The following is a 110979-nucleotide window of genomic DNA, read 5'->3' as shown; positions in this document are numbered from 1 at the left end:
CCGGGATGACGTAGTCGCGGCCGTCCAGCGCGGCCCAGACCTTCGCGGCGCGGACGAGCTGCAGCGTGGCCCGCGGGCTGGCGCCGAGGTGCAGGCTGGGGTCGTTCCGCGTCGCCTGGGCGAGGGAGACGGCGTACTCCTCGAGGGCGGGCGCCACGTGCACGGCGCGCGCCCACGCGATGAGCTGGGAGATCGCGGCGGCGTCCGCGACGGGGGTGACGGTCGCCAGCGGATTCACGACGTCGCGCTGCCGGAGCATGAGGGCCTCGGCCGCGGGATCGGGGTAGCCCATCGAGATGCGCATCATGAAGCGGTCGCGCTGCGCCTCGGGGAGCGCGTACGTGCCCTCCATCTCCAGCGGGTTCTGCGTGGCGACCACGAGGAACGGATCGGGCAGCCGGTGGGTGGAGCCGTCGACCGTGACCTGCCCCTCCTCCATGGCCTCCAGCAGCGCCGACTGGGTCTTGGGGGAGGAGCGGTTGATCTCGTCGGCGATGACGATGTGCGCGAAGATGGCGCCGCGTTTGAACTCGAACTCGCGGTCGACGGGGTTGTAGACGGACACGCCCGTCACGTCGCCGGGAAGGAGATCCGGGGTGAACTGGATGCGCCGGACGGTGGCATCGACGGTGGCGGCGAGGGCGCGCGCCAGCATGGTCTTCCCGACCCCGGGCACGTCCTCGATGAGCAGATGGCCTTCGGCGAGCAGGCAGACGAGGGCGCTGCGCACGGCCTCGGGCTTCCCGTCGATCACCTGGCTGATCGAGCCGAGGATGGCCGCCGTCTGTGCGGCGAATCCGTCGGCGTCGATCGCGACCGGGCTCAGGGGGGCGTTCTCTGGCATGCGTTCCCTCTCGTCCGGCGCAACGATGCGCGTGCATCGATCGTACGCTCCGCACGGCCTGCGGGACCATGTCGGGCTGGCCGGTCTGCGGGGACGGCAGGGTCGGCCGTCAGCCCCAGATCCGGTACCGCGGCTCCGCGGGGTCGAGCAGCGCAGGGGTGAGGCGGGCGACCTGGAGCAGCGCGAGACCCGTCGTCCCCCGGAGTTCGTGGAGCTCGCACTGCCCGACCGTCTCCCGCCACCGCGCGGCGAAAGCCTCGGCGTCGGCTCGGCGGCGGGAGAGCGCTGCGGGAACCGGCAGCAGACGACGACCGGGGACGGCGCGGTCGACGATCGAGCGGATGCGGTCGAGCACGGGACCGGGCCGGCCGAAGATCCCCTGGTCGACCCGCAGGAGGAAGCGCGGGCTCTCGGCCACGGCGAACAGCTCCTGCAGGGCGTCGGCGATCAGTGCGCGGTCGCTCCGCGGTCCGGCGATCTCGATCCAGAAGTCGGCGGCGGAGCGGTTGCGCACCCGGACGGTCGAGGCATCGAAGGGCCCCACCCGTCCGGCGTCGTGGAGGGACCGGGCGATGGCCAGCGCGGCGCCGCCGTACAGAGCAGCGGGGTCACGGAGGCGGTGCAACGCGCGCAGCACGCTGGACCCGCACACCACAGCGGTCGCCAGCACGCCGCCGAGCGCCGCGACGGTGACGCCCGCCTCCAGCGGGAGGGAGACTGCGCCGATCGCCCCCAACGCCGCCGTTCCGAGGGCGATGCCGGTCGCGCTGAATCCGAATGTCAGGGGCACGGCAGCGGCGAGGGTCGGTCCCGTCCGCAGCAGGCGGGCCTCCGGCGTCGTGCGGACGGAGACCACGTCGCGCTCCCGGGAGTCGTGAGGCTCGCCGATCCGCCAGTCCGCTCTGGTCTGGGCGCGGGTGGGGAGCCGCGAGAGCGTCTCCTCGTTGATCCTCTCGATCGTGGCGCCGGGGACCTTCTCGAGGACGTCGTCGAGTGCGGCGATCGCGGCGGAGGGGAGCGCGTGGTCCAGTCCCGAGACGATCCGGGTGCCGTCGTCGGCGCTGAGCCCCCAGAGGTGTCCGTGTCGTCGTCGCAGGCGCTGCGTCTCGGCGGGGCTGTCCAGGTCGACGGACGCGGGGATGACGCACGCCACCGACCAGTTGTGCGCCACCTTCTCCGGCCATGCGGGGTCGAGACGCAGGGTGCGCCCCCGGAGCTGCTGGGTGCCGGTGCTCGTCGCCACCGCGGTCAGATCGATCAGCGTGTTCACCGACGGGCAGTCCCACCCCTCGCCGAGGAGTCCTCGGGTGCCGACGAGCACCCGCACGGTGCCGCGTCGGATCAGCTCCGAGACGGCCGCGACGACCTGGCCCCGTCCGGCCTCGGCGACGCGGAGATCCCGCGTGCCTCCTGCTCCGTCGACGACCGTCACCTCGTCCCCGAGCACCGCGGACAGCTGCTCCGCGAGGTCGGCGGCATCGACGGCCCGCACCCGCAGATGATGGGCGGTCAGCAGCACCGGACGCAGCGTCCCTGTCACCTCGTCGGCGGCCAGGAGGTCGAAGACGCGGAGCGCGCCGGCGGGCTGCCCGGTGAGCCCGCGGCGGCTCCCGTGCTCGACGAAGTCGGTCACGATCACCGCCCGCATCTGGGCGCCGGCGTCTCCGCTCAGCTCGCGGCGCAGGATGTCCACGGCTGCGCGGTCCTTCGCCACCGAAGACGTCAGTGTGGTCTCCACCGGGTCCCGGCCGCGTCGCAGCCCCCGATCGGTGAGGTGCAGGCCGAAATCCGCGAGAGCTCCGCGCACGTGCTCCCATTGGCGCAGGGCGGCGGGGTCGGTGAGTAGGCGCGTCTGCGCGAAACGGGTGAGGACGGTGAGGAGGTCGTCGGTCGTGCAGCGGCCGAACAGCACCGGCGGCAGGAGCGCGCCGAGCGGATGCCCCGGCGCCGCGGCTCGGAGGACGACGCCGGCGGCCCGGGTGAGCGTGAAGTCCGTGGAGAGCGCGTGCTCCAGCCGTGCCCGCCGCGCGATGTCGGGGTCATCCGTCCCCGTCGGTGGCACGGAGCCCGCCGCCGGCTCCGGCTGCAACGTCGCCTCCAGATACGCCACGCCATCCGGCGAGGACAGCACCTGCCCGACGAGATCCGCGAGCAGGGCTTCGTGCCGGCGGATGAAGGCGGCCTCGGTCGGGTCCGGCTGGGTGAACCAGATCGAGTCCCGATAGGGCGCGAGGTGGCCCTCCTTCACCACCGCGGGGGCGGGCACCTCGTAGTCCACGTCTCCGAGCAGGCGCGTGTAGTTCTCGTACTCGACACCGTCGTCGGGGGAGGGGAGCGTCGCCGTCAGGCCGATCAGGACCGGGGGCGATCCCGCGGCCCGGATGCGCGCCGCCAGGTAGGCGACGACCAGCGCCCAGTGGTCGAGCAGGTGATGGCACTCGTCCAGGACGATCGTGCGCACTCCGGAGCCGACGATCGCGTCGATGACCTCCACGGCGTTGGGGTGCAGCACCCGGGCCAGCTCCTCCGGGCGCTGCTGCGAGAACGAGCGGCGCACCCGGCGTACCCGCCGCCGCAGTCCTGAGCGGTAGCGATCGGGATTGTCGACCTCGAGTGTGGCGAGCCAGGTCGCCGCATCGGCCTCGGACCGATCGGTCTCGGCGAGCTCGGCGATCCACCGATGACGCGCCAGCTCCTCGAACGGCGAACCGTCGCCGGTGACGCTGAGGAGTTGGTAGGTCAGCACGGTGAGGTCTCCGAGCCGCCGCGGATCGTCCGAGACAGCGTCGTCCTCGGGGGCGAGCTTCCGCGCCTCCCGGAGCCATTGCTGGCGGATGGTGAGCGTCGGAGTCAGGACGAGCGTGCGGTGTCCCTCCCGCGCGGCGAGCAGCAGTCCGAGCAGGGTCTTGCCGGAACCCGGCGGTGCGACGACGTGCATCTTCTCGTCGGAGCCGACCTCGATGCGCTCCAGCACCTCGGCCTGGTACGTGCGCAGCGGTCCGCGGAACCGCCACGACGAGAGCGGGTGGGCGAGCGGATCCATGACCTGCACAGTCTCTCAAAGAGTGCGGTGTGTCATCGCGCCGGTCGGCGTCGGGTAGAGTGGACGACGGCTCTCCGCGTGGCGGCATCCAGGCCAATTCCCCCAGGGCGGAAACGCAGCAAGGGTAACCGGGCTCTGCTGGGTGCGCGGAGGGTCTTTTCTTTTGCCCGCGTCCAGCCGGCCCCAGGGTGCTCCTGCGACAATCGAGCGGTGACCGTTCCTCCGCCGGCCAGACCCGAGCATCCGCTGCGGCGATTCGCGTCGCCCGTGCTGCTGCTCGCGGCGATGTGGGCGGTGCAGTTCGCGGACGCCGTGCTGCCGGGCTCGTTCAGCGGCCTCGGCATCCGCTCGTGGGATCCCGCCGGGCTGCTCGGGATCGTGTTCGCGCCGCTGCTGCACGCGAGCTGGGCGCATCTGATCGCGAACTCCGTCCCGTTCCTCGTGCTGGGCTGCCTGGTGGCCGTCGAGGGCACGCGCCGATTCTGGGCGGTCACCGTGATCGTCGCGGTCGTCGGCGGGCTCGGGACCTGGCTCGTGAACGCGCCCGGCACGCTGACGGTCGGCGCCTCCGGACTCGTGTTCGGCTACTTCGGCTACGTGGTGATGCGGGTGTTCGCCCCCGGCCGGGTGGCGCATCGCATCCTCTACGCGGTGATCGCCGTCGTCGTGATCGGCCTCTACGGCGGCACCATGCTGGCCGGGGTGTTCGGAGTGGCGGACGGCGTGTCCTGGCAGGGGCACCTCTTCGGCGCCATCGGAGGCGGTGCGGCCGCGCTCGCCGGACGGCGTCCCGACCAGCGCCGCGCCATCGGACGATGACGGCTCCGCGCACGAGGAGGACGACGGGGACGCGGACCACGTCGACCCGGCGGCCCGCCGCGTCGCGCGAGGCCGCCAACCGCCGACGCCGCGAGGCCCGCCGTCGAGCCGCCCGGCGCGCACAGCGGAAGCGGACCCTGCGGCGCGTCGCCGTGTCCGCCGCCGTGGTGGCCGCGGGGGCGGCGCTGCTCGTGCTCATCCCGCTGGGGCTGGCGAGGGATCCGGCGCCGGTCTGCCTCGACCGTCCGTCGACCTTCCCCCAGGCAGGGGTGGCCGGATGGAGCGGTGAACAGCTCGAGAACGCTGCGACCATCATCCGGACCGCCGACGAGCTCGGGTTCGCGCGGGACGGCCAGATCCTCGGCGTCATGACCGCGATGGGGGAGAGCAGTCTGCGCAACATCGACTACGGGGACTGGGAGACGCGCGGCTGGACCAATCCGGATGGATCGCGCACGACGAGCATCGGCCTCTTCCAGCAGCAGGACTGGTGGGGGAGCGCGGAGCAGCGGATGGATCCGGCCACCGCCGCCCGGTTGTTCTTCGAGCGCCTCGGACGCGTGCCCGACTGGCCGTCGATGGCGCCCTCGCATGCCATCCACCGGGTGCAGGTGAACACCGATCGGGACTACTACACGCGGTATCAGGAGGACGCGACGGCGGTCGTCGACGTGCTCTCCGGTCCGTGCGAGTGACCGCCGCGATTGTCACGGCAGCTGTGGGGTGCGGTGTCGGGGCGCCCGCCTAAGCTGGAGCCGTGTCGCGGAGCATCTACATCACCTCGGCCGAAGGCCACACCGGGAAGTCGACGATCGCCCTGGGGGCGCTCGACGCGCTGATGCGCGTGTCACCGCGCGTCGGGGTCTTCCGCCCGATCGCCCGGGCGGTCGCGGAGCGCGACGAGATCCTCGAGCTGCTGCTCGCCCATGACGGCGTCCAGCTCGACTACGAGGACTGCATCGGCGTCACCTACGACGATGTGCGCGCCGATCCGGAGGGCGCGCTGTCGACCATCGTCGCCCGCTTCAAGGCCGTCGAGGCGCAGTGCGACGCGGTGGTGATCGTCGGCAGCGACTACACCGACGTCGCGAGCCCCGCGGAGCTCGGCTTCAACGCCCGGATCGCGGCGAACCTCGGCGCCCCCGTCCTGCTCGTGCTGAGCGGGCGCGACCAGCAGCGACAGGCCGAGCAGCTCGGCACCACGACCGCGCGGGTGCCCGCCGCCGTGGGCCAGATCGCCGCCCTCGCGCTGCCGGAACTCGCCGAGGAGCGCGCGGAGCTGTTCGCGGTGGCCGTGAACAGGGCCGACCCGGACGGGCTCGATGCCATCGTCGACGCGGTGCGCGCCGTCCTCCCCGCCGGCACCCCGGTCTGGGCGCTGCCCGAGGACCGCGCGCTCGTCGCACCGTCCATCCGCGGCATCGTCTCCGCCGTCGACGGGACGCTGCTCAAGGGCGACGAGGATCGCCTGACCGCGGTCGCGCTGTCCATCGTCGTGGCCGGGATGTCGATGGTGAACGTCCTGCCGCGTCTCACCGACGAGGCCGTCGTCGTGATCCCCGCCGACCGCACCGAGGTGCTGCTCGCCGCCCTCCTCGCCGACTCCTCCGGCACGTTCCCGCGGATCGCCGGGATCATCCTCAACGGTCCCTTCCCCCTGCCCGGACCGATCCTCCAGCTGCTCGACGGCTTCGCCTCCTCGGTGCCGATCATCACGACCGACCTCGGCACCTACGACACGGCGGTACGGGTGATGGGCGCCCGCGGTCGCATCTCCGCCGACTCGCGCGGTCGCTACGACCGGGCACTCGGACTCTTCCAGGCGCATGTCGACGTGGCCGAGCTCACCGAGCAGCTCGGGCTCGCCGAGTCGCACGTCGTCACGCCGCTCATGTTCCAGTACGGACTGATGGAACGCGCGCGGTCCGACCGCCGCCACATCGTCCTCCCCGAGGGCGACGACGACCGCATCCTCCGCGCGGCGGCGGCGCTGCTGTCCCGGGAGGTGGCGGAGCTCACCATCCTCGGCGACGACGGCGCGATCCGTGCGCGGGCGGCGGAGCTCGGCCTCGACATCGCCGGTGCGCACGTGGTGAGCCCCACCGACCCGGCCCTCGTGGAGCGCTTCGCCGCCGAGTACGCCCGGTTGCGCGCCCACAAGGGGACCACGCTCGCGCAGGCCGCCGACACCGTCACGGACGTCTCCTACTTCGGGACGATGATGGTGCACCTCGGACTCGCCGACGGCATGGTCTCCGGTGCCGCGCACACCACGGCGCACACGATCCGTCCGTCCTTCGAGATCATCAAGACGAAGCCGGGTGTGAACGTCGTCTCCAGCGTGTTCCTCATGGCCCTCGCCGACCGCGTGCTCGTGTACGGCGACTGCGCGGTCATCCCCGATCCCACGGCCGAGCAGCTCGCCGACATCGCGATCTCGTCCGCCACCACCGCCCGGCAGTTCGGCATCGACCCCCGCGTGGCGATGCTGTCGTACTCCACCGGTGAGTCCGGGTCGGGAGCCGACGTCGACAAGGTCAGGGCGGCGACGGCACTCGTGCGCGAGCGCGCTCCCGAACTCCTGGTGGAGGGCCCCATCCAGTACGACGCCGCCGCCGACGCGGCGGTCGCCAAGGCCAAGCTGCCGGATTCGGCTGTGGCGGGGCGGGCGACCGTGTTCGTCTTCCCCGACCTCAACACCGGCAACAACACCTACAAGGCGGTGCAGCGCTCCGCCGGCGCCGTGGCCATCGGTCCGGTGCTGCAGGGGCTCAACAAGCCCATCAACGACCTGTCCCGCGGTGCGCTCGTCGACGACATCGTGAACACGGTGGCCATCACGGCGATCCAGGCCCAGGGCGACGAGCGATCGGGGGAGGGGGCGTGAGCGCGATCCTCGTCATCAACAGCGGGTCGTCCTCGCTGAAGTACAGCCTCATCGACACCGCGCACGAGGACGAACTCGCCAGCGGGCTCATCGAGCGCATCGGACAGGAGTCCAGCCCTGTCGCCCACACCGTGCGCCCGGAGCCGGGTGACGGACCGTCGGCCACGATGCTCGACGCCACCTACCGCGACGAGCAGCCCATCCCCGACCACGCTGCGGCCTTCGAGGTCATGCGCGCGCAGTTCGCCGCGCACGGTCCTTCGCTCGATGCCCATCCGCCGGTCGCGGTGGGGCATCGGGTCGTGCACGGTGGGGCGCGCTTCTACGCGCCGACCCTGATCGATGCCGACGTCGAGCGGCAGATCGACGAGCTCGCCGTGCTGGCGCCGCTGCACAACCCCGCGAACCTCGCCGGCATCCGGGCGGCCCGCGCCGTGTTCGCCGACGTCCCGCACGTCGCGGTGTTCGACACGGCGTTCCATCAGACGCTCCCGCCGGCGGCCTACACCTACGCGATCGACGCGCAGCTCGCCGCCGCGCACCGGGTCCGTCGATACGGCTTCCACGGCACGAGCCACCAGTACGTCAGCGAGGCCGCCGCGCGTTTTCTCGGGCGCGATCTCGGCTCCCTGCGGCAGCTCGTGTTCCACCTCGGCAACGGCGCCTCGGTCACCGCGATCGACGGCGGCCGCTCGGTGGAGACGTCGATGGGCCTCACCCCGCTCGAGGGGCTCGTCATGGGGACGCGCTCGGGCGACCTCGATCCGGCCGCCCTCGTGCACCTGTCGCGCCGCGCCGGCTACACGATCGACGACCTCGACGCGCTCCTGAACACCCGCAGCGGGCTGGCCGGCCTCGCCGGTCGCAGCGACATGCGCGACATCCTCGCCGGGGTCGCTGCGGGCGAAGAGGCCGCGACACTCGCTTTCGACGTGTACGTCCACCGTCTCCGGGCCTACGCCGGCGCCTACATCGCCCAGCTCGGCGGGGTCGACGTCGTGTCCTTCACCGCCGGCGTGGGCGAGAACGCGGCCCCTGTGCGGGCAGCGGCGATGGCGACGCTCGGCTTCGCGGGGATCGAGATCGATGCCGCCCGCAACGAGGCGAACGAGCGCGGCATCCGTGTCATCTCCACGGATGCGTCCGCCGTGACGGTCCTCGTCGTCCCCACCGACGAGGAGCTGCAGATCGCCAGGCAGACCGCCGAGCTGCTCTGATCCCGGTCCGGGGTTACCCCGCGCGCGCCACCGCCATTACGCTTGCACAGTGGCACGGAGAGGTGCCGACCCGACCCTCGTCCTTCTCCTGGAGGCTCTGTGCCACACGCGCTGCCCGACCTGTTCCACGCCGACGGTGTGCTGTTCGACCTCGACGGCGTCCTCACGCCGACCGCCGAGGTGCACATGCGCGCCTGGAAGGCGGTCTTCGACGACGTCTTCGCCCGCTGGGACATCACTCCGCCGTACACCGACGAAGACTACTTCGCCTACGTCGACGGCAAGAAGCGCTACGACGGCGTCGCGAGTCTGCTGCGCAGCCGCAACGTCGAGGTGCCGTGGGGCTCGGTGGACGACGACCCGTCGGCCGAGACCATCTGCGGGATCGGCAACCGCAAGAACGCCGCGTTCGCGACGTCCCTCCGCAGCCAGGGCATCGCTCCGTTCCCCGGCTCCCTCGCCGTGGTCGAGGCGCTGCACGCCGCCGGGATCCCGCTCGGCGTCGTCTCCAGCTCGAAGAACGCCGAGGAGGTGCTGGCGGCCGCCGGCATCCGCTCCTTCTTCCGCGTCGTGATCGACGGCGTCGTCGCCGAGCGCGAGCACCTCGCCTCCAAGCCCGCTGCCGACATGTTCGCCGCCGGCGCCACGGCCCTCGGCGTCGACCCGGCCCGCAGCATCGCCGTCGAGGACGCCACATCCGGTGCCGCCTCCGCCGCCGCGGCGGGGTATGCCGTGGTCATCGGCGTCGACCGCGGAGCGGGCGCCGACGCCCTCCGGGCCGCCGGAGCCACCCACGTCGTCGACGACCTCGGCGTCCTGCTTCCCGCCACCCGCACCGACACCCCGGAGAACGCATGATCGACCGCGACCGCTTCCCCGTCGACCCGTGGCGTCTCATCGAGACGCGCTACTCGGAGGAGGGCGTCGGCGAGACGCTGTTCTCGGTCGGCAACGGCTACCTCGGGCTCCGGGGCAACCACATCGAGGGGCGTGGCGCGCAGGAGCACGGCACCTTCATCAACGGTCTGCACGAGACCTGGCCCATCCGGCACGCCGAGCAGGCCTACGGCTTCGCCGAGGTCGGCCAGACCATCGTCAACGCCCCCGACGCCAAGGTGATGCGGCTCTACGTCGACGACGAGCCGATCTCCCTCGACGACGCGGACGTGCGCGAGTACGCCCGCACGCTCGACATGCGCACGGGGGTGCTCGAACGGCGCGTGGTCTGGGAGACCCCCTCCGGCAAGCGGGTGCGCATGCGGGATCAGCGTCTCGTGAGCTTCGAGGAGCGCCACCTCGCGGTGCTGCGGCTCGAGGTCGTCGTCGAGAACGCCAACGCCCCGGTCACGATCAGCTGCCAGCTCCTCAACCGTCAGGACGGGGCGGGCGTGTATGCCGGCTCTCCGATGACGACCAAGGGCGCCGCCTTCGACCCGCGCAAGGCCGAGCGCATCGCGGACCGTGTGCTGCAGCCGGCCGAGCACTGGCAGGACGGCCTGCGCTCCGCCCTGTCGTATCGGGTCGCCGCGTCCGGGATGACCGTCGCCGTCGTCGCCGATCACATCATCGAGACGGAGAACGACTACAACGTCCGGACGCTCATCGAGCCGGACATCGCCAAGAACGTCTTCCGTGTGCAGGCGAAGGCCGGCGTGCCCATCACGATCACCAAGCTCGTCAGCTATCACTCCTCCCGCGGGGTGCCCCCGCGGGAGCTCGTCGACCGCTGCCGTCGCTCGCTCGACCGGGCCGCGGACGAGGGCGTGGAGACGGTGTTCCGGCGTCAGCGCGAGTGGCTCGACGCGTTCTGGGAGCGCAGCGACGTGCAGATCGGCGGGCGCGACGACCTGCAGCAGGCCACCCGCTGGTGCCTGTTCCAGCTCGCCCAGGCCTCGGCAAGGGCCGACGGCGCCGGCGTCCCCGCCAAGGGGCTGACCGGCTCCGGCTACAGCGGCCACTACTTCTGGGACACCGAGATCTACGTGCTCCCCTTCCTCACCTACACGACGCCGCGGTGGGCCTACAACGCTCTCCGGGCCCGGGTGAAGATGCTCCCCGCCGCGCGTCGCCGGGCCGCCCAGCTCAACGAGGCCGGCGCACTGTTCCCGTGGCGCACGATCAACGGCGAGGAGGCCTCGGCGTACTACGCCGCCGGCACGGCGCAGTACCACATCAACGCCGACATCAGCTTCGCGCTGGGCAAGTACGTGCGGGCGACCGGGGACGAGGCGTTCTTGCGTCGCGAGGGTGCCGACGTCGCGATCGAGACCGCGCGGCTCTGGGCCACCCTCGGCTTCTGGCGGGGGTCGCGGCTCGTGGAGCAGTCCGGTGCCGGCGATGGCCTCCAGACGTTCCACATCCACGGCGTCACCGGCCCGGACGAGTACACGACCGTCGTGAACGACAACCTGTACACGAACGTCATGGCGCGGTACAACCTCCGTTACGCGGCCAAGGTCGTCCGGGAGATCCGCGACAGCTACCCGGAGGACTACGCGGCCCTCGTCGAGCGGACGGGTCTCGGCTCCGGTGAGGCGGAGTCCTGGGAGCGGGCGGCGGAGGCGATGTACATCCCGTACAGCGAGAGCCTCGGCATCCACCCGCAGGACTCGCTGTTCCTGGAGCGGGAGGTCTGGGACCTCGCGAACACCCCGGCCGACCAGCGTCCGCTGCTGTTGCACTTCCACCCTCTCGTGATCTACCGCTTCCAGGTGCTCAAGCAGGCCGACGTGGTGCTGGCGCTGTTCCTGCAGGGCAACCACTTCTCGCCCGAGGAGAAGAAGGCCGACTTCGACTACTACGACCCGCTGACGACGGGCGATTCGACCCTGTCGGCGGTCGTGCAGTCGATCCTCGCGGCGGAGGTGGGCTACCAGGACCTCGCGCAGAAGTACTTCGAGCAGTCGCTGTTCGTCGATCTGCACGACCTGCACCACAACGCGGCCGACGGCGTGCACGTCGCCTCGGCGGGTGGGGTGTGGACGGCCCTCGTGTGCGGTTTCGGTGGGATGCGCGACTACGGCGGCGACCTCAGCTTCGACCCGCGGCTCCCGGAGTCCTGGCCCTCGCTGTCGTTCCCGCTGCAGTGGCAGGGCACGGCGATGCAGGTGACCGTCACGCGGCACGAGCTGCGGGTGCAGGTGCGCAGCGGTCCTCCGGTGCCGTTCAGCGTGCGCGACAACGCCTACATCGCGACCCTGGAGGACGACGTCATCGTCCCCCTCGCGAACCAGGGGCCCGTGATCCCCGGTCGCCCGACGCTGCAGGAGTTCGCCGACGCCCGCCGCGACGACGGCACCCGGCTCTCCGCCTCGGTCCCGGTGATCACGAGCGCCATCCCCGTCATCGAGCCGATCGACTGACCGCCGACCCACCCCGTTGCGTGCGTCCCACCCCGTTGCGGACGTCCGCAACGGGGTGGTTCGCGTTAAAGAGGCCGGGTCGAGCGTGAGGGGAGCAACGTCGGTGGCACGCCGTAGGCTGGAGGGGTGACCACAGCCCTCTACCGCCGCTACCGACCCGAGACGTTCGGCGAGATGATCGGGCAGTCGCAGGTGACCGATCCGCTCATGACCGCGCTGCGCGGCGACCGTGTGGGTCACGCCTATCTGTTCTCCGGTCCGCGGGGCTGCGGCAAGACCACCTCGGCGCGCATCCTCGCCCGTTGCCTGAACTGCGCGGAAGGGCCGACCGACACCCCCTGCGGGACGTGCCCGAGCTGCGTCGAGCTGTCCAGGGCGGGCGGGGGATCGCTCGACGTCGTCGAGATCGACGCGGCGAGCCACAACGGCGTCGATGACGCCCGCGACCTGCGGGAACGGGCCACCTTCGCTCCGAGCCGCGACCGCTTCAAGATCTTCATCCTCGACGAGGCGCACATGGTCACCCCGCAGGGCTTCAACGCGCTGCTGAAGCTGGTGGAGGAGCCCCCGCCGCACGTCAAGTTCATCTTCGCCACGACGGAGCCCGAGAAGGTGCTGGGCACGATCCGCTCGCGCACCCACCATTATCCGTTCCGACTGGTCCCGCCCGCTGCGATGCTCGAGTACGTCGAGAAGCTGTGTGCGGAAGAGGGCGTGATCGTCGAGCAGGGTGTGCTGCCGCTCGTCGTCCGCGCCGGAGGAGGCTCGCCCCGCGACACGCTGTCGCTGCTGGACCAGCTCATCGCGGGCTCGGACGCCCCGGCCGGCTCGGAGACCGTCACCGTCGGCTACGCGCGCGCGGTGGCGCTGCTCGGGTACACCCACGGGGCCCTCCTCGACGAGATCGTCGATGCGCTGGCGGCGGGCGACGCCGCGACCGCCTTCCCCGCCATCGACCGCGTCGTGCAGACCGGCCAGGACCCGCGGCGCTTCGTCGACGACCTGCTGGAGCGCCTGCGCGATCTCGTCGTGATCGCCGCCGTCGGCTCCGGTGCCTCCGCCGTCCTCCGCGGCATCGCGGAGGACGAGCTCGACCGGATGCGCCGGCAGGCCGAGTCGTTCGGCGCCGCGCGCCTCTCGCGTACCGCCGACGTGGTCAGCGCGGCACTGGACGACATGTCCGGAGCCACATCGCCGCGGCTCCACCTCGAACTCATGGTCGCTCGTGTCCTCGCCGCCGCACCCGGAGGCTCGGCGGCGTCCGGCACCGCCGCGTCGGGCGCGCTGCACCCGCCGGCCACCACGCACCCGCCGGTGGTCCCGCCGGCGACCGCGACGCCGTCTCCGACCGTCGCATCCGACACGGGGAGGACGCCCGCTCCGGCGGCGCCCTCGGCGCCCGCGGCGTCGGCTCCGTCTGCTCCGACCGCCCCTGCAGACGCGCCCGAGCCTGCGCCCGCTCCGGAGCCTGAGCGCACCCCGGAGCCCGAGAGCACTCCCGAGCCCGGCCACGCTCCGGAGCCCCAGCCCGCTCCGACCCCGCAGTCGTCCTCCGCGCCGTCCGCTCCCGTCACGTTCGAGCGCATCCGCGACGCCTGGCCGGCCGTGCTGAAGCGTCTGGAAGGCATCAGCCGCACGTCCTGGCTGCTCGCGACCGCCGTGCAGCCCCTCGCCTACGACGGTGATTCCGAGGTGCTGACCCTCGGGTTCACGAGCCAGCATGACGTCGCGAAGTTCAAGGGGACCACGCCGGGATCCGGCCCCTCCGACCACCTCCGCACAGCCATCGAGCAGGAGGTCGGGGTACGTGTCAAGTACCTCCCGGCACCGATGCCACCCGGCGGTGCGCCGCGGCAGCCGGCCTCGTCCGGATCCACCGCGCCGGCCGACGCCGCTCCCGCATCGGAGCCTGCGTCAGCACGGCCCTCCCGCCCGCAGACGCGCGCCGCCACCGCTCCCGTGACGGAGTGGGCGGTCGCCTCCATCCCGACCGCTGACGCCGCGACACCGGCCGCCGCCCCCGCGGCGCCCCTCGCCGTCGACGACGAGCCGGAGGAGGTCGAGGCCGCCTCCGCCGCCCCGACCCCGCCGGCCGACGGCAGGGTCGACCGCGACGAGCCGCCGCTGCCGGGCGATGACGACGCTCCCGCGTTCGACGAGGAGCCGCCGTACGATCCGGCCTACGAGCCCCCGGCTCCGTACGACCGCCCTCCCTCCCCGCGGACGACACCGACGGCGGCCCCGCAGGCTGCCGCGCGCACGGCCCCCGCGGCTGCTCCGCCGGTCGTCATCGAGCGCACCCCCGCCGCGGGCGGCGTGCAGCGCTACGGTGAGGCCGTGATCCGCCAGGTGCTCGGTGCGACGTTCCTTCGCGAAGAGCCCTACGAGCCCCCCACGAGGTTCTCCTGATGTACGACGGCATCGTCCAAGAGCTGATCGACGAGTTCGGCCGCCTTCCCGGTATCGGCCCGAAGTCGGCGCAGCGCATCGCGTTCCATATCCTGCAGACGCCGACGTTCGACGTCGCCCGTCTCGCGGAGCTGCTGACCGAGATCCGCATCCGCGTCCGGTTCTGCGAGATCTGCGGCAACGTCGCGGAGCAGGAGCGGTGCGCGATCTGCCGCGACCCCCGCCGCAACCAGGCGCTGATCTGCGTGGTCGAGGACGCGAAGGACGTCGCGGCGATCGAGCGCACACGGGAGTTCCGCGGCCTGTACCACGTGCTCGGCGGCGCGATCAGCCCCATCGCGGGCATCGGGCCGGACGACCTCCGGATCGCCCAGCTCATGACGCGACTCGCCGACGGCACCGTGCAGGAGGTCATCATCGCCACGAACCCCAACCTGGAGGGGGAGGCGACGGCGAGCTATCTGAGCCGGCTCCTCACGACGATGCAGATCACGGTCTCACGGCTCGCCTCGGGCCTCCCGGTCGGCGGCGACCTCGAGTACGCGGACGAGGTGACGCTGGGCCGGGCCTTCGAGGGCCGGCGCGTGCTGTGACCCCGCAGTCCGGCTTCTCCCGCCGGGGCTGGCTGCTCTTCGGGGCCATGGCCCTGCTGTGGGGCGTGCCCTACCTCTTCATCAGCGTGGCGGTGGACTCGATCTCCCCGCCGGCGATCGTCGCCGGACGGACGCTGATCGCCGCGCTCCTCCTGCTGCCGTTCGCCCTGCGCAGCGGCGCCCTCCGTGCGGCGCTCCGGCACTGGCCGTGGGTGCTGGCGTTCGGGGCCGTGGAGATGGCCGGACCGTTCCTCCTCCTCGGACACGCCGAGATGACACTGCCCTCCGGCATGACCGGACTCCTCGTGGCCACGGTGCCGCTGTTCGCCGCCCTCATCGCGCTGGGCGGCGGCGACCGCGGCGTGCTGCGTCCCGCCCGCGGCATCGGTCTTCTGGTCGGCTTCATCGGTGTGGCCATCGTCGTGGCGGGTCCCGGGCTCTTCGGGGGAGAGGTGAGCCTGCTCGCGGCCGGGGAGGTGCTGCTCGTCGCGATGCTCTACGCGATCGCGCCGTTCATCGTGGCGCGCAAGCTGAACGACGTCCCCTCACTCGGCACGATCACGCTGTCGCTGCTCATGATCGGCCTCTTCTACCTCCCGATCGGGCTGCTCACTCAGCATGAGGTGCCGACGCTCCCGTCGATCGGCGCCCTGCTCGCCCTCGCCGTGATCTGCACGGCGCTGGCCTTCCTGGCCTTCTTCGCGCTGATCCGCGAGGTCGGACCGGTCAGGGCGCCGCTGTTCACCTACGTGAACCCGGTCGTGGCGATCGTGCTCGGGGCGATCGTGCTCGCCGAGCCCCTCACCCCTGGTCTCCTCCTCGGATTCCCGCTGATCATCATCGGCTGCTGGTTCGCCGCCACCGGAGGCCGCCTGCGTCCGGTGACGCCCGTTCCGCCCGCGCCGGCCTGAGCCGTCACATGCGCGGGGCGGCATGCGCGCCGATCGTAGAATGACCGTGGGCGGATCCGCCCGACATCCCAGGGAGTGAACGTGGCCCTCATCGTGCAGAAGTACGGCGGCTCGTCCGTCGCCGACGCAGAGAGCATCAAGCGCGTCGCCAAGCGCATCGTCGACACCCGTCGCGCCGGTCACGACGTCGTCGTCGCCGTGAGCGCGATGGGCGACACGACCGATGAGCTGCTGGACCTCGCGAACGAGGTCGCGCCGATCCCGGCTCCGCGCGAGCTCGACATGCTCCTGTCCAGCGGCGAGCGGATCTCGATGGCGCTGCTGGCGATGGCGATCCACTCCATGGGCTTCGAGGCGCGGTCGTTCACCGGCAGCCAGGCCGGCATGATCACCGACTCGCAGCACGGCGCGGCGCGCATCGTCGACGTCACGCCCGTCCGGCTCCGCGAGGCGCTCGACGAGGGCGCGATCGTCATCGTCGCGGGCTTCCAGGGCTTCAACCGCGATACCCGCGACATCACCACGCTCGGCCGCGGCGGGTCGGACACGACGGCGGTCGCGCTGGCGGCCGCGCTGTCCGCCGATGTCTGCGAGATCTACAGCGACGTCGACGGCATCTTCACGGCCGACCCGCGGGTGATCCCGAAGGCGCAGAAGCTCGACCACGTCTCCAGCGAGGAGATGCTGGAGCTCGCCGCCAACGGTGCCAAGGTCCTCTACATCCGTGCCGTGGAGTACGCCCGCCGGCACGGTGTCCTCATCCACGCCCGGTCGACGTTCTCGTCGGCCGAGGGCACATACGTTCTGGGCGAGGGAATGAAGAACCCTCGCGAAGCCGAGGGAGCAGTCATGGAAGAACCGATCGTCGCCGGCGTCGCCACCGACTTCAGCCAGGCCAAGATCACCGTCGCCGGGGTGCCGGACGTCCCTGGCAAGGCCGCCGAGATCTTCAAGATCGTCGCGAAGTCCGGCGCCAACGTCGACATGATCGTCCAGAACGTGTCGGCGACGGGACGCACCGACATCTCCTTCACGGTTCCCAAGGCCGACGCCGCTGCGGCGCTCAAGGCCCTCGCCGGCGAGCAGACCGAGGTCGGCTTCCAGAACCTCATCCACGACGACCAGATCGGCAAGCTGTCCGTGGTCGGCGCGGGCATGCGCACGCACTCCGGCGTCTCGGCGACCCTGTTCGAGGCCCTGTCCGCCGGTGGCATCAACATCGAGATGATCTCCACCTCGGAGATCCGCATCTCGGTCGTGCTCCGCGACACCGATCTCACGGAGGCCGCCCGCACGGTGCACACCGCTTACGGCCTCGACGGCGACGCGGAGGCCACGGTCCACGCCGGCACCGGTCGCTGACCCCCTCACGAGCTCCCTCTTCTCCCGCCAGCGCAGGCTTTCGCGCCTGTTCAGGCCGTGCTGCCCACGCTCGCCTGCTGTCGCGCGCTCGCCTGTTTCCGCGGGTCTGCCTGGTCTCGCGCGCTCGCGCCACCGCAGGCTTTCGCGCCGACGCAGGCTCTGTCGACCACGCTCGCCTGCGCCCGCGTGTCAGCGTGCTCTCGCGAGCGGCGTACGGAGGAGAGCCGAGGGGAGCGTGGCGCGATAGACTCGCGGAAACCCTGACACCGGCGCCAGGCGCAGCCTCAGCATCCCGACGCCGCGCCCGAAGCCTCGTACGCCGTACCGCACGAAGCCAAGGAACATCATGACCCGCATCTCCGAATCAGGACTCTCCGTCGCCATCGTCGGCGCCACCGGCCAGGTGGGCACCGTGATGCGCGAGATTCTCGCGGAGCGTTCGTTCCCGATCCGCGAGCTGCGGCTGTTCTCGTCGGCGCGTTCCGCCGGCACGGCGATCGAGTTCGGCGGGCAGACGGTGATCGTGGAAGACGTCGAGGCGGCCGACCCGTCGGGCATCGACATCGCCCTGTTCTCCGCCGGTGCCACCGCCAGCCGGGCATACGCGCCGCGCTTCGCCGAGGCCGGCGCCGTGGTCGTCGACAACTCCAGCGCCTGGCGCATGGACCCCGAGGTCCCGCTCGTCGTCAGCGAGGTCAACCCGCACGCGATCGACGACCGCCCCAAGGGCATCATCGCCAACCCGAACTGCACCACGATGGCCGCGATGCCGGTGCTGAAGGTCCTCGACGCCGCGGCTGGCCTCGAGCGCCTGATCGTGTCGACCTACCAGGCGGTGTCCGGCTCCGGACTCGCCGGCGCGCAGGAGCTGCTCGGTCAGGTCGAGGGCGTGCTCGCGCAGGGCGACACCCTCCGCCTGGTCCACGACGGCTCCGCGGTCGACTTCCCCGAGCCCGAGAAGTACGTCGCCCCGATCGCCTTCGACGTGATCCCGCTCGCCGGCAACCTCGTGGACGACGGGGACAACGAGACCGACGAGGAGAAGAAGCTCCGCAACGAGAGCCGGAAGATCCTCGAGCTGCCCGACCTCCGCGTCGCCGGCACGTGCGTCCGGGTGCCGGTGTTCACGGGCCACTCGCTGTCGATCCATGCCGAGTTCTCCCGCGATCTGACGCCCGACCGCGCCAGGGAAGTGCTGAGCGCGGCGCCCGGTGTCGTGCTCGACGAGGTGCCGACCCCGCTGCAGGCCGCGGGCAAGGACCCGAGCTTCGTGGGCCGCATCCGCGCCGACCAGTCGGCTCCGGAGGGCAAGGGCCTCGTGCTCTTCATCAGCAACGACAACCTCCGCAAGGGGGCGGCGCTGAACGCGGTGCAGATCGCCGAGGTGCTCGCGGAGCGTCTCGCCCCGGTCTCCTGACGGCCGCATGGTCTGCGGTGTCCTGCCCGCGAACTAGACTGTTCGAGTGACTGAAAACGTCGATGTCGTCCTGATCGGCGGTGGCATCATGAGCGCCACCCTGGGTACCCTGCTGCACGAGCTGCAGCCGGACTGGAAGATCGTCGCCTTCGAGCGGCTGTCGGACGTGGCGCAGGAGAGCTCGAACCCCTGGAACAACGCCGGGACCGGGCACGCCGCGCTGTGCGAGCTGAACTACATGCCGCAGCAGGGTGACGCGCCGCTCGACCCCGCCAAGGCGATCTCGATCAACGAGCAGTTCCAACAGAGCCGCCAGTTCTGGTCCTCCCTCGTCGAGAAGGGCGTGCTGGACGAGCCGTCGACCTTCATCAACGCGACGCCGCACATGACGTTCGTGCGCGGCGAGAAGGACGTGGCGTACCTCAAGAAGCGTTACGAGGTGCTCAAGGAGCAGCCGCTGTTCGCGGGCATCGAGTACAGCGAGGACTCCCGCGTCATCAACCAGTGGGCGCCGCTGCTCATGCAGAAGCGCCGCAAGGGTGAGCCGTTCGCGGCCACCCGGGTGCCCGCCGGCACGGACGTCGACTTCGGTGCGCTCACGCACCAGCTCTTCGGCCACCTCCGCGACTCGGGCGTCTCGGTCCGCACGAACCACGAGGTCAAGTCGCTCACGCGTCAGAAGGACGGCACCTGGCTCATCAAGTACCGCACGACGATCGGCCGCACTCCGAACGAGATCAAGGCGAAGTTCGTGTTCGTCGGCGCGGGCGGGTGGGCGCTCAAGCTCCTGCAGAATTCCGGCATCCCCGAGATCAAGGGCTACGGCGTCTTCCCGATCGGTGGACAGTTCCTCAAGACGACCAACCCGAAGATCGTCGCGCAGCACAAGGCCAAGGTCTACTCGCAGGCCTCGGTCGGCGCCCCGCCGATGTCGGTCCCACACCTCGACACGCGTGTCGTCGACGGCGAGGCCTCGCTCATGTTCGGCCCGTTCGCGACGTTCAGCCCCAAGTTCCTCAAGAACGGGTCGATGCTCGACATCGTCACGCAGGTCCGTCCGCACAACCTCTGGCCGATGCTGCGGGTGGCTTTCGCGAACCCCGACCTCATCACGTACCTCATCAGCGAGCTGATGAAGAATCACCGCAAGAAGGTCGACAGCCTCCGCACCTTCATGCCCACCGCGAAGGACGAGGACTGGACGCTCATCGACGCCGGTCAGCGCGCCCAGGTCATGAAGAAGGACCCGAAGAAGGGCGGCGTGCTCCAGTTCGGAACCGAGGTCGTCGCGGCCGGTGACGGCTCGATCGCGGGCCTCCTCGGTGCGTCGCCCGGCGCCTCCACGGCCGTGCCGATCATGCTCGACCTGCTGAAGAAGTGCTTCCCCGGCGAGTACCCGGGCTGGGAGTCGCAGCTGCGCGAACTCATCCCCACCTTCGGCCGGAAGCTCAACGGTGACGCGGAGCTCGCGGAGGAGTCCACCACCGCCACTGCCGCCGTCCTCGGCATCAACGCCTGACCCGGGACCGTGGCGAAGCTCTACTTCCGCTACGGCGCGATGAACTCGGGCAAGTCGACCGCCCTCCTGCAGGCTGCCTACAACTATGAGGAGCGCGGCCAGCACGTGCTGCTCGCCAAGCCCGCGATCGACACCAAGGGTGCGGGGGAGATCGAGAGCCGCCTCGGGGTCACGCGTCCGGTCGACGTCCTCATCGGACCGGAAGACGACGCCCGCGCGCTCTTCGCGATCCATCGGGAGCGCATGCGTCGGTCGACGGAGGAGGAGCTCATCCCGACGGGGCCCGTCGACGTGGCCTGCCTGCTCGTCGACGAGGCGCAGTTCCTGACGCCGACCCAGATCGACGACCTCTTCCGGATCGCGGTGGAGGACGGCATCCCGGTGATGGCCTACGGGATCCGCAACGACTTCCGCACGCACGCCTTCCCCGGATCAGCCCGGCTCCTCGCCATCGCGCACTCGCTCGAGGAACTGAAGACGATCTGTCGCTGCGGGCGCAAGGCGGTGTTCAACGGCCGGGTGGTCGGCGGCCGATTCGTGTTCGACGGCGACCAGGTCGCGATCGACGAGGGCGCCGACGGTTCTTCCTCGCCCGAACTCACGACCTACGAGTCGCTGTGCGGCACCTGCTACCTGGAGGAGTCCGGCGGCCGTCTCGGCTGATCCCACCTCCGACCCACCCCCTTCCGGTCGACCCACCCCTCTGCGCGCGTACGCAAGCGGCCGGGGCGCACGAAAAGGGGTGGGTCGGCGGTGCAGCGGTCCCGCATTGCGTGGTCTGACCACACGCGCTAACCTGTGGTCTGACCACAGGAGGCGGGATGACGGAGCAGCCGGCGCGTGCATGGCGACTCGTGCTCGAGCACATCGAGCGTGATCTGCTCGACGGTCGCCTCGGCCCGGGCGACCGGCTGCCGTCGGAGCGCGACCTCGCCAGCGACCTCGGCGTCGGGCGATCGAGCGTGCGGGAGGCCTTCCGGGTGCTCGAGGTGCTCGGGCTCATCCGCACTGCGACCGGCTCCGGCCCCCAGTCGGGCGCCATCGTCATCGCCACCCCCACCGGCGGCATGTCCGCGCTCCTGCGCCTCCAGGTGGCCGCGCAGGGTTTCCCGCTCGACGACGTGGTCCGCACGCGTCTCGTGCTGGAGGACGCGGTCGTCGAGGCCATGGCCGCCGCCTCAAACCGCGACACCTCCCGGGCACACGAGCTGCTCACCGCGATGGATGACGGTGCCCTCACGCCGGCCGAGTTCCTGGCCCTCGATGCGCAGCTGCATCTCTCCCTCGCCGAGGGCAGCGGCAACACGGTCATCGCGGCGATGATGGCGGGGCTTCGTTCCTCCATCGAGTCCTACGTGCTCGCCGGGGCCGCGACCGTCGACGACTGGGATCGGATGGCCGCCCGCCTGCGCTCCGAGCACCGCGCTCTGGTCGCGGCGATCGACGACGGCGACGCCGACACCGCCCGCCGTCTCGTCCGCACCCATATCACCGGCTACTACACCGCCGCGGGTCTCACCCGTGCCATCACACCGCAGAACTGAGAGGCAGAACATGGTCCAGCGCCAGCTCCCCAACCCCGCCGAGCTGTTGGAGCTCATGAAGTTCAAGAAGCCGGAGCTCGACGGGCGCAAGCGGCGCCTCGACGCCGCGCTCACCATCGACGATCTGCGGAAGATCGCCAAGCGCCGCACGCCGAAGGCCGCCTTCGACTACACCGACGGTGCCGCCGAGGGCGAGCTGTCGCTGAGCAGAGCCCGCCAGGCGTTCCAGGACGTCGAGTTCCACCCCGGGATCCTCAAGCCGGCCCCGGACGTCGACACGGCCGTCGACATCCTCGGCGGTCCCTCCGCGCTCCCGTTCGGCATCGCACCGACCGGCTTCACCCGCCTCATGCAGACGGAGGGCGAGGTCGCGGGCGCCGGAGCCGCGGCCGCCGCGGGGATCCCGTTCACCCTGTCCACCCTCGGGACCACGTCGATCGAGGACGTCAAGGCAGCGACGATCCGGGAGCCGCAGGGGCCCGTGCCCGGTCGGAACTGGTTCCAGCTCTACGTGATGCGTGACCGCGAGATCTCCTACGAGCTCGCCCGTCGTGCCGCGGCCGCCGGCTTCGACACCCTGCAGTTCACCGTCGACACCCCGGTCGCCGGTGCCCGTCTCCGTGACAAGCGCAACGGCTTCAGCATCCCGCCGCAGCTCACGCTCGGCACGATCATCAACGCGATCCCGCGGCCGTGGTGGTGGTTCGACTTCCTGACCACCCCGAAGCTGGAGTTCGCGTCGCTGAGCACGACCGGCGGCACCGTGGGCGAGCTCCTCGACGCGGCGATGGACCCGACCATCAGCTACGACGACCTCGCCGTCATCCGCGACATCTGGCCCGGCAAGATCGTCATCAAGGGCGTGCAGAACGTCGAGGACTCCGTGCGCCTGCGGGATGCGGGGGTGGACGGCATCGTCCTGTCGAACCACGGCGGCCGTCAGCTCGACCGCGCGCCCATCCCGTTCCATCTCCTGCCCGAGGTCCGTCGTGCGGTCGGCGACGACTTCACGGTCATGATCGACACCGGGATCATGAACGGCGCCGACATCGTGGCGTCCGTCGCGCTGGGCGCCGACTTCACGCTGATCGGCCGCGCGTACCTCTACGGCCTGATGGCGGGCGGACGGCAGGGCGTCGACCGCACGATCGCCATCCTGCGCAGCGAGATCGAGCGCACGATGCGGCTGCTCGGCGTCGCGTCGCTCGCGGAGCTCGAGCCGGCCCACGTGACCCAGCTCACGCGCCTGGTGCCCGTCTCCCGCGCCGCCGGCGTCGAGGTGCACTGACACACCTGCACGGCCAGGTCGCGCCTGCACGACGGACTCCGCCCTCCCGTCGTGCAGGCGTGCCGAAGTCGTGCGGGCGAGCGTGTCAGACCCGGGTGGAGAGGGTCGGCAGCAGCTCCTGCAGGCGGGCGGCCGTGTCCTCCCAGCCCTCGACGGCCACCGACGGCACTCCGAGCGCGAGGACGGGGTAGTCGTTGCCGCCCTCGTCGAGGCGGTCGCCGTAGAAGAGCATCGCGGTCAGGTCGATGCCGGTGTGGGTGGCGAGCTGCCGCATGCCGAACGCCTTGTCGATCCCGGCGCGGGTGATGTCGATCGAGGTCGAGCCGCCCGAACGCACCTCGAGGCCCGGGAGCCGTGCGGCCACGGCATCGCGGAGGGCTCCGCGCTTCGAGCCCGTCGGATCCCACGCGTGCTTCGCGTCGCGCGGCGCCTGCTGACCGAGCGCGGAGAACGTGATCTGCGAGCCGCGGTCTTCCAGGATCTCCCCCCAGGGCTCCGCCTCCCACAGTCCGAGGCGCTCCGCCTCCTCGCGCAGGGCGGCGAGGGCGGCGGTCTTCTCGTCGTCGCTCAGGTCATGCGCGTACACCGCGACGAAGTCGGTGCCGTCATGCCGCAGGTAGCGCGTGCCGCACGTCGGCAGCAGGTGCAGGCGGGCGAGCGCCTCCGGATCGGCACCCGCGAGCTGAGCGACGACCTGCGAGCGGAACTGCGCCTCGTTGCCGCCGGAGATGATCGCGACCTCCACGGACCGCAGCAGCTCACCCAGAAGCGCGGCGATCTGCGGGTCGATCGTGCCCTTGGACGGCGCGAGCGTGTCATCGAGGTCGAAGGCGACGAGAGAGGGCGATGTCATGATGCCTCCACTGTAGGTGTTCGCGGCCGGGAGGACGGTGTGGCGGCGAGCAGCGTGCAGAATATCGCGAGGACGACGCCGATGGTCGCGCCGGTGGAGTTGGCCACCACGTCGCTCACGATCGCAGCGCGATGGGGGAGGGCGACATACTGCGCGGTCTCGATGGCGAGGGACAGCGCGGGGCCGACGAGCAGCGACAGCGGCCACGCACGACGGGGGACGAGCAGGAAGGCGAGGACGCCGACGGGGATGAAGACGGCGATGTTCGCCAGCACCTCGAGGCGCGTGAAGTCCAGGCTCGTCCAGCCGAGCCGCTGGACAGCGCGAAGCAGGAGATCGAGCAGATTGGGCATCGTCTGCTCCACGCGGGCAGGCGTGAGGGTGAGGAGGGCCACCCCGATGAGGAAGGGGAGTCCGAGGGCGACGGCCCACAGGCGCGTCGAACGTCGCGGCGGTGGCAGGAGCCTCCCCATGCGTTCCCCTCTCGCACGACATCCCGATACAGAGAAGGCCGCCCCTGCGGGCGGCCTTCTCGTGTCACTGGTCGGGGTGACAGGATTTGAACCTGCGACCTCTTCGTCCCGAACGAAGCGCGCTACCAAGCTGCGCCACACCCCGTTTTGCAACCCTCCGAGTCTACAGCGAAATGCCTCCAGCACCGAATCGAGCCCTCCCACCCGCGTGGCGGATCCGTCTCGCGGGTCAGGCGCGCGGGGTCAGGGTGAGCAGTGTCGCCTCGGGGCGGCACGCGAAGCGGACCGGCGCGTAGATCGAGTGTCCGCAGCCGGCGCTGACGTTCAGGGGTACGGAACGGTCGCCGTGCGTCCAGGTGCTGAGCCCCTTGGCCTGCTTCAGTGGGATGTCGCAGTTGGCCACGATGGCCCCGAAGCCGGGGAGGCAGACCTGCCCGCCGTGCGTGTGCCCGCCGAGGATGGCGTCCGCGCCGAGGTCGACGAAACCGTTGAGCACGCGCTGATACGGCGCGTGCGTGACTCCGAGCACCGGCGTCGCATCCGTTCGGGGGCCCAGCGCCTCGAGGGCCGCAGGCAGCACGTCCAGCCGCTCCCAGTCGCGGTGGGCGTCGTCGACGCCGAACAGGTCGACGGCGGCGCCCCGCACCGTGAGGCGCGTCGCCGTGTTGTTCAGGTCGGCCCAGCCGAGCTCGTCCGTGAAGTAGCGGTCCATCGCTGCCGTGTCGAGCAGCGTGGGCTCGCGGTGCTTCTGCGACGGTCCGGAGAAGTACCGCAGCGGATTCCGGGGGGAGGGGCCGTTGACGTCATTGGAGCCGTGCACGAACACCCCGGGAATACCGGCGAAGGGAGCGAACGCCCGGCGGATGCCCTGCAAGCCCTCTTCGTGCCCGAGGTTGTCGCCCGTGTTGACGATGAGGTCGGGCTTCAGGTCGGCCAGGGACGCGAGCCAGTCCTGCTTCCGGTGCTGCCAGGGCGCCATGTGCGCATCGGAGAGATGCAGGATGCGCAGCGGCGCCGCGCCCGTCGGAAGCGCCTCTGCCGAGACCTCCCGCACCGTGAACAGATACCGCTCGATGCCGATACCCCAGATCGCCGCGGCCGCACCGACGGCCCCCACCGCGCCGAGCGCGATGAGGGCCGGGTGCGCCGCGCGGGACGCGCCTACTTGCACGACACTCGGATCGGCGTGGCCTTCGTGGCCGCGGAGTTCGCAGCGGGGGTCGTCGCGGTCACGGTCGCCCCTTCCGCGTTGCAGGATCCTTCTCGCTCGACCGTCGTGAAGCCGGCGGCGACGAGGGCGGCGTTCGCCTCGGTCGGACTCTGCCCCGTCACGTCGGGGACGGTCGCGCCCTTGCCGTTGCTGGGCGAGATCGTGATCGTGGCTCCGGCAGCCGCCTGACCGGACGGGTTCTGCTCGACGACGATGTTCGTCGCCTTGTCGCTGTCCACGGGGGCGCCCACGGAGACATCGAAACCGGCGCGCTCGAGGGTCGCGGTCGCCTCCTCGACGGTCTGCCCGACGACATCCGGCACGTCGACCCGGATCTGTCGGATGAGGTTGCCGTCCGGCTCCGGGAACCGGTCGCCGCCGTACGCCTGGTTCGCGGCATGCTGCGCGGCCCTCGCGAGGGGGTACCGCACCTCGTTGAGCAGGTGACTGCCGGTCCAGACGTTGAACACGTTGTCGTGGTTGCCGTTCGAGCGGCCGGCCCAGACCGCGGTCGCGACCTTGGTGCTGGACTCGATCATCATGGTCGACCACAGGTCGTGTGTCCCGGTCTTGCCGATCAGCGGGGTGCCGTCGAACGGGTTGGCTCGCGCGCCGGTGCCGCCGCCGGCCATGACGCCCTGCAGTGCATAGGCCGCGGTCGCCGCGACCTCCTTCGAGAGCACGCCCTCGGTGCAGGACGCCTTGGGAAGCGGACGCTCCTTGCCCTCGGCGTCGATCACCTTGTCGATGGCGCGGGGCGTGCAGTACGTGCCGCCGCTGGCGACCGTCGCGTAGGCGTTGGCCATCGCGATGGGGGAGATGTTCTTCGGGCCGAGGACGTCGTAGGGGACGTTCTCCTCCGTGACCTTCTCGCCGCTGGCCAGGGTGACGCCCATCTTGTCGGCGACCTTGTTGATGTCGCAGACGTCGAGCTTGGAGGCCATCGCGAAGTACCCGCTGTTGAGCGACTGCGCGGTGAACGTCATCGGCGTCCCCGGATAGCCGCGGCTGCGGCCGAAGTTGCCGATCTTCGCGGTGTCCGTCGACTGCGGGCTGCCGCAGACCGGGATCTGCAGATTGGTCTGCACGGTTCCGTTCAGGTTCTCCCGCACGGAGTGGCCCTTCTCGAGCCAGTCGATGAGCGTGAAGAGCTTGTAGGTCGACCCGACCTGGAAGCCGCCGGATTTGCCGTACTTCTGGTCACCGGCGAAGACGAGCGACGAGTACTGCTGGTCGGTGGTCGGGGTCTCCGAGAACTTCGTGTTCTGCGTGATGGAGAGGATGCGGCCCGTGCCGACCTCGATCGAGACGCCGGCAGCGCCGAAGTACTTGTTGTCGAAGTTCGCGGGGACGACGTTGGCCATCTCCTCGGCCGCCGGGTCCTGCACGCGGAAGTCCAGCGTGGTGTAGATCTTCAGGCCACCGCGGCGCAGGAGGTCACGGCGCTCCTGGATGTCCGCACCGAACGCCTCGTCGTTCTCGACGATCGACTTCACGTACTGACAGAAGTACGCGTTGCGGCCGGCGGCCGCGCACCCCTGGGTGGGGACCTTGATGGCGGGCTCGATCGCCGCGGCCTTCGCCTCGTCATGCTGGGCCTGGGTGATCTTGCCGTCGGTGAGCATGCGGCCGAGCACGTAGTCGCGGCGATCCTTGGCGTCCTTGTAGCCGTCCTCAGCGGAGTTGTGCGCGACGCCGTCGTCGGTCGTGTACGTTCCGCCGGGCTTGTCGATGCGGTACGTGTTCGGGTTCTGCACGATGCCGGCGAGCGTCGCCGCCTGGCCGACGGTGAGCTTCGCCGCCGACGTCGAGAAGTAGTAGCGCGCGGCGGCCTCGATCCCGTAGACCGTGCCGCCGAAGTTCGCGATGTTGAGGTACCCGAGGAGGATGTCGTTCTTCGAGTAGTCCTTCTCGATCTGGATGGCGTAGCGCATCTCCTGGAGCTTGCGCTCGATGCCGTCCACACCGGAGGCGTTGGTGGCGTCCTGCCAGCACTGCTGCAGCTCGTCCGCATACGTCTCGGAAGCCGTGTTGACGTTCTGCTCGCACTGCTGGATGCGGACGTTCTTCACGAACTGCTGGCTGATCGTCGAGGCGCCGCGGCTGGAGGTGCCCCGCACGTTGTCGACGAGGGCCTTCACGGTCGCGCCGAGGTTGACGCCGCCGTGGGTGTAGAAGTTCTTGTCCTCACTGGAGAGGATCGCGTCGTAGAGGACCGGTGCGACCTGCTCGTAGGTGACCGGCACGCGGTTCTGCTCGTAGAACGACGCCAGCACGACCGGCTTGCCCTCGGGGTTGGTCGCGTAGATCGTCGACTGCTCCATCGGGGTGTCGACCTTGAGCACCTCGGGCAGCTCATCGAAGATCGTCAGTGCCGTGGAGCCGGCGACGCCGGTCATCGCGAGGACGGGGGTGACGCTGGCGGTGACCAGCAGACCGGCGATGGCGCTCAGTCCGACGAGCCCGACGAGACCGCCGAGCACGCCCTTCACCGTGCGGTTCTTTTGGGGCATACGCTTGATCGTAGGGGAGTTCCCTGAATACCGGCTTTGACGAGCGCGGCCCGGTCTGCCCTGGACGCGCCCTGATCGACAGGAGTGCCATGACCACGTGGGAGTACCTCACCACGCCGCTGCTGATCCACAACACCGCGGCCATCCTCAACAACTGGGGCAAGCAGGGCTGGGAGCTCGTCCAGGTGGTGCAGGGCCCCGAAGGCGGTCTGGTCGCCTACTTCAAGCGCCCCGTGACGACGGACGGCTCGGCCAACGCCGGTCTCGCCGCTGCCGCCGAGGCCTCGCGCCAGTTCGAGGGAGGCCAGGCATGAGCGTCGCCGCCCGTCTCTCCGAGCTCGGCATCGAGCTGCCCGCCGTCGCCGCTCCGGTCGCCGCCTACGTGCCGGCGGTCGTGCACGGCGGACTCGTCTACACGTCGGGCCAGCTCCCGTTCGTCGACGGCGCCCTCCCCGCGACCGGCAAGGTCGGCGCGGAGGTCTCCGCAGAGGACGCGAAGGCGTACGCCAGGACGTGCGCCCTGAACGCGCTCGCCGCGGCCGCCGATGTCGCGGGCGGTGTGGATCGGATCGCCGGTGTGGTCCGCGTCGGCGGCTTCGTCGGCTCTGCGGAGGGCTTCACCGGACAGCCTGCCGTCATCAACGGCGCGAGCGAGGTGCTCGGCGAGATCTTCGGCGAGGAGGGACGGCACGCTCGCGCTGCTGTCGGTGTCGCGGAGCTTCCGCTCGGCAGCCCCGTCGAGGTCGAGGTCACGTTCCGCCTCGCGTAGTCCCCGCGCCCGGCCCGCCGAGACCCCGCGCAAACGTCGAGACCCCCTGCTGCAGACATCTGCAGCAGGGGGTCTCGACGTGAACCCGGGGTCTCGCGTTACTTGACCTGGGCGGAGATGATACTCATCACGGCGGTGTCGGCGAGCGTCGTGGTGTCACCGACCTCGCGGCCCTCGGCGACGTCGCGCAGCAGGCGTCGCATGATCTTCCCGGAGCGGGTCTTCGGCAGCTCGCCCACGATGTACACGTCGCGGGGACGCGCGATCGCGCCGATCTGCTCGCCCACCCAGAGCCGCAGCTGCTGCGCGAGTCCGGCCGGGTCGTGGGCGGAGAGGTAGCTCTCCTTGATGATGACGAACGCCACCACCGCCTGACCGGTGGTCTCGTCCGACGCGCCGACGACGGCGGCCTCGGCGGTGGCCTCGTGTGCCACGAGGGAGGACTCGATCTCCGCGGTCGACAACCGGTGGCCGGAGACGTTCATCACGTCGTCGACCCGGCCGAGCAGCCAGAGGTCGCCGTCCTCGTCGAGGCGGGCGCCGTCGCCGGCGAAGTAGTAGCCCTTGTCCTCGAACTTCTCCCAGTACGTCTCGCGGAAGCGCTCGGGGTCGCCCCAGATGCCGCGCAGCATGCTCGGCCAGGGCTCCGTGACCACGAGGAGACCGCCGTTGCCGTTACCGACCTCGACGCCCTGCTCGTCCACCACGTCGATCGAGATGCCCGGCAGCGGCACCTGCGCGGAGCCCGGCTTCGTGGCGGTGACGCCGGGGAGGGCGGACACCATGATCGCGCCGGTCTCGGTCTGCCACCAGGTGTCGACGATGGGGGCAGTGCCGGCGCCGATGACCTCGCGGTACCACATCCACGCCTCGGGGTTGATGGGCTCTCCGACCGAGCCGAGCAGACGCAGCGACGACAGGTCGAACTTCTGCGGGACGCTCCGGCCGATCTTCATGAAGGAGCGGATCGCGGTCGGGGCCGTGTAGAAGATCGAGACCTTGTACTTCTCGATGAGCTCCCACCAACGGCCCGGGTGCGGGGTGTCCGGGGTGCCTTCGTACAGCACCTGGGTCGCGCCGTTGGCGAGGGGACCGTAGGTGACGTAGCTGTGTCCGGTGATCCAGCCGATGTCGGCGGTGCACCAGTAGACGTCGGTCTCCGGCTTCAGGTCGAAGACGTTCTTGTGCGAGTACGCCGCCTGGGTGAGGTAGCCGCCGGAGGTGTGCAGAATGCCCTTCGGCTTCCCCGTCGTGCCCGAGGTGTAGAGGATGAAGAGCGGGTTCTCGGACGGGAAGGCCTGGGCGGTGTGGTCGGCCGAGGCCGCGGGAACGACGTCGTGCCACCACAGGTCACGGCCGTCCGTCCACTCCACGTCGTTCTCGCCGCGCTTGACCACGAGCACGTGCTCGACGGTCTGCTGCTCGCCCTCGCCGCGGTCGGCCAGGGCCTGGTCGACCGCAGGCTTCAGCGCCGAGACGCGGCCCTTGCGGTAGCCGCCGTCCGCGGTGATGACGAGCTTGGCGCCGGCGTCGTCGATCCGGGAGCGCAGGCTGTCCGCGCTGAAGCCGCCGAAGACGACCGAGTGGATCGCGCCGACGCGGGCCACGGCGAGCATCGCGGCGATCGCCTCCGGGATCATCGGCAGGTAGATCGCGACCCGGTCGCCCTGACCGATGCCGAGCCCCTCGAGCACGTTCGCGACGCGCTTGACCTCGTCCGTCAGCTCGGCGTAGGTGATGCGACGGCTGTCCCCGGGCTCGCCCTCCCAGTACAGCGCGACGCGGTCGCCGTTGCCGGCCTCGACGTGACGGTCGAGGCAGTTGTACGCGACGTTGAGCTCGCCGTCGTCGAACCACTTGGCGAAGGGCGGGTTACTCCAATCGAGGACCTGCGTGAAGGGCTTGTGCCAGTGCACGAGCTCGCGTGACTGGTCGGCCCAGAAGCCCTCGCGGTCCGCGGCTGCGCGCTCGTAGAGCTCCTGCGAGGCGACGGATTGGGCGGCGAACTCCTCCGACGGCGCGAAGCGCCGGGTCTCGTCGAGAAGGTGATCGATCTGACTGCTCATCGGCAGGCGCTCCTTTGCGGCGTTCGGGTCATGCAGGCATGGCCGCAGGGGGAGTGCGACCAGGTCAGGGCGAATCTATCCCCGCCCCTGACCGCCGAATACTGCCGAAAGTCGGTACTCGGATGGGTTTTGTCAGGACGGTCGCCTTGCGTACACTCGACGACAGCCGAAATCTCATTCCGGCCCTGGCGCGCCCGATTCCCCCGATCGAGAGCCGCCGTGGGCGGCATCTCATTCCCCCCGTGAGGTGCCGCCCTTTCTCGTGGGAGCGCTCTCTCCGGTTCGATGCCCTCCGCCCGCTCCTCCACTGCGGATCGGTCCGTGGGGTTGTGCACATGCTCTGTGAGCGCCCACGCACGTCCGCTGGCTGAGGTCCGCAGGCCGCCTAGCGTCGCCGTATGTCCGATCGATTCGTCATCCACCCGCGGCCCTCAGGGCCCGCGGATCCGGTGCGCGCCCCGCAGGAGGCGCTCCGGAACGAGCCGGCGTTCGCTCCGCTCGCCGCCTTCCTCGACGAGGACGTCACGGACCTGTTCGTGAACGGCGCGGACACGCTGTTCGTGGACCGGGGAAGCGGCGCGGAGCGCGTGCCATCCTGGCGTGCCACGGAGCGCGAAGTCCGTGAGCTCGCCGTCGCCCTCGTGGCCCTCGGCGGCCGCCATCTCGATGATCAGACGCCGTGCGTCGATGTGCGGCTCGGTTCCGGGGTGCGCGTGCATACCGCATTGGCCCCTATCGCGGCGCAGGGCACCGCCATCTCTATCCGGGTTCCTCGCGTACACGTGGCTGACCTCGACGCCCTGGCGGAACGCGGTGCCTTCGACGCCCGGCAGCAGCGATGGCTCGGCGGACTCGTGCGCGACCGGGCGAACCTCCTCCTCACCGGGGGGACGGGAACCGGAAAGACGACGCTGCTGTCGGCGCTCCTTTCCGCCGCCCCACCCGGTGAGCGGATCGTCACCATCGAAGACGTGGCGGAGCTCAGACCCCGGCATCCGCACCACGTGGCGCTGGAGGCGCGTCAGGCCAACCTGGAAGGAGCGGGTGGGATCGATCTCGCGCGGCTGGTGCGGGAGTCCCTGCGGATGCGACCGGATCGGCTCGTGGTGGGGGAGTGCCGGGGCGAGGAGGTACGAGAACTCCTCACTGCTCTCAACACCGGACACGACGGCGGGGCCGGCACACTGCACGCGAGCGGCCTGGCCGACGTGCCGGCGCGGCTGGAGGCGCTGGGAGCGCTCGCCGGTATGGACGCGGTGGCCCTCGGGCGTCAGGCGGTGAGCGCGTTCACCATGGTGCTCCATCTCGAGCGGGCGCCGGGCGGGACGCGGCGACTCGCGAAGGCCGGCCGGCTCGTGATGGCGGCGGATCGTCTCGCGATCGAGGAGGTGCAGCCGTGGTGAGGCTCGTCGCGCACGCACCGTCGGCGGAGCAGGGATCCGACGTCGCCGATTCCGTGCAGACGCTCGCGGTGCTGCTCCAGGCCGGCGCGGTCCCGCTCGTCGCCTGGCGTCATCTGGCGAGCACCGGAGACCCGGTGGCCGTGGCGGTGCTGGCACGAACGGAAAAGGGTGTGCCGTTGGTCTCCGCGATCGAGGAGCAGGGCGGGATGTGGACGGAGTTGGCGGCGGCGTGGGAGATCGCCACCACCGTCGGGGCCCCACTGGCCGATGTGCTGCGCTCGATCGCCGAGGCTCTGCGCGACGCCGCATCCGCGGCTGACGACGTGCGGGTCGCGCTCGCCGAGCCTGCGGGCACGGCGCGCCTGCTGCTCTGGATGCCGTTGGCCGGTCTGCTGCTCGGCGTCGCGCTGGGATTCGACGCCTGGGGCGTCATCGTCGGGAACCCTCTGGGGGCCGCCTGCGTCGTCACCGGTCTGCTGTTCGTCGTCCTCGCCCGGCTCTGGACGCAGGCTCTGCTGCGCCGCGCGTGGCCGCAGCCGGGGACCCCGGGGATGGCTGCGGAGCTCGTGGGGGTGGCGTTGGCGGGAGGCGCACCGATCGACCGCGCTGTCGAACTGGTGGCAGAGACGAGGGTGGTCGATGCGGCCGGACGCGACCGTGTGCAAGAGGTGCTCGATCTCTCCCGCGCGGCCGGCGTCCCCGCCGTCGAGCTCCTCCGCGCGACCGCGGCGCAGGACCGGCACCGGGCACGGGTCCACGGTCGTCTTCGCGCTGCTCGGCTCTCCACGCGCCTGCTGCTTCCGCTCGGCGTCTGCACACTGCCGGCATTCCTCCTGCTCGGCGTGGCACCGCTGCTGCTCAGCGTGTTCGCCGCCACGCCGCTGCCGACCTGACGACCCCCTCCACACCGATGAAGAAAGAGGTACCGAAGATGAATGACACCCTTCCCACCCTGAACCGACGCCGCGCCCTCGCTCTCTTCGGGGACGACACCGGCGCGGCGACCGCCGAGTACGCCATCACCACGATGGCCGCTGTCGCGTTCGCGGGACTGCTGGTGGCCATCATGCGCTCGGATGAGGTGCGGGGCATCCTCACGGGGCTTGTCCGCCGCGCCCTGACCGTGTCGTGACGGCCCCTCGCGAGCGACCGCGGGGCGGGAGCGAACGAGGCGCCGTCGCGGCGGAGCTCGCCATGGCGCTGCCCGCCGTCGTGCTGGTGCTGCTGCTCGGGGCCGGGGCTCTCGCGGCCGCGTCCCGGCAGGTGGCGCTCCAGGATGCGGCAGCGGACGCAGCCCGCCTGCTCGGACGGGGCGAGGACACGGCGACGGCTGCGCGCATCGTGCATGCGGCGGTCCCCGGCGCCGGGGCCTCGTTCGCCTCCACCGGGGACCTGGTGTGCGCCACGGCGACGCTCCGGGTCTCGGTCGGCGCCGTCATCAGCTTCCCCTTGCGCGCCTCGAGCTGCGCTCTCGATGGGGGCCGGTGATGGCGGGCTCGGCGCTCGCGGCCGCCCTCCTCGTCGTGAGCGCGACCTTGTCCGTCGGGCTCGCGGCGGTGGGCGGTGCGGCGGTCACGGCACAGCGCGCGGCGGGTGCTGCCGACGCCGCGGCACTCGCCGCGGCCGATGCCGCCAGCGGTGCCGTGGCGACGGTGGATGAGCCGTGCGCGCTCGCGGCGAGGGTCGCCGCGGCAGGCGGGGCGGCGTTGACGAGCTGTTCGCTGGAAGGGTATGTGGCGACCGTGTCTGTGGAGGCGGCGTACGCTGGACTCGCCGCCGTCTCCCGAGCCCGCGCCGGGCCACCCGAGGAATCATGACGGCGGCCTTACCCCTCGCCCGCTGTGAACGACCCCGAATAGCGGTGTGTATGGTGTGCTTCGAAGAAAGGACGCCCCTTGGCTGAAGGCAAGAAGCTCGTCATCGTCGAGTCCCCGACGAAGATGCGGTCTATTCAGGGATACCTCGGCGACGGTTACGAGGTGCTCAGCTCCGTCGGCCACATCCGCGATCTCGCCGACAAGAAGGACATCCCGGCCGAGGACAAGAAGGCGTACGGCAAGTACTCCATCGACATCGACAACGGCTTCGACCCCTACTACGTGGTGTCGGACCGCAAGACCAAGACGGTCGCCGAACTCAAGCGCGCGCTCAAGCACGCCGACGAGGTCCTGCTCGCGACTGATGAGGATCGCGAGGGCGAGGCGATCGCCTGGCACCTGCTGGAGACGCTGAAGCCGAAGGTGCCGGTCAAGCGCATGGTGTTCCACGAGATCACCAAGGACGCGATCCAGGCCGCGGTCGGCAACACCCGCGAGCTCGACCATGCCCTCGTCGACGCGCAGGAGACCCGGCGCATCCTCGACCGCCTCTACGGGTGGGACGTCTCGCCCGTGCTCTGGTACAAGGTCAAGACGGGGATCTCCGCCGGCCGGGTGCAGTCCGCCGCGACGCGCCTCATCGTCGACCGTGAGCGCGAGCGCATGGCCTTCGTGTCCGCGGAGTACTGGGACGTGGATGCCGACGCCGCGGCGACCGGCACCTCCTTCCGCATCCGCCTCGTGCGCGTGGACGGCGGACAGCTCGCCCGGGGGTCCGACTTCGACGACACCGGGAAGCTCAAGAAGGCGGTCGTCGTCCTCGACGAGGCCAAGGCGGCTGCCCTGGCGCGAGCCGTCGACGCCGCGGGGGCGGGAACCGTCACCAAGGTCGAGGCCAAGCCCGGCACCCGCAGCCCGTATGCACCGTTCACGACCTCCACCATGCAGCAGGAGGCGGGCCGCAAGCTCTCGATGAGTGCGAAGCAGGCGATGAGCGTCGCCCAGCGCCTCTACGAGAAGGGGTACATCACCTATATGCGTACCGACTCCACGGCGCTGAGCACCCAGGCGGTGCAGGCGGCGCGGAACCAGGCCGTGGCTCTCTACGGCGACAGCGCGGTGCCCCTGAAGCCGCGCGTGTACAAGTCGAAGAGCAAGAACGCCCAGGAGGCGCACGAGGCGATCCGTCCCTCGGGGGAGAACTTCCGCACGCCGTCCTCGCTGTCGGGCGAGCTCGACCGCGAGGAGCAGCGGCTCTACGACCTCATCTGGAAGCGCACCGTCGCCAGCCAGATGTCGGACGCGAAGTACGAGACGACGACCGTCACCATCGCGGTCGAGGCGGACGGCCAGACCGCCGAGTTCACTGCCTCGGGCACCGTCTACACCTTCAAGGGCTTCCTGGAGGCGTACGAAGAGGGGCGTGACGAGAAGCGCAGCGACGCGGACGCCGCCGAGAACCAGTCCCTGCCCGCGGTCTCCGTCGGGGATGAGCTGGCCGTGTCCGCCGCGGAGGCGAAGGGGCACCGCACCACGCCGAAGCCGCGCTACACCGAGGCCTCGCTGGTGAAGGTGCTCGAGGAGAAGGGCATCGGCCGTCCGTCGACCTTCGCCACGATCCCGGAGACCATCCTCGATCGCGGGTATGCGGTCAAGCGCGGTCAGGCCCTCGTGCCGACATGGCTCGCGTTCAGCGTGGTGCGTCTGCTCGAGGAGCACTTCGCCGAGCTCGTCGACTACGACTTCACCGCCGCGCTGGAGGACGATCTCGACACCATCGCACGCGGCGAGCAGAACCGCGTGGAGTGGCTCAAGTCGTTCTACTTCGGCTCCGACTCGCACGTGGGGCTCCGACAGGTCGTCGACAACCTCGGGGAGATCGACGCCCGGGCGCTGAACTCGACGCGGATCACCGACACCGCGACTCTCCGCTTCGGCAAGTACGGTCCCTATCTCGAGGTGGCGGACCCGAAGGATCCGGAGGCCAAGCCGCGGATCGTCAACGTCCCCGAAGACCTCGCGCCCGACGAGCTCACGCCGGAGAAGGCCCAGGAGCTCATCGATGCGCCGGTCGCCGGTGACCGCGTCCTCGGCGTGAACCCGGAGAACGGCAAGGTCGTCGTCGTCAAGGACGGCCGCTTCGGTCCCTACGTGCAGGAGAACGATCCGGTCTCCGACGATGCCGCCGTCGACGAGGCCACCGGTGAGGTCGTCGACCTTCGACAGGCTCAGGCACCCAGCGCGAAGGGGAAGCGCGGCGCGAAGAAGGAAGCAGCGCCCAAGCCCCGCACCGCCTCGCTGTTCCGCTCGATGTCGGTGGACACGATCGACCTCGACACCGCACTGCAGTTGCTGAGCCTGCCCCGCGTCGTCGGCGTCGACCCGGAGACGGGTGACGAGATCACCGCGCAGAACGGGCGCTTCGGTCCGTATCTGAAGAAGGGCGCCGATTCCCGGTCACTGGAGAGCGAGTCGCAGATCTTCGACGTGACTCTGGAGCAGGCACTGGAGATCTACCAGCAGCCCAAGTACGGCGCCCGCCGGGCGTCGAGCGCGCTGGCCGAGTTCGACGCCGACCCGGTGAGCGGCAAGCCCATCCGCGTGCGCGACGGCCGGTTCGGGCCGTACGTCACCGATGGTGAGACGAACGTCACGATCCCGCGCGGACAGACCCCGGACGACATCACGTTCGAGATCGCCGTGCAGATGCTCGCGGACAAGCGCGCCAAGGGTCCGGCGCCCAAGCGTGGAGCGGCCAAGAAGGCACCGGCCAAGAAGGCCCCCGCGAAGAAGGCTCCAGCCAAGAAGGCTCCGGCGAAGACGGCCGCCTCCACCGCGAAGAAGTCCACGGCGAAGACGTCGACCACCTCCGCGGCCCGCTCGGCGGCGGCGAAGAAGGCGGCGGCGACCCGGGCGGCGAACGCGGCGGCGAAGGCGGCAGAGAAGGCGGACTCGTGACCGCAGGCTCCGGCCTCTGGATCACGCTGGAGGGCGGGGACGGCTCCGGGAAGACGACCCAGTCGAACCTCCTGGCCACCTGGCTGGAGCAGAGCGGTCAGACGGTCGTGCGCACCCGGGAGCCGGGAGGTTCCGAGGTCGGGCAGCTCATCCGCGACATCGTGCTCCACCACCGCGGCGACATCGCCCCGCGTGCGGAGGCGCTGCTCTACGCCGCCGACCGCGCACACCACGTCGCCACGGTCGTCCGACCCGCGCTCGCTCGCGGTGAGATCGTGCTGCAGGACCGCTACCTCGACTCCTCGGTGGCCTACCAGGGCGCCGGACGTGTTCTGAACGCCACGGAGATCCGCGACCTGTCGCTCTGGGCCGCCGAAGGGGCTCTTCCGGATCTCACCGTCCTGCTGGACCTCGATCCGGCCACCGCGCGCATGCGCCTCGATTCGGCCGACAAGCCGTTCGACCGGCTGGAGGCCGAGAAGGAGGCCTTCCACTCCCGCGTGCGCGAGGCCTATCTCGACCTGGCCCGCGCGGAGCCTGGGCGGTTCCTCGTGATCGATGCCGCGGACGCACCCGAGCGCATCGCCGACCGCATCCGCGCCCGGGTCTCCGCACTCTTCGACTGATCCTCCCCGGAGACATCCTCATCCGGACGCACGCAGAGTCGCCGCCGGGTGGTGGGAGCGTCGGCGGTGCCGATTAGGCTGAGTGCATGCCCTCGACCCTCGCCCCGCCTTTTCCATGGGCAGACGTCTGGGGGCAGGAAGCCGCCGTCGAGACGCTGCGCTCCGCCTCATCCGATCCGGCCGCACTCTCGCACGCCTGGCTGATCACCGGCCCTCCGGGGTCCGGACGGTCGACCCTCGCCTATGCCTTCGCGGCCGCGCTCATCGCCGAGGGGCCCGACGACGAGGCCACGATGCGGCAGGTCCTCGCCGGGACGCACCCCGATGTGACCGCATTGCGCACCGACAAGGTGATCATCACCATCGCCGAGGCGCGCGCCCTCGTCGAACGCTCCTACTTCGCCCCGTCCGCCGGTCGCTACCGGGTCATCGTGGTGGAAGACGCCGATCGGATGGTGGAGCGCACCTCCAACGTGCTGCTCAAGGCGCTGGAGGAGCCGCCGGAGCAGACCGTCTGGATCCTGTGCGCGCCGAGTGAGGCCGATCTCCTCCCCACGATCCGGTCGCGCGTGCGGTCGCTCCGTCTCCGCGAACCAGACGTGGCGGACGTGTCCCGCCTCATCAGCCTCCGCACGGGTGTGGACGAGGCGGTCGCCGAGCAGGCCGCCCGACACGCGCAGCGGCACATCGGCATGGCTCAGCGTCTGGCCACCGACGATGCCGCGCGGCGGCGCCGCGACGAGACGCTCCGTGCCGTGATGGGGGTGCGCGGGGTCAACGACGCCGTCGAGGTCGCCGGACGCATCATCCAAGCGGCGACGGAAGACGCCAAGGCCCTCACCGCCGAGCGGGACGCGGCGGAACGCGCCGCCCTGCTGCGCACCGTGGGGGTCGCCGAGGGGCAGGCGGTGCCTCCGGCGTTGCGCGCCCAGGTGTCGGCGCTGGAGGACGATCAGAAGAAGCGGGCCACGCGGAGTCTGCGGGACGGCATCGATCGCGTCCTCACCGACCTGCAGTCACTCTTCCGCGACGTCGTGATGCTGCAGTACGGTCGCGGAGACGACCTCATCAACCGCGAGCTGCATGCCGAACTTGCCGGGCTCGCGTCCGCATGGAGCGTGGAGCGCACGCTCGTCGTGCTCGACCACCTGGCCGAGACCCGTGAGGCGCTGGAGCGCAACGTCGCCCCGCTGCTCGCGCTCGAGAGTTTGCTCGTGACCGTCACGAGCGGGAGGAAACCGTGAAGACTCGATCCCTGCCCCGCCTCCGTCGCTCCGCGGCGCTCATCGCCGGTCTTGCCGCCGCCTCGGTCGCGCTCTCCGGGTGCCTCTACGCCATGATCCCGGAGCAGTCCTCGAAGCCGGCCGTGGAGAAGACCCCGGACACCGAGGGCGTCGCGGAGGATCTGCTTCCCTTCTACTCCCAGGGGCTGGACTGGACCGAGTGCGGTCAGGGCTTCGATTGCACCACCGTCACCGCGCCGCTCGACTGGGAAGACCCCGGAGCGGGAGAGATCGAGCTCGCCGTCGTGCGGCATCGCGCCGAGGGCGAGGCGATCGGCTCGCTGCTCACGAACCCCGGAGGACCCGGTTCCAGCGGCGTCGACCTCATCCAGGGCAGCTTGGACTACGCGGTCGGCCCGGCGCTCATCGAGAACTACGACGTGATCGGCTTCGACCCCCGCGGTGTCGGGGCCTCCACCGCCGTCACCTGCTACGACGCGAAGGAGATGGACGACTACCTCTACGGCATCCCCGCCGCGCCGCGGGGCACCCCGGAGTGGGAGTCCGAGCTGCTCGACTCCGCCCGCGCCTTCGGAGAGGCGTGCGACGCGAACAGCCAGGGGATCCTGCCGTACATCACCACGGTCAACGCCGCCCGCGACATGGACCTCCTCCGCGCCGTCCTCGGCGACAAGGAGCTCAACTACCTCGGGTACTCGTACGGCACGTTCCTCGGCGCGACCTACGCCAAGCTCTACCCGGAGAAGGCCGGACGGCTTGTGCTCGACGGGGCGATCGACCCCTCCGTGCCCGGTCTCGAGGTCGGCGCCACGCAGGCACTCGGCTTCGAGTCGGCACTGCGGGCCTACATGCAGAACTGCCTCGACTCCGGCTCGTGCCCCTTCAGCGGGACGGTCGACGAGGCGATGGCCGATCTCGGCGCCCTGCTCGCGAGCGCGGACCGCACGCCGTTGAAGAACGGCGACGGCCGGCTCATGGGCGCCGACGCCCTGATGACGGCGATCATCGCGGCGCTGTACTCGGAGGACAGCTGGGAGATCCTGACCCAGGCCCTGGACGAGGCGCTGCAGGGCGACCCGTCGACGGCCTTCCGCCTCGCCGACTTCTACAACGGTCGGGAGAACGGCACCTACATCGACAACTCGACCGAGGCCTTCCGTGCGTACAACTGCATGGACTACCCGGTCGAGGACGACCCTGCGGCCGAGGCGGCCACCGAGAAGAAGATCGCGGAGGGGGCGCCGACCATCGCTCCGTACTGGTCGGGACCCGACCCGTGCGAGGTGTGGCCGTATCCGCCCACCGGCACCCGCGAGAAGATCACCGCGGAAGGCGCGGGTCCCATCGTCGTCGTCGGCACCACCAACGATCCCGCGACCCCGTACGAGTGGTCGGAGTCGCTCGCCGACCAGCTCTCCGAGGGCGTCCTCATCACCCGTGTGGGCGAGGGGCACACCGGCTACAACAAGGGCAACGTCTGCGTGGATGACGCGGTGGAGGCCTTCCTGCTCGAAGACGTGGTGCCGGAGGACGGCCTGCGCTGCGAGTGAGCGCGCCTCGATTCGCGAGCGAGCGCGAGACAGGGTAATATCGGTGATCGCGCCGCTCACGCGTCGCACGCCGCTTTAGCTCAGTCGGCAGAGCATTTCACTCGTAATGAAAAGGTCGTCAGTTCGATTCTGACAAGCGGCTCAGGAAAACCCCCGGAACCCTCGTGGTCCCGGGGGTTTCCTCGTCTCCGGGCCCGGCCGTGGGGCGTACGCTCGGAGCATGAGCAGAGCGCTTCTCATCGTCGACGTGCAGAACGACTTCACCGAGGGCGGCGCCCTGGCCGTCCAGGGTGGTGACGCGGTGGCCGCCGCGATATCCGCCCACCTCGCGTCGCACGCCGCCGACTATGAGGTCATCGTGGCCTCCCGGGACTGGCACGACGCGGACGGCGACAACGGCGGGCACTTCTCCTCCACCCCCGACTACACCGACTCCTGGCCCGTGCACTGCGTCGCCGGCACCGCGGGGGCGGACTACGATCCGCTGCTGGTGACGGACGGCGTCACCCACCACGTGCGCAAGGGTCAGGGGCGCCCGGCGTACTCGATGTTCGAGGGCGTGTCCGACGACGGCGCGACGGTCGCCGCGGTCCTCAGCGCCGCGGGGGTCGTCACGGCGGACGTCGTCGGCATCGCCACAGACCACTGTGTCCGCGCCTCGGGACTCGACGCGATCGCCCACGGCGTCCACGTCCGCATCCTCACGGACCTGATCGCCGGAGTCGCCCCCGAATCGAGCGCCGCGGCCCTCGCCGAACTCGCGCATGCCGGTGCCGAACTCCTCGAGAGCGCGGAGGCGTGAGTCGCAGCGTCCTCCTCCTCCGCGCGGTCAACGTCAGCGGACGCAGCAGCGTACCCATGGCCCGGCTGCGGGAAGTCCTCGACGCCGAGACCGACCTGCAGGACGTCTCCACCTACATCGCCAGCGGCAACATCGTCTGCGCGACCCCGCGAGACCCGGCGGCGTCCTGCGCGACGGTGCGCGCGCTGATCGCAGCCGAGTTCGGTGTCGACACCCCGGTCATCCACCGCACGCACGCCGAGCTCGCCGACTCCGAGGCGGCCCAACCCTTCCCGGAGGGGGATCTGAAGCTGGTGCACGCGATGTTCCTCGAGGGTGCTCCGGCGGCCGGCGCCCTCGACGCCCTGCAGGGACGTCTCGTGCCGGGAGAGCGTCTCGCCCTGGTCGGGCACGATCTGTGGATCGACTACGCCGCCGGGGGAGTGCACACGACCAGACTCACGAAGGCGGTGCTCGACCGTGCGCTCGGGACTGCCGGGACGGCCCGTAACCTGCGCACCGTGCGGAAGCTCATCGCCCTGACGGCATGACCACCGCGCGGCTCAGCGCGGCCGGTGGCACCTGAGCGTGCGCGGCCAGGTCGACCCGGCGGGAATCGCAGCCGACGCAACGGACGTACATCACGACGCCCTCGCTCGTGGGATGGCGCGACTCCACGAGCCAGGCGTGCTCGTGGGCGTCGGCGGGGGAGGCGAGCCGGGGGATCGGGAGGGTGTCGGAGGAGGTCATGGGACCAGCGTGATGTAATGGTCTTATGCATCTCAACCCTTACGGCGAGTATGCAGTGCTCCTCGCCGCCTCCCTCGCGAACGACTGGCCGGAGGACCGCGCGGGGATCGAGGAGCGCACGCTCGCGTTGGGGATGACGCAGACGTTTCCGCCGGCCTCGGACGACCACGCTGAGGTGCGCGCCGTGATCGACGACTGGCTGGCCATCGTCGACGAACCGGACGCCGATGCGCGGGCCGCTCTGCTCAACGATCAGCTCGCCTCCGCTGGGGCCTATCCGCGGCTCACCAACCACGATGACGAGGGGTGGCATCTGCACTATCGCGACGACGTGCGCTCGCTGCCCTTCGTGCTGCGCGCGATCATCAACCTCGGCACCGCGCTGCACCTCGTGACGAGAGGGATGAACCGTCTCGGACGCTGCGATGCTCCGCCGTGCACGAACGTCGTCGCGGATGTGACGCGCAACGGCCGCCAGCGGTTCTGCTCCGTGAGGTGCGCGAACCGGGCGGCCGTGCGGCGCCATCGGGCGCGCGTCAGCTGAGCGTCAGGCGGTCTGCCCCGCGTGCTTGCCCTCGCCGATCTCCTCGACGAGCTTGGCGTTGAACGCCGGGAGGTCATCGGGCGTGCGACTCGACACGAGACCCTCGTCGACCACGACCTCCTCGTCCACCCAGCTCGCGCCGGCGTTGCGGAGGTCGGTCTTCAGGCTGGGGTAGCTCGTGATCGTCCGACCGTCGACGACACCGGCCTCGATGAGGATCCAGGCGCCGTGGCAGATCACGCCGACGGGCTTGTGCTGCTCAAAGAACGCACGGGCCAGGTCGATGGAGGCCTGATCCATGCGGAGGTGGTCGGCGTTCACCACGCCGCCCGGCAGCACGAGCGCGTCGAACTGGTCGGCGGAGGCGTCGGCGGCCTTCAGGTCGACAGCCTGTTCGTGTCCGTTCTTGCCGGTGATCGCGGCACCGTCCGGCGCGATGAGAGTGGCGCTCGCGCCCTCCGTCGTCACCGCCTCCCAGGGGCTCGTGAGCTCGCTGTCCTCGAAGCCGTCCGTCGCCAGGAATGCCACGCGGTTTCCGGTGAGAGTCATGGTCCGTCCTTTCGGTGGGAAGTCGCCCTGTTCCGGGGACTCCTCGACCCTCTCGCAGGGCTCCGGGCGTCGCCAGGGGGTGGCCAGCCGGAGACGACGGTGATACAGAGCGGCCGCGCTGGAGGGAAGGGCATCGGCGACTCGATACGATCCAGACATGCGCCTCCGTCCCGCTCTCCTCCTCCTGCCGGTGCTGGTCGTCCTCGCCGGCTGCACGCCGGCCCCGGAACCGACGCCGACCGCGACCTCCAGCGACACGGCGACGCCGTCGTCCTCGCCCGCCCCCACGCCGACCCCGACGCCCGCGGAGACGTCGTCGCCGCCGGCCGCCGGTGCCTTCACGAAGGTGCAGCTCGTCTCCCTCTGCACCGACAAGATCCGCACGATCTCGCCGAACGCCACGTTCTTCGCCGACATGGCGACCACCGAGTGGCTGGAACAGTCGGCGGTGTGGTTCGTGGCCGTCCCGGAGACGATCGGCGGTCAGGACAACGTCGCCGTCTGCGGCATCGGGGGGAGCCCCGACGCTCCCGACTTCGTGATGCACGGCGAGACGCTGCCGGACGGCGTCGCCGGGATCCGCGACGACCTGCTCGCCGGGAACGCCGGCGGCGACGACTGAGGATGCGGTGGGCCCCGTGGGGCTCGAACCCACGACCCGCGGATTAAAAGTCCGATGCTCTGCCAACTGAGCTAGAGGCCCGTGTTCCCAGTCTAGGGGGCGCACGACGAGGGGCCGTCGGCGCCACAGCCGCCGACGGCCCCTTCACCTGCCCCGTGTCCCTCCTGACAACCGGGGAGGCCGTGTGCCGGTCGGGTCACCGGCACCGTCCCTGGCTTACTCAGCCGGGGGCATCAGGACCGAGTCGATGAGGTACACGGTCGCGTTCGCGGTCTGCACGCCGCCGCAGATGACGTTGGCGTCGTTGACCATCCACTCGTCACCGCTGCCGGTCACCTCGAGGTCGGCGCCCTGGACGGTGGTGTGCATGCCCTCGATGTCGGACGGCTCGATCTGGCCGGGGACCACGTGGTACGTGAGGATCGAGGTCAGCAGGTCGCTGTCGGTCTTCAGGGTCTCGATCGTCGCGGCGTCGATCTTCGCGAAGGCGTCGTCGACCGGTGCGAACACGGTGAACTCGTCGCCGTTGAGCGTGTCGACGAGGTTCACGTCGGGGTTCAGCTCACCGCTGACGGCCGAGACGAGCGTCGTCAGCATCGGGTTGTTCGAGGCGGCGACCGCCACCGGGTCCTGGGACATGCCCTGGATCGAACCGGCGCCGTCCGGGACCTCTTCGGCGTACGCCGCGCAGCCGGGACCGACGAGGTTCGCGGCGGGGTCCATCTCCATCGGCGTCGACTCCGACGACTCCGGCGTCGTCGGCTCCGACGACTCCTCCGTGCTCGTCCCGCTGCCCATGGAACATGCCGAGAGCAGGAATGCGCTCGCCAGACCCAGGGTGACTGCTGCGGTGACCTTCTTCTTGGTGCTGAACATGTCGAGCTCCTTCGAAACTCCGGCCACGGCCTCTCCGTGGCGTCGAGGGCTGTTCGGAAGCCTCCGCGGATCGGATGGGAGGAATTTCGAGATTCTCCGAAATCGGATCCGATCCAATCCGTTGCGGGGGGTCGGCGCGAACAGCACCCGACAGAGACGAGGACCTCATGGACCTGATCATCATCGGCCTGCTCGGCGGGCTCATCACCGGCATCTCGCCGTGCATCCTGCCCGTGCTCCCGGTGATCTTCCTCACCGGCGGCGCCCAGTCGGCGTCGTACGAGGGGGAGGCGGTGCCGGCGAAACGCAGCCGCCCCTACTTGGTCATCGCGGGGCTCGTGCTCAGCTTCACGCTCGTGACGCTCGCCGGATCGCTTCTCCTCGGCCTGCTGAACCTGCCGCAGGACATCATCCGCTGGGTCGGCATCGCGGTGCTGGTCATCATCGGGGTGGGACTCATCGTGCCGCGGTTCCAGCACATCCTCGAGCGGCCGTTCCAGCGCTTCGGGCAGCGAGAGGTGAAGAACCGCGGTAACGGGTTCGGCGTCGGTCTCGCCCTCGGGGCGGTCTTCGTCCCGTGCGCGGGCCCTGTCCTCGCGGCCATCATCGTCGCGGGCTCCACCGGGCAGATCGGCGTCGGCACCGTGCTGCTCACCGTCTCCTTCGCGATCGGCGTCGCCGTGCCCCTGTTGGTCTTCGCGCTCGCCGGTCGCAGCGTCATCGAGCGCATCCGGGCCTTCCGCACGAAGGAACGGGTGCTCCGGATCGCCGCCGGGGTGGCGATGATCGCCCTCGCCGTGGGTCTCGTCTTCAACGTGCCGCAGGCGCTGCAGCGGCTGCTCCCGGACTACACCGCACCGCTGCAGGAGCAGATCGCCGACTCCGAGCAGGTGCAGGACGCCCTCGACCTCGGCGGCCTCGTCAACGAGGAGAACAAGGACCTCGACCAGTGCACGAACGGCGCGACGGAGCTGGAGTCCTGCGGCACGGCGCCGTCCATCAAGGGGATCCAGCAGTGGCTCAACACCCCGGACGGAGAGGCCATCGATCTGAAGGATCTGCGCGGGCAGGTCGTCCTCATCGACTTCTGGGCGTACTCCTGCATCAACTGCCAGCGCTCCATCCCGCACGTCGTGGCCTGGGATGAGACCTACCGGGACGCCGGGCTGCAGGTGATCGGCGTCCACTCGCCCGAGTACGCGTTCGAGAAGGATCCGGGGAACGTCGCCGCCGGCGCACGCGACTTCGGCATCGAGTACCCCGTCGCGCTCGACAACACGCTCTCCACCTGGACCAACTACCGCAATCGGTACTGGCCCGCGCACTACCTCATCGACGCGGAGGGCACCGTGCGCCACATCTCCTTCGGTGAGGGCAACTACGCCGCGACCGAGAAGATGATCAGGGAGCTGCTGCAGGACGCCGACCCCGACGTCGAGCTTCCCGCCGCCACGGACGTGAAGGACGAGACCCCCGAGGTGGGGGCCACGACCCGGGAGACCTTCCTCGGCTCCTCGAAGGACGTCAACTACGGCGGTGGCGACGAGTACCGCCGCGGCGACGGCAGCTTCACCTTCCCCGATGACCAGCCCGACGACAGCTTCGCGCTGGACGGGGACTGGACCGTGGACACCCAGTACGTGACGCCGACCGGAGACGACGGCCGGATCCGGCTGCAGTACCGCGCGGCCGAGGTGCGCATGGTCGTCGCGGGGTCGGGTGAGGTCGTGGTCACGGACTCCGACGGGAACGAGCAGGCGATCCGGATCGACGGAACGCCGCGTTCGTACGGCCTGCTCGAGGAGGGCGACATCGAGAAGGGCACGTTCACGCTCGAGGTCCCCACCGGCGTCGAGGTGTATTCGTTCACATTCGGGTGACGTCTGCACGGGAAGAGGGAGGAGATACGGCATGCTTATGGAGATGGTCATCGATGGGATGGACGTCCCCGAGGACGGGGCGGCGCCGCAGGATGCTGTCGCCGACCTCCTCGTCCGCGTCGCCTCCGGTGATCAGGCTGCCTTCGCCGCGCTGTACGACTCCCTCTCCTCCCGTGTGTTCGGCCTCATCCTCCGCGTGCTCGTGAACCGCGCGCAGAGCGAGGAGGTGCTGCAGGAGGTGTTCCTCGAGATCTGGCAATCCGCTTCCCGGTTCGCTCCGAACAAGGGACAGGGACGAACCTGGGTGATGACGATCGCGCATCGCCGGGCCGTGGATCGGGTGCGGGCTTCGCAGTCGAGTGCGGACCGGGACGTGCGTGCGGGCTATCGAGACCTCGGCGTCGCGCACGACAGCGTGGCGGAACGGGTCGAACTGGGGATCGAGGGAGAGCGGGTCGTCGCAGCGCTGACGGGGCTTCCCGAGGCGCAGCGGGAGGCGCTCGTCCTCGCCTACTACGGCGGTTACAGTCAGAACGAGATCGCGGCGCTCGTGGGAGCACCGCTCGGCACGATCAAGACACGGATGAGAGACGGGCTGACCCGGCTCCGCACGGCGATGGGGGTGACGGCATGAACGAGAAGGACTTCGCAGAACTCGCGGCAGGTGCCGCGCTCCACGCGCTGTCGGCGGACGACGAGCGTCGGTACCGACGCGCCCTCGCCGAGCATCCGGAGTGGGCGGCGCAGCACGACGCCGACGCCGAGGCTGCTGCTCTCCTCGCTGACGGCATGGCTCCGGTCGCTCCGCCCGCCGGCATCCGCGCGGCCCTGCTCGCCCAGATCGCCCAGACTCCGCAGGATGATGCCACGGACCCCGAGGCCGACCCGGAGGTCCCGGCGGCGGCGAGTTCGATTCCCGCCGATGAGACGGCGCCCCGCACGCCCCGACGCTGGACCCGGCTCGCGTTCGCGCTCGCCGCATGTCTCGCGCTCCTGGTGGGTGTCGGTATCGGTGCCGTCGCCCTCAACGATCAGCTGAACCGGCCGGAGAGCGTCGTCGCGCTGCAGGAGATCGAATCCGCGGGCGATGCGCAGAAGGCCACGGTGGAGCTCGACGACGGTGCGACGGCCACCGCGCACTGGTCGGGCTCGGTCGGCAAGGCCGTGCTGGTCACGGATGGGCTGCCCGAGGTCGCGGACGGGAAGACGTACGAGCTGTGGTTCGTGCGCGGAGAGGACCCGATCGCCGCCGGCGTGTTCGATGTCGACGGTGGGGAGGCCACCGCGCTCCTCGAGGGCGAGATGCAGGCCGGCGATGCCATCGCGGTGACGGTCGAGCAGGAGGGCGGATCGCCGTCCGGACTGCCCACGACCGACCCGGTGATCGTCATCCCGACGGCCTGAGAGGCCCCGGTCCGGCGTACCCTGGAGGGATGCCCGAGCAGCACCACCGTCCCGTGCGTCGACCGACGAGCGCCTTCGACAACATCGTCGGCGCCCATGACCCCGCCGAGGAGACGCGCGTCGCGCACGCCACCGCCTCCGCGCTGCTGACCCGCGTCCGCGAGGACGAGAGCGGGGCGAGCGTCGAACGGCTGATCGCCTTCACGAGCGAGCACGGCATCGACGAGATCGCGGAACTGTGGTCGAAGGCGCCGTCGCGCACCCTCCCGGGGTCGCTGTGGCGGCTGTACGTCCTCCAGCTCGCCATCCACGGCGATCCGCGCACGGCGGCCCTCCTCTACGACCGCGGGCGGGTCGAACTGCCGTCGGCCGATGCCGTGGTCGCCGGTGCACCGGTGCCGGCGAGCCCGGACGAGCTCGTGGCGCTCATCGACACGATCCTGCGCGGCGCCTTCCGCGGCGACTTCGCCGTGGCGCTGGAGCGCGCGGCGGCGTTCTGCCGCGTCCAGGCCTCCGGCGCGACGCACACCGCCGACGACTACGAGCCGACGGAGCCCGCCCGTGCCAGCGAGCTCACCACGCGGGCGCTGCGGCTGAGCAGCTATGCCCAGGACCTCGCGGCGTCGGCGGCTCTGTGGCGCACCGGAGCGCTGGCCTGACTTCGGCTCTGTCGGGACGGCATCCGGACAGAGAAAGACCGGGCCGCAAGAACGCCTCTCGGCGGAAGGCCGCTCGCAGCGGCGAAAATTGGAGCCCGGGGTTATGCGGCCCGGCCACTCCAGTGTAACGCGAGGACGCGGTGGGTATTCCCGGCGGCCTAGGCTCGTCACATGACCCGTCGCTTCGCCCTCATGATCGATCCCGTCGCCGCCGACGAGCAGCGTGACGACTACGCCGACACGTTCACGCAGGTGGACGCCGCGGCCCCCGCCCTCAGCGTCGGCGAGCTGAGCACGCAACGGGGCGATGGCGTGTTCGAGTCCATCGGCGTGATCGACGGACATGCGCAGGAGGTCGTCCCGCATCTGGAACGCCTTGCGCACTCGGCGCGACTCTGCGACCTCCCGGTGCCGAACCAGGAGCAGTGGCGTCAGGCGATCCAGCAGGCCGCAGCACAGCTCGGGGCGGGGGAGTCGGTCATCAAGCTGATCCTCAGCCGCGGCGTCGAGCACGGGCCGACGCCGACCGCGTGGGTCACGGCGGCTCCGGCGGCGGACTTCGCGGCGGTGCGGCGGAACGGCGTCAAGGTCGTCACCCTGGACCGCGGATACGACCTCGGCGCCGCGGAACGCGCCCCCTGGCTGCTGCTCGGGGCCAAGACGCTGTCCTACGCCGTGAACATGGCGGCCCTGCGCGAGGCCAAGCGCCGCGGAGCCGACGACGCGATCTTCCTGTCGAGCGACGGCTTCGTGCTGGAGGCTCCGACGGCCTCCCTCATCCTGCGCTTCGGCGACCGGTTCACGACCCCGGCCCCGAACGGCGGCATCCTGCACGGGACCACGCAGCTCAGCGTCTACGACCACCTCCTCGCGCGGGGCTTCGAAGTCGGGTACGACCGCATCCCCGCCGCCGATCTGACGCAGGCCGATGCCGCGTGGCTCGTGTCGAGTGTGCGTCTCGCCACCGCCATCACCGCGATCGACGGCGCGCCGGTTCCCGTGGACACCGCCCTCACCGACGACCTCAACACCTACCTCCTCTCCCCGCGCGACTGAGGTCCTCCCGCTCCCCGGACACAACTTCGGAGATGCCGGACGACACCCCGACACTCACCGCCCGAGACCGGCGTGTCCTCGATGATCTCCGAAGCTGTGCACGGCACAGGGCGGCAAGATGCTGGGCCGAGGTCAGGGGCGGCGACGCATGGTCTCGACGATGGCGCGCTCGACGAGGGCCCAGTCATGGAGGACCATCGCGTAGTCGAAGCGGAGCGTGGGGTGACCCCAGCCTGCAGCGGTCGCATCGCGGACCAGATCGCGGTGCCGGAGCGAGCTCTCCTCGTGGTTGGCGCGTCCGTCGGTCTCGATGATGAGCCAGCCGTCGATGAGGAGGTCCACCCGGCCCGTTCCCATCACGCCGACCTGCGTCCGCACGCGCCACCCATACCGCCGGATCCGCAGCCGCACCAGAGACTCCAGCCCGCTGTCGGCGTCGGCACGCGAGAACGCGATGAGGTCGCGTCCCTCGGCTCCGAGCCGGTCGCCGAGCCGGCGCAGCCCGACCTCGTCGATGAGTCCGAGCCGGCGGGCGGACTCCACAGCGACGAAGAACGCCTCCGGCCCTCGGCAGCCGTAGATCTGCCGGAGCACGAGGGGCACCCCCGGCTGCTCGAAGGCACTGCTCGACGTCGCAGCATCCCAGTGCGTCACGCACCGGCAGTCCTCGTGCGGATACTGGTGGCGGTCGTGGTGCATCCAGACGTGCAGGGCCGGCTCGTCGAGCACCCAGAGCCCGAGATGCCGCGCTGCGGACTCGCAGCCGAGGACCCCGCCGTGGGCGGCGGCGGTCACGACCTCCACGCAGGCGCGGTCCGTTGCGTAGACCCCGCGCCGCACCCGGAGGAGGGTGCCGCCGCGCACCTGACGCTCGATCTGCCGTCGTCCGTGCCGGGCGCGGAGCACGGCATACGTCCAGACCTGCGTCCCTCGCCCCGTGCACATCCCGCCATCATTCGCGCCGTCTCGGCCTCCCCGGCCGCGACTCGACTCGTAGCCCACCGTCTGTGGACGATCCTCCCGACTCGCGATCTGTGCAGGAGTCACGACCCGTGCACAGCTTCGGAGATCGAAGGAGACACGCCGTGGCCGGAGCCCGGGCGACGGCGTGTCGCGCGGCATCTCCGAAGTTGTGCCTGGGGAGGGGCCCGGGGACGGGGCCGGGGACAGGCCCGGGGTCGGGCGGGGGGCAGGTTCGGGCCCGGACGCGAGGCGTCCGGGCCCGAAGGTCGAAAGAGTGCGGGTCAGCCGAAGCGGCCGGAGACGTAGTCCTCGGTGGCCTGGACGGACGGGGTGGTGAAGATGCTCGTGGTGTCGTCGTACTCGATGAGCTTGCCGGGCTTCCCGGTGCCGGCGATGTTGAAGAACGCCGTCTTGTCGGAGACTCGGGACGCCTGCTGCATGTTGTGCGTGACGATCACGATCGTGAACTCGTTCTTCAGCTCGCCGATCAGCTCCTCGATCGCGTAGGTCGAGATGGGGTCGAGCGCCGAGCACGGCTCATCCATCAGCAGCACCTCGGGGGAGACGGCGATCGCGCGGGCGATGCACAGGCGCTGCTGCTGGCCGCCCGAGAGTCCGGAGCCGGGACGGTCGAGGCGGTCCTTGACCTCGTTCCACAGGTTCGCGCCGGTGAGGGACTTCTCGACGAGGTCGTCCTGCTCGCTCTTCGACATGCGCTTGTTGTTGAGCTTCACACCCGCGAGCACGTTCTCCTTGATCGACATCGTCGGGAACGGGTTCGGGCGCTGGAAAACCATGCCGACCTGGCGACGCACGAGCACGGGGTCGACACCGGCACCGTAGAGGTCCTTGCCGTCCAGGAGCACTTCGCCCTCCACACGGGCGCCGGGGATGACCTCGTGCATGCGGTTGAGGGTGCGGAGGAAGGTGGACTTGCCGCAGCCGGACGGGCCGATGAAGGCCGTGACGCTGCGCGGCTGGATGTCGAGGGAGACGCCTTCGACCGCGAGGAAGTTGCCGTAGTAGACGTTGAGGTCGTTGACTTCGATGCTCTTGGACACGTGGATTCCTATTCTGAGTGGTCGGGCGCTCAGCGGCCGTTGACCTTCGGGGCGAACAGCTTCGCGATCAGGCGCGCGAGCAGGTTCAGCACCATGACGATGAGGATGAGGGTGAGGGCGGCGGCCCAGGCGCGCGCGACGGCGGCGTCCGGGCTCGTGCCCTGGTTCATGTACTGGTTGTAGGCGAACACCGGGAGGGTCATCATCTGGCCGTCGAAGATGTTCGTGTTCAGGCTCTGCGTGAAGCCGGCGGTGAGCAGCAGCGGGGCGGTCTCGCCGATCACGCGGGAGATGGCGAGCATCACCGAGGTCATGATGCCGGCGATCGAGGTGGGCAGCACGACCTTGAGGATCGTGAGCCACTTCGGCACGCCCAGGGCGTAGGAGGCCTCGCGCAGCTCGTTCGGAACGATCCGCAGCAGCTCCTCGCTGCCTCGCACCACCACCGGGGTCATCAGCACCGCGAGCGCGAGCGCGCCCATGAAGCCCATCGAGATGCCAGGGCGGATCAGGAGCGCGAACACCGCGTAGATGAACAGACCGGCGACGATCGAGGGGATGCCGGTCATCACGTCGACGAAGAACGTGATGGCCTTGGCGATCTTGCCGCGGCCGTACTCGACGAGGTAGATCGAGGTCATCAGGCCGACCGGCACCGAGATGATCGTGGCCGTGAGCGTGATGAGGACGGTGCCCCAGATCGCGTGCACGATGCCGCCGCCGTCGCCGACGACGTTGCGCATCGAGTAGGAGAAGAACTCGGCGTCGAAGCGCTCGATGCCGTTCGCCACCACGGTCCACAGCAGCGAGATCAGCGGCAGCAGGGCGATGAGGAAGGCGGTGGCGACGAGGGCCGTCATCAGGCGGTCCACGGCCTTCCGGCGGCTCTCCGCGATGGAGGAGATCACGGTGATGATCACCATGTAGAGCAGGATGCCGACGATGACGGTGCCCGCGACGTTGAAGTCGGCGAGCGGGGTGTCGGACCCGGCGGCGGCGACGCCGAAGACCGCGGCGGACACGACGAAGGAGACGCCGAGAAGGGCCCACGGCGCCCACTTCGGAAGACGGCCGGAGGTGAGGGCGGTGGTGCTCGCGGAGGGCGGAGCGCTGGTGAGGGCGGTCATGTCAGTTCGCTCCCGAGAACTCGGCGCGGCGGGCGACGATCCAGCGCGCCACCGCATTGACCGCGAAGGTCACGACGAAGAGGATGAGGCCGGTCGCGATCAGCGTGTTCACGCCGGTGCCGTGCGCCTCCGGGAAGGCGAGCGCGATGTTGGCGGGGATCGGCGTGGGGTTGGTGGCGGTGAGCACGAGGAAGCTGACCACCGCGGAGGGGGAGAGCACCATCGTCACGGCCATGGTCTCGCCGAGTGCGCGGCCGAGGGCCAGCATCGCGGCCGACACCATGCCGCCGCGGGCGAAGGGGAGGACGGCCATGCGGACCATCTCCCAGCGGGTGGAGCCGAGGGCGAGGGCCGCCTCCTCATGGAGCTTCGGGGTCTGCAGGAAGACCTCGCGGCAGATGGCGGTCATGATCGGGATGCACATCACGGCGAGCACGAGGGCAGCGGTGAGGATGGTCTTCCCGGTCGCGGAGACCTGACCGCCGAAGAACGGCACCCACGACGCGTTCTCGTTGAGCCAGACGTAGATCGGCTGCAGCATGGGCGCGAGCACGAGGCCGCCCCAGAGGCCGAAGACCACGGAGGGCACCGCGGCGAGCAGGTCGATGATGTAGCCGAGGAAGGCGGCGAGTCGGCGGTGCGCGTAGTGCGAGATGAAGAGGGCGATGCCGATCGCGATGGGCGCGGCGATCAGGAGGGCGATGAACGACGCCCAGAGCGTGCCGAAGACGAGGGGCCACACGTACACCCAGAACGACTCGCCCCGGAGGATGTGGTTGTCGGTGGTGTCGAGCTGGAAGGCCGGCAGGCTCTGGATGACGAGGAAGGCGGCGACGAGCGCCAGCACGACCAGGATGATGATGCCGGCCGCCAGCGCGGTGCCGGAGAAGACCCGGTCGCCGAGGCGCTGCTTGGCCTTGATCGGTGTGGGCGGCGCCGGTGTCGGTGCCGGTGCCGTTGTCGGCTCCTGCGCGGTCGTGCTCATGATCTCCCTGTTTCGGGCCGGGTGGAGATGGATCGGGTGCTGACCTGGCGGAGCCCCCGCGCCCGCTCGGGGACGCGGGGGCACCGTCGTCAGTGGATCGGCAGGATCAGCCGACCTGGATCAGGTCGATCGCGGCCTGGACCTGCTCGCGCAGGCCGTCCGAGATCGGGGCGCTGCCGGCGTTCTCCGCGGCGGCATCCTGGCCCTCGGCGCTCGCGACGTACGTGAAGTACTCCTTCACGAGCTCCGCGACGTTGCTGTCCTCGTACTGCTCGCAGCCGATGAGGTAGCTGACCAGGGCGATCGGGTAGGCGCCGTCCGCGGCAGCGGCCGGGTCGACGTCGAAGACGAGGTCACCCTCGCCACGGCCCTCGGCGAGCGGCGAGCCCTCGACGAGCTTCGCGGCGGCCTCGGCCGAGTAGGCGACGAAGTCCTCGCCGACGCCCACGGCGACCTGGCCGAGGCCGTCCGCCTGCGAGGCGTCGAGGAAGCCGATGGCGCCGTTGCCGGCGGTGAGAGCCTGCTTGACACCCGAGGTGCCCTGAGCAGCCTCGCCGCCCTGGATCGGCCACTCGTCCGAGACCTCGTAGGTCCAGACGTCGGGGGCCGTCGCGCTGAGGTACTTGGCGAAGGTCTCCTGCGTGCCGGAAGGGTCGGAGCGGTGCACCGGCGAGATGGCCAGGTCGGGCAGCTCGACGCCGTCGTTGAGGGCCGCGATGGCCTCGTCGTTCCAGTTGGTGATCGTGCCGGCGAAGATGCCCGCGATCGTGGCGGCGTCGAGGTTCAGCGTGTCGATGCCCTCGAGGTTGAAGGCGACCGCGACGGGGGAGATGTAGAGGGGGACCTCGACGATGTCGTCGGTGGTGCAGGCGCCGAAGCCGCCGGCGGCGATCTCCTCGTCGTTGAACGCGCGGTCGGAGCCGATGAAGTTGCTGCCGCCCTCGAGGAAGTTCTCGCGGCCGGTGCCGGAGCCGGTGGGCTCGTAGTTGACCGTCACGTCGGGGTTGGCCGTCTGGAATGCGGCGACCCAGGCCTCCTGGGCTGCGGTCTGCGAGGACGCGCCGGTCGCGTCGATCGTGCCGGAGAGCGTGGACTCCGAGGGCTCTTCGCTGGAGCCGCCGGTTCCGCCTTCGTTCGCGGCACAGCCGGCGAGGGCGAGAGCGGCGACGGCGCCGATGGCGCCGATTCGTGCGATTCGGGAGATCTTCACTGTGGATCCTTCGATCTTGGAGGGGTGGGGCCCGGTGCAGGGCACACAGTGACGCTAGGGGCGACGGTTAACGAGACTCTCCCGCGCAGGTGAACGGCAGGTGAACGGCCAGCGACTCTCTGGGGCCGATCCCCGTCGTTGTGCGGGTCCCAGGGGCGCCTCCTCCGTTCGAATCGCCCACTGTGCGCCATCCCCGGCCCGGATGCAGCCACGTGAGCGACTCGAACGAGGGAGGGGTCAGACCTTCGGCGCGTGGGTCTCGATCGAGATGATGCCGGAGCCGGGGTTCGTCGCCGAGACATGCACCACGGAGAACGCGCCGGTCTCCAGATCGGCGGCGCTGCTGACGTAGGAGCCGTGCACGGTGCCGGTCGCGAGGGCGATCTCCGAGAGGAGCGCGGGGAGCACGGGGCCGTGACTGCAGAGCACCGCGGGCTTGCCGGCACGGATGCGGCGACCGACGACGGAACGGAGGTCGGCGACGCCGTCCTCCCATGCGTCCTGGCTGATCTTCTCGGTGAGGACCGGCTTGCGGTCCAGGGCCTTGGCGAGCGGGGTGACGGTCTGCACGCAGCGCACCGCGTCGCTGGTGACGATCTTGCGCACGCCGAAAGCGCGGAGCGGTCCGACGATGGCCTTGGCCTGCCGCTTCCCGCGGTCGGTGAGCGGCCGGGCCGCGTCCGCCTTGTCCCACTCCGACCGGGGCAGGGCCTTCGCGTGCCGGAGGGCGATCACCGGGAAGGTCCGCAGCACGCCGTCGTCCACCAGCGCCGCGAACGCATCGAGGATCTCGAGGTCCACCGGGTAGCTCAGCGCGGCACGCGCCTTCTTCACGCTGACCCACTCGAGGGCGGCGATCTCGCGGTTCGGCACGAACGTCGAGGCGCGGATCGCGGCATCCGTGGCCTCGGCCGCCCAGTAGTGGACGACCTTCTGCTTGCGGGACGCGAGGTGATAGCGGCTGATCCCGACGGGGACGCCGAGTGCCACCCGGATGCCGGTCTCCTCGTGCACCTCGCGCACGGCGGTCTCCGCGAGCATCTCGCCCGGGTCGACCTTGCCCTTCGGGAGGGTGACGTCGCGGTACTTGGTGCGGTGGATGAGCAGGATGCGCAGCTTGCCGTCGACCAGACGCCACACGACGGCCCCGGCCGCGTACACGGCCTTGTCCGCCCACTTCGCGTCCGCCGCGGACGCCGGGAGCTGGACCTGCCGCGCCGTCATCGAACCGCCCGCGCCCGACGACGTCGCTGGATCATCCCCATGGTCTTATCCTGCAGGTCGACGAGCGGCTTGCCATCGGCATCCACGGCGTGGCGCTCCCACACTCCGTCGCGGCCGAGATGCCACGACGAGGTCTGGTCGTCCATCGCCAGGTCGAAGAAGGCGGTCAGCTCCTTGAGGTGCGCGGGGTCGGTGACCCGCACCAGGGCCTCGACGCGACGGTCGAGGTTGCGGTGCATCATGTCGGCACTGCCGATGTACACCTGCGGGTCGCCGTCGTTCTCGAACGTGAAGATGCGGGAGTGCTCGAGGTAGCGGCCGAGGATGCTGCGGACCGTGATGTTGTCGCTGATCCCGTCGAGATCGGTCCGCAGGCTGCAGATGCCGCGCACCCACACGTCGACCTTCACCCCGGCGGCACTGGCGCGGTACAGCGCGTCGATGATCTCCTCGTCGACCATCGAGTTGACCTTGATGCGGATGTGCGCGGGCTTTCCCGACTCGGCGATCCGGCGTTCCGCGTCGATCAGCCGGACGAGGCCCTTGCGGAGGTGGAGCGGGGCGACGAGCAGACGCTTGAACTTCTTCTCGATCGCGTAGCCGCTGAGCTCGTTGAACAGCCGCGTGAGATCCTTGCCGACCTGGGCGTCGGCGGTGAACAGCCCGAAGTCCTCGTAGATGCGGCTGGTCTTCGGGTTGTAGTTGCCGGTGCCGACGTGCGAGTAGTGCTGGAGCTTGCCGTCCTCCTCGCGGATCACGAGGGCGAGCTTGCAGTGCGTCTTGAGGCCGACCAGGCCGTACACCACGTGCACGCCGGCCTTCTCCAGCTTGCGCGCCCACACGATGTTGTTGGCCTCGTCGAAGCGGGCTTTCACCTCGACGAGCGCGAGCACCTGCTTGCCGGCCTCGGCCGCGTCGATGAGGGCCTGCACGACGGGGCTGTCTCCGGAGGTCCGGTACAGCGTCTGCTTGATGGCGAGCACGTGCGGGTCGCGGGCGGCCTGCTCGAGGAACGCCTGCACGCTCGTGGTGAAGGACTCGTACGGGTGGTGCACGAGGACGTCGGACTTGCGGATCGCCTTGAAGATGTCGGCTCGGTTGCTCGACCCCGCGGGCTGGAAGGCGACGGCGGTGGTGGGCAGGTGCGGCGGGTACCGCAGGTCCGGACGGTCGATCCGCGACAGATCGAACAGTCCGCGCAGGTCGAGCGGTCCAGGGAGGCGATAGACCTCGAGGTCGGTGATGTCGAGTTCCCGGACCAGCAGGTCCATGGTGACATCGTCCATGTCGTCGGTGATCTCGAGCCGGATGGGCGGACCGAACCGACGACGCAGCAGCTCGGCTTCGAGTGCCTGGATGAGGTTCTCGCTCTCGTCCTCCTCGATCTCCACGTCCTCGTTGCGGGTGAGGCGGAACGCGTGGTGGTCGAGCACCTCCATGCCGGGGAAGAGGTCGCCGAGGTGGTTGGCGATGAGTTCCTCCAGCCGCAGGAAGCGCTTGATCTCGCCGCCGCCCGGCACCTCGACGAAGCGCGGCAGCATGGGCGGCACCTTGAGTCGCGCGAACTCCTGCCGGCCGGTCCGCGCGTTGCGGATGCGGATGGCGAGGTTCAGGGAGAGGCCGGAGATGTACGGGAACGGGTGCGCCGGGTCGACCGCGAGCGGCATCAGCACCGGGAAGACCTGCGCCCCGAAGTAGTCCGACAGCGCCCGGCGCTCGTCGTCGGTGAGATCGGACCACTCGGTGATCTCGATGCCGGAGTCGGCGAGAGCGGGACGGACGAGCGTCGTCCACGCGTCCGCGTGGCGGAGCTGGAGCGCGTGGGCCTCCCGCGAGATGTCGGCGAGGGCGTCGACGGGGGAGCGCCCGATGTTGGTCGGCACGGCGAGACCGGTCATGATGCGCCGCTTGAGTCCGGCGACACGCACCATGAAGAACTCGTCGAGGTTGCTGGCGAAGATCGCCAGGAAGTTCGCCCGCTCCAGCTCCGGCAGCGACGGATCCTCCGCGAGCTCCAGCACGCGCTGGTTGAACGCGAGCCAGCTCAGCTCGCGGTCCAGATAGCGGTGGTCGGGGAGCTGCGAGTCCGGCGCCTCGACGGCGTCGTCGAAGTCGTCGTCTTCGGCGTCACCGAGGCCGGCGTCGGCGAGTGCGGGATCGATCATGGGGTACATCTAAGCACCGGCAGGTGTCGGACGTGTGAACAGCGGTCAGCGCGAGCCGACCAGGCTGTCGTCCTCGTAGACGTTGAAGCGGTAACCGACGTTGCGCACCGTGCCGATGATCTGCTCCTGATCGCCAAGCTTGGCGCGCAGCCGCCGCACGTGCACGTCGACGGTCCTGGTACCGCCGAAGTAGTCGTACCCCCACACCTCGCTCAGCAGCTGCTCACGGGTGAACACCCGCGAGGGATGGGTCGCGAGGAAGTGCAGGAGCTGGAACTCCTTGTAGGTGAGGTCGAGCGGTCGCCCGTGCAGCTTCGCCGAGTACGACTGCTCGTCGATCGTGACCCCGGAGGCCTGCACGCGCGCCGGCTCCGCGACCTCGTCCCGTCGGGCGAGCGCGAGGCGCACGCGGGCGTCGATCTCGGCGGGGCCGGCGGTGGACAGCAGCACATCGTCGATGCCCCATTCGCCCGACAGTGCGCTCATGCCGCCCTCGGTCACGACGAGCAGGAGCGGCGCATCCTGCCCGGTCGCCCGCAGCAGACGGCACAGCGACTTCGCCCCGACGAGGTCGTGACGGCCGTCGACGATCACGATGTCGTACTCCGGGGCGTTGATGAGCTGGGCCGGCTCGGCGGGGATCTGCCGCGTGCGATGACTCAGCAGCTCGAGGGCGGGCAGCACCTGCTCCGAGAGCGGAGCATTGGTCAGAACCAGCACCAGGGCCACGCGCACTCCTCACCGGCGGGGGGATCGACGCCGTGCCGCCATGATAGCGGCCGCCGATGCGCAAGAATGGTGACATGTCAGAACCGGCTCTCGCGCCCCGCAACGCCTTCACCGGCGTGATCGCGGTCTGGGCGACCGCGTTCGTCGGCAGCATCGTCATCGGGATCTTCGCTCCGGAGGAGTGGCGGATCCCCTGGATGCTCGTGGGCTTCGGTGCGGTCGTGCTCCTCTCCTTCGCGGTGCAGCTCTGGTACGGCCGCACGCAGGGCTTCATCTTCCGCGTCGCGAGCAGCGTGACGGGCTCCCTGCTGCTGATGGGGATCATCTCCGTCGGCTTCGGCCTGGCCGCCCTCATCCCTGCCTGAGCCGGATCGCCGGGGGTAAGGTGGAGGTCATGGACATCATGGCGCTCGAAATCTTCTTCATCGGCCTGCTGGGCCTGGCGAGCCTCGCGATCGTGTTCGTCTCGGCCGTGGTGCTGCGCAACCTCTTCCGCGGCCAGCGCTGACGACATCGTGATCGAGCTCCCCACAGACCTCCCCGCCGACCTCGCCCCGCTGGCGTGGTTGATCGGCGTGTGGGAGGGCTCCGGGGTGATCGACTACCCCGTCGGGGAGGAGCGGCTGCAGGGGGAGTTCACCCATCGCGTGAGCTTCAGCCATGACGGCGGACCGTTCCTCAACTACGCGGCGACCGCCACGTTCGTCGGCGATGAAGCCGCACCCGCCGTCCCGCTGACCGCCGAGTCCGGATTCTGGCGACTGGCGCGACCGGCTGCGGCGACCGATGCAGGTCCCGCCCTGCTCCCGCCGACGGCGACGCCCGTGACCCGCACCGTCGACGACGTCGAGACGCTGCGATCGCCCAACGGCGCCTTCCCGCTCGAGGTGTCGCTGGCCCGCTCGGACGGCATGCTCGAGTACTACGTCGGTGAGATCAACGGTCCTCGTGTCGACCTCTCGTCCGACGCCATCGTGCGCGGCGCCGGTGCCAAGGACTACGCCTCCGCCTCGCGGATGTACGGGCTCGTCGACGGGCACCTGCTGTGGGCGTGGGACATCGCGGCCCTCGGCACACCTCTGCGGGCGCACGCCTCGGCGCGTCTCGCCCGCGTCTGAACGGAGCACACCGTGAGCAGCAGCGTCTTCGACGGCGTCCCCGGAGCGATCACGGGTGAGCGCGGGATCGCCCACTTCGGCGACCCCTTCCGCGAGCAGCGGCGTCTCGCAACCGGAACGGCCATCGCGCCCCTCGACGACCGGACGGTCATCGAGGTGTCCGGCCCCGAACGCCTCCCGTGGCTCGACTCCATCACGTCCCAGGCGGTGAGCGGCTTGCGCGCAGGGGAGAGCACCGAGCTCCTCGTGCTCGACCCGCAGGGGCGGGTGGAGCACGCGGCCGGCGTCCTCGACGACGGCATCTCGACCTGGCTCCTCGCGGACGCCGGCGACGCCGAGGGGCTCGCGACGTGGCTGACACGGATGAAGTTCCGCACCCAGGCCACCGTCGAGCTGCGCCCCGACCTCGCGCTGCTCGGATTCGTCGACGGCGGCTCCGCTGCCGACCGCGTGCGGGGCCTCGACGGTGCGCAGGTGTGGGTCGACCCCTGGCAGCGCATCAGCGTGGGCGGCCACCAGTACGCCGCGGTGCCCTCCCACCCGGGGGCGGACCTCGCCTGGCGGATCGGCATCGTGCCCGAGACGGCGGCGCGCGCACTCGCCGCGGACCTCGACCGCGAGGACGTCGCCGGGCTGCTCGCCGCCGAGGCCCTGCGGATCGCCGCCTGGCGTCCGCGCTGGGCGGCCGAGGTCGACGAGCGGTCGTTGCCGCACGAGTCGGACTGGCTCCGCAGTGCCGTGCACTTGAACAAGGGCTGCTACCGCGGCCAGGAGACGGTCGCGAAGGTGCACAACCTCGGGCATCCGCCGCGGCGTCTCGCCCTGCTCCAGCTCGACGGCAGCGACGCCGTGCTTCCGGAACCCGGTGCTCCGGTGTTCGCGGGTGATGACGAGGTCGGGCACATCACCTCCTCCGCGCGGCATCACGAGGACGGGCCGATCGCCCTCGCCCTCCTGTCCCGCCGTGCCCCCGTCGGCGACCTCGTCGTCCGCGCCGAGGGGATCGACATCGCCGCGTCCCAGCAGATCATCGTGCCCGCGGACGCCGGCGCCACCGCGGATGTGCCGCGACTGACGCGGCTGTCCCGCCGTCCCACAGCGCCGGATCCCCGCGACGCCGGAGTCTGAGCTGACGGGCGCCGGTCAGGCCGGTGCCACCGCCTCCCACGGCAGGGTGAGCTCTCCCAGCCGCCAGCGGCTCCGTCCGCCCTGCACGGGCCAGCCCTGCGCGCGCAGTGCGGCCACCGCGGCGAGGAAGCGCTGCGTGGCTCCGAAGGTCGACAGGGGAGCGGCGCGCTCCCACTCCCGGTCCAGGTCGACGAGCAGTGCGTGGATGCGCTCGCCGGGGACGTTGCGATGGATGAGGGCCTTGGGCAGCCGCTCCGCGACGATGCTCGGGACCTCGAGTCCGCGGAGGCGAAGGGAGATGGAGAAACGGAGGGGAGCGCCGACGGGATCGACATCCACCCAGCTCGCGACGCGCCCGATCTCGTCGCAGGTCCCCTCCACCAGCAGTCCTTCCGGCGAGAGGCGGTGCGCCATCGTCCGCCAGGCGCCTGCGACCTCGGCTTCGTCGTACTGCCGCAGGACGTTCATCGCCCGGATGACGGCGGGGCGCCGGCCGTCAGGGAGCGGCACCTCGAATCCGCCGCGGGCGAAGGAGACGCGGAGGTCGGCGGGGAACGGGGTCCGGCCGGCTCGGACCTCGTCGAGCTGCTGCTCCGCGGTGGACACCCGTTCCGGATCGAGTTCCAGACCCCGCACCTCCGCATCCGGCCGCACTCGTCGCAGTCGTGCGGCCAGCTCGAACGCGGTCACCCCGCTCGCCCCGAACCCGAGGTCGACGACGAGCGGGTCCGCGGCGCGACGGAAGGCGGGGGAGGCGGCGATCCACCGGTCGTTCCGACGCAGCCGGTTCGTCCCGGTCGTGCCGCGGGTCGGCCGACCGAGGGGAGATGACGCCATGCGTCCATCCTCCCTCCTCCGCCGCTGCGCCCGCTCCGCGCCCCCGGATAAACTGGCGACATGACTGCGAAGCGCACCCTGATCCTGCTCCGCCACGGCCAGAGCGAGTGGAACGAACTGAACCTCTTCACCGGCTGGGTGGACGTCCGCCTGACCGAGCAGGGCAAGGGCGAGGCCCGTCGCGGCGGTGAACTGCTCGCCGAGTCCGGCATCCTGCCCGACGTGCTGCACACGTCGCTGCTGAGCCGAGCCATCCAGACCGCCGACATCGCGCTGGATGCGGCCGACCGGCTGTGGATCCCGGTGAAGCGGTCGTGGCGCCTCAATGAGCGTCACTACGGCGCTCTGCAGGGCAAGGACAAGGCACAGACCCTCGAGGAGTTCGGCCCGGAGCAGTTCCAGCTGTGGCGCCGCTCGTTCGACGTCCCGCCGCCCCCGCTGGACGACGCGAGCGAGTTCAGCCAGGTGGGCGACGCCCGCTACGAGGGCATCGACGGCGAGGTGCCGCGCACGGAATCGCTCAAGCTCGTCATCGACCGCCTCCTGCCGTACTGGGACGCGGAGATCGTCCCCGACCTCGAAGCCGGCAAGACCGTGCTCGTGACGGCACACGGCAACTCGCTGCGCGGCCTCGTCAAGCACCTCGAGGGGATCAGCGACGACGACATCGCCGGCCTGAACATTCCGACCGGCATCCCGCTCGTGTACGAGCTCGACGAGAACAACGCGCCGACCGGTCCCGGCCGCTACCTCGACCCGGAGGCCGCCGCCGCCGGTGCCGCGGCCGTGGCCGCCCAGGGCAAGAAGTAACCGAGACCCCGGTTTCACGTCGAGACCCCCTGCTGCAGTCGCCTGCAGCAGGGGGTCTCGACGGTAAGGCGGGGTTTCGGGTCAGGCGTGACCGAGCTGCTCCTGCTGCTCCACCGCGAGGGCGATGTCCTCCTCCTCGACGTGCCAGTCACCCGTCGCGAGGTAGACGACCTTCTTGGCGACGGCGACCGCGTGGTCCGCGAACCGCTCGTGGTACCGGCTGGCGAGCGTCGCGTCGACCGTGGCGACGGCCTCGCCCTTCCAGTTGTCGCTGAGCACCTTCTCGAAGACGCTGGCGTGCAGCTCGTCGACGTCGTCATCGGCGTTGCGGATGGCGTCCGCGAACTTGAGGTCCTGCGTGCGCAGGAGCTCGGCGAGCGTGCGGGAGATCTCCACGTCGAGCTCGCCCATCTTCACGAAGGTGCCCTTGAGGCCCTTCGGGATCGCGCGCTCCGGGAACCGCAGCCGCGCGAGCTGGGCGATGTGCTCGGACATGTCGCCCATCCGCTCCAGGGACGCGCTGACGCGGAGCGCCGTGACGACGATGCGGAGGTCGCGCGCGACCGGCTGCTGCCGGGCGAGGATCTCGATGGCCTGCTCGTCCAGCGCGACCGCGAGCTCGTCGATCTTGGCGTCGTCGGCGATGACCTCCTCGGCCAGCGCGACGTCGCTCGTGGCGAAGGCGCGGGTGGCCTTGTCGATGGAGACCGTCACGAGCTCGGCGATCTCGACGAGGCGGGACTGCAGGTCCTCGAGGGACTGGTGGAAGACTTCGCGCATGGTGGGCGCAACCTTTCGTTCGGATCCCGGCTGACGGTCCAGCGCGGGGCGGCGGGGCGTCCGCATGGGGGAGGACTGCGCGCGCGCAGGCCTGAAGCGATTGTCTGCTCCGAAGGTTAACGAACGGTGCCCAGCGAGTGAATAGTACGTCTCCGCTCCCCGTGATGGCGCGGGAACCCGCCGGATCGACGGTGAACGCGCTCTACGCTGGAGTCATGACCCTGCCGCAGCTCGCGCTGTCCTCCCTCGCCATCGGGTTGGCGATCGGCGTGGGCCTCTCGCTCCTCGTGGTCTGGGCGTACCGCGCCCGGGCGCGGGCGGAGGAGGAGACCTCGATGGTCATCCCGACCGGGATCACCGACGTGCTGCGCAGCATGGACGATGCCGCGTGCGTCGTGGACGTCTCGGGGCTCGTGCTGGCCACCTCCAAGGCCGCGGCGCGTTTCGGGATCGAGGTCGGGTCGACGCTCGACAATCCGGAGCTCCGGCAGCTCGTGCGCGGTGTGCGCTCGACGGGGGAGACCGCGACGGCCTCGATGCGGATCACCCGCGGCGGTCTCAGTCTCGACCCCCGGCTCGTGTCGGCCAGGGCGAGCGCGATCGGCACGCGCCTCGTGCTCCTCATCATCCGGGATGTGACCGAGCAGGAGCGCCTCGATCAGATGCGCCGCGACTTCGTGGCCAACACGAGCCACGAGCTGAAGACGCCCGTCGGCGCGGTGAGCCTGCTCGCCGAGGCCATCGAGTCCGCCGCCGACGATCCCGCTCAGGTCCGCGCGTTCGCCTCCCGGATCTCGGCGGAGGCCGGCCGGCTCGGCCAGCTCACCGGGCGCATCATGAGCCTGTCGCGGCTGCAGGCGGAGGACGGGCTGACCGAGGTCGCGCCCGTCTCGATCGACGAGGTCATCGCCTCCTCGATCGAGGCCCATGTCGTGCAGGCGGACTCGGCCGGCGTCGAACTCGCCCGCGGCGGCGACCGCGGCGTGTGGGTCCGCGGCGACGCGCAGATCCTCATCGAGGCCGTCGGCAACCTCATCGCCAACGCGATCGTCTACTCGCCCCGCGGCTCCCGGGTGGGCGTCGGGGTGAAGGCCGACGACGACGTCGTGGAGATCGCCGTGTCCGACCAGGGCATCGGGATCGTCGAGGCCGATCGCGAGCGCATCTTCGAGCGGTTCTACCGTGCCGACGAAGCCCGCTCGCGGCGCACCGGCGGCACCGGCCTCGGGCTGTCCATCGTCAAGCACGCCACTCAGCGGCACGGGGGAGAGGTGCGGCTGTGGTCGCGCCCCGGCCGAGGATCGACGTTCACCATCCGCCTGCCTCGCATCGACGCCCCCGCGAACAGCGGGCAGGGCAAGAAGAGCAAGAAGAAGCGCGCACGCAAGGGCGCCCCCGCGACCGGGGCGACGCGCGTCCGAAACGGAGAGACCGCATGACCCGCATCCTTCTCGTCGAAGACGAGCCCGACCTCGCCGACCCCCTCGCGTACCTGCTGCGCCGCGAGGGCTACGAGGTCGAGATCGCCGAGGACGGTCCCGGTGCGCTGACGGCGTTCCGGGAGCGCGGCGCCGACATCGTGCTGCTCGATCTCATGCTGCCGGGGATGCCGGGGACCGAGGTGTGCCGTCAGATCCGTTCGACGTCCGCCGTGCCGATCATCATGCTGACCGCCAAGGACTCCGAGGTCGACATCGTGGTCGGGCTCGAGCTCGGCGCCGACGACTACATCACCAAGCCCTACTCGTCGCGGGAGCTCCTCGCCCGGATGCGGGCGGTGCTGCGACGCGTCGTGCAGGCCGAGGGCGAGTTGGACGAACGGGTGCTGGAGGGCGGGCGCGTCTCGCTCGACATCGATCGGCACACGGTGTCGGTCGCCGGCGAGCAGATCAACATGCCGCTGAAGGAGTTCGAGCTTCTGGAGGTGCTGATGCGCAACTCCGGTCGGGTGCTCACGCGCGGCCAGCTCATCGACCGCGTCTGGGGGAGCGACTACTTCGGCGACACCAAGACGCTCGACGTCCACATCAAGCGCATCCGCTCGCGGATCGAGGAGAACCCCAGCGAGCCGGTGATGCTCGTGACCGTCCGCGGCCTGGGATATCGCTTCGAGGGCTGACGACAGACAGAAGAGGCCGGCACCCGCGGGTGCCGGCCTCTTGCGTCTGTCTGCGGACTCAGTCCTGCGGAGCGAGGTCCGAGTAGTACGGCAGCGTGCCGTCGAGGACCGGGATCTCGGTCGTCACACCGGCGGAGTCGCCGGACTGGAAGTGCATCGCGACGGTCGCGCCGGGCATCGTGTCGAGGCCGGTGATCTCCACGGGCTCCTCGTCGGCGCCGAAGCTGATCCTTCCGCCGGCAGGCACGGTGATCTGGAAGGGGTCGCCGCCCTCCAGCGAGACCGTGAGGGTGGCGCGGTCCTGCGACGGGTTGACCACGGCGCCGACGAAGTTGCCGACCGAGCCGTCCTCGTTCGCGATGATCAGGGCGTTGCGCACGGCGATGGGGCCGTCCTGATCGGAGACGTTCACGCCGTCGGAGGCGGCGTATTCGGTCTTCGTCGCCTGAGGGGTGATGAACGTGCACCCGGTCGCGCCGAGCAGAACGAGGGCGCTGATGGCGGCAGACGCGACAAGGCGCGATTTCACGGGTCCTCCTGAGGTCCGACGGGATATCCCTCCCCATTCTATGGGTAAGTCCGGAGCGCGCAGGGAACAGGGAGCGCGAACCTTAGCGCATATCCCCTGTGGTATCCTTGAGGTTGCCGAAAGGACATGTTTTTATGCTTTTTGAGGTTGGCGAGACCGTCGTCTATCCGCACCATGGCGCTGCGACCATCATCGAGGTCAAGGAGCGCATCATCAAGGGCGAGGCGAAGAAGTACCTGAAGCTCAACGTCACGCAGGGTGATCTCATCATCGAGGTCCCGGCTGAGAACGTCGACCTCGTCGGCGTTCGCGACGTGATCGGCAAGGAGGGCCTCGACCACGTGTTCGAGGTGCTGCGCGCGCCGTTCACGGAGGAGCCCACCAACTGGTCGCGCCGATACAAGGCGAACCTGGAGAAGCTCGCGTCCGGCGATGTCATCAAGGTGAGCGAGGTCGTGCGCGACCTCTGGCGCCGTGACCAGGACCGCGGCCTGTCCGCGGGTGAGAAGCGGATGCTGGCCAAGGCCCGGCAGATCCTCATCTCCGAGCTGGCGCTGGCCGAGAAGATCGATGAGGACAAGGCGGGCGCACTGCTCGACGAGGTCCTCGCGTCCTGAGACGTCCTCCACGAAAGGCGGGTGCTGCGGCACCCGCCTTTCGTCGTTCCCGCGGGTAACGTGAAGCTGTGAGCATCCTCCCCGTCCCGCACACCGCGATCATCGTCGTCGCCGCCGGCTCCGGCACCCGTCTCGAGGCGGGGGCACCCAAGGCCTTCGTCGGCATCGACGGGCGCACGATCCTGCGGCACGCCCTCGACGGTGTCTTCGCGGCGGCCCCGATGCAGGTCGTGGTGGTCGCCCCGTCGGGCTACGAAGGTGACGCGCAGACGGAGCTGCTGGCGGCTGCCGGCGATCGCGCCGACCTGGGCCGCGTGGTCACGGGAGGAGCGACGCGGCAGGAGTCCGTCGCCGCCGGACTCGCGGCCCTGTGGGGAGACATCACGACGGTGCTCGTGCACGATGCCGCCCGCGCCCTCACGCCGCCTACCGTCATCGATGCCGTGGCGGCGGCCGTGGTCGGCGACGCCGGAGCGGTGCCGAGTCTGCCCGTGGTCGACACGCTCAAGCGGGTGGCCGACGGCCTCGTCGTCGGCGCCGTGGATCGCGCGGAGCTCGCGGCCGCGCAGACGCCGCAGGGATTCCCGCGCCGATTGCTGGAAGCGGCGTACGCGGAGGCGACAGCCCAGGGCGCCGAGTACACGGATGACGCCGCGCTCTTCGCCGCAGCCGGGAACGCGGTGCGGCTGGTGCCCGGCTCGGAGCGTTCGTTCAAGATCACCACCCCCGCCGACCTCGAGCGCGCGCGCCTCCTCGTGGCGACGACTCCGGGGGCGCCCTCCGCGGCGGCGCGGCCGTCGGCGGTCGTTGTCGACGCTCCCCGCGTGGGGATCGGCACGGACGTGCATGCCTTCGGCGGCGACGGGGCGCTGTGGCTGGCGGGGCTGGAATGGCCGGGGGAGCCCGCGCTCTCCGGGCACTCCGACGGCGACGCCGTCGCCCACGCCATCGTCGACGCGCTGCTCGGGGCTGCAGGGCTCGGCGACATCGGGCAGCACTTCGGCACGGCCCATCCGGAGTACGCGGGGGCTCACGCGGACGTCTTCCTCTCCCGCACCGGGGAGCTCCTGGCGGAGGCGGGGTTCGCGATCGGCAACGTGTCCGTCCAGTTCCAGGGCAACCGTCCGCGATTCAGCGGACGCCGCGGGGAGGCCGAGGCGGCGCTGTCGGCGGCGCTCGGGGGCGCCCCGGTGACGGTCACGGCCACGACGACGGACGGTCTCGGGTTCCCCGGGCGGGGCGAGGGGATCGCGGTCACGGCCGTCGCCGTCGTCATCCCGCGACCGGAGCGGGGTCTCCCAGCGCCCGCCGAGTAGGCTTGAGCGGTGACTCTCCGCCTCTACGACACCCGCGCACAGCTGCTGCGCGACTTCGTGCCTCTCGATCCCGAGAACATCACGATGTACGTCTGCGGACCCACGGTGCAGTCCGGACCGCACATCGGTCACGTCAGAGCTGCTCTGAGCTTCGATCTCCTTCGCCGCTGGCTGACATACCGCCACGGGCGCGTGACCTTCGTGCGCAACGTCACCGACATCGACGACAAGGTCCTCGCGAACGCCTCGGAGTCCGAGCCGTGGTGGGCGCTCGCCTACCGGATGGAGCGGGAGTTCGCCGCCGCCTACGCCGGCATCGGCATCCTCCCGCCCACCTACGAACCGCGTGCGACGGCCTCCGTGCCGCAGATGCAGGAGCTCATCGCGCTGCTCATCGACCGAGGCCACGCGTACCCCGCCCCCGATGGTTCGGGAGACGTGTACTTCGACGTGCGCTCCTGGCCGTCCTACGGCGACCTCACCCACCAGTCCGTGGACGCGATGGAAGCCGCGCAGGACGCCGACCCGCGCGGCAAGCGCAACCCGCAGGACTTCGCCCTCTGGAAGGGCGCCAAGGCCGACGAGCCCGCCGACGCGACGTGGGCGTCGCCATGGGGTGCCGGGCGCCCCGGCTGGCACATCGAGTGCTCGGCCATGGCGAAGCGGTACCTCGGTGCGGAGTTCGACATCCACGGCGGGGGACTGGACCTGCGGTTCCCGCATCACGAGAACGAGCTCGCGCAGTCGAGTGCAGCGGGCGACGGCTTCGCCCGGTACTGGGTGCACAACGGCCTCGTGACCGTCGACGGACAGAAGATGTCGAAGTCGCTCGGCAACTTCACGCTCGCGCGGGACGTGCTCGCTGAGCGGGACCCGCTCGTCGTGCGCTACGCCCTCGCGGCGGCGCACTACCGATCGAGCCTCGACCTCTCGGAATCCTCCTGGGCGGAAGCGGAGGCGGCGCTCGGCCGCATCCGCTCCTTCCTGGAGCGGGCGCTCCGCGCGGCCGGCTACGGGATCGGCGCCGATGACGCGCAGAGCCTGCCCTCGGCGTTCATCGATGCGATGGACGACGACCTGGGCGTGCCGCAGGCGCTGGCCGTCGTGCACGAGAGCGTGCGGGCCGGGAACTCGGCTCTGGACGCGGGCGACACCGCAGCGGCCCTGGACGCGGCGCGGGCGGTGCTCGGCATGACCGGTGTGCTCGGCCTCGTCGAGGACGCGGGCTCCCGTAAGGCCGGGGATGCGCAGGCAGCGGCGCTCGACGCGCTGGTGCAGGAGATGATCGCGCAGCGCGCCACCGCGCGCGCGGAGAAGGACTGGGCGGCGGCGGATCGCATCCGAGACGCGATCGCCGCCGCAGGAATCACGCTGGAGGACACTCCGGCCGGAACTCATTGGAGTATCGATGGCTAAGCCAGGGCGCCCCGGCGCGAGCAAGGGAAACAAGAAGGGCCCCACCAAGGGCACGGGAGGTCTCGGGCGCAAGGCGCTCGAGGGGCGTGGCCCGACGCCGAAGGCGGAGGACCGCGCGTGGCACCCCGCCGGTAAGCGCAAGGCCGCGGCCGAGCGCTTCGCCGCGGCCGGGGGCAAGGGCAAGCCCGGCGGGCGTCCGGCCTCCGGGGGCAACCCGAACCGCACCGCCAGGTCGAAGGACAACACCACCGACACCGAGACGGTCACCGGCCGCAACTCGGTGCTCGAGGCGCTGCGGGCGAAGATCCCGGCGACCGCGATGTACATCGCGCAGCGTGTCGAGATGGACGACCGGGTCAAGGAGATGCTGTCGATCGCGACCCACCGCGACATCCCGGTGCTCGAGGTCACCCGCCAGGAGCTCGACCGCATGGCCGGCTTCGACGGCGTGCACCAGGGCGTGGCGCTCAAGGTGCCGCCGTACGAGTACGCCCACCCGCAGGACCTGCTGGAGGAGGTCATCGACCGCGGCGAGACGCCGCTGTTCGTCGCCCTCGACGGCATCACGGACCCCCGCAACCTCGGCGCGATCATCCGCTCGACGGCGGCGTTCGGCGGCCACGGCATCATCCTGCCGCAGCGTCGTTCCGCCGGTGTGAACTCCGCGGCGTGGAAGACGAGTGCGGGCGCGGCGGCACGCATCCCGGTCGCCCTGGCATCGAACCTCACGACGCAGCTCAAGGAGTTCAAGAAGCAGGGCGTCTTCGTGCTCGGGCTCGACGGCGACGGCGACGTGTCGCTGCCGGCGCTGGAGCTGGCGGACCGTCCCGTCGTCATCGTCGTGGGCTCGGAGGGCAAGGGCCTGTCCCGCCTCGTGACCGAGACCTGCGACCAGATCGTCTCCATCCCCATCTCCGCGGCGACCGAGTCGCTGAACGCGGGCATCGCGGCCTCGGTCGCGCTGTACCAGGTCGCGACCGTCCGCGCCGCGGACTGACCGAGAGGAACACGCATGGCCCGCATCATCGTCCTGGGAGGAACCGGCTACGCCGGACGCCACATCGTCGCGGAGGCGGTGAGCCGTGACCACGCGGTCGTCGCCATCTCGCGCTCGACACCCGCGGATCCGGTCGCGGGTGCGGCCTACGTGCAGGGGTCCGCACTCGACCCCGCGACGCTGACCGAGGCATTCGCGGGAGCGGACGCCGTGGTCTCCGCGCTCTCGCCGCGCGGTGACATGGAGGACCGCGTCCTCGAGGCGCTGACGAACGTGGTCGCGCTGCTCGACGGCACCGAGACGCGGCTCGGCGTCGTGGGCGGCGCGGGCGGCAGCCTCGTCGCGCCGGGCGGTCCCCGTCTGTTCGATCAGGGCTTCCCGGAGGAGTACAAGCACGAGGCGCAGGTCGGCATCGACTCGCTGGCGCTCCTGGAGCGCACGGCCGAGAGCCTGGACTGGTTCTTCGTGCACCCGGCCGAGGTCTTCGGACCGTGGGCCGAGGGGGAGCGCACCGGTCGCTATCGGGACGGCGGTGACGTGCTCGTCCGCGATGAGGACGGCAAGTCCTACATCTCCGGGGCGGACTTCGCCGTCGCGATCGTCGACGAGATCGAGCAGGGCAACCACCACCGCGAGCGGTTCACCGTCGGCTACTGACGCCGTCCGGAACCGGAGGGGCGGCCTCAGACGAGGTCGCGCCAGTCCACCTCGTCATCGTCGCCGAGCGCCAGCGTGCCGGTGACGACGGGCAGGCCCATCGTCTCCGTCGGGGGTCCCATGATGGTGGCCTCGTCGCGGCGATGGCGGAGCACGTCGTTGATGTAGCTCGTCAGCACCTCCGCGAGGGACACCGAGCGTCCCTGCGCCTGCGACAGATACCAGCGGTGCTCCAGCACCTGGTGGAACACCTCGGCCGGCTCCAGCTTGGCGCGCAGGTCGTACGGGATGGCGCGCACGACGGGCTCGAAGACGCGCGTGAGCCACTCGTGCGCGTACATCTCCTCGTCCGCCCACTGCTTGGTGGAGCGGGCACGGAACTCGTCGAGGTCGTTGAGGAGCCGACGCGCCTGGTTCTCCTCGACGTCGAGACCGGTGAGGCGGATGAGTCGGCGCTGGTGGTGTCCCGCGTCGACGACCTTGGGCTGGATCTCCACCACGGTGCCGTCCGCGGTCGTCGACATCGACATCTCGTCGATGTCGAAGCCGAGGGCGTTGAGCCGCTCGACCCGCTCGGTGATGCGCCAGGTCTCGGCGGCGGAGAAGGACTCCTGCGCGGTGAGCTCGGCCCACAGCGAGCGGTAGGAGGACACGATGCCGTCCGCGATGGCGACCGCGTCGACGCCGTGCTCCAGGCGACCGCCCGCGGCGAGGTCCATGATCTCACCGGCGATGTTCGTGCGGGCGAGATCCAGATCGTAGGCGCGCTGTCCGTCCGTCAGGCCCTCCTCGTGCAGCTCCCCGGTCTCCGCGTCCACGAGGTACGCCGCGAACGCTCCGGCGTCCCGGCGGAACAGGGTGTTGGAGAGCGAGACGTCGCCCCAGTAGAAGCCGACGTTGTGCAGACGCACGAGCAGCAGGGCCAGCGCGTCGACGAGACGGGTGGCCGTGTCCGGGCGGAGCACCCGGGTGAAGAGCGCCCGGTACGGCATCGAGAAGCGCAGGTGCGAGGTGACCAGCGCCGCGGGCAACGGATCACCCGACGAGTCCGTGCGGCCGGCGATCACCGCGACCCGCTCCACGCACGGCACGTCGAGGCGCGCGAGGTTGCCGAGCATCTCGTACTCCCGCCGCGCCATCTCGGTCGTCGTCTCCTTGACGGCCACCACGCGACCCGAGAGATCCGCGAAGCGGACGAGGTGGCGCGAGAGGCCCTTGGGGAGGGAGACGATGTGCTCGGACGGCCACTTCTCCAGGGGCGTCGACCACGGCAGGGCGAGCAGCCCGGGGTCGACCGTCTTGGCGGTGATCCGGAGGGATTCCTGCATGGGGACTCCTGAGGGGTGCCGGGGAAAAGACGCGGCGCGGGCGACCGAAGTCAGCCCGCGCCGCGGTGGAGATGTCCGATCAGGCCGAGACGACCGGCTTGTCGTTCAGGCGGTCGCCGGACTCGAGGTCGAACGCGTGCACGTGACCCGGGTTCGCGGCGAGGGTGACGGTCTCCCCGGCGTTCGGGTGGTTGCGGCCGTCGACGCGGGCGACGAGGTCGGTGCGCTTGCCGTTGATCTCGGTGTGGCCGTAGAGGTAGCCGTCGGCGCCGAGCTCCTCGACGAGATCGACGACGACCGAGAGGCCCTGACCGTCGGCCGGGCCGACGGTGATGTCCTCGGGGCGGACGCCCACGGTGACCTGGGAGCCGTTGGCACGGCCGACGGTGTCGCGGTCGAGCGGGACGACCTCGGTACCGAAGCGCACGCCGCCGTCGGCCAGGTCGGCCGAGAACAGGTTCATCGCGGGCGAGCCGATGAAGCCGGCGACGAAGACGTTCTCCGGCTTCTCGTACAGGTCGCGCGGCGAACCGACCTGCTGGAGCAGGCCGTCCTTCAGCACGGCGATGCGGTCACCCATGGTGAGCGCCTCGGTCTGGTCGTGCGTGACGTAGACCGTGGTGACGCCGAGGCGGCGCTGCAGCGACGCGATCTGCGTACGGGTCTGGACGCGGAGCTTGGCGTCGAGGTTCGACAGCGGCTCGTCCATGAGGAAGACCTGGGGCTGACGGACGATCGCGCGACCCATGGCGACACGCTGACGCTGACCACCGGAGAGAGCCTTCGGCTTGCGGGTGAGGTACTGCTCCAGGTCGAGGAGCTTCGCGGCCTCGAGGACGCGTGCGGCACGCTCCTCCTTGCCGACGCCGGCGATCTTGAGCGCGAAGCCCATGTTCTCGGCGACGGTCATGTGCGGGTACAGCGCGTAGTTCTGGAACACCATCGCGATGTCGCGGTCCTTCGGCGGCACATCGGTGACGTCGCGGTCGCCGATGAGGATGCGGCCGGAGTTGACCTCTTCGAGGCCGGCGAGCATGCGGAGGGAGGTGGACTTACCGCAACCGGAGGGACCGACCAGGACGAGGAACTCGCCGTCTCCCACCTCGAGGTTGAGCTTGTCGACAGCCGGACGGGTGCCGCCGGGGTACAGGCGGGTGGCCTCGTCGAAAGTCACAGATGCCATCGTGTTTCTCCTTCACCGGCAGGTACGTGCCGGACGATCCGTAGTGAATGAAGCGGCGGAGCGACCCGCCGTGACCCTCCATCGGGTCGGGATCAGTATGGCACGAACGGCCGCACCTGGGTATTTCTCAGCCTCACTGGTTAGCATCGAACCCGGCCGTGCGCAGCGGCGATCACCGCCCGACGGTGGTCGGGGCCAACCCGGACCCCCTGAGACTCAAGAGGAACGATGTCGAGCGACGAAACGCCGAACGTCCCCGCCCCTCGCAATTCGCGCGAGGTCGTGCGGGAGAAGGCACAGAAGGTGCACGCCCAGCAGTCGCGGGCGCGTCTGATGCGACGGATCATCATCGGCGCGGTCGCGATCATCGCGGTCGGCGCGATCGGGACCGCGGTGACGCTCGCCGTGACCTCGCAGACGTCCAAGCCGCAGCTCAGCCCGAGCGGCATGGAGGCCGACGGCGTCGTGGTGACGGACATCGCCTCCGCCGCCATCGCCGGCACCGCCTCCGCCACGCCGGAGCCCGAGCCCACGGAGGCCGGTGCGACCGAGACCCCGGCACCGGAGCCCACCGCGGCCGGTGCGGTGGACGTGCACGTGTACGTCGACTACCTCTCGCCCGACGCCGGCAAGTTCGAGCGCGCCAACGCCCGTCTGCTCGCGCAGTGGATCGAGGACGGCGCCGCGACCGTGAGCTACCACCCGGTCGCCCTGCTGACCGCCAGCTCCAACGGCACCAAATACTCGCTGCGCTCCGCTGCCGCCGCCGCCTGCGTCGCCACGCACTCGCCGGACCAGTTCTACGCGTTCAACCACGACCTCCTCGACGACCAGCCCGACGTGGGCAGCGACGGGATGTCCGACGAGGAGCTCGCCAACCTCGCGGGCGCCGTCGGCGTGGACGATGCGAAGACCGTGCGCTCGTGCATCGAGGACGGCGACTACGTCAACTGGGCGAAGGAGGCGACGACGCGTGCGCTCAAGGGGCCGCTTCCCGGCTCCGACGACCTCGTGCTCACCGCCGCCCCGATGATCGTCGTCAACGGCGAGGCCTATGTCGGCGCGCTGGACGACCCGCAGGAGCTGTCGACGTTCGTCATGTCCGTCGCCAGCGAGGCGTACTACGAGTCGACGTCCCCGACACCGACCCCGACCGCCACCTCGGCGCCGGCGGAGTAGACCGCCGCGCGTCCCCGCCATCGCTAAGCTGTGATGGCATCCGCCGACTTGGCGCAATTGGTAGCGCACCGTACTTGTAATACGGGGGTTACGGGTTCGAGTCCCGTAGTCGGCTCCGCGCGCGAAGGCCCGCATCCCCTGGGAAACACCGGGGATGCGGGCCTTCTGCTCATCCAGGTGAGGAGGGCTGCCCACCTCACCGGCACCCACCGCCCCAGCGCTAGGCTCTGCGCATGAGCGCACCCCCGGACGAGTCCGACCCGTCGCTGATTCCGCAGCGGCTCGCACTGCAGCGACGGAGGACGTGGGCGATCGTGCTCGCCGTCTTCTGGACGGTGAGCGCCGTCTGGTGGCTGAGCTCTGGTCTTCTGACGGAGGCGCGCGCCCTCGATGTGATGCGGGTGGCCGTCGGAGCGGTGAGCGTGGGGTTGGCGATCGCGTACGCGCTCACGTTGCGGCGCGCGCTGCGGGACATCCGAGACTTCGACGCGCGACACGGAGCGGACGCGGGCCGCCGATAGCCGGCAGGTGCGCCGCGATGTCAGGGCGCCCGCATATCGCGTAGCACGTCGGAGGGTGTTATGTTACTGGGGTGCAGGTGGTCGGCACCCCGCCCCGGCCACCTGCGCATCTTTTCCGATCCCCCGTGGGAATGTTCGCGCCGCTCGCTGCGGTTGTCTCGGACATGACCCGTATCGGCTCCAGTGACCTCGACGTCTTCCCCCTCGCCCTCGGCGGCAACGTGTTCGGCTGGACCGCCGACCGTGACGCGTCGTTCGCCGTCCTCGACGCCTTCCTCGACGGGGGCGGCGACTTCATCGACACGGCGGACTCCTACAGTGCCTGGGTGCCGGGCAACGAGGGCGGCGAGAGCGAGACGATCATCGGGGCGTGGCTCGCGTCGCGGCGGCCCCAGGGCGTCGTCGTCGCGACCAAGGTCAGCCAGCATCCCGACTTCCGCGGCCTCTCGGCCGGGAACGTCCGCCGCGCGGCGGAGGCATCCCTCGCTCGCCTCGGCGTGGACGAGATCGACCTCTACTACGCGCACTTCGACGACGAGTCGGTGCCGCTGGAGGAGACCGTCGAGGCGTTCGGCGCCCTCGTCACGGACGGACTCGTGCGGCACGTGGCGGTGTCGAACTACACGGCCGACCGCATCCGGCAGTGGATCGACATCGCCGACCGGCTCGGCGTCGCGCGCCCCGTCGCCATCCAGCCGCATTACAACCTCGTGCACCGCAACGACGTCGAGGACACCATCATCCCCGTCGCCGAGGAGTTCGGGCTGGGCCTCGTGCCGTATTACGCGCTGGCGAGCGGCTTCCTGACCGGCAAGTACCGCTCGACGGATGCCGGGGGAGAAGGATCGCCGCGCGCCGCCGGAGCCGCGAAGTACGCCACCGCGGCTGGGCTGCGGATCATCGCCGCGCTGGATGAGATCGGCGCCGCGCACGACGCATCCGTCGCCGCGACGGCTCTGGCCTGGCTGCGGGCGCAGCCGACCGTGGTGGCGCCCATCGCCAGCGCTCGGACGGTGGATCAGGTTCCGGATCTGCTCGCCGGAGCGCGGCTGGAGCTGTCGTCCGAGGAGGTCCAGCGCCTGAACCGCGTGTCGGCCTGGACGCCGCCTCAGAGCTGACCCGGCCTCACCGCCCGACGAGCCCGAGCCGGTGCGCGAAGATCACGGCGTGGATCCGGTCCCGTGCCCCGAGCTTGGCCAGGATGCGGCCGACGTGCGTCTTGACCGTGGACTCGCCGACGTAGAGGGTCGCCGCGATCTCGGCGTTGGAGAGACCCCTTCCCATCGCGAGGAAGACCTCCTGCTCGCGGTCGGTCAGGGAACGGTATCCGGCGTCGTCGACCGTCTCGGCCGCCGGCGCGGCGCTTCTGAGCTGCGGACCGACATGCTCCAACAGCATGCGGGTCACCCGCGGCGCCAGGGCGGCGTCGCCGCGGTGCACGGCACGGACCGCGGAGAGCATCTCGTGGCGCTGGGCGTCCTTCAGGAGGAAGCCGCTGGCGCCCGCGCGGATCGCACCGAAGGCGTACTCATCGAGATCGAACGTCGTGAGGACGAGCACCCTCGTCTCGGGATGCGCGCCGACGATGGCTCTCGTCGCGGCGATCCCGTCGAGCTCCGGCATGCGGATGTCCATGAGCACGAGGTCAGGGGCGAGGGCAGCGCTCTGGGCGATCGCGGCGTTCCCGTCGGCGGCTTCTCCGATGACGACGATGTCGGGCTCCGCCTCCAGGACCATGCGGAAACCCAGACGGATCAGCTCCTGATCGTCGACCAGGAGCACGCGGATCGGCGCTGTCATGTGTTCTCCTCTCCGCCCGGCGACACGGCCGGGGCCTCGGCCGACGTCGGCAGGACAGCCCGCAGGGTCCATCGCCCCTCGCCGTCCGGCCGGGACTCCAGGGTGCCGCGGACGTGCGCGGCGCGCTCCGTGAGCCCTCGTAGTCCGAAGCCGCCCTCAGCGGGAGCCCCGGCCACGCCGTCGTTGACGATCTCCACCCTCACGGTAGCGGGCGTGTACTCGAGGCGCACGGACGCCGTGGTCGCCGTCGGCGCGTGCCGCATCGCGTTCGTCAGCCCCTCCTGCACGATCCGGCCGAGGGCATGGGCCACGTCGGACGACACCTCCGCCTGACCGGCTGTGGCGAGGGTGACCGGATACCCGGTCCGCTGCGCCGCCGCGACGGTCTCCTGTGGTGACGCGGGAGACACCGGCGCGAGGAGCAGCGGCGCGTCGTCGTCTCGCAGCACGCCGAGCATCGCCCGCATCTGGGTGAGCGCGCTGCGGGCGGTGTCCGCCGCGGAGGTGGCGGCTGCGCGGGCCTGCTCTCGGTCCGGGGTGGCGGCCGCTCCCTCGGACAGCGCCACGACCACGGTCAGGGAGTGCGACACGATGTCGTGCATCTCCCGCGCGATCCGCGCGCGCTCGGCGGCTGCGGCGAGCTGCGCCTGCTGATCCCGCTCCACGAGAAGCTGCCGCGAGCGATCGATGACGGCGTCCAGATAGCGTTTGCGGTTGCCCACGTTCGCGCCGATCAGGGTGCCGATGAGCCCGAGCACGACCGTGCCGAGGAGCGCGTTGACCGCCTCTTGAAGGGTGAAGACGCCAGCCCAGAGGAGGAGCCCGGCCCCGGAGGCGGTCGTCGCGACCCCGATGCCGAAGGCCGTCCACGCCGCGCGGGCGGAGCGGTAGACGGCGAGGGAGTAACCGGCGATCAGCAGGAGCGGGCTGCTCCCGGGCAGGGCGGTGAACAGGAGGAAGGCTTCGAGCAGGATCGCCGCGACCGCGGGAAGCCAGGGCTTCCGTCGACGCCAGAGCAGGGTGGCGCACGCCGCGATCACGCACAGCGGCAGCAGGGCGGCGAGCACGAGCCCGACGGGCCCGCGGTCGGCGTCATCGATGCGCGCGGCGGGGGTGATCGTGAGGATGATGCAGAGCAGGGTGAGCAGGACGTCGGCGAGGACGGGATGGCGCGCCCAGAAACGACGGAACACCCCGGGAGGACGAGGGAGCCGCAGCCCCTCGTCCTCCCGGACGGTGTCCGTTCCGCGTCGCGTCGCCGGCACCCGGTCTCCTACGCGTCGCGCGTGCGGAGGACGGCCCAGGCGGCCAGCAGGCCGCCGACCACCCAGCAGCCCAGCGTGAGGTAGGCGACCGGAGCGTCGAGCGTCGCCGTGTCACCGGGCAGGATCGCGTTCTGCGCAGCGGCGACCGGCAGGTAGGCCGAGGCGTCGAGCACCCAGGCCCAGGCCTCGCCGGCCATCGAGAAGAAGCTCGCGACGATCGGGAGCACGAACAGCAGACCGACCGTCGCCGCGATCGCCCCGGCGCCCGAGCGCAGGATGAAGCCGAAGGCCACACCGATCAGCGCGAAGACGGCCATGGCGAGCGAGGCGACCACGATCGGCAGGACGGAGCTCGAGGGGTCCGACCAGTCGATGCCCCGCTCGCGTCCCGCGACCACGGCGGAGACGGCCGCCGCCGCGGCACCGAAGATGACCAGCGACGACACGAACAGGAAGCCCGCGAGCACGAGCGACTTCGCCAGCAGCACCGACCCGCGGATCGGGTCGGCTGTCAGCGTCGAGCGGATCATGCCCGTGGAGTACTCCCCGGTCACCGAGATCGCGCCGATGATGCCGGCGAGCAGCATCGTGAACTGGATAGGCATGACGACGGCCTGGATCGGGTCGAACCCGGGGGCGTCGATCGCCTGGGCGATGAGGACGGCGATGCCGATCGTGAGCACGGCGGCGATCGCGATGGACCACCACGTCGACCGGAGGGTGGTGAGCTTGATGGCCTCGCCGCGCACGGCGCGCGCGAACGTGAGGCGCCGGCCGGAGTCGGCGGCGGGGGGTGCGATGGCCGGGGTCGTCACGGCGGGGGCGGCGGTCATGAGAGCTCCTTCGTGCGGTACTCGACGGCGTCGCCGGTGAGGGCGAGGTAGGCCTCTTCGAGGGATCCGGTGGTCGGGGTGAGTTCGTGCAGCGGGATCCCCCGCTCCGCGGCGAGGTCGCCGATGCGCGCCGCCGGGAGCCCAGCGATGTCGAGCAGATCGGGAGCCGCGCTGACGATCTCCACGTCGGGACCGCCCACGGCGGCCACGAGGTCGGTCGGGCGCGGCGTCCGCACGCGCACGCGGTTGGTCGTCCACGAACGGACCAGCTCGGCGAGCGGGGCATCGGCGAGGACCTTGCCCCGTCCCATCACGATGACATGGTCGGCGGTCTGCGCCATCTCGCTCATGAGGTGACTGGACAGCAGCACCGTCCGGCCCTCGGAGGCGGCGTGTCGCACGAACTGCCGCACCCAGCGGACGCCCTCGGGGTCGAGGCCGTTGACGGGCTCGTCGAGGATGAGGGTGTGCGGATCGCCCAGCAGTGCGGAGGCGATCCCCAGGCGCTGCCCCATGCCGAGGGAGAACTTCCCGGCGCGCTTCCGGGCGACCGAGCCGATGCCGGCGAGCTCGATGACCTCGTCGACGCGGGAGGTGGGGATGCCGTGCGTGGCGGCCATCGCGCGGAGGTGGTCGCGCGCCGTCCGTCCGGTGTGCACCGCCTTCGCGTCCAGCAGGACGCCCACCTCGGTGAGCGGTGCGCGGAGCTTGCGGTACTCCCGCCCGGCGACGGTCGCCGTCCCGGCCGTCGGACGGTCGAGCCCGACGATCATGCGCATGGTCGTCGACTTCCCTGCGCCGTTCGGTCCGAGGAAGCCGGTGACGCTGCCGGGCTGCACGGTGAAGGACACGCCGTCCACGGCGGTCTTGTCCCCGAATCTCTTGGTGAGGCCTTCTGCGGTGATCATGGGCTCCACGCTACGGATCGGCGGGCCGCGGCGCGTCCTCCCGGAGGACGATTCCCGGAAGCGGTGTGATCGTCCTCGGGGAGGACCATGTGGGGGAGGACGGGTGGGCTGCGCCGCTCCGATAGTGTCGAGAGGTGACCCCCGCCCGCCGACTCCCCGCTCCTCTGGCCCTCGGGGGAGCCGTCGCGATCGGGGTCATGACCGCGGTCCAGGCGCGCATCAACGGCGTGCTGGGCGTGCGCGTCGACAACGGCATCGTCGCCGGTTTCCTGTCCTTCGCCGTCGGGCTCGTGGCGCTCGCCGTGGTCATCTCGTTCCTGCCCTTCGCCCGGCGCGGCGCGATGCGCCTCGGACGGGGGATCCGGGAGCGCAGCATCCCGTTCTGGATGCTCCTCGGCGGTGCCTGCGGTGCGCTCACCGTGTCCACCCAGGGGTTGACGGCGGGGATCCTCGGCGTCTCGCTCTTCACCGTCGGCGTCGTCGCGGGACAGACCCTGCACGGCCTCGTCCTCGACCGCATCGGCTTCGGCCCGGCCGGCGTCGTGGCCGTGACCCCCGGTCGCGTGATGGGCGGCGTGCTGGCCCTCGCCGCGGTCGGCATCTCCCTCTCCGGCGATGTGCTCGCGACCGCCCCATTGTGGATGCTGCTGCTTCCGTTCGCCGCCGGCGTGGGCATCGCCTGGCAGGCGGCGACCAACGGGCGGCTGGCCCAGCGCGTGCAGTCGCCGATCGCCGCCACCCTGATGAGCTTCATCGCGGGAACGCTGGTGCTGGCGGTCGCCGCCGGCACCAGCGTCGCAGTGCGGGGGTGGCCGGCCGCGCTGCCGACAGAGCCCTGGCTCTACCTCGGCGGGTTCCTGGGAGCGGGGTACATCCTGCTCGGCGCGTTCATCGTCGCGCACACGGGCGTGCTGCTGATGGGCCTGGGCTCGGTGCTCGGGCAGCTCGTCACGTCCGTCGTGATCGACCTGCTCTGGCCGGCGCAGGCGGGACCGGCACTGTGGCAGGTGATCGCGATGGTGATCGTTGCGGTCGGCTCGGTCCTCGTCGCGGTGCCCTGGCGTCGCCGCCGGCTCTAGGAACCGCTCTTCTTGGCGGCCTTCTTCGCCTTCTTCTTCGCCTTCTTGCGGGCCTTCTTGCGGGCCTTCTTCTCCGCCGTGGCGGCCTTCTTGTCCGCGGCCTCCCGCGCGGCTTCCTCCGCAGCCGCCCGGGCTTCGGCGGAGAGCTTCGGCGGGCGGGTCAGGAGGGCGCGGGCGTCGACGGTCTTGCGTCGGCCCGGGCTCTTGCCCTCCGGCTTCGCGCCGACGTAGAGCCACCCGAGGAGTTCCTCGTCCGTACCCAGTCCATGCATCCGCGCGACCGGCTCCGAGCGCGTGTAGTGCCCGGTGCGCCAGATGACGCCCCACCCCGCCTCATCGAGCAGCAGGCTCAGCACATGGGCGACGCCGGACGCCACCGCCTCCTGCTCCCAGCGCGGTACCTTCTCGCTCGGGCGGTAGCTCGCGACCACCGCGATGAGGAGCGGAGCACGCAGCGGCTTCGTGGACGGCTCCGCGTCCCCCTGCGCCTCGGCGATCGCGGCGCCGAGCGCCTCACGGTCCGCGCCGCGGAGTTCGATCAGACGCCAGGGGCGCAGCGACGAGTGGTCGGCGACGCGGCCGGCAGCGCCGACGAGCGTCACCAGCTCCTCACGTCCGGGAGCGGTGTCGCCGACCTTCGACCAGGACTGCCGTGCGCGGACGGCGTCGAGGGCGCTCACGACGCGTCGGGCGTGAAGTTCAGCGCGATCGAGTTCATGCAGTAGCGGTCACCGGTGGGCGTGCCGAAGCCGTCCGGGAAGACGTGCCCGAGGTGCGAGCCGCACGACGCGCACCGGACCTCGGTACGGACCATGCCGAGGCTGTCGTCCTCGAGCAGCTCCACCGCGTCCGGGCGGACCGACTCGTAGAAGCTCGGCCAGCCGCAGCCCGAGTCGAACTTGGTGCCGCTCTTGAAGAGCTCCGCACCGCAGGCGCCGCAGGTGTAGAGACCGGCGCGCTCCTCGTCGAGCAGCTCACCGGTCCAGGCGCGCTCGGTCGCCGCCTGGCGCAGTACGGCGTACTGCTCCTCGCCGAGCTCTTCGCGCCACTCGTCTTCGGTCTTGTTCACGCTGTAGGGCATCGTGTCCTCCTGAGTCCCTTCCATTCTCCCTGGTGCGGAGCCTTCGTGGCGCTCCGCGTCAGAATGGACGAATGACCGACGCCGTGCACGAGCGCTATGCCCGATTCGCCGCGATGGAGGCGCCGGGGCGCAGCGCCCTGTATGCGGAGTGGGCGACGGGGGTCGCCGAAGACCAGGAGATCACACGCCTCCTCCAGCGGATCCCCGCGACCCGACGTCAGCCTCCCCTCGTCTTCGCCGTGTCCCGCCTGCTCGGTGCCGGTCATGGGCCGTACTCGGAGTGGCGTCGCTTCGTCCTCGCGCACGCCGACCGGCTCGTCGAGGAATGCACACGGCGCGCGCTCCAGACCAACGAGCCGCTGCGTACCGCCGCGCTGCTCCCGGTGCTCTCCGAGATCGACGGACCCCTCGCTCTGCTGGAGGTCGGCGCCTCCGCCGGCCTCTGCCTGTACCCCGATCGCTATTCGTATCGCGTCATCGACGGAGACGGACTCGTCCGTCAGGCGCTCGATCCCCTCGACGGCCCCTCGTCGGTGGTGCTGGAGAGCGTCGTCTCCGGCGACCTCCCGTCGCTGCGGATGCCCGAGGTCGTGTGGCGTGCGGGGATCGACCTCGCGCCGCTGGACGCCGCCGACGACGAGGATCGGCGCTGGCTGCGCGCTCTCGTGTGGCCGGGGGAGGAGGGGAGGGAGCAGCGCATCACGGCCGCTCTCGACATCGCGGCCGCCGACCCGCCTCTTCTCGTCGCCGGAGACGCGGCTGTCCACCTGGAGGACCTGGCGCGGGCCGCCCCGGCGGACGCCACGCTGGTGATCACGACGCCGGGCGTTCTCGTGCACATCCCGCGGGCGGAGCGGGAGGCGCTGGTCGCGAGGATCGCGGCGCTCCCCGCGCGCTGGGTCACGATCGACCCGCCCGCCCTGCTCGACGTCTGGGATCCGCCGGTCGCCGCGGAGGCGTGGCCCGGGTTCGTCGTCGCGCTCGACGGTCGGGTGCGCGCCGCTGCCGATCCGCTCGGCGCCCGGTGGGAGTGGCGCGCGGGCGAAACGCCGACCACGACCTAACCTGAGGACATGCCCGCAGACCACCTCACGGAGCGCGATCGCGCGATCCTCGCCCTGGAGGCCGCCTGGCCGCGCCACGGCGGCATGAAGGAGGAGGTCATCCGTACGCGGCTGGGGATGAGTGCGGCGCGCTACTACCAGCTCCTCGGTCGGCTCATCGACTCGGAGGCGGCCCTCGCCTTCGATCCGATCCTCGTCGGCCGCCTGCGTCGGCTGCGGGATGCCAGGAGCGCCCGGCGGTCGGCGCGGGTCCCCGGCTTCACGGGCTGACCCGACCCGCGGCACGCGATCGGGCTCGTCGCGGAACGGTTTGCCAGGGACGTGCCGCTAGCATCGAGGGGTGTCCAAGCCCCCCCGTGACCGTTTCGACGAGGTCCCCCGTTCCACCGGACGCGTGGGAGCACACCGCGCCGAAGCCCCGGGCATGAACGGCTGGGTCGTGCTGCTGTGGTCGTTCGTCGCCGCTCTCGTGCTCATCATCGCCGGCATCTTCGGCGCCCTGGCCGTCATGGGACGGATCGACCTCTTCCCGGAGGCGGCGCCGTCCGCGGCCCCCACGCCTGAGCAGACCGGGGTGATCGACCCGAGCTATTCGGTGCTCATCCTCAACGCGACCCCGGACAGCGGGCTGGACGATCAGATGCGCGACACCCTCATCAACGCCGGGTGGGCGGCGGCGACCGTGCTCGCCAGCGACAGCGCCAGCGACGACTTCGAGACCACGACCGTCTACTACGTCAGCGCCGAGGACGAGGAGGCGGCGAAGGGCCTCGCCGGCGTCATCGGCGGTGCCGAGGTGCAGCAGAGCGACTACTACGCCGGCCAGACGGAGGACGGGCAGAAGCAGCTCACCATCGTGATCGGCGTCGACCGGGCCGCGTCGGTGCCGGAGACTCCCGCGCCCTGACGCCCGTCTCCCTCCCGGATCGTGCGGCTTGCACTCGATGGTGTCGAGTGCCAGAATGGCGTTAGCACTCTCTCACTCTGAGTGCTAAACCCACCGTCTACGTCCAGGAGGGACGACAAAACTCATGGCAAAGATCATCGCCTTCGATGAGGAGGCCCGCCGCGGCCTCGAGCGTGGCCTCAACATCCTCGCCGACGCGGTCAAGGTGACCCTCGGCCCGCGTGGTCGCAACGTCGTGCTCGAGAAGAAGTGGGGCGCCCCCACGATCACGAACGACGGTGTCTCCATCGCCAAGGAGATCGAGCTGGACGACCCGTACGAGAAGATCGGCGCGGAGCTCGTCAAGGAGGTCGCCAAGAAGACCGACGACGTCGCCGGTGACGGCACGACGACCGCCACGGTGCTCGCCCAGGCCCTGGTCCGCGAGGGGCTGCGCAACGTCGCGGCCGGCGCCGACCCCATCTCGCTCAAGCGCGGCATCGAGAAGGCCGTCGCCGCGATCACCGAGGAGCTGCTGAGCACGGCGAAGGAGATCGACTCCAAGGAGCAGATCGCCGCGACCGCCTCCATCTCGGCCGCCGACCCGGCGATCGGCGAGCTCATCGCCGAGGCCATCGACAAGGTCGGCAAGGAGGGTGTGGTCACCGTCGAGGAGTCGCAGACCTTCGGCACCGAGCTCGAGCTCACCGAGGGCATGCGCTTCGACAAGGGCTACCTGAACCCGTACTTCGTCACGGACCCGGAGCGCCAGGAAGCCGTCTTCGAGGACCCGTACATCCTCATCGCGAACCAGAAGGTCTCCAACATCAAGGACCTCCTGCCCATCGTCGACAAGGTGATCCAGGACGGCAAGGAGCTCGTCATCATCGCCGAGGACGTCGAGGGTGAGGCCCTCGCGACCCTCGTGCTGAACAAGCTCAAGGGCATCTTCAAGTCGGTCGCCGTCAAGGCTCCCGGCTTCGGCGACCGCCGTAAGGCGCAGCTGCAGGACATCGCGATCCTCACGGGCGGCCAGGTCATCACCGAAGAGGTGGGCCTCAAGCTCGAGAACGCCACGCTCGACCTGCTCGGCCGTGCGCGCAAGGTCATCGTCACCAAGGACGAGACCACGATCGTCGAGGGTGCCGGCGAGGCCGACCAGATCGAGGGTCGCGTCACGCAGATCCGTCGCGAGATCGAGAACACCGACAGCGACTACGACCGCGAGAAGCTGCAGGAGCGCCTGGCGAAGCTCGCCGGTGGCGTGGCCGTCATCAAGGCCGGCGCTGCGACCGAGGTCGAGCTCAAGGAGCGCAAGCACCGCATCGAGGACGCCGTCCGCAACGCGAAGGCGGCCGTCGAGGAGGGCATCGTCCCCGGTGGTGGCGTCGCGCTCATCCAGTCCGGCACGAAGGCGCTCGACGCTCTCTCGCTCGAGGGCGACGAGGCGACCGGTGCGAACATCGTGCGCGTCGCGATCGAGGCTCCGCTGAAGCAGATCGCGCTGAACGCCGGTCTCGAGCCGGGCGTCGTCGCCAACAAGGTGTCCGAGCTCCCCGCGGGCCAGGGCCTGAACGCCGCCAGCGGCGAGTACGGCGACATGTTCGCACAGGGCATCATCGACCCGGCGAAGGTCACGCGTTCCGCGCTGCAGAACGCCGCGTCGATCGCCGGTCTGTTCCTGACGACGGAGGCCGTCGTCGCCGACAAGCCGGAGAAGGCTGCTGCTCCCGCGGGTGACCCCACGGGCGGCATGGACTTCTGATCCTCTGACAGGATCGGAGACCCCGGTCTCACCGACAGAAAGCCCCCGGCTCCGGCCGGGGGCTTTCTGCGTGTCCCTCAGCGGAACAGGCTCGCCGAGTACTGATCTGCGTCGGCGTACTGGGTGGCCACGGCGCCGAGCGAGGTGCCGATACCGTCCAGGACGAGCTCGACGTGCTGCTGGGCGCCCTGCCACTCCTCCGCGCACCCCTGGAACGCCGTGGCGGCGGTGCCGACCCAGGCGGTCTGCAGGTGCCTGAGCTGCGACATGAGGGTGGCGGATTCGGCGCGCAGACGCTCGATGGTGGCGCGCGTCGCGGCTTCCGCTGCGTGGACGGCGTCGGTGTCGACGGTGAAGACGGTCATGGGAACTCCCTTCGAGGAAACCCCGACGATACGCAGGCGGCAGTCCCGGGGCGCGCGGAGAGGGAGCGCGGCACCGCGGACGGGAGAACGCCGCGGTGCGAGCCGACTGTGCAGAAGAGGCGGTTACGGCAGGTCGAGGCGGTCGAGCGGCTGCGTGTCCTCGAGGAGATGCTCCGGGGTCGAGCGCGCCGGCGCCAGTGGCAGCGTCACGGTGAAGGTGGCTCCGCCTCCAGGGCTCTCGGAGACTGCGATGTCGCCGTTCAGAGCCTTGAGGATGGAGGCGACGATGGCGAGCCCGAGACCGGATCCACCGGTCTCCCGTGCCCGGGACGTGTCGGCGCGCCAGAACCGCTCGAAGATCTGCTCCCGGATCTGCGGGGGGACACCCTCGCCGTGATCGACGATCGAAATGCTCGCGGTCCCGGCGACGCGGTCCGAGTCCACCACGATCTCGATCGGACTGTCCTCCGGGGAGAAGCGGCGCGCGTTCCCCAGGAGATTCGTGACCACCTGGCGGACCTTGTTCTCCTCGCCGAGCACGATCGGCGGCGTCCGGACCGGGATGTCCGCGACCTCGGTGAAGTCGATGGCGGGGGGCTGCTCCGGCGTGCGCGGACGGCGGCGCAGCCGCGACAGGGTGGCCCGGGGCCGGGTCTTGGGTGCGGGGTCCTGGGCGATGGGCACCACGGGCGTGCGGATGGGGGCGGTCGGGACGTTCTCGACCGTCCTGTCGATCACGGAGATCACGCGTCCGGGCGCCGCGGCGCGGACGTCGAGGGCGGCGTCGCGGGCGATGGGGCGGAGGTCGAGAGGGACGATCTCCGGCTCGCGCTCCTCGTCCAGCCGTGCGAGCGCGAGGAGATCCTCCACGAGCACGCCCATGCGGATCGCCTCCTTCTCGATGCGCTCCATCGCCCGAGCGGTGTCCTCCTCGCCCTTGATCGCGCCCATGCGGTACAGCTCGGCGTACCCGCGCACGCTGACGAGCGGGGTCCGCAGCTCGTGACTGGCGTCTCCGATGAACCGGCGCATGTGCTGTACCGTGCGGTCGCGTTGGGCGAGGGACCGGTCGACGCGGTCGAGCATCGTGTTGATGGCCGCATTGAGGCGGCCGACCTCGGTGGTCGGCTCCAGGTCGGTGAGCCGCTGTCGGAAGTCGCCGGCGGCGATCGACATGGCGGTCTGCTCCACCTGCCCGAGCCGTCGGAAGGTCAGCGTCACGAGGCCGCGGGTGAGCAGCGCTGCGACGAAGATCGTGATGAGGGCGATGGTGATGTAGATGCCGAAGTACTGACTGATGATGCGGTCGGCTTCGGCGAGGGGGAGCGCCACCATCTGGATGCTGAGCGGGTCGCCCTCCTGCTGCACGACCGCGGCAGCAGCGTGGTAGACGCCGCCGTCCGCGTCCTCGAGCGCGAGGACCTGCTCCTCATTCGCCTGGGCGTCGGAGAGCGAGTACTCGGCGGGGAAGACCGGAGCTCGGCCCGACGCGCTCGGCGCGGTCGCGCGGAGGGTGCCCTCCGCGTCGTAGACCGCGAACGAGAAGTCACGCGGCTTCTCGTCTCTCGGCGTGTAGGTGGTGACGCCGTCGATCGTCGTCGTGTCGAAGTACCGGTTGACGAGGTCGCTGGTCACCAGCGCAGGGAGCTGCGCGTTGATGTTCTCCACCAGGGCGTTCCGCAGCAGCGGTACGGTCCCGATGCCCGCGACGAGGAGGCCGAGCGCGAGGACGGCCACGGTGACGCCGGTGACCTTGGCGCGGAGGCTGATGCGCCGCCACCACGCGGTGACCGCATCCGGCTTGTGCGCCATGCGGTCCTCCCTGCTGCGACGGCGGTGCCGTCCGGGGACGGCGGGTGCGGACTTGACGGTCTCAGACCGTCTTGCCCACCTTGAGCATGTACCCGAAGCCGCGCTTCGTCTGGATCAGCGACTCCTCGGTGTGCGGGTCGATCTTGCGGCGGAGGTACGAGATGTAGCTCTCCACGATGCCGGCATCGCCGTTGAAGTCGTACTCCCAGACATGGTCGAGGATCTGCGCCTTCGACAGCACCCGGTTCGGGTTCAGCATGAGGTAGCGCAGGAGCTTGAACTCGGTCGGGCTCAGGTCGATCGGCTCCTTGCCGACGTGCACGTCGTGCGTGTCCTGGTCCATCGACAGCTCGCCGGCGCGGATGATCGACTCCTCGTCGGCCTGCATCGTGCGGCGGAGGATGGCCTGGGCCCTGGCGACGATCTCGTCCAGGCTGAACGGCTTGGTGACGTAGTCGTCGCCGCCGGCGTTGAGTCCCTCGATCTTGTCCTCCGTGCCGTCCTTGGCCGTGAGGAAGAGGATGGGTGCGGTGAAGCCGGCGCCGCGGAGGCGCTTGGTCACGCTGAACCCGTTCATGTCGGGGAGCATGACGTCGAGGATGATGAGGTCCGGCTCCTCTTCGAGGACGGCGGAGATCGTGGCGGCGCCGTTGGCCACCGTCTTCACCTGGAACCCGGCGAAGCTGAGACCCGTGGAGAGCAGGTCGCGGATGTTGGGCTCGTCGTCGACGACCAGGATGCGCGCAGCAGTCATGACCCCATTATGGTGACTTCGGCCATGCGCGGGCTGATTATCCTGCGGAACGGCGTGGATGCGGTCGATCCGTCGGCAGGTGGATGTGCTGCACAGGCGGTCGGGGGAGGATCGAGGCATGAGTTCGATCGAGGACGCCACCGCCGCCCCCGTCACCCCGTCCGCCGCGTCTCCTGAGGGGTCCGACGGAGGGCTCGAGTACCACCGTCTGGCGCTCCTCCGCCCGCGCCCCCGGTGGTGGAAGCCGCTGCTCACCGGGCTCCTCGGCATCGCGTTCTACCTCGCGATCCTCGTGCTCGTGATCGTGCCGCTGGTCGTCGTGTCCGCCCTCGTCCCGGGCTGGGCGGCGGAACTGCAGATGATGTTCCGGACCACCGCCTACTTCCAGCTCGACCGTCCGTGGCTCCTCGTGGCGCTCGTGCTCCCGCTCATCCTCATGATCCCGGCGCTGCTGCTCGCCTCGCGGGTGGTGCAGGGGCGGGGCGTCGGCCTGCTCTCCTCGGTCACCGGGCGGCTGCGGATGGGGTGGCTCGGCCGGACCCTCGTGCTGGCGCTCGCCGTGTTCGTGGTCTACTTCGCCGTGGTGCTCGGCTGGTCGGCCGCCGCCGGCGACGCGGTGACGCCCGACTTCTCCCACCCGGGGCTGCTGCTCATGGTGGTGCTCCTGCTCGTGCTGATCCCGTTCCAGGCCGCAGCGGAGGAGTACGTCTTCCGGGGGTACCTCATGCAGCTCGTCGGGAGCTGGCTGAGGTACCCCGCCTTCGCGATCCTGCTGCCGGTGCCGCTGTTCGTGCTGGGGCACGGCTACGACGTCTGGGGTGCGGCGAGCGTCGGCCTCTTCGCCGTCGTCGCCGCCTGGCTGACGTGGCGCACGGGCGGTCTGGAGGCGGCGATCTCGCTCCACATCGTCAACAATCTGCTGATCTTCCTGCTCGGCTCCGTCGCCGTGGTCGATGCGAACGCGACCTCGGGCACGCCGGTCGATCTCCTCGGCTCCGCGCTGGCGATGCTCGTCTTCGCCGCCGTCGCCGACCGCTGGGCCCGCCGCCGGGGGATCGAGCGGACCGCAGCGATCACCGACGGCGCCGCGGGCACGCATCAGCTCCCGCGGATGCTGCGCGGCTGAGCGCCGTCACCGCCGTCAGGCGGCGATCGCCTCGGCGTCCATGATCGTGTAGCTGTAGCCCTGCTCCGCGAGGAACCGCTGCCGGTTCTGCGCGTAGTCCTGGTCGATGGTGTCGCGTGCCACGAGCGTGTAGAAGCTCGCGGTGTGGCCGGACTGCTTCGGACGGAGAAGGCGCCCGAGACGCTGGGCCTCCTCCTGCCGGGAGCCGAACGAGCCGGACACCTGGATGGCGACCGATGCCTCGGGGAGGTCGATGGAGAAGTTCGCGACCTTGGACACCACGAGCAGCGAGATGTCGCCCTCCCGGAATGCCCGGTACAGCTCCTCCCGCTCCTCGACCGGAGTGGACCCGGTGATCTGCGGGGCATCGAGCGCCTGCGAGAGCGCGTCGAGTTGGTCGAGGTACTGGCCGATGACGAGGATCTGCTCGCCCTGGTGAGCCGCGATCAGCTCGCGCACCGCATCGATCTTCGCCGGGGCGGAGGCCGCGAGCCGGTAGCGCTCGTCGTCGGTGGCCGCCGCGTACTCCAGGCGGTCCGCCGGGGGCAGGTCGACTCGCACCTCGAAGCAGGCGGCGGGGGAGATGAAGCCCTGCGCCTCGATCTGCTTCCAGGGGGCGTCGAAGCGCTTCGGGCCGATCAGGCTGAAGACGTCGCCCTCGCGGCCGTCCTCGCGGACCAGGGTCGCGGTGAGGCCGATCCGGCGGCGGGCCTGGAGGTCGGCGGTGAGCTTGAACACGGGCGCCGGCAGCAGGTGCACCTCGTCGTACACGATGAGGCCCCAGTCCAGCGCGTCGAGGAGGGCGAGGTGCGCGTACTCGCCCTTCCGCTTCGCGGTGAGGATCTGGTACGTCGCGATCGTGACGGGTTTGACCTCCTTGGCCTGCCCGGAGTATTCGCCGATCTCCTCGGGGGTGAGGCTGGTGCGCTTGAGCAGCTCGTCCCGCCACTGCCGCGCGGACACCGTGTTCGTCACGAGGATGAGGGTCGTCGTCTTGGTGGCCGCCATGGCCCCGGCGCCGACGATCGTCTTGCCCGCACCGCAGGGGAGCACGACCACGCCGGAGCCGTCCTTCGAGAAGGCGTCGACGGCGTCCTGCTGATACGGACGGATGGCCCACCCGTCCTCGGCGAGCTCGATCTCGTGAGGGGTTCCTGGCGTGTAGCCGGCGAGGTCCTCCGCCGGCCAGCCGATCTTCAGCAGCTCCTGCTTGATCTGCCCGCGGGCCCAGGCGTCCACGACGAACGTCTCCGGGGTCGGGTGCCCGATGAGCAGCGGCTGGATGCGCTTGTTGTTCGCGACCTGGGCCAGCACGGCGGGGTCGGTCGAGCGCAGGATGAGCACGCCTTCATCGTCGCGCTCGATGACCAGGCGGCCGTACCGGTTGACCGTCTCGCGCAGGTCGACGGCGACCGAGGGCGGGACGGGAAAGCGCGACCACCGGTCGAGCGTCTCCAGCATGTCCTCGGCGGTATGTCCGGCGGCGCGGGCGTTCCACAGCCCGAGCCGCGTGATCCGGTAGGTGTGGATGTGCTCGGGTGCGCGCTCCAGCTCGGCGAAGATCGCGAGCTCGTGGCGGGCGCTCTCGGCGTCGGCGTGGGCGACCTCGAGGAGCACGGTGCGGTCGCTCTGGACGATCAGGGGGCCATCAGACATAGCTGACCAGTCTACCGGCCCCTGGCTGCACGGGGCCTAGGTCGGGACGACGGTCGCGGCGCGGATGCTCGACACGGGCAGGGTGCGCTCGACATCGGCCGCCCTGTCCCTTCCCCGCAGCCGTCCGCCGCCGATCCCGGTGGCTTCGAGGAGGAGGTCCCTGGTGGATCCGTCCGGCATGCCGACCGTCACCCGCAGCACGGCCTTCGCGCGCACCGCCGCCTCCAGCTCCCTGTCCAGCCACGCGGCGTCCGCGTCGGGTCCCTGGCGTTCGCGCAGCCGCGCGATCAGCGGTGCGTAGTCGGGGGCGGGAGCGGGGTCGGGTACGGCAGCCGGGTGTCGCGTGCGTACAGCGACGGTCCCGTCGCGATCGACGAGGGTCGCGGGGTACCTGGCGTCGGTCAGCGCCCAGTAGACCGTGTCCTGCCCGACCTTGGTCGTCAGCGAGCCGACGTGCGCGGTGAGCCCGAGCGGCCGGAGCGACTGGTCGACCGCCATGGCTTCGAGGAGGTGCGCATCCGTGCTCTCCACCCGCGTGCGCCCCGTCTCCTCGTCCACGGAGACCCGCACGAGTCCGTGGCGCTGGCCGGTCTGCGCGACGAGGTAGCCGAGGGGCTGCGGAATGCCCGTGAGTGAGATCTCGCCGAGGAACCCCAGGATCGAGGCCTCGTCCTCCCCTGCGGCGAACGCATGTGCGACCGACTCCGCGGTGAAGCGGTACGACGAGGCCTGGGAGGCGGACTCCCGACGGGCCATGGTCCGCAGCCGCACGTCCAGTGCAGGCTGCAGGGGGCCTGGCGCGATCGCGGTGAGGTCGTTCTGGAGGAAGATCCGGTCCACCTCCGCGGGTAGGAGCGCCGAAAGGGCGGAGGGATCGGCCGCCTCGCCGCGCCGCAGCGCCGCGGACCACGGGGGCTCGGAGCCGTCCTCCGCGATGAGGCCGAGAAGACGAGCGGTCTCGAACTGTCGAGCCGCCTCCTCCGGCCAGGCCGGATCCCAGGGATGGGCGAGGGGCCATTGACTCGGCGGCAACCACCCTCCCGTCGCCGTGCGGATCCCGCGGGGGAGCGTGTCACGGAAGGCGGTGGCCAGGAGGTTCCAGCGTGCGGGCGCGGGGGAACGGAGCCAGTCCTCAGCGGCCGGGGTGGTCCGCAGCAGGCGCTCGACGGGAGCGGCGAGACCGGCGCGCACGGCGAGCGCCACCAGCGGATCGACGCTCTCGACATCGAGGCCCGTCTCGGTGAGCTGACGCTTCTGGCCCGCGCTCACCGCACCGCCCATGAGGAGGGTGAACGGCTGCTCCCTGGCGAGGAGCAGGATGTCGGCGAGCACGCCGACGGTGGTGAAGGCGCGCTCCGCGGCGTGCGCGGAGACGGACTCCTCCGCTGCCGGTGCGGGGGTCTCGTCGAGGGGAGCAGGCCGAGACCTCCCGGCCACCGCCTCGGCGACGGGCGGGTGCGGTGTGCCGTCGGCGCGGAGCAGGGCGAGCGCGGTCAGACGCTCGCGGCCGGCGCCGGCTCCGTCTCCCGCCACGGCGTCGACGAGCGCGGCGGCCTCCGCGGCGGTCAGAGCGGGCAGCGCACGGCCGATCGACGCGGCGTCCAGCAGGGACTCGGCCGCGTCGAAGAGATCCTGCCAGGCGACATCGGGACGCACACCGCGCGCGGTCAGCAGCGCCGTCAGCTCGTCATCGCTCGCCGCGGCCAGGTCGTCGGCCAACGGGCGTGCGTGCGTGCTCATCGATGCGGCCTCAGCGACGCGACTCGGCGCGACCCTTCCGCACGAAGCTCATCACCAGCAGCGCGATGATCATGACGAAGGCGAGCGGCAGCCCCCAGTAGGGGATCGCGGCGATCACCGGCCACAGGCCCTCACCGAACGCGGCCCTGTCCATGCCGAGCGCGGTGCCGATGATGATGACGAAGAAGCAGATCACCGACGCGGCCGCGATACCGAGCGCGGTGAACGCCAGGATGCGGTCGATCCGACGGATGGGGACCTCCGGTCCGGGACTCTGCGTACTCATCCGCCCCAGCCTACTCGCACGCGCGGGAGCGGTTCCGTTCCGCCCGTGACCGGTAGGCTGGGGGACACGCGCACGAGCGCGCTCCGTCCGCATTCGATCCAGCGAGGTTCTCCCATGCCCACCGGCAAGGTCAGGTTCTACGACGAAGACAAGGGTTTCGGCTTCATCGCCAGCGATGACGGCCAGGACGTCTTCCTGCACGCCTCCGCGATGCCGGCCGGCACCGCGGTGAAGGCGGGTGCGCGCGTGGAGTTCGGCGTGGCCGACGGCAAGCGCGGTCTCCAGGCGCTGTCGGTCCGGGTGCTCGAAGCGCCGCCCAGTCTCGCGAAGGCGAAGCGCAAGCCCGCCGACGACATGGCGATCATCATCGAGGATCTCGTGAAGCTCCTCGACGGCATCGGCGGCGACCTGCGCCGCGGCCGCTACCCCTCCTCGAGCCACGGCCGCAAGATCGCGGCCGTCCTGCGCAAGGTCGCCGATGACCTCGAAGCCTGACGCCGACGCGCGGCTCGTCGAGGCGCACGACCTCGCGCTCGCCGCCTTGCACGAGATCACCCCTGCCGCCACGGTCGGACCGGCTGCCGGCTTCACGCCGGAGGAGGACGGATCCGTCTCCCTGCGATTCGAGAACCGGCTCCCCGGCTACCCCGGCTGGTACTGGACGGTGACGGTCGCCCGTGTCGAGGACGAGGAGCCCACCGTCCTCGAGGTCGAGCTGCTCCCCGGCGACGGTGCTCTGCTGGCCCCGGAGTGGGTGCCGTGGGCGGAACGCCTCGCCGAGTACCGCGCACACCAGGCGGAGCTGGCCGAGGCCGCCGCTGCCGGTGGTGAGCACGCCGACGGGGAGGAAGAGGACGCCGACGGCGACCTCGACGACGACGGCATCGACGATGACGAACTCGACGAGGACGGCTCCGACATCCTCCATGCCGGAGACCTCGACGGCGTGGACATCGACGAGCTCGACCCGTCCGATCAGGACGACGAACTCGACGCGTCCGATGAGGACGACGAGGACGACGAGGCAGAGGACTCCGAAGACGACGACGCCGACGCCCGCGATGCGGACGCCGGCGACGAAGAGGAGTGAGGCGGACGCTCAGCCGCCCAGGTTCTCCTGCACGAAGTCGATGGCCCGGATGAGCTGACGCACGTCGTCCGGCTCGATCGAGACGAACGTCGCCACCCGCAGCTGGTTGCGGCCGAGCTTGCGGTACGGCTCGGTGTCGACGATGCCGTTGGCGCGGAGCGCCTTGGCGATCGCCGCGGCGTCGACACTGTCGTCGAAGTCGATCGTCGCGACCACGGGTGAGCGGTGCGCCGGGTCGGTGACGAAGGGGGTCGCGACGGCGGACGCCTCCGCCCAGTCGTACAGCGCCGACGACGACTCCGCCGTGCGCGCAGCGGCCCAGGCGAGACCGCCGTTGCCGAGGATCCACCGCAGCTGGTCGTCCAGGAGGAGCAGCGTCGTGAGCGCAGGGGTGTTGAGCGTCTGGTTGAGCCGCGAGTTGTCCACCGCGTGCTTCAGGCTCAGGAACTCCGGGATGTAGCGTCCCGAGGCGGCGATCCGCTCGATGCGGTCGATCGCGGCCGGAGACACGGCGGCGAACCAGAGCCCGCCGTCCGAGCCGAGGTTCTTCTGCGGGGCGAAGTAGTAGACGTCGGCCTGCGTCATGTCGACGTCGATGCCGCCCGCGGCGCTCGTCGCGTCGATCACCGTCAGGGCACCGTCGGTGCGGACGCGCTCGATCGGCGCGGCCACGCCGGTCGAGGTCTCATTGTGCGGCCACGCGTAGACGTCGACGCCGTCGACAGGTTCGGCCGCGCTCCGCGATCCGGGCTCGGCGGAGCGGACATCCGGCGCCTCGAGCCAGGGGGCTCCTGCCGCCTTGGCGAACTTGCCGCCGAACTCGCCGAACACGAGGTTCTGGCTGCGTCGCTCGATCAGGCCGAAGGCCGCGGCGTCCCAGAACGCCGTCGAGCCGCCGTTGCCCAGGATGATCTCGTATCCCTCGGGGAGACGGAAGAGAGCGGCGAGCTGCTCGCGGACGCTGCCGACGAGGTTCTTCACCGGTGCCTGGCGGTGCGAGGTCCCGAGGACGGAGGCCCCCGTCGTGACGAGCGCCTCGAGCTGCGCGCCGCGCACCTTCGAGGGGCCGCAGCCGAAGCGGCCGTCTGTGGGCAGGAGGTCACGGGGAATCTCGATCGCCATGGCTAGATTCTAGGGGGATCCCGCAGTTCCTCCCGTCCGCGACCCCGTCCGATGTCGCCGGAGGAATGTAGGCTTGCCTAAGAACTTCCGGAGGGCCCACATGACGGATCTGATCGACACCACGGAGATGTATCTCCGCACCATCCTCGAACTCGAGGAGGAGAACATCGTGCCGCTGCGGGCGCGCATCTCGGAGCGCCTCGGGCACTCCGGACCGACGGTCTCGCAGACCGTCGGTCGCATGGAGCGCGACGGCCTCGTCGTGGTGTCCGAGGACCGCACGCTCGAGCTCACCGACGCCGGCCGTCGCAAGGCCGTCGACGTGATGCGCAAGCACCGCCTCGCCGAGCGCCTGCTGTCCGACGTGATCGGGCTGGACTGGGCCTTCGTGCACGAGGAGGCCTGTCGCTGGGAGCACGTCATGAGCGAGCAGGTGGAGCGTCGTCTCGTCGAGCTGCTCGGGCACCCCACCGAGTCGCCGTACGGCAACCCGATCCCCGGTCTCGACCAGCTCGGCGACCTTCCCGCCCGCACCTTCGACGAGGGTGTGATCGGTCTCGTGCAGCGGCTGAACGCCGCAGGCGAGCCGGTCGAGGGGACGGTCCGCCGTCTCGCCGAGCCGGCCCAGGTCGACCCGGAGCTCCTGGAGCAGCTGCGTGACGCGGGCGTCGTGCCCGGGGCCCGCGGCGACTTCCGCTTCAACGAGGGCTATGTGCTCATCCAGATGGACGGCAAGGAGGAGGGTCTCGAGCTCCCCGTGGAGCTGGCCTCGCACATCTTCCTCGTCGGCGAACCGGCCTGAGAAGGCCTCACCGAGGATTGTCAGTTTCCCAGGGTGACATGATCGTTATCTTCCGGTAACCTCGGTCAGGTCCTCAGCGAAGAAGCCCGCTGGGGGCGAACCGCGAAGATCCGCCTTCCGGCTCGTCGTCTTCCCGACAGGGACGCACTCGAACCCGAGTAGTGCATCTCTGCCCTGGGGCAGAACGTCGACGGGCCAGCACCACCCGAGGTGCGAGGGCTCAGGAGGACCACGTTTTGGCCGCAGACATCGAACCGACCGCGAAGACATCTGAAGATCGAGTACCCGCCCGGCGCACCGGTGCACGGGTCAGTGCTCGGAAGATCGCAGCCCCTCTCCGGTCGGTGGCGATCTTCGGTGCTGTCGGCGCTCTCGTCGCCGCTGTCGCGCTGCCCGCCTACGCGGCGTCCAAGCCGACGGACGCCACGGCGCAGACCGTGCAGCAGCTCGCCGCGGTCGACGCGCAGTCGCTCGTCGTCGCGTCGGAGGCCACGGCCGCTCCGCTCGTGCGCGGTGCCTTCAGCGCGACCACGCCGGAGGAGATCGAGAAGAAGAAGGCCGAAGAGGCCGCCGCCGCCGCGGCGCGGGCCGCCGCTGCCGCTGCCTCCGCGTCCGCGTCCGCACCCTCGTCCGGCACCTTCAACACGGCCGGCTACGCACTCGTCGCTCCCGGCTCCGGCCAGGTCCGCTACCCGCTGCCGCTCGGCTCCTGGAACGTCAGCCGCACCGTCGGCGGCGGCCACAACGGCGCCGACATGCTCGCACCCGCCGGCACGCCGATCTACGCCGCCGCGGCCGGCGTCGTGCGCGCCTCCGCCGAGAGCATCGGCGGCTACGGCGTCGCCGTCATGCTGGACAGCGTCGTGGGCGGTCAGCAGGTCCAGACCACGTACGGACACATGCTCTACGGGTCGCGCCAGGTGCAGGCCGGGCAGACCGTCGCCGCCGGACAGCTGATCGGCTATGTGGGCAGCACGGGACGGTCGACCGCGAACCACCTCCATTTCGAGGTCTGGATCAACGGCGGCCTCGTCGAGCCGATGTCCTGGCTTTCCGTCAACGCCGGCTGACCGGGACACGTTCTCGAGCATTCATCTCCCGTTCCGCCCCGGTCCTCGCGGGATGGGTTAGCCTGAACCCGTCGTCATACAGGCGGGAGAGGCTGATGGAGCGAACACCGAGCATCCGAACCATGGACGCTCTCGGTCGTCACGTCCTTCGGCATTGCCCGCAGGGATGCCGCGGTGCTGCCGCGCGCGAAAGGCGCCGTCTGTAGACGGCGCCTTTTCTCGTCCCTGCGAACACTCCTCCTCCTGCACGACGTCGTGTGAGTCGAGAGTGCCGGGAAGCCGTCCCGGCGGATCGAGAGGATGACGAATGCGCACACTGGTCCTGAACGCCGGATACGAGCCCTTGGCGATCGTGTCCTTCAAGAGAGCCCTCGTCCTGGTCATGAACGACAAGGCGACGGTCATCGAGAGAGTCGAGGACGACCCCGTCTGGGGAACCCACGGCGTCTACGATCGCCCGGCGGTGATCATCCTCTCCCGCTACGTGCGCGTCCCCCTCAGCCGTCGCGTGCCGGTCACCCGTCGCGGCGTGTTGCGGCGCGACGGGCATCGCTGCGGATACTGCGGCAAGGCCGCGGCGACGATCGACCACGTCCTGCCCCGCTCGCGCGGCGGCGCGGACTCCTGGGAGAACCTCGTCGCCTGCTGCCTGCGCTGCAACAACCTCAAGAGCAACCGCACGCCGCAGGAGATGCGGTGGCAGTTGCGGTTCACGCCGCGCCCGCCGCACGGGACGGCGTGGACGGTGCGCGGGGTGGAGCGCAGCGATCCCCGCTGGGAGCCCTACCTCGCCCTCGCCGCGTGAGAGCCAGCGCGAGGGCGCACAACCGTGGTCCCGTAGACTGGCTGTGCGCCCTCGTAGCTCAGCAGGATAGAGCAGCCCTCTCCTAAAGGGCAGGTCGCAGGTTCGAATCCTGTCGAGGGCACTCCCGCTTCCGCATGCGTCAGGGCTGCCCGCGCCGCCACAGCTTCGACGGCCACCAGATGCTCTTGCCGATGTCGTAGGCGAGTGCCGGCACGAGGAGCGAACGCACCACGAACGTGTCCAGCAGCACGCCGAACGCGACGATGAACGCGAGCTGCACGAGGAAGAGGATCGGGATCACCGACAGTGCCGCGAACGTCGCCGCCAGCACCAGCCCGGCGGAGGTGATGACGCCGCCGGTGATGGAGAGCCCGCGGAGGATGCCCTCCCTCGTCCCGTGCTGCTTCGACTCCTCCCGCACCCTCGTCATGAGGAAGATGTTGTAGTCGATGCCCAGGGCGACGAGGAACACGAAGCCGTAGAGCGGGACCGCGGGGTCGGCACCGGGGAAGTCGAAGATGCCGTTGAACACCAGCGCCGAGACGCCCATCGCCGTACCGAAGGACAGCACCGTCGTGAGGATCAGCAGCACCGGCGCCAGGATCGAGCGCAGGAGCAGCATCAGGATGATCATGATGACGACGAGGATCACCGGGATGATGAGGTTGCGGTCGTGGATGGACGCGTCGTTCGTGTCGATCGAGGTGGCCGTCACCCCGCCCACCACGGCTCCGATGTCGTCGAGCTCTCCGCGCAGCTCGCGCACGGTGGAGGCGGCCGCGGCGGAATCGGCCGCATCCGTCAGCGTCCCCTGCAGGAGCACCTGGCCGTCGACCGTCGTGGGCTCCGGAGCGGGGGTCCCGGGAGGGCCGACGGCCGTGATCCCGTCCGTCGTCACCGGGGCGGACCCGCTCGGGGAATCGGCCGCGGTGACGGTCACCCCGTCGATCCCGTCGTTCGCGAGGAGCACGTCGGCGGCATCCTGCAGGCGGTCCTCGTCCACGATCACGGAGACGGGGCTCCCTGAGCCGCCGGGGAAATGCTCACCGAGTGCGACCTGACCGTCGCGCGCCTCCGACGCTCCGAGCACGAGGTCGGACTGCGGGACGCCCTGTGCGTCGAGCTGTGTGACGCCGGCCGCGCCGGCGAGGAGGACGAGGGTGGTCGCGATCCAGATGACGCGGGGGCGCTTCTTGATGAGGCCCGACAGTCGCGCCCAGAGGCCGGTGGTGCGCATGCCGTGCTCCTCGGCCACGACCTCGGGCTCGAACCGGGGACGCCGGGGCCAGAAGACCGCGCGTCCGAACAACAGCAGCAGCGCGGGCAGGAGCGTGAGGGCCGAGAGCATCGCGAACACGATGCCGATCGCCGCGACCGGGCCGAGCGTGCTGTTCGACTTCAGGTCGCTGAGCAGCAGGCACAGGAGTCCCGCGATCACGGTGCCCCCGGAGGCGACGATCGGTTCGACCGATCCCTTCCACGCGGCGAGGAGGGCGACGCCCTTGTCCTGCGCGACCCGCAGCTCCTCCCGGAACCGCGCGACGAACAGGAGCGCGTAGTCGGTGGCGGCGCCGATCACGAGGATGAAGAGGATCCCCTGGGTCTGCCCGCTGAGCAGCAGGATCTCCCATTTCGCCAGCCACCACACGACGAGGAGCGCGACGCACAGCGCGAACAGGCTCGTGGAGAGCACGACGAGCGGCAGCAGGAACGAACGGTAGACGAGGACGAGGATCACGAGCACGGCGAGCAGGGCGACACCGAGCAGGAGTCCGTCGATGCCGGCGAACCCGGCGGCGAGGTCGGCTGTGAAGCCTGCCGGCCCCGTGATGTAGACCGTGACGTCGTCCGGTACCGCCGCGCGCAGCTCGTCGCCGAGAGCGGCGGTGGCATCGCTGAGCTCGGCGTCGCCGTCGATCGGGATGAAGGCCTGCACGGCCCGGCCGTCCTCGGAGGGGAGCGCGGGGGAGACGTCGTCAGTGACCCCCTCCACGTCCGGGGCGTCCGCCACGGCGGCGGAGATCGCCTCGAGTTCGGACGGCGTCAGCTCCTCCTCGGAGGTGAAGACCGCGATCGCCGGGATCGCGTCGCTGTCGGTGAACTCACCGAGGAGCTGCTGCACCGTCGTGGCGTCCGCGGACTCCGGCAGGTACGTCGTCTGATCGTTGGACGACACCTCGTCGACCTTGCCGAACAGCGGACCGCCGAAGGAGGCACCCGCCAGCCACACCAGGATGAGGGCGACCGGGAGGAACACGCGCAGCCAGGAGTGGCGTCGGGTGCGCTCGCGGGTCGGCGGCGTCGGTGCGGGGGCGGGGCGGGACATCGGGGTCCTTTCGGGAGAGGGGGCGGGGCGCGAAGGGTCAGGAGACCCAGGCGAGGATGAGGATCATCGTGGCGAGGAAGCCGGCGATGTAGTTGAGTGCGATGAACCGGCGCCAGGCGCGGTTGGTCCCGGCCGACGTCTCGTCGGTGACGTTCCACCACGGCGCGGCGTTGACGATGTAGGGCAGCGCCAGCACGGCGGCGAGCGGTCCCGGCCACGGGGTCAGCAGCATCGCACCGCCGGCGACGGCCCACAGCACGAGGGAGAGCCGGACGGTCGCCCTCGCGCCGATCACGGTCGCGATGGAGGAGATGCCACCCTCGCGATCGGGCCCGATGTCCTGCACGGCACCGAACGCGTGAGCGGCCATGCCCCAGAGGAAGAACGCGACGAGCACGAGGACGCTGGTCGTGGTGACGGGCGCTCCGGCGAGGGAGAGGCCGACGAGGGCGGGGCTGACGAAGTGCATGCTGGAGGTCACGGAGTCCAGGAACGGGCGCTCCTTGAAGCGCAGCACCGGAGCCGAGTAGGCGAGGACGGCGAAGACACTCACGGCGAGCCACAGCCACGACGCCGGGGTGCCGACGGCGAAGAGGTAGACCAGGAACGGTACGTTCGTGGCGGCCGCCGCCCACAGCGTCGCGCGGTGGATGCGCGGGGACAGCAGCGCGCCCTCGATCCCGCCCTTGCGGGGGTTCGCCAGGTCGGAGGCGTAGTCGAAGACGTCGTTGATGCCGTACATCGCGAGGTTGTACGGCACCAGGAAGTACAGGGTGCCGATCACGAAGGTCGCGTCGATCTCCCTGGTGCTCAGCAGGTAGGCGGCGGCGAAGGGGAAGGCCGTGTTGATCCAGCTGATCGGCCGGGACGAGAGGAGGATCTGGGCGATGTCGTGGCCGATGCCGCCGCGGGAGGTCTTCTCCGTCATGCGTGCTCCTCCCGGTCTGCGGCGGTGCGCGTCCGGGATCGGCGCGCGCGCAGGGCGGTCCACAGCGCGGGGAGCAGCAGCACCCCGGCCAGCGGATACGCGAAGTCCTCGAGCGGCGCGAGACCGATGTGCACGCCGGCGAGCTGCGTCGGCGCGTAGTGGAACAGCCCGGTGGCGATCATGACGGTGTCGAACACGGCGGTCAGCACGAGGAGAGCGAGCGCGGTGAGCGTGAGGGCGCCGAGGTGCGGGGTGCGCCGCGCTCCGACGCAGAGGGCGACCGCGGCCAGAGCGGCGACGGCGAGGAACACGGCGGACAGCTGCAGGTAGGTCATCGCGCCGCTCCCTCCCCGGCGCTGACCCGACGGCGATCCAGAAGCCGGACGGCGCCGCCGTAGAGCACCATCGTGCAGACGACGAGGAAGATCAGGAAGATCGGCTCCTCCAGGGGCAGCTCCGGAGCCAGGACGATACCCGTGGCGATCGCCGCCTCGCCGCGGAAGAAGATCCCCGCCGCGATGCCGGCCACGTCCCAGACGAGGAAGAAGGCGAGTCCGACGATCGTGACGATGGCCGCCGACACGGCATCCCGCCAGAAGAAGAGACGGAACCGCCAGTCGAGCAGCAGCATGCAGCCGAGGGAGACGAGCAGGGCGGTCAGGTAGATCGCGCCCATCATGCCTTCTCGGGTGTGGGGGTTCGGGTGGCCGGCTCCGGCAACGGGCCGGGCGAGTGGTCGCCTCGGATGCGCTTGAGCACGATCTCGGCGCTGATGAGGCACATCGGCACGCCGACGCCGGGCGCGGTGGTCGCTCCGGCGTAGTACAGCCCCCGCACGCGCCGGGAGGCGTTCTGCGCGCGGAACATGGCGCTCTGCGAGAGGATGTGCGCGGGGCCGAGCATCCCGCCCCGCCACGAGTGGTAGTCGTCGCGGAAGTCGGCCGGACCCACCGTCTCCCTGACCACGATCCGCTCGCGCAGGTCGGGGATCCCCGACCACGCTGCGATCATGTCGATCGCGGCGTCCGCGGCCTTCTCGACCTTCGGCGATCCGGCGCCGTCGCTCCCGCCGTGGCCGAGCTCGACGTCGGCCGGGACCGGGATCAGGACGAAGAGGTTCTCGTGCCCGTCCGGCGCGACCCCCGCGTCCGTCGCGCTGGGCCGACAGACGTAGGTGGACGCCGGCGTGGGGACGCCGGGGGTGCGACCGAAGATCGCGTCGAAGTTCGCATCCCAGTCGTCGGTGAAGAACAGCGAGTGATGGGGGAGCTCGGGCAGGGTCCCGCGGACGCCGAGCATCACGAGCACGCCGCCGGGCCCGCTCGTGCGCCGCGCCCACCAGGACTCGGGGTAGGACTGCAGGGTGGGCGGCAGGAGCGCCGTCTCGGTGTGGTGCAGATCGGCGCCGGAGACGACGAAGTCCGCGTCCTCGACGTGCTGATGGCCGTCGCGGTCCGTCCAGCCGACGCCGGTCACGTGGGTCGCACCGTCCGCGTCCTGCGTGCGGATCCCGGTGACCTCGGCACCCGTGACGATCCGCGCGCCGGCATCCTGGGCCAGCGTCGCCAACCGCTCGACGACACGCCAGAAGCCGCCCTGCGGATACAGAACGCCCTGGTCGAGGTCGAGCGCGCTCATCAGGTGGTACATCGCCGGCGCCGTCCGCGGGTCGGTGCCCAGGAAGACGGCGGGGTAGCCGAGGATCTGCCGCAGCACCGGGTGCCGGAAGCGCCGGGCGGCGAAAGCCTGGAGGCGGGTGCCGAGCAGCGAGAACAGTCGCGGCAGCGCGCGCACCACCTCGGGAGCGGCGAGCGTCCTGGTGCGGGTGAACGGGTTGTAGAGGAAGTACCGCCTCGCCATGGAGCCGGCATCGTGGGCGGAGGCGAGATAGGTCTCGAGTGCCGCGGCGGAGCCCGGTTCCATCGACTCGAACAGCGCGGACACGGCTTCCCGCCCGGCGGGCACCGTCACGGGGTCGTCGCCGGACTCGGGCGAGCGGAAGACGCGGTACCCCGGATCCAGCAGCGTCAGGTCGAGCTGCTCCTCGGTGCTGGTCCCCATCATCGCGAAGTAGTGGTCGAAGACCTCGGGCATGAGGTACCACGACGGGCCGGAGTCGAATCGGAAACCATCGCGCTCGATGGTGCCCGCCCGTCCGCCGACGCGGTCGTTCTTCTCCAGCACCACGACGTCATGTCCGTCGCGCGCGAGCATCCCGGCCGTGGCCAGACCGGCCACGCCCGCGCCGATGACGACGACGCGGCTCATCGGTCCCGCTCCAGGGCCGTGACGAGGACGGCGCGCGCAGCGAGCAGCGCCTTGATCGGGTCCGGCACGCGCACCCGGCGGCGGTACAGCTCCGCAGCCGGCGTGCGTGCGACGCGGTGCGTCAGAGCGGCGAAGAGGGCGAGGGCGCTCCGGACAGCGGCACGGGCGTCCTTCGGGAGCAGCGGGATCGCGGCTCTCGCGTCGGCGAGCTGACGGTGGACGGTGTCGACCCAGGCGTCGCGGTCGGCGTCGGCGAGAGGTTCCGTGCCGCCGAGGTAGCCGCGCTGCAGGCGGTCGGTGTCGTCGGCGAGGTCACGGAGGAAGTTCACGTTCTGGAACGCGGCGCCTAGCCGACGCGCTCCGCGGTCGAGGATGTCGAGCTCCTCCGGCGTCCGCGTGGCGTCGCGCAGGAAGACCCGCAGGCACATCAGGCCGACGACCTCCGCCGAGCCGTAGACGTACGCGGCGTGTGCGTCGGCGTCATAGGCCGTGAAGCCGGACGGGCCGGTGATGTCGGCCCTCATCGAGTCGAAGAACGGCTGGGTGAGGTCTTCGCCGATCCCGCACTCGCGCGCCGTTCGCGCGAACGCATGCAGGATGAGATCGCTGCTGTAGCCGGTCCGCATGGAGCGATGGGTCTCCGTGATGTAGGAGTCCAGGGCCGCGGCCTGTGCACCCGCATCGAGTCCGGCCTCGGCGGCGACGCCGTCGACGATCTCGTCCGCGATGCGCACCATGGCGTAGATGTTGCGCACGTGCTGGCGATGGCGTCGCCCGAGAAGACGCGTCGCCAGTCCGAACGACGTCGAGTAGGTGCGGATGACGTCGGATGTCGCGATCTCGGCAGTCCGGCTGAAGCGTCGCAGCGCCGCGTCGTCGCGGGGCTCGGGAGGGGTCGCGGTCATCGGCTGCGGCCCTCGATCCGGTCGGCCAGAGCGAGGATGATGCGTCCGGCGTCGGCCGAGAGCGTGCCCGCCTCCTCGGCTTCCGCCAGGACCGTCGACACGGCCGCGAGCTGCTCCTCCACGAGTCCTCGGACGAATCCCTCCGCGCCGCACTCGCGGAGGCGGTCGCGCATCTCCGCCGCGTCGTCGATGCTGAGGTCGTTCTCGCCGAACCGCAATTCGATGCCGGGCCAGTGGCTGGTCATCCGGGCGTACGCGATGATCGCGGTCTCCTTGCCCTCGCGGAGATCGGAATACGGGTCCTTGCCGTGAGCGTCCGGGTCCCCGAACACCGACAGCAGATCGTCCTGCAGCTGGTAGGCGAGACCGAGGTGGCCGCCGATCTCGGTCAGCTGCTCCTCGGCGGCGGTCGGAGCGCCGGACAGGATAGCCGCCGCGCGGAGCGGGAGGACGAACGAGTAGGCGGCGGTCTTCGACGCGCTGGTGGCGAGGATGGTGCGGAGGTCGGCCGCGATGATGCCGTCGCTGAGGGCGACGTCGGAGTGCTCCCCGGCGACGGTCTCGAACACGGTCGTCTCGAGGAGAGCGAGGAGCCGCTCCCGTCGCGGCGCGGGGACGTCGGCACGGGCGAAGCCGAGCACGGCGGTGGAGAGCAGGAGGTCTCCGAGGAGGATGGCGCTCGAGCGGCCCCAGTGCAGCGCCGTATCGCCGGCCTCGTCGGGGCGACGGGAGACCAGGGAGCCGATGAGATTGGGACGGCGGCGGCGGGTGAGGTCGCCGTCGATGACGTCGTCGTGCAGGAGGAACGCGAAATGCAGCAGCTCGACATGAGCGGCCACGTCGATCGCCCGCGCCGTGTCCTTCTCCGTGAGGGGGGTCGTGGCGAGTGCGGACAGCAGGTCCATGAGCATGCGCGGGCGCAGGAGCTTCCCGCCGAGGGCGTGCTCGGCGGCCGTGTGCCACAGGGCGGCGAACTCCGCCCCGTAGTGCTCGGCGGCGGCAGTGCGCTCGGCGAACCGTCGTCGCAGCACCGCCTCGATCCTGGTGCCGAGGTCTTCTTCTGTCACCATGACCGCCATGGCTCAGACCTCCCCGTGTCGACGGAGGAGAGGGAGCTGCTCGGCGAGCCAGGGGCTGAAGGCGAACGGGGTGCGGATGACCGCGGCGAGCAGGTCATCGACATCGACCCACTCCCACTCCGCCACCTCGTCCGGGTTTGCCGACGGCTGCTCGTCGACCACCGCGACGTGCACCGGACAGATCTCGTTCTCCACGATGCCACTCGCGTCCACGGCGCGGTAGCGGTAGTCGGGGAGAGCGAGGCGGATCTCGGTCACCTGGATCCCCAGTTCGTCGGAGCCGCGCCGTCGCACCGCATCGGCCATGTCCTCGCCGGGCTGCGGGTGCCCGCAGAAGCTGTTGGTCCAGACCCCGGGCCAGGTGCGCTTGCCGAGCGCGCGACGCGTGACGAGGAGGCGTCCCTCTCGATCCTGCACATAGCAGGAGAAGGCGAGGTGGAGAGGAGTGTCGGTCGTGTGGACTTCGCTCTTGGGCAGGATGCCGACGGCAGTCCCGTCTTCGGCGAGGAGTGTGACGTTGTCCATGGCGTCCTCTCGTCGTTTAGCTAACCTGGCGAAATATCAACTTAGCATGAAGCTGTTCGTGTGTAACATGATCGCATGCCCTCCGAGCCCCGCACCACCCCGGTCGCCCACGCGACGGCGGCGGCGGAGCGGGACGAACTCGCTCAGGGGTCCATCTACGACGTCGACGCCAGCGACCCGCGCAGTACGCTCGTCGATCGCTCGGGCGTCGCCCCGGAGGATCTGCGTCAGATCGGACGCCTCATGGAGGCGCTCGGCGGGCTGCGCGAGGCCGAGCAGCGTCTCTCGCAGGCGTCCCGGCGCTACATGCAGCTGAACGAGACCGACATGCGCGCGCTGCACTACCTGATCGTGTGCGACAACCGAACGGTCGTGGCGACGCCCAGCGGGATCGCCCACCATCTCGGGGTCTCCACCGCCGCGACGACGAAGCTGCTCGACCGGCTGGAGAAGGGTGGGCACATCCGGCGCTCGCCGCATCCCACCGACCGACGAGCCCTCGCGATCACCATCACCCCCGAGACCAGGCACGCCGCGATGGAGACGGTCGGGCGGCAGCAGGCCAAGCGCTTCTACGCGGCGGCGCGACTGTCGGCGGCGGAGCGGGAGGTCGTGATCCGCTTCCTCCTGGACATGACGGAGGAGATCACCCTCCGCGATGAGGCGTGGGCGCTCGAGGGTGCGAAAGAAGATCCCGCCCGACCGTGAGGTGGGGCGGGACCGGGTCAATGCGCGGCGCGGTAGGCCTCGAGGATGGGCGCCGGTACGCGACCCCGCTCCGAGAGCGTGTAGCCGTTCTCCTTCGCCCAGGCGCGGATCGCGGCGACCTCCGGGTTGCGTGAGGGCCGCTTCCGCGACGAGGACGAGGACGAGGACCGTCCTCCGCCGGACGCCGCTCCCGATCCGGCCCGACGCCCGGCCGTGATGTAGGGCTCGAGTGCCTGTCGCAATTCCTCGGCGTGCGCGGAATTCAGATCGATCTCGTAGGAGGTGCCGTTCAGGGAGAAATGCACGGTCTCGCCTTCCCCGACCTCCAGGACGGTGCCGTCGATGTCGTCGACCAGCTGGTGCACAATTCGTCTCGCCATGGGGCCGACTTTATCGCGGGTGCGGGAATGCGCACAACAAAGGCCGTTTCGTCATGGCGAACAATGACGCAGCCGCCGAGAATGTCGATTCAGGGGAGAAGGCCGGCGCGACGCGCTTTGGTCACGGCGGCATGCCGCGTCGACGCATCCAATTTCGACATCGCGGTGCCGAGATAGGCCTTGACCGTCCCTTCCCGCAGACCGAGGTGCGCGGCGATCTCCGCATTCGTCGATCCCAGGGCGGCGCAGGCCAGGACATCCGTCTCGCGCGGGGAGAGGTGGACGACGGGGAGCGGGCCGGTCGTGGTCGTCGGCAGGTCGTCTCCGGCGAGGGTCAGCAGTCGGCGCTCGACCTGCGCCAGCCGCGCGCGGATGCCGGCGTCGTCGACGGTCGCGGCGATGCTGCGGAGCTCGGCGAAGCTCTCCCGCAGCTCCTCGCGCTGTGCCGGCGCGACCGCTGCGGGTGTCGGCGATGCGGCGCGGAGGCGCCGCTGCACCTCGTCGCGGATGCGCAGCTCGTCAGCGACGGACTGGGCGACCTGCATGGCCGGGGCCGTGGTCACGCCGCCGATCCTCTCCTCCGCCCACGCGCCGGCATAGAGCACGCCGCGAGGGCGGCCCTGGACGACGATCGGCAGGGCGAGCAGGGTCCGCAGGCCTTCGCCGAGGACGAAGACGTCGTAGTCGTGGGTGATCTGGCGGGAGGAGCCGTAGTCGCTCGTCATCCGCGGACGCAGCTCCATCATGGCCCGCCCGCCGAGACCGCGCTCGGGGCGTACGCGGAGACCGTCGAGAGCGCGTGTGCGGGCTCCGACGATGCTCGTGACGCTCACGACGCCCTCTTCGATCAGCCCACCGAACGCCACCGGGAAGCGCGTGCGCCGCGCCAGCTCGCGCACCGCGTTGGCGACGAGCTCCGCCTCGGGTTCGACGGTGATCGGAGAGCTCACGAATACCTACTTTCGGGGGTGACGGCGGTGTTCCCCGTTTCGTAGCGTCGACCCTACCACTCGGGCGGCGACGGCCGCGCGTGCAGCGGACATGTGGCAAGGAGGCCCCATGAGCGAACAGGTTCCGACCCCTCAGAACGGTGCGATCGATTACGTCGCCGTCGAGCAATCCCCTCGATTCCTGCGGTTGAAACGGACGCAGCGGTCATTCATCTTCCCCCTCGCCGCGTTCTTCCTGGTGTGGTATTTCGTCTACGTGCTGCTGGCCGCATTCGCCCGCGATTTCATGGCGCAGCGCGTATGGGGGGATATCACCGTCGGGCTGCTTTTCGGGCTCGGGCAGTTCGTGACGACGTTCGCCATCACGATGGCATATGTCGCGTTCGCCAACAGGAAGCTCGATCCGTTGGCGTCGGAGATCCGTGAAGAACTCGAGAAGGCGCAGGCCGAGGCATGAGCATCATCCGCACGGCCACCGAGGATGTCGCGCTCGACATCAACCCGGTGTTCAACATCTCGATCTTCCTGGCCTTCGTCGCGGTGACATTGTTCATCGTCATCCGCGCCAGCAGGAACAACAAGACCGCCGCCGACTATTACGCGGCGGGGAGGTCCTTCACCGGACCTCAGAACGGATTCGCGATCGCGGGCGACTATCTGTCCGCCGCATCCTTCCTGGGCATCTGCGGTGCCATCGCGATCAACGGCTACGACGGATTCCTGTACTCCATCGGCTTCCTCGTCGCCTGGCTGGTCGCCCTGCTGCTGGTGGCCGAACTCATGCGCAACACGGGCAAGTTCACCATGGCGGATGTGCTCTCGTTCCGGTTGCAGCAGCGGCCGGTGCGGATGGCGGCGGCGATCACCACGCTCGCGGTGTGCTTCTTCTACCTCCTCGCGCAGATGGCCGGGGCAGGCGGTCTCGTGTCGCTGCTCCTGGGGATCGACGGGAGGGTCGGGCAGTCGGTCGTCATCGCCGTCGTCGGCATCCTCATGATCGTCTACGTGCTGATCGGCGGTATGAAGGGCACCACCTGGGTGCAGATCGTCAAGGCGGTGCTGCTCATCGGCGGCGCCCTCGCGATGACCATCTGGGTCCTCGCGATCAACGGCTTCAGCCTGAACACCCTGCTGGAGGCCGCCGTGGCGAACTCCGACAAGGGGGAGGCGGTGCTGGCGCCCGGCCTGCAGTACGGCGCGAACCCGTGGGACTTCCTCTCGCTGGGGATGGCCCTGGTGCTCGGCACCGCGGGCCTGCCGCACGTGCTGATGCGCTTCTACACCGTGCCGACGGCCAAGGAGGCGCGGCGTTCGGTGGTGTGGGCGATCTGGCTGATCGGCGGCTTCTACCTGCTGACGCTCGTGCTCGGCTACGGCGCCGGCGCGCTCGTCGGCGCCGACGTGATCGCGGCGGCACCCGGGGGCGTGAACTCCGCGGCTCCGCTGCTGGCGCTCAAGCTCGGCGGTCCGGTGCTCCTCGGGTTCATCTCCGCGGTGGCGTTCGCCACGATCCTCGCCGTCGTCGCGGGACTCACGATCACCGCGGCGGCGTCGTTCGCCCACGACATCTACGCGAACGTCATCCAGAAGGGACGCAAGGACGCGGAGGGGAAGCCCGTCGAGCCCGATCCCAACGGCGAGGTGCGGGTCGCCCGTCGGACGGTGATCGTCATCGGCATCCTCGCGATCGTCGGCGGCATCGGGGCGCAGGGGCAGAACATCGCGTTCCTCGTGGCCCTCGCGTTCGCCGTGGCGGCGTCCGCCAACCTGCCGACGATCCTCTA

Annotated in this window: 109 protein-coding genes, 5 tRNA genes and 1 other RNA gene (2 of these 115 only partly in view); 67 read left to right on the top strand and 48 right to left on the bottom strand. The window is 70.5% G+C overall.

Features of this window, described 5'->3' with window-relative positions:
* Both AB0N68_RS01665 and AB0N68_RS01660 read right to left on the bottom strand, forming a co-directional pair.
* Positions 1-844 carry the 5' portion of an AAA family ATPase gene (locus tag AB0N68_RS01665; RefSeq protein WP_187662170.1) on the bottom strand. 146 nt of this gene lie to the left of the window's left edge, so 844 of the gene's 990 nt are visible here — the first part of the coding sequence; it begins with the start codon at positions 842-844; its stop codon lies off the left edge, out of view.
* A 109-nt stretch (positions 845-953) separates the two neighbouring features.
* The gene (locus tag AB0N68_RS01660; RefSeq protein ID WP_292797591.1) at positions 954-3887 is read right to left on the bottom strand and encodes a DEAD/DEAH box helicase family protein; all 2934 of its coding nucleotides are present in this window, start codon (positions 3885-3887) and stop codon (positions 954-956) included.
* Positions 3888-3952: 65 nt separating this feature from the next.
* Here AB0N68_RS01660 and ffs point away from each other — a divergent pair.
* The 16 genes from ffs (at position 3953) to AB0N68_RS01580 (ending at position 23215) form a co-directional block, all read left to right on the top strand.
* An RNA gene (gene ffs / locus AB0N68_RS01655) (signal recognition particle sRNA small type) lies at positions 3953-4049 on the top strand.
* Positions 4050-4097: 48 nt separating this feature from the next.
* Positions 4098-4706, top strand: a complete 609-nt coding sequence (locus AB0N68_RS01650; protein ID WP_280568572.1) for a rhomboid family intramembrane serine protease — start codon at positions 4098-4100, stop codon at positions 4704-4706.
* Positions 4703-5401 (top strand): hypothetical protein, encoded by a 699-nt coding sequence (locus tag AB0N68_RS01645; protein ID WP_313366739.1) that lies wholly within the window; start codon positions 4703-4705, stop codon positions 5399-5401. The genes AB0N68_RS01650 and AB0N68_RS01645 overlap by 4 nt, the downstream gene beginning before the upstream one ends.
* A gap of 62 nt (positions 5402-5463) precedes the next feature.
* Positions 5464-7593, top strand: a complete 2130-nt coding sequence (gene pta / locus AB0N68_RS01640) for a phosphate acetyltransferase (RefSeq protein ID WP_280570021.1) — start codon at positions 5464-5466, stop codon at positions 7591-7593.
* Positions 7590-8810, top strand: coding sequence for an acetate/propionate family kinase (locus tag AB0N68_RS01635; protein ID WP_292798074.1), 1221 nt, complete (start codon positions 7590-7592; stop codon positions 8808-8810). The genes pta and AB0N68_RS01635 overlap by 4 nt, the downstream gene beginning before the upstream one ends.
* Before the next feature lie 99 nt (positions 8811-8909).
* Positions 8910-9668 (top strand): beta-phosphoglucomutase family hydrolase, encoded by a 759-nt coding sequence (locus tag AB0N68_RS01630; protein ID WP_268776714.1) that lies wholly within the window; start codon positions 8910-8912, stop codon positions 9666-9668.
* Positions 9665-12172: a glycoside hydrolase family 65 protein gene (locus tag AB0N68_RS01625; RefSeq protein WP_187662164.1), complete on the top strand. Its 2508-nt coding sequence runs from the start codon at positions 9665-9667 to the stop codon at positions 12170-12172. The genes AB0N68_RS01630 and AB0N68_RS01625 overlap by 4 nt, the downstream gene beginning before the upstream one ends.
* Positions 12173-12298: 126 nt before the next feature.
* Positions 12299-14581, top strand: coding sequence for a DNA polymerase III subunit gamma and tau (locus AB0N68_RS01620; RefSeq protein WP_313366740.1), 2283 nt, complete (start codon positions 12299-12301; stop codon positions 14579-14581).
* Positions 14581-15174 carry a recombination mediator RecR gene (recR, locus tag AB0N68_RS01615; protein ID WP_025104255.1) on the top strand — a complete coding sequence of 198 codons (594 nt, stop codon included), beginning with the start codon at positions 14581-14583 and terminating at the stop codon, positions 15172-15174. Before AB0N68_RS01620 ends, recR begins: the two co-directional genes overlap by 1 nt.
* Entirely contained in the window at positions 15171-16085 is a 915-nt protein-coding gene (locus AB0N68_RS01610) for a DMT family transporter (protein WP_280568386.1), read from the top strand. Before recR ends, AB0N68_RS01610 begins: the two co-directional genes overlap by 4 nt.
* 81 nt (positions 16086-16166) lie before the next feature.
* Positions 16167-17447: an aspartate kinase gene (locus tag AB0N68_RS01605; RefSeq protein WP_025104257.1), complete on the top strand. Its 1281-nt coding sequence runs from the start codon at positions 16167-16169 to the stop codon at positions 17445-17447.
* 346 nt (positions 17448-17793) lie between these two features.
* On the top strand, positions 17794-18864 hold the full coding sequence (locus AB0N68_RS01600) for an aspartate-semialdehyde dehydrogenase (RefSeq protein ID WP_280568381.1): 1071 nt from the start codon (positions 17794-17796) through the stop codon (positions 18862-18864).
* 46 nt (positions 18865-18910) lie between these two features.
* On the top strand, positions 18911-20383 hold the full coding sequence (locus AB0N68_RS01595) for a malate:quinone oxidoreductase (protein WP_187662160.1): 1473 nt from the start codon (positions 18911-18913) through the stop codon (positions 20381-20383).
* A 9-nt stretch (positions 20384-20392) separates the two neighbouring features.
* A complete protein-coding gene (locus AB0N68_RS01590; RefSeq protein ID WP_187662159.1) occupies positions 20393-21046 on the top strand; it encodes a thymidine kinase in 654 nt (217 codons plus the stop codon).
* Positions 21047-21204: 158 nt separating this feature from the next.
* Entirely contained in the window at positions 21205-21927 is a 723-nt protein-coding gene (locus AB0N68_RS01585) for a FadR/GntR family transcriptional regulator (RefSeq protein ID WP_280568370.1), read from the top strand.
* Positions 21928-21937: 10 nt separating this feature from the next.
* The gene (locus AB0N68_RS01580; RefSeq protein ID WP_268776719.1) at positions 21938-23215 is read left to right on the top strand and encodes an alpha-hydroxy acid oxidase; all 1278 of its coding nucleotides are present in this window, start codon (positions 21938-21940) and stop codon (positions 23213-23215) included.
* An 85-nt stretch (positions 23216-23300) separates the two neighbouring features.
* Here the strand turns inward: AB0N68_RS01580 and AB0N68_RS01575 are convergent, their stop codons facing one another.
* The 5 genes from AB0N68_RS01575 to AB0N68_RS01555 form a co-directional block, all read right to left on the bottom strand.
* A complete protein-coding gene (locus tag AB0N68_RS01575; RefSeq protein ID WP_280568366.1) occupies positions 23301-24068 on the bottom strand; it encodes an HAD-IIB family hydrolase in 768 nt (255 codons plus the stop codon).
* A complete protein-coding gene (locus tag AB0N68_RS01570) occupies positions 24065-24541 on the bottom strand; it encodes a VanZ family protein (protein WP_363331994.1) in 477 nt (158 codons plus the stop codon). Before AB0N68_RS01570 ends, AB0N68_RS01575 begins: the two co-directional genes overlap by 4 nt.
* Before the next feature lie 68 nt (positions 24542-24609).
* Positions 24610-24686: transfer RNA gene (locus AB0N68_RS01565), tRNA-Pro, on the bottom strand.
* Positions 24687-24770: 84 nt separating this feature from the next.
* Positions 24771-25712 (bottom strand): metallophosphoesterase, encoded by a 942-nt coding sequence (locus AB0N68_RS01560; RefSeq protein ID WP_187662154.1) that lies wholly within the window; start codon positions 25710-25712, stop codon positions 24771-24773.
* A complete protein-coding gene (locus AB0N68_RS01555) occupies positions 25703-28264 on the bottom strand; it encodes a transglycosylase domain-containing protein (protein ID WP_232089080.1) in 2562 nt (853 codons plus the stop codon). Before AB0N68_RS01555 ends, AB0N68_RS01560 begins: the two co-directional genes overlap by 10 nt.
* 89 nt (positions 28265-28353) lie before the next feature.
* On the opposite strand from AB0N68_RS01555, the gene sp36 reads away from it, so the two are divergent.
* The gene (gene sp36 / locus AB0N68_RS01550) at positions 28354-28578 is read left to right on the top strand and encodes a Sp36 family protein (RefSeq protein WP_060921874.1); all 225 of its coding nucleotides are present in this window, start codon (positions 28354-28356) and stop codon (positions 28576-28578) included.
* Positions 28575-29033 carry a RidA family protein gene (locus AB0N68_RS01545; protein WP_187662153.1) on the top strand — a complete coding sequence of 153 codons (459 nt, stop codon included), beginning with the start codon at positions 28575-28577 and terminating at the stop codon, positions 29031-29033. The genes sp36 and AB0N68_RS01545 overlap by 4 nt, the downstream gene beginning before the upstream one ends.
* Before the next feature lie 98 nt (positions 29034-29131).
* Here AB0N68_RS01545 and acs read toward each other — a convergent pair whose 3' ends face one another.
* The gene (gene acs / locus AB0N68_RS01540; protein WP_187662152.1) at positions 29132-31099 is read right to left on the bottom strand and encodes an acetate--CoA ligase; all 1968 of its coding nucleotides are present in this window, start codon (positions 31097-31099) and stop codon (positions 29132-29134) included.
* Positions 31100-31497: 398 nt separating this feature from the next.
* On the opposite strand from acs, the gene AB0N68_RS01535 reads away from it, so the two are divergent.
* From AB0N68_RS01535 to AB0N68_RS01480, 12 genes are all read left to right on the top strand, one after another.
* Complete coding sequence (locus AB0N68_RS01535; RefSeq protein ID WP_292798101.1) at positions 31498-32502, top strand: TadA family conjugal transfer-associated ATPase; 1005 nt, start codon at positions 31498-31500, stop codon at positions 32500-32502.
* The gene (locus tag AB0N68_RS01530; RefSeq protein WP_292798099.1) at positions 32496-33395 is read left to right on the top strand and encodes a type II secretion system F family protein; all 900 of its coding nucleotides are present in this window, start codon (positions 32496-32498) and stop codon (positions 33393-33395) included. Before AB0N68_RS01535 ends, AB0N68_RS01530 begins: the two co-directional genes overlap by 7 nt.
* A 38-nt stretch (positions 33396-33433) precedes the next feature.
* Positions 33434-33634, top strand: coding sequence for a DUF4244 domain-containing protein (locus tag AB0N68_RS01525; protein ID WP_259951391.1), 201 nt, complete (start codon positions 33434-33436; stop codon positions 33632-33634).
* 62 nt (positions 33635-33696) lie between these two features.
* Positions 33697-33990: a TadE family type IV pilus minor pilin gene (locus AB0N68_RS01520; RefSeq protein WP_268776727.1), complete on the top strand. Its 294-nt coding sequence runs from the start codon at positions 33697-33699 to the stop codon at positions 33988-33990.
* Positions 33990-34319 carry a helicase gene (locus AB0N68_RS01515; RefSeq protein ID WP_268776728.1) on the top strand — a complete coding sequence of 110 codons (330 nt, stop codon included), beginning with the start codon at positions 33990-33992 and terminating at the stop codon, positions 34317-34319. The genes AB0N68_RS01520 and AB0N68_RS01515 overlap by 1 nt, the downstream gene beginning before the upstream one ends.
* Positions 34320-34397: 78 nt before the next feature.
* Entirely contained in the window at positions 34398-37277 is a 2880-nt protein-coding gene (gene topA, locus AB0N68_RS01510; protein WP_363331988.1) for a type I DNA topoisomerase, read from the top strand.
* Positions 37274-37903: a dTMP kinase gene (tmk, locus tag AB0N68_RS01505; protein WP_292794916.1), complete on the top strand. Its 630-nt coding sequence runs from the start codon at positions 37274-37276 to the stop codon at positions 37901-37903. Before topA ends, tmk begins: the two co-directional genes overlap by 4 nt.
* Before the next feature lie 86 nt (positions 37904-37989).
* On the top strand, positions 37990-39147 hold the full coding sequence (locus AB0N68_RS01500) for a DNA polymerase III subunit delta' (RefSeq protein WP_187662107.1): 1158 nt from the start codon (positions 37990-37992) through the stop codon (positions 39145-39147).
* Positions 39144-40697, top strand: coding sequence for an alpha/beta hydrolase (locus AB0N68_RS01495; RefSeq protein ID WP_292794914.1), 1554 nt, complete (start codon positions 39144-39146; stop codon positions 40695-40697). The genes AB0N68_RS01500 and AB0N68_RS01495 overlap by 4 nt, the downstream gene beginning before the upstream one ends.
* 69 nt (positions 40698-40766) lie before the next feature.
* Positions 40767-40839 (top strand) — tRNA-Thr (locus AB0N68_RS01490).
* Between the two features lie 78 nt (positions 40840-40917).
* Complete coding sequence (locus tag AB0N68_RS01485; protein ID WP_187662105.1) at positions 40918-41499, top strand: isochorismatase family protein; 582 nt, start codon at positions 40918-40920, stop codon at positions 41497-41499.
* Positions 41496-42029 carry a DUF1697 domain-containing protein gene (locus tag AB0N68_RS01480; protein WP_259951396.1) on the top strand — a complete coding sequence of 178 codons (534 nt, stop codon included), beginning with the start codon at positions 41496-41498 and terminating at the stop codon, positions 42027-42029. Before AB0N68_RS01485 ends, AB0N68_RS01480 begins: the two co-directional genes overlap by 4 nt.
* Here AB0N68_RS01480 and AB0N68_RS01475 read toward each other — a convergent pair.
* Positions 42010-42228, bottom strand: coding sequence for a hypothetical protein (locus tag AB0N68_RS01475; RefSeq protein ID WP_268776733.1), 219 nt, complete (start codon positions 42226-42228; stop codon positions 42010-42012). The genes AB0N68_RS01480 and AB0N68_RS01475 overlap by 20 nt on opposite strands.
* A 25-nt stretch (positions 42229-42253) precedes the next feature.
* Here AB0N68_RS01475 and AB0N68_RS01470 point away from each other — a divergent pair, with 25 nt between their 5' ends.
* Positions 42254-42772, top strand: a complete 519-nt coding sequence (locus tag AB0N68_RS01470; RefSeq protein ID WP_292794911.1) for a CGNR zinc finger domain-containing protein — start codon at positions 42254-42256, stop codon at positions 42770-42772.
* A 3-nt stretch (positions 42773-42775) separates the two neighbouring features.
* Here AB0N68_RS01470 and AB0N68_RS01465 read toward each other — a convergent pair whose 3' ends face one another.
* The gene (locus AB0N68_RS01465; RefSeq protein WP_025104283.1) at positions 42776-43321 is read right to left on the bottom strand and encodes a type 1 glutamine amidotransferase domain-containing protein; all 546 of its coding nucleotides are present in this window, start codon (positions 43319-43321) and stop codon (positions 42776-42778) included.
* A gap of 157 nt (positions 43322-43478) precedes the next feature.
* Between AB0N68_RS01465 and AB0N68_RS01460 the strand changes: the two genes are divergently transcribed.
* A complete protein-coding gene (locus AB0N68_RS01460; protein ID WP_268776736.1) occupies positions 43479-43943 on the top strand; it encodes a hypothetical protein in 465 nt (154 codons plus the stop codon).
* Between the two features lie 8 nt (positions 43944-43951).
* Here the strand turns inward: AB0N68_RS01460 and AB0N68_RS01455 are convergent.
* Both AB0N68_RS01455 and AB0N68_RS01450 read right to left on the bottom strand, forming a co-directional pair.
* Positions 43952-44024, bottom strand: a tRNA-Lys gene (locus AB0N68_RS01455).
* A 135-nt stretch (positions 44025-44159) separates the two neighbouring features.
* Positions 44160-44819, bottom strand: coding sequence for a fasciclin domain-containing protein (locus AB0N68_RS01450; protein WP_187662100.1), 660 nt, complete (start codon positions 44817-44819; stop codon positions 44160-44162).
* A 167-nt stretch (positions 44820-44986) separates the two neighbouring features.
* On the opposite strand from AB0N68_RS01450, the gene AB0N68_RS01445 reads away from it, so the two are divergent.
* The 5 genes from AB0N68_RS01445 (at position 44987) to AB0N68_RS01425 (ending at position 49818) form a co-directional block, all read left to right on the top strand.
* On the top strand, positions 44987-46699 hold the full coding sequence (locus tag AB0N68_RS01445) for a cytochrome c biogenesis protein DipZ (protein WP_292794909.1): 1713 nt from the start codon (positions 44987-44989) through the stop codon (positions 46697-46699).
* A gap of 31 nt (positions 46700-46730) precedes the next feature.
* Positions 46731-47333, top strand: coding sequence for an ECF RNA polymerase sigma factor SigK (gene sigK / locus AB0N68_RS01440; protein WP_187662098.1), 603 nt, complete (start codon positions 46731-46733; stop codon positions 47331-47333).
* Positions 47330-48103: an anti-sigma factor gene (locus tag AB0N68_RS01435; protein WP_187662097.1), complete on the top strand. Its 774-nt coding sequence runs from the start codon at positions 47330-47332 to the stop codon at positions 48101-48103. The genes sigK and AB0N68_RS01435 overlap by 4 nt, the downstream gene beginning before the upstream one ends.
* A gap of 29 nt (positions 48104-48132) precedes the next feature.
* The gene (locus tag AB0N68_RS01430; protein WP_060923078.1) at positions 48133-48762 is read left to right on the top strand and encodes a hypothetical protein; all 630 of its coding nucleotides are present in this window, start codon (positions 48133-48135) and stop codon (positions 48760-48762) included.
* Positions 48763-48933: 171 nt separating this feature from the next.
* Entirely contained in the window at positions 48934-49818 is an 885-nt protein-coding gene (locus AB0N68_RS01425; protein WP_292794905.1) for an aminodeoxychorismate lyase, read from the top strand.
* 132 nt (positions 49819-49950) lie between these two features.
* Here AB0N68_RS01425 and AB0N68_RS01420 read toward each other — a convergent pair whose 3' ends face one another.
* The 8 genes from AB0N68_RS01420 to AB0N68_RS01385 all read right to left on the bottom strand — a co-directional run bounded on the left by AB0N68_RS01420 (position 49951) and on the right by AB0N68_RS01385 (position 59282).
* Positions 49951-50763 carry a hypothetical protein gene (locus tag AB0N68_RS01420; protein ID WP_268776740.1) on the bottom strand — a complete coding sequence of 271 codons (813 nt, stop codon included), beginning with the start codon at positions 50761-50763 and terminating at the stop codon, positions 49951-49953.
* A 299-nt stretch (positions 50764-51062) separates the two neighbouring features.
* A complete protein-coding gene (pstB, locus tag AB0N68_RS01415; RefSeq protein WP_025104291.1) occupies positions 51063-51842 on the bottom strand; it encodes a phosphate ABC transporter ATP-binding protein PstB in 780 nt (259 codons plus the stop codon).
* Between the two features lie 29 nt (positions 51843-51871).
* A complete protein-coding gene (pstA, locus tag AB0N68_RS01410) occupies positions 51872-52969 on the bottom strand; it encodes a phosphate ABC transporter permease PstA (RefSeq protein ID WP_292794903.1) in 1098 nt (365 codons plus the stop codon).
* A 1-nt stretch (position 52970) separates the two neighbouring features.
* Complete coding sequence (pstC, locus tag AB0N68_RS01405) at positions 52971-53954, bottom strand: phosphate ABC transporter permease subunit PstC (protein ID WP_187662094.1); 984 nt, start codon at positions 53952-53954, stop codon at positions 52971-52973.
* Between the two features lie 106 nt (positions 53955-54060).
* Complete coding sequence (locus tag AB0N68_RS01400) at positions 54061-55164, bottom strand: phosphate ABC transporter substrate-binding protein PstS (protein ID WP_187662093.1); 1104 nt, start codon at positions 55162-55164, stop codon at positions 54061-54063.
* Between the two features lie 237 nt (positions 55165-55401).
* Positions 55402-56388 carry an NUDIX hydrolase gene (locus AB0N68_RS01395; protein WP_187662092.1) on the bottom strand — a complete coding sequence of 329 codons (987 nt, stop codon included), beginning with the start codon at positions 56386-56388 and terminating at the stop codon, positions 55402-55404.
* Positions 56385-58553: an RNA degradosome polyphosphate kinase gene (locus AB0N68_RS01390; RefSeq protein WP_187662091.1), complete on the bottom strand. Its 2169-nt coding sequence runs from the start codon at positions 58551-58553 to the stop codon at positions 56385-56387. The genes AB0N68_RS01395 and AB0N68_RS01390 overlap by 4 nt, the downstream gene beginning before the upstream one ends.
* A 45-nt stretch (positions 58554-58598) precedes the next feature.
* On the bottom strand, positions 58599-59282 hold the full coding sequence (locus AB0N68_RS01385; protein ID WP_060923071.1) for a winged helix-turn-helix transcriptional regulator: 684 nt from the start codon (positions 59280-59282) through the stop codon (positions 58599-58601).
* A gap of 74 nt (positions 59283-59356) precedes the next feature.
* Here AB0N68_RS01385 and AB0N68_RS01380 point away from each other — a divergent pair, with 74 nt between their 5' ends.
* The 3 genes from AB0N68_RS01380 (at position 59357) to ygfZ (ending at position 61528) form a co-directional block, all read left to right on the top strand.
* On the top strand, positions 59357-59647 hold the full coding sequence (locus AB0N68_RS01380; RefSeq protein WP_187662090.1) for a hypothetical protein: 291 nt from the start codon (positions 59357-59359) through the stop codon (positions 59645-59647).
* Between the two features lie 150 nt (positions 59648-59797).
* A complete protein-coding gene (locus tag AB0N68_RS01375; protein ID WP_187662089.1) occupies positions 59798-60400 on the top strand; it encodes a heme-binding beta-barrel domain-containing protein in 603 nt (200 codons plus the stop codon).
* Between the two features lie 12 nt (positions 60401-60412).
* Positions 60413-61528 (top strand): CAF17-like 4Fe-4S cluster assembly/insertion protein YgfZ, encoded by a 1116-nt coding sequence (ygfZ, locus tag AB0N68_RS01370; protein WP_292794898.1) that lies wholly within the window; start codon positions 60413-60415, stop codon positions 61526-61528.
* A gap of 15 nt (positions 61529-61543) precedes the next feature.
* Here ygfZ and AB0N68_RS01365 read toward each other — a convergent pair whose 3' ends face one another.
* Entirely contained in the window at positions 61544-62365 is an 822-nt protein-coding gene (locus AB0N68_RS01365; protein ID WP_292794896.1) for a class I SAM-dependent methyltransferase, read from the bottom strand.
* 60 nt (positions 62366-62425) lie between these two features.
* Between AB0N68_RS01365 and AB0N68_RS01360 the strand changes: the two genes are divergently transcribed.
* Positions 62426-63175: a phosphoglyceromutase gene (locus AB0N68_RS01360; RefSeq protein ID WP_101848551.1), complete on the top strand. Its 750-nt coding sequence runs from the start codon at positions 62426-62428 to the stop codon at positions 63173-63175.
* An 81-nt stretch (positions 63176-63256) separates the two neighbouring features.
* On the opposite strand, the gene phoU is transcribed toward AB0N68_RS01360, so the two are convergent.
* Positions 63257-63955, bottom strand: a complete 699-nt coding sequence (phoU, locus tag AB0N68_RS01355) for a phosphate signaling complex protein PhoU (protein ID WP_187662086.1) — start codon at positions 63953-63955, stop codon at positions 63257-63259.
* 215 nt (positions 63956-64170) lie between these two features.
* On the opposite strand from phoU, the gene AB0N68_RS01350 reads away from it, so the two are divergent.
* Positions 64171-65394: a sensor histidine kinase gene (locus AB0N68_RS01350; protein ID WP_268776745.1), complete on the top strand. Its 1224-nt coding sequence runs from the start codon at positions 64171-64173 to the stop codon at positions 65392-65394.
* On the top strand, positions 65391-66074 hold the full coding sequence (locus AB0N68_RS01345) for a response regulator (protein ID WP_071328841.1): 684 nt from the start codon (positions 65391-65393) through the stop codon (positions 66072-66074). The genes AB0N68_RS01350 and AB0N68_RS01345 overlap by 4 nt, the downstream gene beginning before the upstream one ends.
* 58 nt (positions 66075-66132) lie before the next feature.
* Here the strand turns inward: AB0N68_RS01345 and AB0N68_RS01340 are convergent, their stop codons facing one another.
* A complete protein-coding gene (locus tag AB0N68_RS01340; protein WP_187662084.1) occupies positions 66133-66603 on the bottom strand; it encodes a DNA modification methylase in 471 nt (156 codons plus the stop codon).
* A gap of 134 nt (positions 66604-66737) precedes the next feature.
* Between AB0N68_RS01340 and AB0N68_RS01335 the strand changes: the two genes are divergently transcribed.
* The 5 genes from AB0N68_RS01335 to AB0N68_RS01315 all read left to right on the top strand — a co-directional run bounded on the left by AB0N68_RS01335 (position 66738) and on the right by AB0N68_RS01315 (position 71606).
* Positions 66738-67220: a CarD family transcriptional regulator gene (locus AB0N68_RS01335; protein ID WP_045255828.1), complete on the top strand. Its 483-nt coding sequence runs from the start codon at positions 66738-66740 to the stop codon at positions 67218-67220.
* Positions 67221-67288: 68 nt separating this feature from the next.
* On the top strand, positions 67289-68536 hold the full coding sequence (ispD, locus tag AB0N68_RS01330) for a 2-C-methyl-D-erythritol 4-phosphate cytidylyltransferase (RefSeq protein WP_259951409.1): 1248 nt from the start codon (positions 67289-67291) through the stop codon (positions 68534-68536).
* A 9-nt stretch (positions 68537-68545) separates the two neighbouring features.
* The gene (cysS, locus tag AB0N68_RS01325) at positions 68546-69952 is read left to right on the top strand and encodes a cysteine--tRNA ligase (protein WP_280566855.1); all 1407 of its coding nucleotides are present in this window, start codon (positions 68546-68548) and stop codon (positions 69950-69952) included.
* Complete coding sequence (rlmB, locus tag AB0N68_RS01320; protein ID WP_187662081.1) at positions 69945-70949, top strand: 23S rRNA (guanosine(2251)-2'-O)-methyltransferase RlmB; 1005 nt, start codon at positions 69945-69947, stop codon at positions 70947-70949. The genes cysS and rlmB overlap by 8 nt, the downstream gene beginning before the upstream one ends.
* A gap of 15 nt (positions 70950-70964) precedes the next feature.
* Complete coding sequence (locus tag AB0N68_RS01315) at positions 70965-71606, top strand: NAD(P)-dependent oxidoreductase (RefSeq protein WP_259951411.1); 642 nt, start codon at positions 70965-70967, stop codon at positions 71604-71606.
* Between the two features lie 26 nt (positions 71607-71632).
* Here the strand turns inward: AB0N68_RS01315 and AB0N68_RS01310 are convergent, their stop codons facing one another.
* Together AB0N68_RS01310 and AB0N68_RS01305 are read right to left on the bottom strand one after the other, a co-directional pair.
* Entirely contained in the window at positions 71633-72934 is a 1302-nt protein-coding gene (locus tag AB0N68_RS01310) for a DUF4032 domain-containing protein (protein WP_259951412.1), read from the bottom strand.
* A gap of 79 nt (positions 72935-73013) precedes the next feature.
* Positions 73014-74117, bottom strand: coding sequence for an ABC transporter ATP-binding protein (locus AB0N68_RS01305; protein ID WP_187662078.1), 1104 nt, complete (start codon positions 74115-74117; stop codon positions 73014-73016).
* Between the two features lie 228 nt (positions 74118-74345).
* On the opposite strand from AB0N68_RS01305, the gene AB0N68_RS01300 reads away from it, so the two are divergent.
* The 4 genes from AB0N68_RS01300 to AB0N68_RS01285 all read left to right on the top strand — a co-directional run bounded on the left by AB0N68_RS01300 (position 74346) and on the right by AB0N68_RS01285 (position 76935).
* On the top strand, positions 74346-75296 hold the full coding sequence (locus AB0N68_RS01300) for a thioredoxin domain-containing protein (protein ID WP_280566858.1): 951 nt from the start codon (positions 74346-74348) through the stop codon (positions 75294-75296).
* Positions 75297-75338: 42 nt separating this feature from the next.
* A tRNA-Thr gene (locus AB0N68_RS01295) sits at positions 75339-75411 on the top strand.
* 118 nt (positions 75412-75529) lie between these two features.
* Positions 75530-75817 (top strand): hypothetical protein, encoded by a 288-nt coding sequence (locus AB0N68_RS01290; RefSeq protein WP_280566861.1) that lies wholly within the window; start codon positions 75530-75532, stop codon positions 75815-75817.
* A 164-nt stretch (positions 75818-75981) separates the two neighbouring features.
* Entirely contained in the window at positions 75982-76935 is a 954-nt protein-coding gene (locus tag AB0N68_RS01285; RefSeq protein WP_280566864.1) for an aldo/keto reductase, read from the top strand.
* A 7-nt stretch (positions 76936-76942) separates the two neighbouring features.
* Here the strand turns inward: AB0N68_RS01285 and AB0N68_RS01280 are convergent, their stop codons facing one another.
* From AB0N68_RS01280 to AB0N68_RS01265, 4 genes are read right to left on the bottom strand one after another with little or no spacing between them, the layout of a single operon-like run.
* Positions 76943-77617: a response regulator transcription factor gene (locus AB0N68_RS01280; protein WP_280566867.1), complete on the bottom strand. Its 675-nt coding sequence runs from the start codon at positions 77615-77617 to the stop codon at positions 76943-76945.
* Entirely contained in the window at positions 77614-78882 is a 1269-nt protein-coding gene (locus AB0N68_RS01275) for a sensor histidine kinase (RefSeq protein ID WP_280566870.1), read from the bottom strand. Before AB0N68_RS01275 ends, AB0N68_RS01280 begins: the two co-directional genes overlap by 4 nt.
* An 8-nt stretch (positions 78883-78890) precedes the next feature.
* The gene (locus AB0N68_RS01270; protein ID WP_292794884.1) at positions 78891-79715 is read right to left on the bottom strand and encodes an ABC transporter permease; all 825 of its coding nucleotides are present in this window, start codon (positions 79713-79715) and stop codon (positions 78891-78893) included.
* On the bottom strand, positions 79712-80623 hold the full coding sequence (locus tag AB0N68_RS01265) for an ABC transporter ATP-binding protein (protein ID WP_187662071.1): 912 nt from the start codon (positions 80621-80623) through the stop codon (positions 79712-79714). Before AB0N68_RS01265 ends, AB0N68_RS01270 begins: the two co-directional genes overlap by 4 nt.
* A gap of 164 nt (positions 80624-80787) precedes the next feature.
* On the opposite strand from AB0N68_RS01265, the gene AB0N68_RS01260 reads away from it, so the two are divergent.
* Positions 80788-81702 (top strand): DMT family transporter, encoded by a 915-nt coding sequence (locus AB0N68_RS01260; protein WP_187664202.1) that lies wholly within the window; start codon positions 80788-80790, stop codon positions 81700-81702.
* Here AB0N68_RS01260 and AB0N68_RS01255 read toward each other — a convergent pair.
* Together AB0N68_RS01255 and msrB are read right to left on the bottom strand one after the other, a co-directional pair.
* The gene (locus tag AB0N68_RS01255; RefSeq protein WP_396654773.1) at positions 81699-82382 is read right to left on the bottom strand and encodes a nitroreductase family protein; all 684 of its coding nucleotides are present in this window, start codon (positions 82380-82382) and stop codon (positions 81699-81701) included. The two genes, AB0N68_RS01260 and AB0N68_RS01255, sit on opposite strands and share 4 nt — an antisense overlap.
* Entirely contained in the window at positions 82379-82783 is a 405-nt protein-coding gene (gene msrB / locus AB0N68_RS01250; protein ID WP_268776757.1) for a peptide-methionine (R)-S-oxide reductase MsrB, read from the bottom strand. The genes AB0N68_RS01255 and msrB overlap by 4 nt, the downstream gene beginning before the upstream one ends.
* Positions 82784-82854: 71 nt before the next feature.
* On the opposite strand from msrB, the gene AB0N68_RS01245 reads away from it, so the two are divergent.
* From AB0N68_RS01245 to groL, 4 genes are all read left to right on the top strand, one after another.
* Positions 82855-83847 (top strand): DUF2332 domain-containing protein, encoded by a 993-nt coding sequence (locus tag AB0N68_RS01245; protein WP_280565660.1) that lies wholly within the window; start codon positions 82855-82857, stop codon positions 83845-83847.
* Between the two features lie 9 nt (positions 83848-83856).
* Complete coding sequence (locus tag AB0N68_RS01240; protein ID WP_259951423.1) at positions 83857-84117, top strand: DUF3263 domain-containing protein; 261 nt, start codon at positions 83857-83859, stop codon at positions 84115-84117.
* A gap of 70 nt (positions 84118-84187) precedes the next feature.
* Positions 84188-84754, top strand: a complete 567-nt coding sequence (locus AB0N68_RS01235) for a LytR C-terminal domain-containing protein (protein WP_311198669.1) — start codon at positions 84188-84190, stop codon at positions 84752-84754.
* A 124-nt stretch (positions 84755-84878) separates the two neighbouring features.
* Positions 84879-86498 (top strand): chaperonin GroEL, encoded by a 1620-nt coding sequence (groL, locus tag AB0N68_RS01230; RefSeq protein WP_025105526.1) that lies wholly within the window; start codon positions 84879-84881, stop codon positions 86496-86498.
* A 77-nt stretch (positions 86499-86575) separates the two neighbouring features.
* Here groL and AB0N68_RS01225 read toward each other — a convergent pair whose 3' ends face one another.
* The 3 genes from AB0N68_RS01225 to AB0N68_RS01215 all read right to left on the bottom strand — a co-directional run bounded on the left by AB0N68_RS01225 (position 86576) and on the right by AB0N68_RS01215 (position 89429).
* Positions 86576-86863: a WXG100 family type VII secretion target gene (locus tag AB0N68_RS01225; protein ID WP_187662068.1), complete on the bottom strand. Its 288-nt coding sequence runs from the start codon at positions 86861-86863 to the stop codon at positions 86576-86578.
* 123 nt (positions 86864-86986) lie between these two features.
* Complete coding sequence (locus tag AB0N68_RS01220; protein ID WP_280565665.1) at positions 86987-88675, bottom strand: sensor histidine kinase; 1689 nt, start codon at positions 88673-88675, stop codon at positions 86987-86989.
* A 61-nt stretch (positions 88676-88736) separates the two neighbouring features.
* The gene (locus AB0N68_RS01215; RefSeq protein ID WP_025105529.1) at positions 88737-89429 is read right to left on the bottom strand and encodes a response regulator transcription factor; all 693 of its coding nucleotides are present in this window, start codon (positions 89427-89429) and stop codon (positions 88737-88739) included.
* Between the two features lie 118 nt (positions 89430-89547).
* Here AB0N68_RS01215 and AB0N68_RS01210 point away from each other — a divergent pair, with 118 nt between their 5' ends.
* Entirely contained in the window at positions 89548-90555 is a 1008-nt protein-coding gene (locus AB0N68_RS01210; RefSeq protein WP_280565668.1) for a CPBP family intramembrane glutamic endopeptidase, read from the top strand.
* A 15-nt stretch (positions 90556-90570) separates the two neighbouring features.
* On the opposite strand, the gene AB0N68_RS01205 is transcribed toward AB0N68_RS01210, so the two are convergent.
* Genes AB0N68_RS01205 through AB0N68_RS01195 form a run of 3 tightly spaced genes read right to left on the bottom strand, consistent with a single transcriptional unit; the run spans position 90571 to position 94237 of the window.
* Positions 90571-92211 (bottom strand): DNA repair helicase XPB, encoded by a 1641-nt coding sequence (locus AB0N68_RS01205; RefSeq protein ID WP_259951427.1) that lies wholly within the window; start codon positions 92209-92211, stop codon positions 90571-90573.
* A gap of 36 nt (positions 92212-92247) precedes the next feature.
* Positions 92248-93951 carry a helicase-associated domain-containing protein gene (locus AB0N68_RS01200; protein ID WP_280565669.1) on the bottom strand — a complete coding sequence of 568 codons (1704 nt, stop codon included), beginning with the start codon at positions 93949-93951 and terminating at the stop codon, positions 92248-92250.
* A 10-nt stretch (positions 93952-93961) separates the two neighbouring features.
* Positions 93962-94237: a multidrug ABC transporter ATPase gene (locus tag AB0N68_RS01195; protein ID WP_187662063.1), complete on the bottom strand. Its 276-nt coding sequence runs from the start codon at positions 94235-94237 to the stop codon at positions 93962-93964.
* A gap of 114 nt (positions 94238-94351) precedes the next feature.
* Between AB0N68_RS01195 and AB0N68_RS01190 the strand changes: the two genes are divergently transcribed.
* Positions 94352-94732: a cold-shock protein gene (locus AB0N68_RS01190; protein ID WP_025105533.1), complete on the top strand. Its 381-nt coding sequence runs from the start codon at positions 94352-94354 to the stop codon at positions 94730-94732.
* A complete protein-coding gene (locus tag AB0N68_RS01185) occupies positions 94716-95327 on the top strand; it encodes a DUF3027 domain-containing protein (protein ID WP_280565672.1) in 612 nt (203 codons plus the stop codon). The genes AB0N68_RS01190 and AB0N68_RS01185 overlap by 17 nt, the downstream gene beginning before the upstream one ends.
* A 9-nt stretch (positions 95328-95336) precedes the next feature.
* Here AB0N68_RS01185 and serC read toward each other — a convergent pair whose 3' ends face one another.
* Positions 95337-96449, bottom strand: a complete 1113-nt coding sequence (gene serC, locus AB0N68_RS01180; RefSeq protein WP_280565673.1) for a phosphoserine transaminase — start codon at positions 96447-96449, stop codon at positions 95337-95339.
* A 100-nt stretch (positions 96450-96549) separates the two neighbouring features.
* Here serC and AB0N68_RS01175 point away from each other — a divergent pair, with 100 nt between their 5' ends.
* From AB0N68_RS01175 to AB0N68_RS01160, 4 genes are all read left to right on the top strand, one after another.
* Positions 96550-97251, top strand: coding sequence for an iron-dependent transcriptional repressor DtxR (locus AB0N68_RS01175; RefSeq protein WP_025105536.1), 702 nt, complete (start codon positions 96550-96552; stop codon positions 97249-97251).
* 344 nt (positions 97252-97595) lie between these two features.
* Positions 97596-98321 carry a M23 family metallopeptidase gene (locus AB0N68_RS01170; RefSeq protein WP_232089064.1) on the top strand — a complete coding sequence of 242 codons (726 nt, stop codon included), beginning with the start codon at positions 97596-97598 and terminating at the stop codon, positions 98319-98321.
* Between the two features lie 307 nt (positions 98322-98628).
* Positions 98629-99126, top strand: a complete 498-nt coding sequence (locus AB0N68_RS01165) for an HNH endonuclease (protein ID WP_060921795.1) — start codon at positions 98629-98631, stop codon at positions 99124-99126.
* 47 nt (positions 99127-99173) lie between these two features.
* Positions 99174-99247: transfer RNA gene (locus AB0N68_RS01160), tRNA-Arg, on the top strand.
* A gap of 18 nt (positions 99248-99265) precedes the next feature.
* Here AB0N68_RS01160 and AB0N68_RS01155 read toward each other — a convergent pair.
* From AB0N68_RS01155 to idi, 8 genes are read right to left on the bottom strand one after another with little or no spacing between them, the layout of a single operon-like run.
* Positions 99266-101452 (bottom strand): MMPL family transporter, encoded by a 2187-nt coding sequence (locus AB0N68_RS01155; protein WP_280565675.1) that lies wholly within the window; start codon positions 101450-101452, stop codon positions 99266-99268.
* Between the two features lie 37 nt (positions 101453-101489).
* On the bottom strand, positions 101490-102380 hold the full coding sequence (locus tag AB0N68_RS01150) for a prenyltransferase (protein WP_268776763.1): 891 nt from the start codon (positions 102378-102380) through the stop codon (positions 101490-101492).
* Positions 102377-102715, bottom strand: a complete 339-nt coding sequence (locus AB0N68_RS01145) for a lycopene cyclase domain-containing protein (protein ID WP_187662057.1) — start codon at positions 102713-102715, stop codon at positions 102377-102379. Before AB0N68_RS01145 ends, AB0N68_RS01150 begins: the two co-directional genes overlap by 4 nt.
* Entirely contained in the window at positions 102712-103056 is a 345-nt protein-coding gene (locus AB0N68_RS01140) for a lycopene cyclase domain-containing protein (protein WP_259951522.1), read from the bottom strand. Before AB0N68_RS01140 ends, AB0N68_RS01145 begins: the two co-directional genes overlap by 4 nt.
* A complete protein-coding gene (gene crtI / locus AB0N68_RS01135) occupies positions 103056-104648 on the bottom strand; it encodes a phytoene desaturase family protein (RefSeq protein WP_363331965.1) in 1593 nt (530 codons plus the stop codon). Before crtI ends, AB0N68_RS01140 begins: the two co-directional genes overlap by 1 nt.
* On the bottom strand, positions 104645-105553 hold the full coding sequence (locus tag AB0N68_RS01130) for a phytoene/squalene synthase family protein (RefSeq protein WP_268776765.1): 909 nt from the start codon (positions 105551-105553) through the stop codon (positions 104645-104647). Before AB0N68_RS01130 ends, crtI begins: the two co-directional genes overlap by 4 nt.
* Positions 105550-106623, bottom strand: coding sequence for a polyprenyl synthetase family protein (locus AB0N68_RS01125; RefSeq protein WP_268776766.1), 1074 nt, complete (start codon positions 106621-106623; stop codon positions 105550-105552). The genes AB0N68_RS01130 and AB0N68_RS01125 overlap by 4 nt, the downstream gene beginning before the upstream one ends.
* Before the next feature lie 12 nt (positions 106624-106635).
* On the bottom strand, positions 106636-107157 hold the full coding sequence (gene idi, locus AB0N68_RS01120; RefSeq protein ID WP_187662053.1) for an isopentenyl-diphosphate Delta-isomerase: 522 nt from the start codon (positions 107155-107157) through the stop codon (positions 106636-106638).
* A gap of 75 nt (positions 107158-107232) precedes the next feature.
* Between idi and AB0N68_RS01115 the strand changes: the two genes are divergently transcribed.
* Positions 107233-107865, top strand: a complete 633-nt coding sequence (locus AB0N68_RS01115) for a MarR family winged helix-turn-helix transcriptional regulator (RefSeq protein WP_187662052.1) — start codon at positions 107233-107235, stop codon at positions 107863-107865.
* A gap of 17 nt (positions 107866-107882) precedes the next feature.
* On the opposite strand, the gene AB0N68_RS01110 is transcribed toward AB0N68_RS01115, so the two are convergent.
* Both AB0N68_RS01110 and AB0N68_RS01105 read right to left on the bottom strand, forming a co-directional pair.
* Entirely contained in the window at positions 107883-108245 is a 363-nt protein-coding gene (locus AB0N68_RS01110) for a histone-like nucleoid-structuring protein Lsr2 (protein WP_268776767.1), read from the bottom strand.
* An 89-nt stretch (positions 108246-108334) separates the two neighbouring features.
* Positions 108335-109195, bottom strand: a complete 861-nt coding sequence (locus tag AB0N68_RS01105) for a LuxR C-terminal-related transcriptional regulator (RefSeq protein WP_187662050.1) — start codon at positions 109193-109195, stop codon at positions 108335-108337.
* A gap of 109 nt (positions 109196-109304) precedes the next feature.
* Here AB0N68_RS01105 and AB0N68_RS01100 point away from each other — a divergent pair, with 109 nt between their 5' ends.
* On the top strand, positions 109305-109652 hold the full coding sequence (locus tag AB0N68_RS01100; protein WP_268776768.1) for a DUF485 domain-containing protein: 348 nt from the start codon (positions 109305-109307) through the stop codon (positions 109650-109652).
* A protein-coding gene (locus AB0N68_RS01095) for a monocarboxylic acid transporter (RefSeq protein WP_259951439.1) crosses the window boundary here: on the top strand, positions 109649-110979 show its 5' portion. It continues 307 nt past the right edge of the window; only the first 1331 of its 1638 coding nucleotides appear in the window; it begins with the start codon at positions 109649-109651; the stop codon falls past the right edge of the window. Before AB0N68_RS01100 ends, AB0N68_RS01095 begins: the two co-directional genes overlap by 4 nt.

Source organism: Microbacterium meiriae (assembly GCF_040685015.1).
In the GTDB taxonomy this organism is placed as follows: Bacteria; Actinomycetota; Actinomycetes; order Actinomycetales; family Microbacteriaceae; genus Microbacterium; species Microbacterium meiriae.
This window is presented reverse-complemented; position numbering and strand designations above follow the sequence as displayed.

What these genes read in the sequence shown, in the direction of transcription:
- AB0N68_RS01140 (WP_259951522.1), bottom strand. Translation starts at nt 103,056, where the DNA reads ATGGGCGCGATCTACCTGACCGCCCTGCTCGTCTCCCTCGGCTGCATG.
- recR (WP_025104255.1), top strand. Translation starts at nt 14,581, where the DNA reads ATGTACGACGGCATCGTCCAAGAGCTGATCGACGAGTTCGGCCGCCTT.
- AB0N68_RS01315 (WP_259951411.1), top strand. Translation starts at nt 70,965, where the DNA reads ATGGCCCGCATCATCGTCCTGGGAGGAACCGGCTACGCCGGACGCCAC.
- serC (WP_280565673.1), bottom strand. Translation starts at nt 96,449, where the DNA reads ATGGCGATCGAGATTCCCCGTGACCTCCTGCCCACAGACGGCCGCTTC.
- AB0N68_RS01395 (WP_187662092.1), bottom strand. Translation starts at nt 56,388, where the DNA reads ATGACGGCGCGGCAGGTCCAGCTCCCGGCGTCCGCGGCGGACGCGAAG.
- AB0N68_RS01520 (WP_268776727.1), top strand. Translation starts at nt 33,697, where the DNA reads ATGGCGCTGCCCGCCGTCGTGCTGGTGCTGCTGCTCGGGGCCGGGGCT.
- AB0N68_RS01280 (WP_280566867.1), bottom strand. Translation starts at nt 77,617, where the DNA reads ATGACAGCGCCGATCCGCGTGCTCCTGGTCGACGATCAGGAGCTGATC.
- AB0N68_RS01225 (WP_187662068.1), bottom strand. Translation starts at nt 86,863, where the DNA reads ATGACCGTCTTCACCGTCGACACCGACGCCGTCCACGCAGCGGAAGCC.
- AB0N68_RS01285 (WP_280566864.1), top strand. Translation starts at nt 75,982, where the DNA reads ATGACCCGTATCGGCTCCAGTGACCTCGACGTCTTCCCCCTCGCCCTC.
- AB0N68_RS01270 (WP_292794884.1), bottom strand. Translation starts at nt 79,715, where the DNA reads ATGACCGCCGCCCCCGCCGTGACGACCCCGGCCATCGCACCCCCCGCC.
- AB0N68_RS01125 (WP_268776766.1), bottom strand. Translation starts at nt 106,623, where the DNA reads ATGGTGACAGAAGAAGACCTCGGCACCAGGATCGAGGCGGTGCTGCGA.
- AB0N68_RS01290 (WP_280566861.1), top strand. Translation starts at nt 75,530, where the DNA reads ATGAGCGCACCCCCGGACGAGTCCGACCCGTCGCTGATTCCGCAGCGG.
- crtI (WP_363331965.1), bottom strand. Translation starts at nt 104,648, where the DNA reads ATGAGCCGCGTCGTCGTCATCGGCGCGGGCGTGGCCGGTCTGGCCACG.
- AB0N68_RS01380 (WP_187662090.1), top strand. Translation starts at nt 59,357, where the DNA reads ATGTCAGAACCGGCTCTCGCGCCCCGCAACGCCTTCACCGGCGTGATC.
- AB0N68_RS01240 (WP_259951423.1), top strand. Translation starts at nt 83,857, where the DNA reads ATGCCCGCAGACCACCTCACGGAGCGCGATCGCGCGATCCTCGCCCTG.
- idi (WP_187662053.1), bottom strand. Translation starts at nt 107,157, where the DNA reads ATGGACAACGTCACACTCCTCGCCGAAGACGGGACTGCCGTCGGCATC.
- AB0N68_RS01575 (WP_280568366.1), bottom strand. Translation starts at nt 24,068, where the DNA reads ATGACATCGCCCTCTCTCGTCGCCTTCGACCTCGATGACACGCTCGCG.
- AB0N68_RS01585 (WP_280568370.1), top strand. Translation starts at nt 21,205, where the DNA reads ATGACGGAGCAGCCGGCGCGTGCATGGCGACTCGTGCTCGAGCACATC.
- AB0N68_RS01425 (WP_292794905.1), top strand. Translation starts at nt 48,934, where the DNA reads ATGACCCGTCGCTTCGCCCTCATGATCGATCCCGTCGCCGCCGACGAG.
- AB0N68_RS01390 (WP_187662091.1), bottom strand. Translation starts at nt 58,553, where the DNA reads ATGATCGATCCCGCACTCGCCGACGCCGGCCTCGGTGACGCCGAAGAC.
- AB0N68_RS01195 (WP_187662063.1), bottom strand. Translation starts at nt 94,237, where the DNA reads ATGAGTACGCAGAGTCCCGGACCGGAGGTCCCCATCCGTCGGATCGAC.
- AB0N68_RS01625 (WP_187662164.1), top strand. Translation starts at nt 9,665, where the DNA reads ATGATCGACCGCGACCGCTTCCCCGTCGACCCGTGGCGTCTCATCGAG.
- AB0N68_RS01600 (WP_280568381.1), top strand. Translation starts at nt 17,794, where the DNA reads ATGACCCGCATCTCCGAATCAGGACTCTCCGTCGCCATCGTCGGCGCC.
- msrB (WP_268776757.1), bottom strand. Translation starts at nt 82,783, where the DNA reads ATGCCCTACAGCGTGAACAAGACCGAAGACGAGTGGCGCGAAGAGCTC.
- AB0N68_RS01200 (WP_280565669.1), bottom strand. Translation starts at nt 93,951, where the DNA reads ATGAGCACGCACGCACGCCCGTTGGCCGACGACCTGGCCGCGGCGAGC.
- AB0N68_RS01445 (WP_292794909.1), top strand. Translation starts at nt 44,987, where the DNA reads ATGGACCTGATCATCATCGGCCTGCTCGGCGGGCTCATCACCGGCATC.
- AB0N68_RS01215 (WP_025105529.1), bottom strand. Translation starts at nt 89,429, where the DNA reads ATGACTGCTGCGCGCATCCTGGTCGTCGACGACGAGCCCAACATCCGC.
- AB0N68_RS01145 (WP_187662057.1), bottom strand. Translation starts at nt 102,715, where the DNA reads ATGACCTACCTGCAGCTGTCCGCCGTGTTCCTCGCCGTCGCCGCTCTG.
- AB0N68_RS01175 (WP_025105536.1), top strand. Translation starts at nt 96,550, where the DNA reads ATGACGGATCTGATCGACACCACGGAGATGTATCTCCGCACCATCCTC.
- AB0N68_RS01435 (WP_187662097.1), top strand. Translation starts at nt 47,330, where the DNA reads ATGAACGAGAAGGACTTCGCAGAACTCGCGGCAGGTGCCGCGCTCCAC.
- pstA (WP_292794903.1), bottom strand. Translation starts at nt 52,969, where the DNA reads ATGACCGCCCTCACCAGCGCTCCGCCCTCCGCGAGCACCACCGCCCTC.
- AB0N68_RS01115 (WP_187662052.1), top strand. Translation starts at nt 107,233, where the DNA reads ATGCCCTCCGAGCCCCGCACCACCCCGGTCGCCCACGCGACGGCGGCG.
- AB0N68_RS01110 (WP_268776767.1), bottom strand. Translation starts at nt 108,245, where the DNA reads ATGGCGAGACGAATTGTGCACCAGCTGGTCGACGACATCGACGGCACC.
- AB0N68_RS01310 (WP_259951412.1), bottom strand. Translation starts at nt 72,934, where the DNA reads ATGCAGGAATCCCTCCGGATCACCGCCAAGACGGTCGACCCCGGGCTG.
- AB0N68_RS01165 (WP_060921795.1), top strand. Translation starts at nt 98,629, where the DNA reads ATGCGCACACTGGTCCTGAACGCCGGATACGAGCCCTTGGCGATCGTG.
- AB0N68_RS01190 (WP_025105533.1), top strand. Translation starts at nt 94,352, where the DNA reads ATGCCCACCGGCAAGGTCAGGTTCTACGACGAAGACAAGGGTTTCGGC.
- AB0N68_RS01500 (WP_187662107.1), top strand. Translation starts at nt 37,990, where the DNA reads ATGCCCTCGACCCTCGCCCCGCCTTTTCCATGGGCAGACGTCTGGGGG.
- AB0N68_RS01430 (WP_060923078.1), top strand. Translation starts at nt 48,133, where the DNA reads ATGCCCGAGCAGCACCACCGTCCCGTGCGTCGACCGACGAGCGCCTTC.
- AB0N68_RS01220 (WP_280565665.1), bottom strand. Translation starts at nt 88,675, where the DNA reads ATGGCGCACAAGCCGGATGCGGTCACCGCGTGGTGGCGGCGCATCAGC.
- AB0N68_RS01350 (WP_268776745.1), top strand. Translation starts at nt 64,171, where the DNA reads ATGACCCTGCCGCAGCTCGCGCTGTCCTCCCTCGCCATCGGGTTGGCG.
- AB0N68_RS01535 (WP_292798101.1), top strand. Translation starts at nt 31,498, where the DNA reads ATGTCCGATCGATTCGTCATCCACCCGCGGCCCTCAGGGCCCGCGGAT.
- AB0N68_RS01570 (WP_363331994.1), bottom strand. Translation starts at nt 24,541, where the DNA reads ATGGGGAGGCTCCTGCCACCGCCGCGACGTTCGACGCGCCTGTGGGCC.
- AB0N68_RS01525 (WP_259951391.1), top strand. Translation starts at nt 33,434, where the DNA reads ATGAATGACACCCTTCCCACCCTGAACCGACGCCGCGCCCTCGCTCTC.
- AB0N68_RS01580 (WP_268776719.1), top strand. Translation starts at nt 21,938, where the DNA reads ATGGTCCAGCGCCAGCTCCCCAACCCCGCCGAGCTGTTGGAGCTCATG.
- AB0N68_RS01205 (WP_259951427.1), bottom strand. Translation starts at nt 92,211, where the DNA reads ATGTCTGATGGCCCCCTGATCGTCCAGAGCGACCGCACCGTGCTCCTC.
- AB0N68_RS01545 (WP_187662153.1), top strand. Translation starts at nt 28,575, where the DNA reads ATGAGCGTCGCCGCCCGTCTCTCCGAGCTCGGCATCGAGCTGCCCGCC.
- AB0N68_RS01360 (WP_101848551.1), top strand. Translation starts at nt 62,426, where the DNA reads ATGACTGCGAAGCGCACCCTGATCCTGCTCCGCCACGGCCAGAGCGAG.
- phoU (WP_187662086.1), bottom strand. Translation starts at nt 63,955, where the DNA reads ATGCGCGAAGTCTTCCACCAGTCCCTCGAGGACCTGCAGTCCCGCCTC.
- AB0N68_RS01645 (WP_313366739.1), top strand. Translation starts at nt 4,703, where the DNA reads ATGACGGCTCCGCGCACGAGGAGGACGACGGGGACGCGGACCACGTCG.
- AB0N68_RS01470 (WP_292794911.1), top strand. Translation starts at nt 42,254, where the DNA reads ATGCATCTCAACCCTTACGGCGAGTATGCAGTGCTCCTCGCCGCCTCC.
- AB0N68_RS01485 (WP_187662105.1), top strand. Translation starts at nt 40,918, where the DNA reads ATGAGCAGAGCGCTTCTCATCGTCGACGTGCAGAACGACTTCACCGAG.
- rlmB (WP_187662081.1), top strand. Translation starts at nt 69,945, where the DNA reads ATGGCTAAGCCAGGGCGCCCCGGCGCGAGCAAGGGAAACAAGAAGGGC.
- AB0N68_RS01420 (WP_268776740.1), bottom strand. Translation starts at nt 50,763, where the DNA reads ATGTGCACGGGGCGAGGGACGCAGGTCTGGACGTATGCCGTGCTCCGC.
- sigK (WP_187662098.1), top strand. Translation starts at nt 46,731, where the DNA reads ATGCTTATGGAGATGGTCATCGATGGGATGGACGTCCCCGAGGACGGG.
- AB0N68_RS01345 (WP_071328841.1), top strand. Translation starts at nt 65,391, where the DNA reads ATGACCCGCATCCTTCTCGTCGAAGACGAGCCCGACCTCGCCGACCCC.
- AB0N68_RS01660 (WP_292797591.1), bottom strand. Translation starts at nt 3,887, where the DNA reads ATGGATCCGCTCGCCCACCCGCTCTCGTCGTGGCGGTTCCGCGGACCG.
- AB0N68_RS01305 (WP_187662078.1), bottom strand. Translation starts at nt 74,117, where the DNA reads ATGGCATCTGTGACTTTCGACGAGGCCACCCGCCTGTACCCCGGCGGC.
- AB0N68_RS01450 (WP_187662100.1), bottom strand. Translation starts at nt 44,819, where the DNA reads ATGTTCAGCACCAAGAAGAAGGTCACCGCAGCAGTCACCCTGGGTCTG.
- AB0N68_RS01460 (WP_268776736.1), top strand. Translation starts at nt 43,479, where the DNA reads ATGCGCCTCCGTCCCGCTCTCCTCCTCCTGCCGGTGCTGGTCGTCCTC.
- sp36 (WP_060921874.1), top strand. Translation starts at nt 28,354, where the DNA reads ATGACCACGTGGGAGTACCTCACCACGCCGCTGCTGATCCACAACACC.
- AB0N68_RS01475 (WP_268776733.1), bottom strand. Translation starts at nt 42,228, where the DNA reads ATGACCTCCTCCGACACCCTCCCGATCCCCCGGCTCGCCTCCCCCGCC.
- AB0N68_RS01100 (WP_268776768.1), top strand. Translation starts at nt 109,305, where the DNA reads ATGAGCGAACAGGTTCCGACCCCTCAGAACGGTGCGATCGATTACGTC.
- groL (WP_025105526.1), top strand. Translation starts at nt 84,879, where the DNA reads ATGGCAAAGATCATCGCCTTCGATGAGGAGGCCCGCCGCGGCCTCGAG.
- AB0N68_RS01185 (WP_280565672.1), top strand. Translation starts at nt 94,716, where the DNA reads ATGACCTCGAAGCCTGACGCCGACGCGCGGCTCGTCGAGGCGCACGAC.
- AB0N68_RS01335 (WP_045255828.1), top strand. Translation starts at nt 66,738, where the DNA reads ATGCTTTTTGAGGTTGGCGAGACCGTCGTCTATCCGCACCATGGCGCT.
- AB0N68_RS01555 (WP_232089080.1), bottom strand. Translation starts at nt 28,264, where the DNA reads ATGCCCCAAAAGAACCGCACGGTGAAGGGCGTGCTCGGCGGTCTCGTC.
- AB0N68_RS01465 (WP_025104283.1), bottom strand. Translation starts at nt 43,321, where the DNA reads ATGACTCTCACCGGAAACCGCGTGGCATTCCTGGCGACGGACGGCTTC.
- AB0N68_RS01300 (WP_280566858.1), top strand. Translation starts at nt 74,346, where the DNA reads ATGTCGAGCGACGAAACGCCGAACGTCCCCGCCCCTCGCAATTCGCGC.
- AB0N68_RS01515 (WP_268776728.1), top strand. Translation starts at nt 33,990, where the DNA reads ATGGCGGGCTCGGCGCTCGCGGCCGCCCTCCTCGTCGTGAGCGCGACC.
- AB0N68_RS01150 (WP_268776763.1), bottom strand. Translation starts at nt 102,380, where the DNA reads ATGACGGAGAAGACCTCCCGCGGCGGCATCGGCCACGACATCGCCCAG.
- AB0N68_RS01245 (WP_280565660.1), top strand. Translation starts at nt 82,855, where the DNA reads ATGACCGACGCCGTGCACGAGCGCTATGCCCGATTCGCCGCGATGGAG.
- AB0N68_RS01155 (WP_280565675.1), bottom strand. Translation starts at nt 101,452, where the DNA reads ATGTCCCGCCCCGCCCCCGCACCGACGCCGCCGACCCGCGAGCGCACC.
- AB0N68_RS01130 (WP_268776765.1), bottom strand. Translation starts at nt 105,553, where the DNA reads ATGACCGCGACCCCTCCCGAGCCCCGCGACGACGCGGCGCTGCGACGC.
- AB0N68_RS01210 (WP_280565668.1), top strand. Translation starts at nt 89,548, where the DNA reads ATGAGTTCGATCGAGGACGCCACCGCCGCCCCCGTCACCCCGTCCGCC.
- AB0N68_RS01265 (WP_187662071.1), bottom strand. Translation starts at nt 80,623, where the DNA reads ATGATCACCGCAGAAGGCCTCACCAAGAGATTCGGGGACAAGACCGCC.
- acs (WP_187662152.1), bottom strand. Translation starts at nt 31,099, where the DNA reads ATGAGCAGTCAGATCGATCACCTTCTCGACGAGACCCGGCGCTTCGCG.
- pstC (WP_187662094.1), bottom strand. Translation starts at nt 53,954, where the DNA reads ATGAGCACGACCGCGCAGGAGCCGACAACGGCACCGGCACCGACACCG.
- AB0N68_RS01365 (WP_292794896.1), bottom strand. Translation starts at nt 62,365, where the DNA reads ATGGCGTCATCTCCCCTCGGTCGGCCGACCCGCGGCACGACCGGGACG.